Annotated in this window: 105 protein-coding genes and 1 pseudogene (1 of these 106 only partly in view); 55 read left to right on the top strand and 51 right to left on the bottom strand. The window is 67.9% G+C overall.

Annotated elements, in window-relative coordinates:
- Window positions 1-1,138 carry the 5' portion of a bifunctional phosphoribosylaminoimidazolecarboxamide formyltransferase/IMP cyclohydrolase gene (gene purH, locus H609_RS0102195; RefSeq protein WP_018878484.1) on the bottom strand. It extends 428 nt beyond the left edge of the window, so the window shows 1,138 of its 1,566 coding nt (coding positions 1-1,138); the start codon lies at window positions 1,136-1,138; its stop codon lies beyond the left edge, outside the window.
- Window positions 1,139-1,627: 489 nt separating this feature from the next.
- Between purH and H609_RS0102190 the strand changes: the two genes are divergently transcribed.
- Both H609_RS0102190 and H609_RS0102185 read left to right on the top strand, forming a co-directional pair.
- Window positions 1,628-2,446: a class I SAM-dependent methyltransferase gene (locus tag H609_RS0102190; protein WP_018866715.1), complete on the top strand. Its 819-nt coding sequence runs from the start codon at window positions 1,628-1,630 to the stop codon at window positions 2,444-2,446.
- Window positions 2,443-3,291, top strand: coding sequence for a methyltransferase domain-containing protein (locus H609_RS0102185; protein ID WP_018876893.1), 849 nt, complete (start codon window positions 2,443-2,445; stop codon window positions 3,289-3,291). The genes H609_RS0102190 and H609_RS0102185 overlap by 4 nt, the downstream gene beginning before the upstream one ends.
- Window positions 3,292-3,330: 39 nt before the next feature.
- Here the strand turns inward: H609_RS0102185 and H609_RS0102180 are convergent, their stop codons facing one another.
- Window positions 3,331-4,065 carry an arginyltransferase gene (locus tag H609_RS0102180; RefSeq protein ID WP_018881849.1) on the bottom strand — a complete coding sequence of 245 codons (735 nt, stop codon included), beginning with the start codon at window positions 4,063-4,065 and terminating at the stop codon, window positions 3,331-3,333.
- 154 nt (window positions 4,066-4,219) lie between these two features.
- Here H609_RS0102180 and metH point away from each other — a divergent pair, with 154 nt between their 5' ends.
- From metH to H609_RS0102155, 5 genes are all read left to right on the top strand, one after another.
- Window positions 4,220-8,011 carry a methionine synthase gene (gene metH, locus H609_RS0102175; RefSeq protein ID WP_028484203.1) on the top strand — a complete coding sequence of 1,264 codons (3,792 nt, stop codon included), beginning with the start codon at window positions 4,220-4,222 and terminating at the stop codon, window positions 8,009-8,011.
- Between the two features lie 149 nt (window positions 8,012-8,160).
- Window positions 8,161-8,553, top strand: a complete 393-nt coding sequence (locus H609_RS0102170; protein ID WP_018876895.1) for a PH domain-containing protein — start codon at window positions 8,161-8,163, stop codon at window positions 8,551-8,553.
- The gene (locus H609_RS0102165; protein WP_018878480.1) at window positions 8,550-8,873 is read left to right on the top strand and encodes a hypothetical protein; all 324 of its coding nucleotides are present in this window, start codon (window positions 8,550-8,552) and stop codon (window positions 8,871-8,873) included. The genes H609_RS0102170 and H609_RS0102165 overlap by 4 nt, the downstream gene beginning before the upstream one ends.
- A 57-nt stretch (window positions 8,874-8,930) precedes the next feature.
- Window positions 8,931-10,484: a bifunctional GNAT family N-acetyltransferase/carbon-nitrogen hydrolase family protein gene (locus tag H609_RS0102160; protein ID WP_028484202.1), complete on the top strand. Its 1,554-nt coding sequence runs from the start codon at window positions 8,931-8,933 to the stop codon at window positions 10,482-10,484.
- A 172-nt stretch (window positions 10,485-10,656) separates the two neighbouring features.
- Window positions 10,657-12,024 (top strand): response regulator, encoded by a 1,368-nt coding sequence (locus H609_RS0102155; protein ID WP_028484201.1) that lies wholly within the window; start codon window positions 10,657-10,659, stop codon window positions 12,022-12,024.
- Between the two features lie 81 nt (window positions 12,025-12,105).
- Here H609_RS0102155 and H609_RS0102150 read toward each other — a convergent pair whose 3' ends face one another.
- On the bottom strand, window positions 12,106-12,903 hold the full coding sequence (locus H609_RS0102150) for a dienelactone hydrolase family protein (RefSeq protein ID WP_018866723.1): 798 nt from the start codon (window positions 12,901-12,903) through the stop codon (window positions 12,106-12,108).
- Between the two features lie 194 nt (window positions 12,904-13,097).
- Here H609_RS0102150 and H609_RS0102145 point away from each other — a divergent pair, with 194 nt between their 5' ends.
- From H609_RS0102145 to H609_RS0102130, 4 genes are read left to right on the top strand one after another with little or no spacing between them, the layout of a single operon-like run.
- Window positions 13,098-13,994: an HDOD domain-containing protein gene (locus H609_RS0102145; protein WP_018866724.1), complete on the top strand. Its 897-nt coding sequence runs from the start codon at window positions 13,098-13,100 to the stop codon at window positions 13,992-13,994.
- Window positions 13,995-14,038: 44 nt separating this feature from the next.
- On the top strand, window positions 14,039-14,623 hold the full coding sequence (locus H609_RS0102140) for a Slp family lipoprotein (protein ID WP_028484200.1): 585 nt from the start codon (window positions 14,039-14,041) through the stop codon (window positions 14,621-14,623).
- A 2-nt stretch (window positions 14,624-14,625) separates the two neighbouring features.
- Window positions 14,626-15,117: a Slp family lipoprotein gene (locus tag H609_RS0102135; RefSeq protein ID WP_018866726.1), complete on the top strand. Its 492-nt coding sequence runs from the start codon at window positions 14,626-14,628 to the stop codon at window positions 15,115-15,117.
- Between the two features lie 60 nt (window positions 15,118-15,177).
- Entirely contained in the window at window positions 15,178-16,176 is a 999-nt protein-coding gene (locus H609_RS0102130; protein WP_026280352.1) for a zinc-binding dehydrogenase, read from the top strand.
- 274 nt (window positions 16,177-16,450) lie between these two features.
- On the opposite strand, the gene H609_RS0102125 is transcribed toward H609_RS0102130, so the two are convergent.
- The 4 genes from H609_RS0102125 to H609_RS0102110 all read right to left on the bottom strand — a co-directional run bounded on the left by H609_RS0102125 (window position 16,451) and on the right by H609_RS0102110 (window position 21,096).
- Window positions 16,451-17,665, bottom strand: a complete 1,215-nt coding sequence (locus tag H609_RS0102125) for a TraB/GumN family protein (RefSeq protein WP_028484199.1) — start codon at window positions 17,663-17,665, stop codon at window positions 16,451-16,453.
- A 91-nt stretch (window positions 17,666-17,756) separates the two neighbouring features.
- Window positions 17,757-18,878 (bottom strand): hypothetical protein, encoded by a 1,122-nt coding sequence (locus H609_RS0102120; protein WP_018866729.1) that lies wholly within the window; start codon window positions 18,876-18,878, stop codon window positions 17,757-17,759.
- Window positions 18,875-20,269 carry an adenylate/guanylate cyclase domain-containing protein gene (locus H609_RS0102115; protein ID WP_018866730.1) on the bottom strand — a complete coding sequence of 465 codons (1,395 nt, stop codon included), beginning with the start codon at window positions 20,267-20,269 and terminating at the stop codon, window positions 18,875-18,877. The genes H609_RS0102120 and H609_RS0102115 overlap by 4 nt, the downstream gene beginning before the upstream one ends.
- Window positions 20,266-21,096, bottom strand: coding sequence for an inositol monophosphatase family protein (locus H609_RS0102110; RefSeq protein ID WP_018876901.1), 831 nt, complete (start codon window positions 21,094-21,096; stop codon window positions 20,266-20,268). The genes H609_RS0102115 and H609_RS0102110 overlap by 4 nt, the downstream gene beginning before the upstream one ends.
- Before the next feature lie 96 nt (window positions 21,097-21,192).
- Between H609_RS0102110 and H609_RS0102105 the strand changes: the two genes are divergently transcribed.
- Window positions 21,193-21,549: a DUF3301 domain-containing protein gene (locus H609_RS0102105; protein ID WP_018866732.1), complete on the top strand. Its 357-nt coding sequence runs from the start codon at window positions 21,193-21,195 to the stop codon at window positions 21,547-21,549.
- Entirely contained in the window at window positions 21,546-22,499 is a 954-nt protein-coding gene (locus H609_RS0102100) for a hydrogen peroxide-inducible genes activator (RefSeq protein WP_018876902.1), read from the top strand. The genes H609_RS0102105 and H609_RS0102100 overlap by 4 nt, the downstream gene beginning before the upstream one ends.
- A gap of 21 nt (window positions 22,500-22,520) precedes the next feature.
- Here H609_RS0102100 and H609_RS0102095 read toward each other — a convergent pair whose 3' ends face one another.
- Window positions 22,521-23,444, bottom strand: coding sequence for a GGDEF domain-containing protein (locus H609_RS0102095; RefSeq protein ID WP_018876903.1), 924 nt, complete (start codon window positions 23,442-23,444; stop codon window positions 22,521-22,523).
- A gap of 333 nt (window positions 23,445-23,777) precedes the next feature.
- Between H609_RS0102095 and H609_RS0102090 the strand changes: the two genes are divergently transcribed.
- Both H609_RS0102090 and H609_RS0102085 read left to right on the top strand, forming a co-directional pair.
- Window positions 23,778-25,691 carry an ABC-F family ATP-binding cassette domain-containing protein gene (locus H609_RS0102090; RefSeq protein ID WP_028484198.1) on the top strand — a complete coding sequence of 638 codons (1,914 nt, stop codon included), beginning with the start codon at window positions 23,778-23,780 and terminating at the stop codon, window positions 25,689-25,691.
- An 84-nt stretch (window positions 25,692-25,775) separates the two neighbouring features.
- On the top strand, window positions 25,776-26,072 hold the full coding sequence (locus H609_RS0102085) for a hypothetical protein (RefSeq protein ID WP_028484197.1): 297 nt from the start codon (window positions 25,776-25,778) through the stop codon (window positions 26,070-26,072).
- 134 nt (window positions 26,073-26,206) lie between these two features.
- Here H609_RS0102085 and fliL read toward each other — a convergent pair whose 3' ends face one another.
- Window positions 26,207-26,614 carry a flagellar basal body-associated protein FliL gene (gene fliL / locus H609_RS0102080; RefSeq protein ID WP_018878471.1) on the bottom strand — a complete coding sequence of 136 codons (408 nt, stop codon included), beginning with the start codon at window positions 26,612-26,614 and terminating at the stop codon, window positions 26,207-26,209.
- On the bottom strand, window positions 26,611-27,456 hold the full coding sequence (locus tag H609_RS0102075) for a zinc-dependent peptidase (RefSeq protein ID WP_028484196.1): 846 nt from the start codon (window positions 27,454-27,456) through the stop codon (window positions 26,611-26,613). Before H609_RS0102075 ends, fliL begins: the two co-directional genes overlap by 4 nt.
- A gap of 125 nt (window positions 27,457-27,581) precedes the next feature.
- Between H609_RS0102075 and H609_RS0102070 the strand changes: the two genes are divergently transcribed.
- The 6 genes from H609_RS0102070 to H609_RS13285 all read left to right on the top strand — a co-directional run bounded on the left by H609_RS0102070 (window position 27,582) and on the right by H609_RS13285 (window position 34,335).
- Window positions 27,582-28,670 carry a hypothetical protein gene (locus H609_RS0102070; protein WP_028484195.1) on the top strand — a complete coding sequence of 363 codons (1,089 nt, stop codon included), beginning with the start codon at window positions 27,582-27,584 and terminating at the stop codon, window positions 28,668-28,670.
- Between the two features lie 160 nt (window positions 28,671-28,830).
- Entirely contained in the window at window positions 28,831-29,889 is a 1,059-nt protein-coding gene (locus tag H609_RS0102065; RefSeq protein ID WP_028484194.1) for an efflux RND transporter periplasmic adaptor subunit, read from the top strand.
- A gap of 3 nt (window positions 29,890-29,892) precedes the next feature.
- Window positions 29,893-33,081, top strand: a complete 3,189-nt coding sequence (locus tag H609_RS0102060; protein ID WP_028484193.1) for an efflux RND transporter permease subunit — start codon at window positions 29,893-29,895, stop codon at window positions 33,079-33,081.
- Between the two features lie 43 nt (window positions 33,082-33,124).
- A complete protein-coding gene (locus tag H609_RS0102055) occupies window positions 33,125-33,487 on the top strand; it encodes a hypothetical protein (protein WP_028484192.1) in 363 nt (120 codons plus the stop codon).
- Window positions 33,488-33,495: 8 nt separating this feature from the next.
- Window positions 33,496-33,852 (top strand): CAP domain-containing protein, encoded by a 357-nt coding sequence (locus H609_RS13290; RefSeq protein WP_231369949.1) that lies wholly within the window; start codon window positions 33,496-33,498, stop codon window positions 33,850-33,852.
- A 231-nt stretch (window positions 33,853-34,083) separates the two neighbouring features.
- The gene (locus tag H609_RS13285; protein ID WP_231369948.1) at window positions 34,084-34,335 is read left to right on the top strand and encodes a hypothetical protein; all 252 of its coding nucleotides are present in this window, start codon (window positions 34,084-34,086) and stop codon (window positions 34,333-34,335) included.
- 3 nt (window positions 34,336-34,338) lie between these two features.
- Here the strand turns inward: H609_RS13285 and H609_RS0102045 are convergent, their stop codons facing one another.
- The 12 genes and pseudogenes from H609_RS0102045 to H609_RS0101995 all read right to left on the bottom strand — a co-directional run bounded on the left by H609_RS0102045 (window position 34,339) and on the right by H609_RS0101995 (window position 43,773).
- Window positions 34,339-36,024 carry an alpha/beta-hydrolase family protein gene (locus tag H609_RS0102045; RefSeq protein ID WP_028484191.1) on the bottom strand — a complete coding sequence of 562 codons (1,686 nt, stop codon included), beginning with the start codon at window positions 36,022-36,024 and terminating at the stop codon, window positions 34,339-34,341.
- 96 nt (window positions 36,025-36,120) lie between these two features.
- Entirely contained in the window at window positions 36,121-36,540 is a 420-nt protein-coding gene (locus tag H609_RS0102040; protein ID WP_018877119.1) for a hypothetical protein, read from the bottom strand.
- Between the two features lie 53 nt (window positions 36,541-36,593).
- Complete coding sequence (locus H609_RS0102035) at window positions 36,594-37,412, bottom strand: UDP-2,3-diacylglucosamine diphosphatase (protein ID WP_018878462.1); 819 nt, start codon at window positions 37,410-37,412, stop codon at window positions 36,594-36,596.
- A 455-nt stretch (window positions 37,413-37,867) separates the two neighbouring features.
- On the bottom strand, window positions 37,868-38,170 hold the full coding sequence (locus tag H609_RS0102030) for a diacylglycerol kinase (RefSeq protein ID WP_018881602.1): 303 nt from the start codon (window positions 38,168-38,170) through the stop codon (window positions 37,868-37,870).
- 32 nt (window positions 38,171-38,202) lie between these two features.
- On the bottom strand, window positions 38,203-38,997 hold the full coding sequence (locus H609_RS13280) for a glycosyltransferase (RefSeq protein ID WP_369773630.1): 795 nt from the start codon (window positions 38,995-38,997) through the stop codon (window positions 38,203-38,205).
- Window positions 38,907-39,404, bottom strand: a pseudogene (locus H609_RS14350) (glycosyltransferase); the annotation flags it as partial. The gene H609_RS13280 and the pseudogene H609_RS14350, both read right to left, overlap by 91 nt.
- Before the next feature lie 156 nt (window positions 39,405-39,560).
- Window positions 39,561-40,106 (bottom strand): TlpA disulfide reductase family protein, encoded by a 546-nt coding sequence (locus H609_RS0102020; protein ID WP_028484190.1) that lies wholly within the window; start codon window positions 40,104-40,106, stop codon window positions 39,561-39,563.
- Complete coding sequence (locus tag H609_RS0102015; RefSeq protein WP_028484189.1) at window positions 40,103-40,678, bottom strand: hypothetical protein; 576 nt, start codon at window positions 40,676-40,678, stop codon at window positions 40,103-40,105. The genes H609_RS0102020 and H609_RS0102015 overlap by 4 nt, the downstream gene beginning before the upstream one ends.
- A gap of 37 nt (window positions 40,679-40,715) precedes the next feature.
- Complete coding sequence (locus tag H609_RS0102010; RefSeq protein WP_018882857.1) at window positions 40,716-41,180, bottom strand: DUF302 domain-containing protein; 465 nt, start codon at window positions 41,178-41,180, stop codon at window positions 40,716-40,718.
- Window positions 41,181-41,200: 20 nt separating this feature from the next.
- Window positions 41,201-42,289: a class I SAM-dependent methyltransferase gene (locus tag H609_RS0102005; protein ID WP_028484188.1), complete on the bottom strand. Its 1,089-nt coding sequence runs from the start codon at window positions 42,287-42,289 to the stop codon at window positions 41,201-41,203.
- Between the two features lie 113 nt (window positions 42,290-42,402).
- Window positions 42,403-43,323 (bottom strand): helix-turn-helix domain-containing protein, encoded by a 921-nt coding sequence (locus H609_RS0102000; RefSeq protein ID WP_028484187.1) that lies wholly within the window; start codon window positions 43,321-43,323, stop codon window positions 42,403-42,405.
- 51 nt (window positions 43,324-43,374) lie between these two features.
- On the bottom strand, window positions 43,375-43,773 hold the full coding sequence (locus tag H609_RS0101995; RefSeq protein ID WP_018866753.1) for a hypothetical protein: 399 nt from the start codon (window positions 43,771-43,773) through the stop codon (window positions 43,375-43,377).
- Window positions 43,774-43,968: 195 nt separating this feature from the next.
- On the opposite strand from H609_RS0101995, the gene gshA reads away from it, so the two are divergent.
- From gshA to H609_RS0101975, 4 genes are all read left to right on the top strand, one after another.
- Window positions 43,969-45,555: a glutamate--cysteine ligase gene (gene gshA / locus H609_RS0101990; protein WP_018877109.1), complete on the top strand. Its 1,587-nt coding sequence runs from the start codon at window positions 43,969-43,971 to the stop codon at window positions 45,553-45,555.
- Window positions 45,556-45,993: 438 nt separating this feature from the next.
- On the top strand, window positions 45,994-47,010 hold the full coding sequence (locus H609_RS0101985; RefSeq protein WP_028484186.1) for a glutathione S-transferase family protein: 1,017 nt from the start codon (window positions 45,994-45,996) through the stop codon (window positions 47,008-47,010).
- Between the two features lie 97 nt (window positions 47,011-47,107).
- Window positions 47,108-48,202, top strand: a complete 1,095-nt coding sequence (locus H609_RS0101980; RefSeq protein WP_028484185.1) for an efflux RND transporter periplasmic adaptor subunit — start codon at window positions 47,108-47,110, stop codon at window positions 48,200-48,202.
- Window positions 48,199-51,357 carry an efflux RND transporter permease subunit gene (locus tag H609_RS0101975; protein ID WP_028484184.1) on the top strand — a complete coding sequence of 1,053 codons (3,159 nt, stop codon included), beginning with the start codon at window positions 48,199-48,201 and terminating at the stop codon, window positions 51,355-51,357. The genes H609_RS0101980 and H609_RS0101975 overlap by 4 nt, the downstream gene beginning before the upstream one ends.
- A 946-nt stretch (window positions 51,358-52,303) precedes the next feature.
- On the opposite strand, the gene H609_RS0101970 is transcribed toward H609_RS0101975, so the two are convergent.
- Both H609_RS0101970 and msrB read right to left on the bottom strand, forming a co-directional pair.
- Window positions 52,304-53,503, bottom strand: coding sequence for an MFS transporter (locus H609_RS0101970; protein ID WP_018881543.1), 1,200 nt, complete (start codon window positions 53,501-53,503; stop codon window positions 52,304-52,306).
- A 54-nt stretch (window positions 53,504-53,557) separates the two neighbouring features.
- Window positions 53,558-53,956, bottom strand: coding sequence for a peptide-methionine (R)-S-oxide reductase MsrB (gene msrB, locus H609_RS0101965; RefSeq protein WP_018879691.1), 399 nt, complete (start codon window positions 53,954-53,956; stop codon window positions 53,558-53,560).
- A 116-nt stretch (window positions 53,957-54,072) separates the two neighbouring features.
- Between msrB and H609_RS0101960 the strand changes: the two genes are divergently transcribed.
- The 3 genes from H609_RS0101960 to H609_RS0101950 all read left to right on the top strand — a co-directional run bounded on the left by H609_RS0101960 (window position 54,073) and on the right by H609_RS0101950 (window position 58,795).
- The gene (locus H609_RS0101960; RefSeq protein ID WP_028484183.1) at window positions 54,073-55,155 is read left to right on the top strand and encodes an EAL domain-containing protein; all 1,083 of its coding nucleotides are present in this window, start codon (window positions 54,073-54,075) and stop codon (window positions 55,153-55,155) included.
- Between the two features lie 62 nt (window positions 55,156-55,217).
- The gene (locus tag H609_RS0101955; RefSeq protein ID WP_026280487.1) at window positions 55,218-56,615 is read left to right on the top strand and encodes a glycoside hydrolase 100 family protein; all 1,398 of its coding nucleotides are present in this window, start codon (window positions 55,218-55,220) and stop codon (window positions 56,613-56,615) included.
- Window positions 56,612-58,795, top strand: a complete 2,184-nt coding sequence (locus tag H609_RS0101950) for an HAD-IIB family hydrolase (RefSeq protein WP_028484182.1) — start codon at window positions 56,612-56,614, stop codon at window positions 58,793-58,795. Before H609_RS0101955 ends, H609_RS0101950 begins: the two co-directional genes overlap by 4 nt.
- A gap of 277 nt (window positions 58,796-59,072) precedes the next feature.
- Here the strand turns inward: H609_RS0101950 and H609_RS0101945 are convergent, their stop codons facing one another.
- Window positions 59,073-59,834 carry a sulfite exporter TauE/SafE family protein gene (locus tag H609_RS0101945; RefSeq protein WP_018865447.1) on the bottom strand — a complete coding sequence of 254 codons (762 nt, stop codon included), beginning with the start codon at window positions 59,832-59,834 and terminating at the stop codon, window positions 59,073-59,075.
- On the opposite strand from H609_RS0101945, the gene H609_RS0101940 reads away from it, so the two are divergent.
- Complete coding sequence (locus H609_RS0101940; RefSeq protein WP_196800888.1) at window positions 59,827-60,489, top strand: DUF4124 domain-containing protein; 663 nt, start codon at window positions 59,827-59,829, stop codon at window positions 60,487-60,489. The genes H609_RS0101945 and H609_RS0101940 overlap by 8 nt on opposite strands.
- 24 nt (window positions 60,490-60,513) lie before the next feature.
- Here H609_RS0101940 and argB read toward each other — a convergent pair whose 3' ends face one another.
- Window positions 60,514-61,392 (bottom strand): acetylglutamate kinase, encoded by an 879-nt coding sequence (gene argB / locus H609_RS0101935; protein WP_028484181.1) that lies wholly within the window; start codon window positions 61,390-61,392, stop codon window positions 60,514-60,516.
- A gap of 160 nt (window positions 61,393-61,552) precedes the next feature.
- Between argB and hmpA the strand changes: the two genes are divergently transcribed.
- On the top strand, window positions 61,553-62,731 hold the full coding sequence (hmpA, locus tag H609_RS0101930; RefSeq protein WP_019558379.1) for an NO-inducible flavohemoprotein: 1,179 nt from the start codon (window positions 61,553-61,555) through the stop codon (window positions 62,729-62,731).
- Between the two features lie 7 nt (window positions 62,732-62,738).
- Here the strand turns inward: hmpA and dut are convergent, their stop codons facing one another.
- From dut to H609_RS0101915, 3 genes are read right to left on the bottom strand one after another with little or no spacing between them, the layout of a single operon-like run.
- Window positions 62,739-63,200, bottom strand: a complete 462-nt coding sequence (dut, locus tag H609_RS0101925; protein WP_028484180.1) for a dUTP diphosphatase — start codon at window positions 63,198-63,200, stop codon at window positions 62,739-62,741.
- Between the two features lie 29 nt (window positions 63,201-63,229).
- Complete coding sequence (coaBC, locus tag H609_RS0101920) at window positions 63,230-64,438, bottom strand: bifunctional phosphopantothenoylcysteine decarboxylase/phosphopantothenate--cysteine ligase CoaBC (RefSeq protein ID WP_028484179.1); 1,209 nt, start codon at window positions 64,436-64,438, stop codon at window positions 63,230-63,232.
- Between the two features lie 18 nt (window positions 64,439-64,456).
- Complete coding sequence (locus H609_RS0101915; protein ID WP_018881534.1) at window positions 64,457-65,053, bottom strand: DUF502 domain-containing protein; 597 nt, start codon at window positions 65,051-65,053, stop codon at window positions 64,457-64,459.
- Between the two features lie 171 nt (window positions 65,054-65,224).
- Here H609_RS0101915 and H609_RS0101910 point away from each other — a divergent pair, with 171 nt between their 5' ends.
- Window positions 65,225-66,178, top strand: coding sequence for an MBL fold metallo-hydrolase (locus tag H609_RS0101910; protein ID WP_019584247.1), 954 nt, complete (start codon window positions 65,225-65,227; stop codon window positions 66,176-66,178).
- A gap of 18 nt (window positions 66,179-66,196) precedes the next feature.
- On the opposite strand, the gene H609_RS0101905 is transcribed toward H609_RS0101910, so the two are convergent.
- Window positions 66,197-67,189 carry a lipid A deacylase LpxR family protein gene (locus H609_RS0101905; RefSeq protein WP_051074886.1) on the bottom strand — a complete coding sequence of 331 codons (993 nt, stop codon included), beginning with the start codon at window positions 67,187-67,189 and terminating at the stop codon, window positions 66,197-66,199.
- Window positions 67,190-67,244: 55 nt separating this feature from the next.
- On the opposite strand from H609_RS0101905, the gene H609_RS0101900 reads away from it, so the two are divergent.
- Window positions 67,245-68,966: a potassium/proton antiporter gene (locus H609_RS0101900; RefSeq protein ID WP_026280333.1), complete on the top strand. Its 1,722-nt coding sequence runs from the start codon at window positions 67,245-67,247 to the stop codon at window positions 68,964-68,966.
- A gap of 16 nt (window positions 68,967-68,982) precedes the next feature.
- Here H609_RS0101900 and H609_RS0101895 read toward each other — a convergent pair whose 3' ends face one another.
- Window positions 68,983-71,034, bottom strand: a complete 2,052-nt coding sequence (locus tag H609_RS0101895; RefSeq protein WP_028484178.1) for a UvrD-helicase domain-containing protein — start codon at window positions 71,032-71,034, stop codon at window positions 68,983-68,985.
- A 143-nt stretch (window positions 71,035-71,177) separates the two neighbouring features.
- On the opposite strand from H609_RS0101895, the gene H609_RS0101890 reads away from it, so the two are divergent.
- Genes H609_RS0101890 through H609_RS0101880 form a run of 3 tightly spaced genes read left to right on the top strand, consistent with a single transcriptional unit; the run spans window position 71,178 to window position 72,660 of the window.
- Window positions 71,178-71,504, top strand: a complete 327-nt coding sequence (locus H609_RS0101890; protein WP_018876625.1) for a thioredoxin family protein — start codon at window positions 71,178-71,180, stop codon at window positions 71,502-71,504.
- On the top strand, window positions 71,501-72,079 hold the full coding sequence (gene ampD / locus H609_RS0101885; protein ID WP_018876624.1) for a 1,6-anhydro-N-acetylmuramyl-L-alanine amidase AmpD: 579 nt from the start codon (window positions 71,501-71,503) through the stop codon (window positions 72,077-72,079). The genes H609_RS0101890 and ampD overlap by 4 nt, the downstream gene beginning before the upstream one ends.
- Window positions 72,076-72,660 carry a histidine phosphatase family protein gene (locus tag H609_RS0101880; RefSeq protein WP_018879684.1) on the top strand — a complete coding sequence of 195 codons (585 nt, stop codon included), beginning with the start codon at window positions 72,076-72,078 and terminating at the stop codon, window positions 72,658-72,660. The genes ampD and H609_RS0101880 overlap by 4 nt, the downstream gene beginning before the upstream one ends.
- 9 nt (window positions 72,661-72,669) lie before the next feature.
- Here H609_RS0101880 and H609_RS0101875 read toward each other — a convergent pair whose 3' ends face one another.
- Entirely contained in the window at window positions 72,670-72,987 is a 318-nt protein-coding gene (locus H609_RS0101875; protein WP_017942594.1) for a DUF2322 family protein, read from the bottom strand.
- A gap of 162 nt (window positions 72,988-73,149) precedes the next feature.
- Between H609_RS0101875 and H609_RS0101870 the strand changes: the two genes are divergently transcribed.
- A complete protein-coding gene (locus tag H609_RS0101870; protein ID WP_018879683.1) occupies window positions 73,150-73,911 on the top strand; it encodes an inositol monophosphatase family protein in 762 nt (253 codons plus the stop codon).
- Window positions 73,912-74,164: 253 nt separating this feature from the next.
- On the opposite strand, the gene H609_RS0101865 is transcribed toward H609_RS0101870, so the two are convergent.
- The 16 genes from H609_RS0101865 to H609_RS0101790 form a co-directional block, all read right to left on the bottom strand.
- Window positions 74,165-74,503, bottom strand: coding sequence for a helix-turn-helix domain-containing protein (locus H609_RS0101865; protein WP_018158446.1), 339 nt, complete (start codon window positions 74,501-74,503; stop codon window positions 74,165-74,167).
- On the bottom strand, window positions 74,500-75,492 hold the full coding sequence (dusB, locus tag H609_RS0101860; protein WP_028484176.1) for a tRNA dihydrouridine synthase DusB: 993 nt from the start codon (window positions 75,490-75,492) through the stop codon (window positions 74,500-74,502). Before dusB ends, H609_RS0101865 begins: the two co-directional genes overlap by 4 nt.
- 147 nt (window positions 75,493-75,639) lie before the next feature.
- Entirely contained in the window at window positions 75,640-76,359 is a 720-nt protein-coding gene (locus tag H609_RS0101855) for a DUF3426 domain-containing protein (protein WP_028484175.1), read from the bottom strand.
- Between the two features lie 384 nt (window positions 76,360-76,743).
- Window positions 76,744-77,625 carry a 50S ribosomal protein L11 methyltransferase gene (prmA, locus tag H609_RS0101850; RefSeq protein ID WP_028484174.1) on the bottom strand — a complete coding sequence of 294 codons (882 nt, stop codon included), beginning with the start codon at window positions 77,623-77,625 and terminating at the stop codon, window positions 76,744-76,746.
- Window positions 77,626-77,656: 31 nt separating this feature from the next.
- A complete protein-coding gene (gene accC, locus H609_RS0101845) occupies window positions 77,657-79,003 on the bottom strand; it encodes an acetyl-CoA carboxylase biotin carboxylase subunit (RefSeq protein WP_017942601.1) in 1,347 nt (448 codons plus the stop codon).
- A 31-nt stretch (window positions 79,004-79,034) separates the two neighbouring features.
- The gene (accB, locus tag H609_RS0101840) at window positions 79,035-79,496 is read right to left on the bottom strand and encodes an acetyl-CoA carboxylase biotin carboxyl carrier protein (RefSeq protein ID WP_018865465.1); all 462 of its coding nucleotides are present in this window, start codon (window positions 79,494-79,496) and stop codon (window positions 79,035-79,037) included.
- Between the two features lie 9 nt (window positions 79,497-79,505).
- Entirely contained in the window at window positions 79,506-79,946 is a 441-nt protein-coding gene (gene aroQ / locus H609_RS0101835) for a type II 3-dehydroquinate dehydratase (protein WP_018865466.1), read from the bottom strand.
- 172 nt (window positions 79,947-80,118) lie between these two features.
- Window positions 80,119-80,781 carry an OmpA family protein gene (locus H609_RS0101830; RefSeq protein ID WP_028484173.1) on the bottom strand — a complete coding sequence of 221 codons (663 nt, stop codon included), beginning with the start codon at window positions 80,779-80,781 and terminating at the stop codon, window positions 80,119-80,121.
- Between the two features lie 104 nt (window positions 80,782-80,885).
- Window positions 80,886-81,734, bottom strand: coding sequence for a shikimate dehydrogenase (gene aroE / locus H609_RS0101825; RefSeq protein ID WP_028484172.1), 849 nt, complete (start codon window positions 81,732-81,734; stop codon window positions 80,886-80,888).
- Window positions 81,731-82,747 carry a porphobilinogen synthase gene (gene hemB, locus H609_RS0101820; RefSeq protein WP_028484171.1) on the bottom strand — a complete coding sequence of 339 codons (1,017 nt, stop codon included), beginning with the start codon at window positions 82,745-82,747 and terminating at the stop codon, window positions 81,731-81,733. The genes aroE and hemB overlap by 4 nt, the downstream gene beginning before the upstream one ends.
- A 23-nt stretch (window positions 82,748-82,770) precedes the next feature.
- On the bottom strand, window positions 82,771-83,700 hold the full coding sequence (hemF, locus tag H609_RS0101815; protein ID WP_028484170.1) for an oxygen-dependent coproporphyrinogen oxidase: 930 nt from the start codon (window positions 83,698-83,700) through the stop codon (window positions 82,771-82,773).
- Between the two features lie 16 nt (window positions 83,701-83,716).
- Window positions 83,717-84,322: an L-threonylcarbamoyladenylate synthase gene (locus H609_RS0101810; RefSeq protein WP_028484169.1), complete on the bottom strand. Its 606-nt coding sequence runs from the start codon at window positions 84,320-84,322 to the stop codon at window positions 83,717-83,719.
- Window positions 84,309-86,918: a DNA topoisomerase I gene (locus tag H609_RS0101805; protein WP_028484168.1), complete on the bottom strand. Its 2,610-nt coding sequence runs from the start codon at window positions 86,916-86,918 to the stop codon at window positions 84,309-84,311. The genes H609_RS0101810 and H609_RS0101805 overlap by 14 nt, the downstream gene beginning before the upstream one ends.
- 141 nt (window positions 86,919-87,059) lie before the next feature.
- Window positions 87,060-87,545, bottom strand: coding sequence for a DUF494 family protein (locus H609_RS0101800; RefSeq protein ID WP_018876613.1), 486 nt, complete (start codon window positions 87,543-87,545; stop codon window positions 87,060-87,062).
- Window positions 87,542-88,681, bottom strand: coding sequence for a DNA-processing protein DprA (dprA, locus tag H609_RS0101795; protein ID WP_028484167.1), 1,140 nt, complete (start codon window positions 88,679-88,681; stop codon window positions 87,542-87,544). Before dprA ends, H609_RS0101800 begins: the two co-directional genes overlap by 4 nt.
- Window positions 88,682-88,702: 21 nt before the next feature.
- On the bottom strand, window positions 88,703-89,863 hold the full coding sequence (locus tag H609_RS0101790) for a LysM peptidoglycan-binding domain-containing protein (protein ID WP_019584257.1): 1,161 nt from the start codon (window positions 89,861-89,863) through the stop codon (window positions 88,703-88,705).
- Window positions 89,864-90,005: 142 nt separating this feature from the next.
- Between H609_RS0101790 and def the strand changes: the two genes are divergently transcribed.
- From def to H609_RS0101740, 10 genes are all read left to right on the top strand, one after another.
- Window positions 90,006-90,539 carry a peptide deformylase gene (def, locus tag H609_RS0101785; RefSeq protein ID WP_018865476.1) on the top strand — a complete coding sequence of 178 codons (534 nt, stop codon included), beginning with the start codon at window positions 90,006-90,008 and terminating at the stop codon, window positions 90,537-90,539.
- The gene (gene fmt, locus H609_RS0101780; RefSeq protein WP_018876611.1) at window positions 90,539-91,504 is read left to right on the top strand and encodes a methionyl-tRNA formyltransferase; all 966 of its coding nucleotides are present in this window, start codon (window positions 90,539-90,541) and stop codon (window positions 91,502-91,504) included. Before def ends, fmt begins: the two co-directional genes overlap by 1 nt.
- A complete protein-coding gene (gene rsmB, locus H609_RS0101775; protein WP_018876610.1) occupies window positions 91,504-92,862 on the top strand; it encodes a 16S rRNA (cytosine(967)-C(5))-methyltransferase RsmB in 1,359 nt (452 codons plus the stop codon). Before fmt ends, rsmB begins: the two co-directional genes overlap by 1 nt.
- Entirely contained in the window at window positions 92,862-93,440 is a 579-nt protein-coding gene (locus H609_RS0101770) for a DUF4390 domain-containing protein (protein ID WP_018865479.1), read from the top strand. Before rsmB ends, H609_RS0101770 begins: the two co-directional genes overlap by 1 nt.
- A gap of 187 nt (window positions 93,441-93,627) precedes the next feature.
- Window positions 93,628-95,832, top strand: coding sequence for an ATP-binding protein (locus H609_RS0101765; protein ID WP_018865480.1), 2,205 nt, complete (start codon window positions 93,628-93,630; stop codon window positions 95,830-95,832).
- Window positions 95,829-97,208 (top strand): sigma-54 dependent transcriptional regulator, encoded by a 1,380-nt coding sequence (locus tag H609_RS0101760; RefSeq protein ID WP_028484166.1) that lies wholly within the window; start codon window positions 95,829-95,831, stop codon window positions 97,206-97,208. Before H609_RS0101765 ends, H609_RS0101760 begins: the two co-directional genes overlap by 4 nt.
- Before the next feature lie 23 nt (window positions 97,209-97,231).
- Entirely contained in the window at window positions 97,232-98,611 is a 1,380-nt protein-coding gene (trkA, locus tag H609_RS0101755) for a Trk system potassium transporter TrkA (protein WP_018865482.1), read from the top strand.
- Between the two features lie 13 nt (window positions 98,612-98,624).
- Entirely contained in the window at window positions 98,625-100,079 is a 1,455-nt protein-coding gene (locus H609_RS0101750; RefSeq protein WP_028484165.1) for a TrkH family potassium uptake protein, read from the top strand.
- A gap of 40 nt (window positions 100,080-100,119) precedes the next feature.
- On the top strand, window positions 100,120-100,479 hold the full coding sequence (locus tag H609_RS0101745) for a tetratricopeptide repeat protein (protein ID WP_018878606.1): 360 nt from the start codon (window positions 100,120-100,122) through the stop codon (window positions 100,477-100,479).
- Entirely contained in the window at window positions 100,476-101,453 is a 978-nt protein-coding gene (locus H609_RS0101740) for a lysophospholipid acyltransferase family protein (protein WP_028484164.1), read from the top strand. Before H609_RS0101745 ends, H609_RS0101740 begins: the two co-directional genes overlap by 4 nt.
- A gap of 33 nt (window positions 101,454-101,486) precedes the next feature.
- On the opposite strand, the gene H609_RS13275 is transcribed toward H609_RS0101740, so the two are convergent.
- Entirely contained in the window at window positions 101,487-101,936 is a 450-nt protein-coding gene (locus H609_RS13275) for an NYN domain-containing protein (protein WP_018876607.1), read from the bottom strand.
- Window positions 101,937-102,654: 718 nt separating this feature from the next.
- On the opposite strand from H609_RS13275, the gene H609_RS0101725 reads away from it, so the two are divergent.
- The 3 genes from H609_RS0101725 to msrA all read left to right on the top strand — a co-directional run bounded on the left by H609_RS0101725 (window position 102,655) and on the right by msrA (window position 105,393).
- Complete coding sequence (locus H609_RS0101725) at window positions 102,655-103,476, top strand: DNA-formamidopyrimidine glycosylase family protein (RefSeq protein WP_028484163.1); 822 nt, start codon at window positions 102,655-102,657, stop codon at window positions 103,474-103,476.
- Between the two features lie 112 nt (window positions 103,477-103,588).
- On the top strand, window positions 103,589-104,749 hold the full coding sequence (locus H609_RS0101720) for a PQQ-dependent sugar dehydrogenase (protein ID WP_018876604.1): 1,161 nt from the start codon (window positions 103,589-103,591) through the stop codon (window positions 104,747-104,749).
- An 11-nt stretch (window positions 104,750-104,760) separates the two neighbouring features.
- Window positions 104,761-105,393 (top strand): peptide-methionine (S)-S-oxide reductase MsrA, encoded by a 633-nt coding sequence (msrA, locus tag H609_RS0101715; protein ID WP_018876603.1) that lies wholly within the window; start codon window positions 104,761-104,763, stop codon window positions 105,391-105,393.
- 234 nt (window positions 105,394-105,627) lie between these two features.
- Here the strand turns inward: msrA and H609_RS0101710 are convergent, their stop codons facing one another.
- Window positions 105,628-106,458, bottom strand: coding sequence for a gamma-glutamyl-gamma-aminobutyrate hydrolase family protein (locus tag H609_RS0101710; RefSeq protein WP_028484162.1), 831 nt, complete (start codon window positions 106,456-106,458; stop codon window positions 105,628-105,630).
- A complete protein-coding gene (locus tag H609_RS0101705) occupies window positions 106,445-107,467 on the bottom strand; it encodes an amidoligase family protein (RefSeq protein ID WP_028484161.1) in 1,023 nt (340 codons plus the stop codon). Before H609_RS0101705 ends, H609_RS0101710 begins: the two co-directional genes overlap by 14 nt.
- A gap of 73 nt (window positions 107,468-107,540) precedes the next feature.
- Here H609_RS0101705 and folB point away from each other — a divergent pair, with 73 nt between their 5' ends.
- The 6 genes from folB (at window position 107,541) to fetB (ending at window position 112,485) form a co-directional block, all read left to right on the top strand.
- Complete coding sequence (gene folB, locus H609_RS0101700; RefSeq protein WP_018865492.1) at window positions 107,541-107,900, top strand: dihydroneopterin aldolase; 360 nt, start codon at window positions 107,541-107,543, stop codon at window positions 107,898-107,900.
- A gap of 415 nt (window positions 107,901-108,315) precedes the next feature.
- Window positions 108,316-109,047 (top strand): TorF family putative porin, encoded by a 732-nt coding sequence (locus H609_RS0101695; RefSeq protein WP_028484160.1) that lies wholly within the window; start codon window positions 108,316-108,318, stop codon window positions 109,045-109,047.
- Window positions 109,048-109,113: 66 nt separating this feature from the next.
- The gene (locus tag H609_RS0101690; RefSeq protein WP_012981610.1) at window positions 109,114-109,452 is read left to right on the top strand and encodes a P-II family nitrogen regulator; all 339 of its coding nucleotides are present in this window, start codon (window positions 109,114-109,116) and stop codon (window positions 109,450-109,452) included.
- Between the two features lie 35 nt (window positions 109,453-109,487).
- The gene (locus H609_RS0101685) at window positions 109,488-110,741 is read left to right on the top strand and encodes an ammonium transporter (protein ID WP_026332111.1); all 1,254 of its coding nucleotides are present in this window, start codon (window positions 109,488-109,490) and stop codon (window positions 110,739-110,741) included.
- 326 nt (window positions 110,742-111,067) lie between these two features.
- The gene (locus H609_RS0101680) at window positions 111,068-111,688 is read left to right on the top strand and encodes an ATP-binding cassette domain-containing protein (protein ID WP_019584268.1); all 621 of its coding nucleotides are present in this window, start codon (window positions 111,068-111,070) and stop codon (window positions 111,686-111,688) included.
- Window positions 111,679-112,485, top strand: a complete 807-nt coding sequence (fetB, locus tag H609_RS0101675; RefSeq protein WP_019584269.1) for an iron export ABC transporter permease subunit FetB — start codon at window positions 111,679-111,681, stop codon at window positions 112,483-112,485. Before H609_RS0101680 ends, fetB begins: the two co-directional genes overlap by 10 nt.
- Window positions 112,486-112,860: the final 375 nt, after the last annotated feature.

Raw genomic sequence — 112,860 nt, 5'->3', positions numbered from 1 at the left:
CCAGCAGCCCGCCGCCGATGCGCTTGTAGTCCAGGCCCGGGCCAACGCCCGCCGGCGGGATCTCCAGTACCCGGACGTTCTTCTTGGTGGCCAGCGCGCGCAGCGCGCCCGGCGTGATCTCGGGGGCGATCACGACCTCGACGAACTGGCGGCTGACAATCGCATGCGCTGTGTCGCCGTCCAGCGGGCGGTTGAAGGCGATGATGCCGCCGAAGGCCGAGGTCGGGTCGGTCTGGAAGGCGCGCTCGTAGGCCATCAGCTGACTCGGCGCGACCGCCACGCCGCAGGGGTTGGCGTGCTTGACGATCACGCAGGCCCCGGCCTCGAACTGGCGCACACATTCCCAGGCGGCATCGGCGTCCGCCAGGTTGTTGTAGGACAGCGACTTGCCCTGGTGCTGGCGGTAACTGGCCAGGGTGCCGGGTGTGGGCTGCGGATCGCGGTAGAACGCGGCGCGCTGGTGCGGATTCTCGCCGTAGCGCAGGGTCTCGACGCGCTCGAAGGTGGCGTTCAGCTGCCCGGGGAAGGGCGCGGCCTCGCCGTCCTCGTCCAGGGCCGACAGGTAATTGCTGATCGCAGCGTCGTAGCGCGCGACGTGATCGAAGGCCGCCACCGCCAGGCGGAAGCGCAGGGACTGCGGGACCTCCCCGTGGTCGCCGATGGCCGCAACGATCTCGCCGTACTGGTCGGGGCTGGTGGCCACCGCCACGTCACGGTAGTTCTTGGCCGCCGCGCGCAGCATCGCGGGCCCGCCGATGTCGATGTTCTCGATGGCATCCTCCAGGCTGCACCCGGGTCGGGCCACGGTCGCCTCGAAGGGATAGAGGTTCACCACCAGCAGGTCGATCGGGGGGATGTCCTGCTCGGCCATCACCGCGGAGTCGATGTCGCGCCGCCCCAGCAGGCCCCCGTGGATGCGCGGGTGCAGGGTCTTGACCCGGCCATCCATGATCTCGGGGAAGCCCGTGTGCGCGGAAACCTCGGTCACCGGAAGGTTGTTTTCGGCCAGCAGGCGGGCCGTGCCGCCGGTGGACAGAAGCTCCACGCCGCGCTCGTGCAGGGCGCGGGCAAGCTCCACGACGCCGGTCTTCTCGGAGACCGACAAAAGGGCGCGCTGGATGGGGCGGCTGGGGGTCATGCGGGGCCTCGGGATCGCTGCAAAAACCGCCATTATATCGAACGCGTGACGCCCGTGGAGGCGGCTTCGACCCGGCCGCGGCACAGCGGGAGGGCTGGGGCTCAACTTGTAATTTTTGCGCAAAACCTTCAGGGTATAAAAACGATTTCGGACACAACGCCCGCGTTCAGACGCAGCGCGAGGCGCCGTAAACGATCCCCGAGCCAGGCGGGATGGGCCCGCCAGACCACGGCTCGGCATCCGGGTAATGAAGAGCCCTCCGGATGTGCAGGATGAACCGGCCAGGCCGGTAGCGGGCGCTGCGAACAACGCGCCCGTTGCATTGCTACCCGAACACCAGGCCTGGCCTGGGCGGATCGGGCGAATGGCGAGACCGCCGGGACATGCGGGGGTCGCGGTTCTCTGCGTTTGCGGGGTGTTGTGCCGACGGATCGGCCGCGGGCCGTCCGTTCACGCTTACGACAGCAGCAAAAGCCAAGAGGAACCAGCATGGCAGCGAACATCAAGAATGATCAGGATTTCGGTGACAAGCCGACCGAACGTCGCGATACCGAGAACTACCTCAACGAGTACACCACCGGTTTCGTCGACAAGTGGGACGACCTGATCGACTGGGACAACCGCGCCAAGAGCGAAGGCACCTTCTTTATCGAGGAACTGAAGAAGCGTGGCGCCAAGCGCGTGCTGGACGTGGCCGCCGGTACCGGTTTTCACTCCGTACAGCTGCGCGAAGCGGGCTTTGACGTGGTGACCGCCGACGGCGCCCCGGAGATGCTCGTCAAGGCCTTCGAGAACGGCCGCAAGCGCGGGCACATCCTGCGCACCGTGCAGGCCGACTGGCGCATGCTCAACCGCGATATCTACGGCCGTTACGACGCCGTGGTCTGTCTGGGCAACTCGTTTACCCACCTGTTCAACGAACATGACCGCCGCAAGGCCCTGGCCGAGTTCTACTCCGCCCTGAACCATGATGGCGTGCTGATCCTCGACCAGCGCAACTACGACACCATCATGGACCACGGCTACTCGTCCAAGCACACCTACTACTACTGCGGCGACGACGTGCAGGTGCAGCCGGCCCATGTCGACGAAGGCCTGGCCCGCTTCCAGTATCGCTTCCCGGATGGCTCCGAGTACTTCCTGAACATGTTCCCGCTGCGCAAGGCCTATGTGCGCCGCCTGATGCGCGAGGTCGGTTTCCAGAAGATCGAGACCTACGGGGACTTCCAGGAGACCTATCGCGAGACCGATCCCGACTTCTTCATCCACGTTGCCGACAAGCGTTATATCGAGGGCGAGGAACGATGAGCGAGAACTACTCCGACGTCGTCGAGACGGCTCGCGACTATTACAACAGCGAGGACGCCGACACCTTCTACAAAATGGTGTGGGGCGGTGAAGACCTCCATATCGGGCTGTACGAGTACAAGGACGAGCCGATCGGCGACGCCAGCCGGCGCACGGTCGCCCATATGTCCGACCTGCTCGGCGAGCCGCAGCCGGAATGGCGCGTGCTCGACATGGGCGCCGGTTACGGCGGTGTCGCGCGCTACCTGGTCGAGAACTACGGCTGCGAAGTCACCGCGCTGAACCTGTCCGAGAAGGAAAACGAGCGCGACCGCGAGATCAACAAGGCGCGCCACCTGGACCACAAGATCACCGTGGTCGACGGCAGCTTCGAGAAGGTCGACGAGCCGGACGCGTCCTATGACGTGGTTTGGTCCGAAGACTCGTTCCTGCATAGCGAGAACGAAAACAAGAAGAAGGTGATTCAGGAAGCCGCGCGTGTGCTGAAGCCGGGTGGCTGGCTGATCTTCACTGACCCGATGCAGACCGACGACTGCCCGGACGGCGTGCTGGACCCGATCCTCGCCCGCATCCATCTGGATTCGCTGGCTAGCCCCGAGTTTTACCGTGAGGCGGCCAAGGCAGCGGGTCTGGAAGAGGTCGGTTTCGAGGAGCATTCCAGCCAGATCGCGACCCACTACGGCCGCGTGAAGCAGGAGCTCGAGTCCCGCGAGGACGAGCTGAAGCACTACATCTCGCAGGACTACATCGACCGCATGAAGCAGGGCCTGCAGCACTGGGTCGATGGCGGCAACTCGGGCTACCTGACCTGGGGCATCTTCCGCTTCCGCAAGCCGGCCCGCTAGGTCGCGCTTGCGAAGCAGGGACCGAGGGGCTGGCCGCCGTCAGGCGGGCAGTCGCCTCCAGACCCCGTCCATGCGGCCTTCGAGCGGCTGGAAGCGGGTCTTGTATTCCATCTTCGGCGCCTGGTCGATCCAGTAGCCGAGGTAGACATGGGGCAGACCGAGGCGGTGCGCATGCGCCACCTGGGTCAGGATCGCGAGGGTGCCCAGGCCGCGGCGCGGCTGATCCGGATCGAAGAAGCTGTACATCGCCGACAGTCCCTGCGGGGTGCGGTCGGTGACGGCCACCGCGACCAGCGTGCCGGCCTGGCGGAATTCGATCAGATCCACCGGGCCATTATGGTGGGCCAGCATCCCCGCGTATTCCTCGTGCCCCATCTGCTCCATTCCCCCGCCCGCGTGGCGGGCGGTCTGGTAGCGCGAGAACAACGGCATGTGCTCGTCGAGATCGGCGGCGGGCCCGGTGCCCGGCTGCTCCGGGGGGCGCCGGATCGCCACCGCGAGATCCTGATTGCGGTCCAGGCAACGGCGCTGGCTGCGATTCGGGCGAAAGCGCGCGACCGGAATGCGTACCGGCACGCAGGCGGCGCATTCGGGGCAGTGATGCCGGTAGACAAACTGACCGCTGCGGCGAAAGCCCTCGGCCAGTAGCTGGCCGAAGCGGGCACCGCCCAGGCTGACCGCGGGGTCGACCAGGAGGCTCTGCATCTCGCGGTCGTCCAGATAGGGGCAGGCCTGCGGGGCAGTGATGAACCAGCGGATTGGATGTTCCTGCATGGCGCTATCGTGACATCTCCGTGCACGGGCGCAAACAGGGGCATCCCAGACCGCCACGAGATACGAAAGAGCCTGCCGGAAGGGTGGGCTCCACGACCGGGATGGAACCCCGGCGTGTACACTTATCCCATTCGAAACCAATGGTGTACGGCACATGACGGCAACACGTAAAGATATCGAGAAGGCGCTGAAAGAGCGCATCCTGATCCTGGACGGCGGTATGGGAACCACCATCCAGCTGTACAAGCTGGACGAGGCCGACTACCGCGGCGAGCGCTTCAAGGACTGGGAGTCCGACCTGAAGGGCAACAACGACCTGCTGTCGCTGACCCGTCCGGACATCATCGAGCAGATCCACAACGACTATCTCGAGGCCGGCGCCGACATCATCGAGGCCAACACCTTCAACGGTACCCGCATCGCGATGGCGGACTACCACATGGAGGACCTGGTCCCCGAGCTGAACCGCGAATCCGCGAAGCTCGCGCGCAAGGCCGCCGATGCCTGGACCGAGAAGACCCCGGACAAGCCGCGTTACGTAGCTGGCATCCTCGGCCCGACCAACCGTACCGCGTCGATCTCGCCGGACGTGAACGACCCGGGCGCGCGGAACGTCGATTTCGACACCCTGGTCGAGGCCTACAAGGAGGCCGCCGAGGCCCTGGTCGAGGGCGGCGTGGACCTGCTGCTGATCGAGACGGTGTTCGACACCCTGAACGCCAAGGCCGCGATCTTCGCGGTGAAGACCCTGGAAGACGAGCTCGGGAAGGACCTCCCGATCATGATCTCCGGCACCATCACCGACGCCTCCGGCCGTACCCTGTCCGGCCAGACCACCGAGGCCTTCTGGAACTCGGTGCGTCATGCGAACCCGGTCTCCATCGGCCTGAACTGCGCGCTGGGTGCGAAAGAGATGCGCCAGTACGTGGAAGAGCTGTCGCGCATTGCCGACACGTTTGTCTCCGCGCACCCGAATGCCGGTCTGCCGAACGAGTTCGGGGACTACGACGAATCCCCGGAGCAGATGGCCGCGGACGTCGGCCCGTGGGCCGAGCAGGGCATGCTGAACATCATCGGCGGTTGCTGCGGCACGCTGCCGGAGCACATCCGCGCGATGCGCGAGGCGGTGGAGAAGCATCCGCCGCGCAAGGTGCCGGAGGTTGCCGCGGCCTGTCGCCTGTCGGGTCTCGAGCCGTGCAACATCACCGACGACTCGCTGTTCGTGAACGTCGGCGAGCGCACCAACGTGACCGGCTCGCGCAAGTTCCTGCGTCTGATCCAGAACGAGGAATACGACGTCGCGCTGGAAGTCGCGCTGAACCAGGTCGAGGGCGGCGCCCAGATCATCGACATCAACATGGACGAGGGGATGCTGGAGTCGCAGGACGCGATGGTCCGCTTCCTCAACCTGCTGGCCGGCGAGCCGGACATCGCCCGCGTGCCGGTGATGATCGACTCCTCCAAGTTCGAGATCATCGAGGCTGGCCTGAAGTGTGTGCAGGGCAAGGCGGTGGTCAACTCGATCTCCATGAAGGAGGGCGAGGAGAACTTCATCAAGCAGGCCCAGCTGTGCCGTCGCTACGGCGCCGCGATCGTGGTCATGGCCTTCGACGAGGACGGCCAGGCCGATAACGAGGACCGCCGCGTCGAGATCTGCACCCGTGCCTACAAGCTGCTGACCGAGAAGGTCGGCTTCCCGGCCGAGGATATCATCTTCGACCCGAACATCTTCGCGGTCGCGACCGGTATCGAGGAGCACAACAACTACGGCGTGGACTTCATCGAGGCCACCCGTCGCATCAAGCAGGACCTGCCGCACGCGCTGGTCTCCGGCGGCGTGTCCAACGTGTCGTTCTCCTTCCGCGGCAACGAGCCGGTGCGCGAGGCGATCCACGCCGTATTCCTGTACCACGCCATCAAGGCGGGCATGGACATGGGCATCGTGAACGCCGGTCAGCTGGCGGTCTACGACGACATCGACGAGAAGCTGAAGGAAGCGGTCGAGGACGTGGTCCTGAACCGCCGCGACGATGCGACCGAGCGGCTGCTCGACCTGTCCGAGGAGTACAAGGGCCAGGGCGGCGGCAAGAAGGAGGAGAACCTCGAGTGGCGCGAATGGGAAGTCACCAAGCGCCTCGAGCACTCCCTGGTCAAGGGCATCGACACCTACGTGGTCGAGGATACCGAAGAGGCGCGTCAGGCCTATGACCGCCCGATCCAGGTGATCGAGGGTCCGCTGATGGACGGCATGAACGTCGTCGGCGACCTGTTCGGCGAGGGCAAGATGTTCCTGCCGCAGGTGGTCAAGTCCGCCCGCGTGATGAAGAAGGCCGTGGCCCATCTGATCCCGTACATCGAGGCCGAGAAGACCGGCACCGAGAACAACGGCAAGATCCTGATGGCCACGGTGAAGGGCGACGTCCACGACATCGGCAAGAACATCGTCGGTGTCGTGCTGCAGTGCAACAACTTCGAGGTCATCGACATCGGCGTGATGCAGCCGGGCGCCGAGATCCTGAAGGCCGCCAAGGAACACGATGTGGACGTCATCGGCCTGTCCGGCCTGATCACGCCCTCGCTGGAGGAGATGGCCAACTTCGCCGCCGATCTCGAGCGCGAAGGCATGAAGACCCCGCTGATGATCGGGGGCGCGACCACCTCGCGCGCCCACACCGCGGTCAAGATCGAGCCGAACTACTCCGGCCCGGTGGTCTGGGTGAAGGACGCCTCGCGTGCGGTGGGTGTGGCCCAGAGCCTGATCAGCCCCGAGCTGCGCGAGAAGTACGCCGCCGAGATCCGCGAGGAGTACGAAAAGCTGCGCGTGCAGAACGCCGGGCGCAAGAAGAAGACCCAGTGGGTCACCCTGGAGAAGGCGCGCGCCAACAAGCCGCAGATCGACTGGTCAAGCTATACCCCGCCCAGGCCGAAGGCGCTGGAGACCGACAAGCTGCCGGGCGAGCCGACCGTGCTGCACCCGCATGGCGACGGCTCCGTGCTGCTGCGTTTCGACGACTACGATCTGAACGAGGTCGCCGAGTACATCGACTGGACGCCGTTCTTTCACTCCTGGCAGCTGCACGCCGCCTACCCGCGCATCCTGGATGACGAGAAGGTGGGTGAAGAGGCGCGCAAGCTGTTCAAGGACGCCCAGGAGATGCTGCAGCGGATGATCGACGAGAAGTGGGTCACCCTGCGGGGCGTGGTGGGCTTCTTCCCGGCGAACACCGTCAATGATGACGATATCGAGGTCTATACCGACGAGAATCGCTCCAAGGTGCTGAAGAAGCTGCATCACCTGCGTCAGCAGACCGAGAAGCGCCGGGGTCAGCCGAGCCACTCGCTGGCCGATTTCGTGATGCCGAAGGAGGCCGGCGGTCCCGACTACATCGGGGCCTTCGCGGTCAGTGCCGGTGGCGATGTCGACGCCAAGGCCGCGGAATTCGAGAAGGCCAACGACGACTATCACTCGATCCTCGTGAAAAGCCTGGCGGACCGCCTGGCCGAGGCCTTCGCCGAGTGCATGCATCAGCATGTGCGCCGCGAATTCTGGGGCTACGTCCCGGACGAGTCGCTCGAAAACGAGGACCTGATCGAGGAGAAGTACCAGGGTATTCGCCCGGCCCCGGGCTACCCGGCGTGCCCGGAGCACACCGAGAAGTCCACCCTGTGGGAGCTCCTGCAGCCGGAAGAGAACGCTGGCATGACGCTCACCGAGAGCTACGCCATGCTTCCGGTCTCGGCCGTGTCCGGCTGGTACTTCGCACATCCGGAGTCGCGTTACTTCGGTCTCGGCAAGGTCAACCGCGACCAGGTCGAGGATTACGCGAAGCGCAAGGGCATGTCGTTCGAGGAGGCCGAGCGCTGGCTCGCGCCGAACATTGGCTATGACGACAGCGACGAGGCCAAGGCGGAAGCCAAGGCCGAGCGCGAGGCCCGGACCGCGTAACACCCCGGTCCCGTCTCCGGGCCGACCCGTGCGAGCGGGCGGGTCCGGCAAACTGCGAGCCCCGCATCAGGGAGTCCCTGGTGCGGGGCTCGCTTTGTCTGGGTGGCCGCGCCAAACTGTTCGAGCCCGCCCGCAACCGGAGTTCGTGCATGTCCGCCCGTGAACCCGCGATCGACGCCCGACCGGCGATGTTCCGCAATCACCCGTTCGGTTTCATCCTCAGCCTGGTCCTGATCCCGGCTTTCGGGCTCGGCCTGCTGATCCTGCTGTGGTGGTATCTGCAGACCCGCTCGGTGCGCCTGCGCATCGATGCCGACCAGGTGCATCTCGAGCGCGGTCTGTTGTCGAAGTCGCATGTGGATCTGGATATCGGCCAGATCCGCACGGTGAAGGTGGACCAGAGCTTTTTCGACCGCATCTTCCGGGTGGGCCGCATCGCGGTGTACACCACTGGCGACAACCCGGAGTTCCGGGTCACCGGCATCCCCGACCCCAACCGCGTGCGCGAGTACGTGCGCGGTCGCCGCGAGGCCCTGGCATGAGCCGGAGTGATCGCTCCGACAGCCGCCTGGCGCTGCGCATCCTGCTGGGCACCTCGGCGCTGGTGGCGTTGCTGGTGGCCCTGCTGGTGCTGGCGGCGGCGGTCTCCCTGCCGGGGCTGTCGGACTGGGTGGCGCTGACCTTCGACGACGGCATGGGCCTGAAGAACGCCGCGCTGGTCGCGGCCATCGTGTCGGTCCTGATCTCGATCGTGTTTGCCCTGGCCGCCGGCGAGGGCCTGATCGGGGAACTGCAGTTCATGATCCCCGGCTTTTTCCTGTTCTTCGTCTTCTTCTGGCTGATGCTGGCCTGGATCTTTTGATCCCGGCCGGTGCACCGTGCATCCTGCGTTTCCTTCTCAATCCCCGGAGCCCCGAGCGTGACGACCGACGCGGACAACGAATCCAATCCCCAGCACCACCTCACCCTGCGGCCGACCCGGATCGAGGACTACGAGGACATCCGCGAGATCATGGAGCGGGTCTATCACGACCTGGACGGCGCCTGGAGCGAGGCGCAGTTCCGCTCCCAGGTGAAGCGTTTTCCCGAGGGCCAGATCTGCATCGAGGACAACGGCAAGGTGGTGGCCGCGGCGATCAGCCTGATCGTCGAATACAAGCGCTTCGGCGATCACCACAACTACTGGCAGATCACCGGCAACGGCTTCCTGACCACCCATGACCCGGACGGCGACACCCTCTACGGCGTGGACATCTTCGTGCATCCGGACTATCGCGGGCTGCGTCTGGGACGGCGGCTGTACGACGCGCGCAAGGAGCTGTGCGAGAAGCTGAACCTGCGGGCGATCGTCGCCGGCGGGCGCATCCCCGGCTACGAGCAGTACCGCGACGAGCTGACCCCGCAGCAGTACGTGCGCCGGGTGAAGAACCACGAGATCACCGATCCGATCCTGACCTTCCAGCTGGCGAACGACTTTCACGTCCGCAAGATCATCACCAACTACCTGCCGGACGACGAGAAGTCCGGGGCCTACGCCACCCTGATCGAGTGGCTTAACATCTACTACGAGGAGAAGGAGAAGCTGATCGGCGGTAGCCGCTCGGACGTGCGCATCGGCGTGGTCCAGTGGCAGATGCGCCCGACGGTGGATCTCGATGCCCTGTTCCAGCAGGTGGAGTACTTCGTGGATGCGGTCTCCGGCTACCGCGCGGATTGCGTGCTGTTCCCGGAATTCTTCAACGGCCCGCTGATGGGGGCGTTCAACCAGGACTACCCGGCCGAGGCCGTGCGCCGCCTGGCCGAATACACCGAGGCGGTGCGCGAGGAAATGGTGCGCCTGGCGCTGGCCTACAACATCAACATCGTGGCCGGGTCGATGCCCGAATACACCGACGACGTGCTGCGCAACGTCTCTTACCTGTGCCGCCGCGACGGCACCTGGGACCGCCAGTACAAGGTCCACGTGACCCCCGACGAGGTCTCCTACTGGGGCCTGCAGGGGGGCGACGAGGTGCATGTCTTCGATACCGACTTCGGCAAGATCGGCATCCTGATCTGCTACGACGTGGAATTCCCCGAACTGCCCCGGGTGATGGCCGATCATGGCCTGCAGATCCTGTTCGTCCCCTACTGGACCGACACCAAGAACGCCTACCTTCGGGTGCGGCGCTGTGCCCAGGCACGCGCCATCGAGAACGAGTGCTACGTGGTGATGTCCGGCTCGGTGGGCAACCTGCCCAAGGTCGAGAACATGGACATGCAGTATTCCCAGGCCGCGGTCTTCACCCCGTCCGACTTCGCCTTCCCGCATGACGCGGTGGCGGCGGAGGCGACCCCGAACACCGAGATGACCCTGATCGTCGATCTTGACCTGGACAACCTGAAGGAGCTGCGCAACCACGGCTCGGTGCGCAACCTGCGCGACCGCCGACGGGATCTCTACTCGGTCAAGTGGAAGTCCAAGCCGGTATAGCCCGCGCGGATAAAACGTGAACGCGTTCCGGTTGCCCGTTGGCGGCCACTGGCATCGGCGCGCCCGGCAACTTAGTCTTGTGCGTACAGGGAGGACCGGACACGGCCAGAATGCGGCGGGTGACCGGGGTTCGCGCCGTCGCCAGGCGGGCGCCAGATAGTCAGGGGACAGCATGAGCGACCAGATTCCGGATCCGAAACGCACCGCGATTCTCGTGGTGGATGACTCCAAGGTCATCCGGGTCGCGTTGCAGCGCATCCTGCAGGACCAGCACACGGTCTACGAGGCCGCCGATGGCGAGCAGGCCCTGGAGCTGCTGCAGCAGTATCCGGATATCGGCCTGGTGCTGACCGATCTCTCGATGCCGGGGATCGACGGCCAGGATTTGCTGCTCCGTGTGCGCGATGGCATCGAGAATGTCCCTGCCGATCTCCCGGTGGCGATCGTGACCGGCCAGGAGAGCGACGAGGCCGCCAGCGACGAATGGCGTTCGCTGGGCGCCAGCGCCGTCCTGATGAAGCCGTTCGTGCCGACCCGTGTGCGCGAGGTGGTGGCCGAACTGCTGCCGCCGCCCCCGGAGCCCGCGAGCGCCGGCGCGGAAGTCGATACCGCCGAGGCCGCGGCGCTGCGCGAAGAGGTCGAACGCCTGCGTCGCGAGCTGATGCTGCGCCAGCAGTCCGCCAACGAGCGCGAGGCGCAGAAGGAACTGGAGCGCCTGCGCAATGCCCTGGGCGAGGCCCGCGATGAGTCCACGGCGGCCTTCCAGCGCGCCGAGGAACGCGAGCGCGAGATCGAGACCCTGCAGGCCCGGCTGGAGGAGACCGAGACGGCGCTGGCCGAGGCGCGGGCGCGCGACGAGGAGGCCGCGGCCGCCGGCGAGCAGGCCGAGGCCCGCGAGGCCGAACTGGCCACGCTGCGCGCGCGGGTCGAGGAGCTGGAGGCCGAGGAGGCCGGGGCACCCGCGGCGGCCAGCGAGGCGACCGAGCAACTGCGCAGCCGGGTGCGCGAACTGGAGGGCGAGAACGTTCGCCTGGATCATGACCTGGTCGAGCTGGAGCGCCAGCGCGACGCGGTGCAGAAAGAGCTGCAGGACGCGCGAGCCGAGGCCGATCGCCTGCGCCGCGAGCGCAATCAGCAGTGCGAGCGGGCGGCCGCCGCGGAGAAGGCCCAGGCGGAGGCGGAGCAGCGCTGCGCGGACACCGGGGACTCGGCGGCGGATCTGGGCGAGCGCCTGGTAGCGCGCGAACAGGAACTGGCCGAGTCTCAGCAGCGCAATCAGGAGCTGCGTGGCCGTATCCGCGATCTGGAACACGCCCTGACCGGACACAGCACCACGGCGGCCGCAGAGCCCGAGCGCCCGGCCGATCCCGAGGGGTCGGTCAAGGCGGAGCCGGAGGACCGCCTGCGCGCGCCAGCGTCAGACCCGCCGCACAGGCGTTCCGAGCGCCTGGGGCGCCGGCGCTGGTTCCGGGTGGCCTTCGTGGGAGTGCTGGCGGTTGTGGTCGCCCTGGGTGTGGCGATCTACCTGCGTGGATACTGACGTCGCCGGAGGGCCCGGCGATTCGATGAGTTGTTGGGAGGTGGCGGGCCCGGGTGACCCGGGGCCCGCCGGGGGCATTTCCTACTGGTGGCGGTCGCGCAGTACGCCCAGCAGATGGTTCCAGGAGTCGTGGTCCGCGCGGGCGTCATAGCCCACCGGCATGCCGAATTCCTCGGCAATGGCGTCGGCCCCGGGGTTGGTGAAGCTGTGCTTCACCCCGGAGAATTCCACCACGGTGTAGCGCGCCTCGGCATTCTGCATCTCGTCCTGGAAGCCGGCGATCTGTTCCGGCGGGATCATCGGATCCGCGGTGCCGGTGAAGCTGAGCAGTTCCGCCGTGACCTTGCCGGCCTCGGCCGGGTGCTCGGTCCCCAGGCCGCCGTGGAAGCTGGCCGCAATGTTCAGGTCCATCCCGGCGCGTGCAGCCTCCAGGGCCACAGTGCCACCGAAGCAGTAGCCGACCGCGGAGGGTGCGGCATCGGCCGCCGCATCATGCGCGCGCAGCCAGTCGTAGGCGGCCTGGAAACGGCCCAGCATCAGATCGCGGTTCTCGCGGATCTCGCCGGCGAATTCACCGGCGGTGGAGGGGTGGTCGGCCAGCTTGCCGCTGCCGTACATGTCCAGGGCGAAGGCCGTGTAGCCCTCGCGGGCGAGTTGCTCGGCGCGGTCGCGGGCGTAGTCGTTGTGGCCCCACCACTCGTGGATGACCAGGACCGCCGGATGCGGGCCGTCGCCTTCGGGGTAGGCGAGGTAGCCGGTCATCTCGTCACCGTCGTGGTCGTAAGCGACCTCTTCGGTCTGGATGCCGGCGAAGGCGAGGCCGGGCAGGAGTCCGGCCAGCAGGACGGCGAGCGGCGCGAAAGCGGGTTTGGCGAACATCGAACACCTCCTTGATCGTCGAATCGACTCTCGATAGACCCGGACCCTCGAGTATGGTTCGTTGCCCCGCCGGGTTACAACGATCGGGACAGCGGCTACAGTAGAGACGTCCGGGCCGTGTCAGCGCGCCGGCCCGGGAACAGGACGAGTGGGGCGAAGCGATCGGCGCTTCGCTCCGGCAAGAGGATCCATCCATGTCCGAGCGTTCCGCCAACGATTCCCTGGAGGCCCGGGTCCAGTCGGCCGACAAGCTGCTGGCGATGCCGCAGGTGGTATTCGAGGTCGCGCGTCTTCTGGAGGACGACAACGCGACCGCGGTCCAGATCGCGAACAGCCTGAGCCGCGACCCCGGCCTGGTGGCCCTGGTCCTGCGCATCGCCAATAGCCCCGCCTACGCCCCCGCGCGGACCATCGACTCGGTGGACCGCGCGATCGCGATGCTGGGGCGCGATGCCCTGCAGCGCCTGGTGGTGGCCAGTGCGATCACCCGCGCGACGGCCAGCATCCCCGATCAGGAGCGCCTGCCGCTGGAGGTCTTCTGGCGGCATTCCGCCTACTGCGCGGTGATCGCGCGTCAGCTGGCGATGCGGGTGCTGCCACGCCAGGCCAGCGGGATCTTCCTGGCCGGTCTGCTGCATGACCTGGGCAAGCTGCTGCTGTTCTCGCAGTCGCCGGAATCGGCCCATCGGGCCTTCCTCTCCAGCCTGGATGTCGGCGACGGGCTCAGCCCGCAGGGTGCGGAACGTGCCCAGCTGGGGTTTGATCACGCGGAGCTGGGCGGGGCCCTGGCCGAGCACTGGGGACTGCCGGAGCTGCTGGTCGATTGCCTGGCCGGTCATCATCAGCCCATGCAGGCGCCGGAGCGCCACCGCACCGCCGTGATGCTGGTGCACCTGGCCAATACCGGCGCCCATCTGGCCGAGATCGACTCGCGCGACTGGGCCGACGCCCCACCGGTGGACCCGGCGGTCTGGGAGGCCCTGCACCTGGCCCCCGAGGTCCTGCTCTCCGCCGTGGAGGAGGCCCAGCACGAGGTGCTGGCGGTGCAGGACCTCTGCGATCCGGCGCACGACGCGGAGCCGCGCGCGTGAGAGCGTGGCGTGAACCCGCGCCGGCCTCCGGGGTCGGAAGCATTATGTCGATGTCCGCCTGTATCAACCCGGGTCTGCGCGTGTGGTTCGCGGCCGGCCTGCTGTTCCTGCTGGCGGGCTGCGCCGGGGTGCCGGCGTCGCTGGCCCCGTTGCCGGCCGCGGCACCGGATCGCGAGCAGGTGCTCGCCGACCCCGAGGCGGTGAAGGGCGAGGTCGTGGTCTGGGGCGGGGTGATCGCGGCCATCGAGAACACCGACGGCGGCACCCGGCTGGAGGTGGTCGCCCGCGAGCTGGATCGTCAGGGCCGCCCGCGGGAGGCTGACCGCTCCCCGGGGCGCTTTCGCGCGGTCAGCGGCGGCTTCCTGGACCCCCAGGTCTACGCCGAGGGCCGCGAGGTCACCGTACGCGGCGTAATCCAGGGCACCGAGGAAGGCAGTATCGGTGACTACGCCTATACCTTCGTGACCCTGCAGGCGGATGCGGTGTACCTGTGGCCACGCCGGCCGCTGCCGTCCGGGCGGTATTATCGCGACCCGTTCTACGACCCCTTCTACGATCCGTTCTACAGCCCCTGGGGCCCGCGTTACGGGGTCTACGGGCGTTATCACCCGCATCCGTGGTACTGGTGAGTATGTCCCGATTCCGGTTTCCCCTGGCAGCCCTGCTGCTGCCCCTGTTCCTGATCGCCTGTGCCTCCGGCCCGCTGGAGGCGCCTGACGACCCGTCCGTGCAGGTCGAACCGCGGGCCGTCACGGCGGACAGCCTGCCCGCCGACGAGCAGGTCTGGGGCGGCGTGATCGCTCGGGTGGACAATCGCGCCGAGGCCACCTTCGTCGAGGTGGTTGGCTACCCACTGACTCGCCAGGAGCCGCAGACTCGGCAGTCCACCACCGGGCGCTTCCGCCTGCGGGTGGACGGTTTCGCCGACCCGGTGGACTATCGCGCCGGTCGCCGCATCACGGGCGTAGGCACGGTTACCGGCGTCGAGGAAGGGCGGATCGGTGAACTGGACTACGTCTTCCCGGTGCTGGATGCCCACTCGGTGCATCTGTGGCCGGAGCCCGACCCGCCGCGTTCATCCGGCGGCGTGCGCTTCGGCATCGGGATCGGTATCGGCCTGTAGCGCGGGACCGGGTCGTCCCGGCGCGCGGGCACAACCATTCGAATTTGTCTGGGAGGTTCCATGCGAGCAGTGGTGTTTGACGAACCCGGCACCGCCGAGGTCCTGCGCCTGGACGAGGTGGCGGAACCGGCGTTGACGGCCCCCGACCAGGTCCGTGTCCGGATGCTGGCCGCCGGCGTCAATCCGGTGGATACCAAGGTGCGCGGCGGCGGCATGATCGTCCCCGGCGCCCCCCGCAACACCCCCGGTTGCGATGGCGTCGGCATCGTCGAGGAATGCGGCAGCGCGGTACACCACGCGCGGCCGGGGCAACGTGTGGCCTTCTGTTTTGGCGGGGTCGGCGCCGATCCGGGTACCTACGCCGAGCAGGTGGTGGTGCCGGAGGCCGCGGTGGTCCCGGTGCCCTCGGCGGTGTCCGATATCCAGGCCGCGGCCCTGCCGCTGACCTGGCTGACCGCGTGGGAGGCCCTGTTCGAGCGGGCCGATCTGCAGCGCGGACAGAGTGTGCTGGTGCATGCGGCGGCCGGTGGCGTGGGCCAGATGGCGGTGCAGATCGCGCGTGCGGCTGGCGCTCGGGTGCTGGGGCTGGTGCGGCGCGACGAGGCCGCCGCCATTGTCACGGCCCTGGGCGTGGATGTCGCCGATCTGCGCAAGCCGGACGCCGGGGAGGCCATTCGCCGGTACACCGATGGCCAGGGCTTCGATGTCGTGCTGGATACCGTGGGGGGCGAGACCTTCCGCGAGGGCCTGGCCCAGGTGGCCTATGGCGGCGACCTGGTGACCCTGCTGGCACCCCCGGCGGATGTCGACTGGAACCCCGCGCGGTTGCGCAACCCGAGTATCAGCCTGGAACTGATGCTGACCCCGATGCTGGAGAACGATCGCCGGCGCCTGAAGCACCAGGGGACCCTCGTGGCCGAGGGCCTGGCCCGGCTGGCCAGCGGGCGGTTGCAGGTCAATGTCGAGGACACCCTGCCCCTGGCCGAGGCGGCCGAGGCCCACCGCCGCATCGAGGCCGGCGGCCGCCGCGGCAAACTCGTCCTGCGCATCCCCGAGTAGGTGTTGGATTTACCACGAAGCACACGAAGAAAGACAAAGGGCGGATTAACCACGGAGGGCACAGAGTTCACGGAGAAAGGACCGGTGCTTTCAGCTGCGTTGGTTCGGTTCCGCTGTGAGTCTTATGTCCGGTGACCGGCCGCCCTCCAGAGGGCGTTCTCAACCCAAGTAATGCCTTTCTCCGTGTCCTCTGTGCCCTCTGTGGTGCAAGCGCCCTTGACCTTGCCCTTCTTCGTGCCTTCGTGCCCTTCGTGGTGAGATCAATCAGCCCTTGCTAGCCGCCGAAGAGGTGGCTGAAGACGCGGGCGCCGCCGATGTAGGTGCCGGCGGCGGAGCCCAGGGTCGTCAGCAGGAAGACCAGCAGCACGCGCGAGACGCGGTTGCGCCACCAGCCGCGCGGGGTGGTGGTGTCCTGGCGCAGGCTGGCGAAGTCGGAGACCCGGGGCTTGCGCAGGAACAGCTCGGCCGCCGCCGCGACAAAGCCCACCCCGATGGTGGGGTTCAGCGAGGTCAGCGGGGCGGCCAGGGCGGCGGTTAGCACGGTCAGTGGGTGGGCCAGCGCTACGATCGCGCCGATCGCCGCCAGGCCGCCATTGATCAGGACCCAGTCGGTGACCATCTGCACCCCGATGTCCGGGTTGCGCGAGAAGCCGATGGCGAAGCCGGCCAGGATGACCCCGATCACCACCCACGGGATGACCTTCGGCCAGCGCGCCTTGGGCGGGGCCTGGTCGAGCGCCTCGAGGATCGCGTCTGGCGGGGTCAGGTGATCCTCGGCCTGTTCGGCAATCCCGGGCAGGTGCCCGGCCCCGACCACCGCGAGGATGCGGCGGGTGTCCGGGTTGGCCGCGAGCCGGCGCAGGTGGGCGGCCATGTAGTGGTCGCGCTCCTCGATCAGCGTGCGGTAGAGATCCTCGGACTGCTCGGCAAACTCGCTGAAGGTGGACTCCAGCATGTCGCCTTCCTTGAGCCGCTCGATCTCCGATTCGTCGATCTTCTCGCGCGACAGCACCGAGCCGAACAGGCCGCCGATCAGCCCCATGCGCTCCCACCAGCGTACGGCGCGGTAGGTGCGGCGCAGGGTCAGGCCGATGTCGCGGTCGATCAGGGCCAGCAGCAGGCCGCGGTCCAGGGCGCCGTCTATCGCCGCGCGCATCTCGGCCCCCGGCTCGATGCCGTACTGGTCGGCCAGGCGTTGCTGGTAGGCGCCCAGCGCCAGGCTGGCGGCGATCATCGGGGCCTGGCCCTTGCGCATCACGCTGAACAGGTCCATGCGGCCGATGGCATCGGGATCCAGCATGGCTCGCTGGCGGCTCTCGCACAGCTCGATGGCGACGCTGTCGAAGGCGCCGGTGTCCACCAGCGCGCGCACCTTGTCGGCGCTGGCGCGCGAGACGTGCGCGGTCCCCAGCACCACGACCTCGGTGTCGCCCAGCTGCAGGACGCGGTGGGGTTCGTCGGCGATCAGTTCCTGGACGGCGGGATTCATGCGTGGCGGGCTCTTGCTCCGGTGGGCGGGCGTATTCTACGGCGAATGCGTGCGGCCCGCAGCGCCGGAAGGGGGCGTTGCGGGGAGGTGGTCAGGGGGCCTCGGGTTCGGCTTGCGGCACGTCGGCGGGCGGGGTCGCCTCGTCGGTCGCGGGCAGGGGTTCCGGCACGCGCAGGCTCTCCAGGCGCTCGATTACCCGCAGGGCGCGCTCGTGGGCGGTGATCAGTCCGGCGTGATCGGGGGCCAGGTCGAGCCCTTCCTGCCAGTGCTCCAGGGCCTCTTCGATGCGCCCGGCGGAGTAGTGCCCGCGCCCCGCTTCCAGCAGTTCCTCGGCGCGTGCGTCGCGGCGTTCGCGCCATTCCTCGCACAGCACGCGGTGCGCCCGCTGCGCGGCCTGGTCCGGGCCGGAGGCGTCGGCATCGGGGGTGATCTCGCTGCGGCACCAGCGCGCGGCCGTGGCCAGGTCGTCGGCCTCCAGGGCCTGGCGCAGGCGTGCGTTGATGGTGGAGCGCGGGACCTCGTCCTCGACCGCGGGGGCCTCGGCCTCGCGCAGTTCCTGCTCCAGTTCCGCGATGCGCCGCGCGCGTTCCGAGGCGGGTGCCAGGTTCTGGGCCAGGCGCAGCAGCTCCAGGCGTTCCTCGCCCTCGGTATCCGCGGCGTAGCCGTCCAGCGACCGGGCCAGGGGGTCGCGGCGCTGGGCCAGGCGGTCGGGATCGTCCGGCAGCTGTTCGCTGCGCCGCACCAGCGGACGCATCACCTCCAGCAGGCGCAGCTGCTGGACCAGGGCGCGGGCCTCGAGGATGTCGTGGCGTTGTTCCAGGGTCTGCAGGCCGACTTGCCGCTGGCGCTCGAGTTGCTCGATGTACTGGCGCCGTTCGCTGGCGGGCGGCAGCTTCTGCTCGGCGTCCTCGAGGATCTCCAGGGCGCGGGCCACGGCGCCCTCGGCCGAGGCGGCGCGCGCCTCGTCCATGGCCGCGGCCGCGGCGGTCTCGGCCGCGCGCTCGATTTCCTCACGGCGCTCGGTCCATTCCGCTTGCGGTTCCGGCTCGTGCTGCTCGATCAGCTCCAGGGCGCGCTGGTAGTCGCCGGCCTCCAGCGCGCGCTCGATGCGCTGCTCCGGCGGGGCGAAGGGGTCCAGGGCCGCGCAGCCCTGGACCAGCAGGACCGCCAGCAGGATGCCCGCGAGCGGGAGGAGGCCGCCGCGTGTGGTCATGCGCGGTCCAGGACCCGGGTGACCGGAACGGCCTCGCTGACGCCGTGCAGCTCGTGGGTGCCCCAGTCTTCGGTGCGGAAGTGTCCCTTCACCTGCTCGTGCTCCATGAATGCGGCGGTCGTGACCAGCCCGCCGGGGGGCGCGACCGTGACCAGGCGGGCGGCCAGGTTGACGGTGTCGCCGACTACGGTGAACTGCATGCGGTCCTCGGCCCCCATGTTGCCGGCCAGCATCTCGCCGGCGTTCAGGCCGATACGGAATTCCACCCGGGTCTCGCCCCGGCGTTCGCGTTCGGCATTGATCGAGGCGACGGTTTCCAGCAGGGCCAGGCCGGTTTGCACAGCGGTCAGACGGTGGTTGCCGGCGTCCGTCCCGAGGCCGAAGACCGCCATGGTACAGTCGCCCATGTACTTGTCCACCGTGCCTCCGTGACGGGCAATGCATTCCGACATCGGGCCGAAGAATTCGTTGAGCATCCGGCCCAGGGCCTCCGGGCTGCAGCGCTCTGACAGCGCCGTATAGCCCTGGATGTCGGCAAACAGGACCGAGCCCTCCACCGCGCGCCCGCCCAGCTCGACCCGGTCCAGGTTCTCCAGGATGTCCTGGGCGATGGCGTCCGATACGTAGCGGCGCAGGGCGGCCTCGACCTGGTCCTTGCGCAGCAGGTCGCGCGCCATGTCGTTGAAGGCATCGGTCAGCTGGGCGATCTCGTCCTGGCGCACCATGGGCAGGGGGTTGCCCTCGGCGTCCATCGGCCGGAAGCGCGAGCGCATGCTCTCGGCCAGGCGTTCCAGCGGCCGCACCAGGCGCTTGCTGATGTCGATCGCCAGCAGCAGGCTCAGCAGGAAGACCCCGATGGCCGTGGCAATCCCGGCATTCAGGGTGTTGCGGATGAGTTCCTGCATGGGCGAGGTGTCGATATAGGCCTCGATGTAGCCCACCTGCACATCCTGGAAGAGGACTTCGCGGCGGTACGGTTCCACCGTGGGCGCCAGGGGCCACACGCCGTCGGTGAGAGACTGCTCCGGCGGGGTTCCGGCACGCGCGACCTGGCCGCGATCGATCGCGTAGGCGGCGATGGATTCGACCCGCCCCTCCTCCACCAGCGAGTTCAGCAGGGTCTCCAGGGTCAGGTAGTCCTCCGCCAGCATCAACTCGGCCGAAGTGCGCGCGACCGGCGCCACCGTGATCTCGGCCTGGGCGCGAATCTGGTTGTCCAGCACATTGCTGACCTGGTTCAGCACCACGGCCGACAGGGTCACGATCCCGGCCAGCGTAAGCCCGGCGATGGCCGCCACGATCTTCCATGCGATCGGCAGATAGCGGGGCGTGAAGTCGGCCCCGCCGACATTCAGGCGGGCGCTGACACCGCGCTTGCGCCGCCCGATCACGAGGCATCCTCGCGTGGTGCGAGCCAGGGGGCCAGCCAGGCCCGCCAGTCGGCGAGCAGGGCGGAGGAGCGGGCCGCTACCGCGGAACGCTTGGCCAGGGAGCGACCGAACACCGGGCGGCCCCCGAGGTCGCACATGGCCCCGCCCGCGCGGGCGAGCATCAGTCCGCCGGCCGCGCTGTCCCAGGGGGCCTGTCCGCCATGCAGGTACAGATCGGCGCGCCCGGCCGCCAGCCAGGCCCACTCCAGGGCGCAGGCCCCGAGGTTGCGTTGCGACCGGAACGGGGCATGGCTGGCCAGTTCGCGCGCCAGTGGGGCGTCCAGCCGCTTGTAGTCGACCAGGGCGATGGCGCGTTTCAGCTCCGGGACCGGTGGTCGCCGGGCCGCCGGCGGGGTGGCGGCGTTGAGCTCCAGCGCGGTGTCCTCGGTCGCGGTGAACAGTTCGTCGCGAACCGGGTCGTAGGTCGCCCCGTGGGTGACCCGGTCGCCTGCAATGCGGGCGATGGAGATGGCGAAGAAGGGCATGCCGCCGGCGAAATTGGAGGTGCCGTCGAGCGGGTCCACCAGCCAGAAGGCCGGGGCGGTCTCCAGGACCTGTGCCTGTTCCGCGCGCGCCTGCTCCTCGCTCAACACCGGTTCGCGCTGCCCGTGCAGTCGCAGCAGCTCGCGCACCCGGGCGTCCACCGCGTGGTCGGCCTCGGTGATCACGCTGCCGTCGGCCTTGTAGTCCACGTCGATGCCGGCTTCGAAGCGCGGCAGGAGTTCTTGCTGTCCGATCACGCGCAGACCCCGGGCGAGATCGGAAAAGGGGATGGAGGTGGCAGTCATGCAGCCCTGGCAACGCCGATTGCGGAGTGAGTGAGCCGGATGCGGCCCGGTCGGCCCGGGCGAACTCGGCTACGAATGTGCTTATCATACCGGTCCATGACCGGCTTGATCATAATCCTCGCCCTGGCACTGGTCGCGTTCTACGTGAATGACACCTGGCGGGCCAACGAGCGGGCTCGCCGGGTGGGGCGCCAGGCGTGTGAACGGGCGGGGGTCCAGCTGCTGGATGCGACCGTTGTGCGTACCGGTCAGCGCCTGACGTGGGGCGAGCGCGGCCTGGCCCTGCAACGACACTATCGCTTCGAGTTCTCCGCCGACGGGGCGGGCCGCCACCCCGGCGAGATCTCTCTGGAAGGTCGGCAACTGAAGCGTGTGACCCTGGACTGGCCGGATGGTGGTCGCGAGTTTCAGGGGCCGGAGCGCGACGACCCGAGCGCGGGTGGTCCGGGGTGACGCTGAACGAGCTGCGTTATGTGGTGGCCGTCGCGGATGCCCGGCACTTCGGGCATGCGGCCGAGGCCTGTCATGTCAGCCAGCCGTCGCTGTCGGTCGCGGTGCGCAAGTTCGAGGAGGAGCTGGGGGTCACGCTGTTCGAACGCGGCCGCGGCGAGGTCTCCGTGACGCCGGCGGGTGAACAGGTCATCGCGCAGGCGCGGCGGGTGCTGGCCGAGGTGGAGCAGTTGCGTTCGGTCGCGGTGCAGAGCCAGGATCAGCTGTCCGGCCCGCTGCGGCTGGGCGCGATCTACACCATCGGCCCCTATCTGCTGCCGGAGCTGATTCCGGCGCTGCGCGAGCGCGCCCCGCATATGCCGCTGGTGATCGAGGAGAACTACACCGCGCGGCTGCGTGAACGGCTCAAGCAGGGCGAGCTGGACGCGATCATCATCTCGCTGCCGTTCGAGGAGTCCGGGGTGGTCACCCTGCCCCTGTACGACGAGCCGTTCATGGCCGTGCTGCCGGCGGCGCACCCGCTGAAGGACAAGGATCCGCTGCGTCTGGAGGATATGGCCGATGCCACGCTGCTGATGCTGGGCGCGGGCCATTGCTTCCGCGATCAGGTGCTGGAGCGCTGCCCCGACTGCCAGCGGACCGTGACCGCGGACGGCAGTACGCCGCGCAACCTCGAGGGCTCCTCGCTGGAGACGATCCGCCACATGGTGGCCTCGGGAATGGGGGTCACCATTCTGCCGTGTACGGCGGTGGGGGCGGATCGCTATGCCCAGCGCCTGCTGGCCGTGCGGCGTTTCGAGGATCCGGCCCCCAGCCGCCGGGTAGCCCTGGCCTGGCGCGCCAGTTTCCCGCGCCCGGAGGCCATCGAGGCCCTGCGCCGGGCGGTGTTGTCGACCCCCCTGACCTGCGTCGATTTCATCCAGCCCGGCTCGGGTCAGGGCAACCCGGATTGACCCGCCCGCGGCGGGTGGATGTCAGTTGCCGGCCAGCACGCGGTTGCGGCCGGCCTGCTTGGCGGCGTACAGGGCCTCGTCGGCGGCTTGGTAGGCCGACTGCAGAGTGGTATTGGGCCCGATGCCGGCCACGCCGATGCTGGCGGTCACCTTGACCGCGCCATCGCTCTCGAGCGTGGACTGGTCGCCTGCCGTGGCGGCGGTTCGCAGCGCGCCGATGGCCAGGCGGATGCGCTCGGCGCATTCCATCGCACGGCTCAGGTCGGCACCGGGCAGGACCGCCAGGAACTCCTCGCCGCCCATGCGCACGCACAGGTCGGATTCACGGGTGGTGCTGCGCAGGGTCTGCGCGACCAGACGCAGGATGTCGTCCCCCACGCTGTGGCCGTATTCGTCGTTGATCTGCTTGAAGTGATCGAGATCGATGGCCAGCACCGACAAGGGCCGCCCCTGACGGCGGCAGTCGGCCAGCCAGCGGGCGCCTTGTTTCTCGAATGCGCGGCGGTTGCCCAGGCCGGTCAGTTCGTCGGTCTCCAGGTTCTCGTTCAGGCGCTTGAAGCGCAGGGCATTGGCAAGCGCCGGAGCGGCCAGGCCCAGCAGGGCCTCGATCAGTTGCTGTTCGTCGTCGCTGAAGCGGCGCCCGCGCATCAGGATCAGCGAGCCCATGGTTTCGCCGTTCGCGCTCATCCCGTATTCGATGCGATGGCGATCCTCGTCGCCGCCGGACCAGGTCTCGTCGCTCTCCTGCAGGATGAAGAACCAGCCGCTGTGGTGAACCTGGGCATGCAGGTGCTCCTGCAGCCGGGCGAGGACCGTGCCCAGCTCCAGGCTGGATGACAGCGACTGGACAAACGCCAGGGCGTCAAAGGGGGTGCCGGCATCGCCGGTGGTCTTGCCCTTGGCGGATACCAGTCGCAGGTTGTGGGCGTTCCCGTCGCGGTTCATGGCTGTCTCGCTCGCAAAGATCCTGGGGTCGAAGGTAATGCGAGATCCATGCCATCGATCAAAACAATCGTCGAAACAGTGACTTGTTTGTCCTTTTGGTGTGCGAAAGACGGAATTCCGTCGGATTTTTGCCGCTTCCGGCAGGTGATGGCCGCCCGGACCGGCAAGGGGCGGCAATATCCTGACGCTAGGCGCATCTCGGATTTGGGCGATCGTCGCGAGCGTTGTGGGAGATCAGTCCCAAATCCGACAGGCTTCTAGTGTCGGCCGCCGAGTCCCGGGCCATGACCGGACTACATGAGCGCGCCCTTCGCTTGCCCTACACTGCGCGACATGATTCGACTTCAAGATATCGAGCTGCGCCGTGGCCGACAGGTCCTCCTGCAGCATGCCAGTCTGACCGTGCACGCCGGCTGGCGGGTGGGCCTGACCGGTGCCAACGGCTCCGGCAAATCCAGTCTGCTGGCGGCGCTGCAGGGTGAGCTGAGCCTGGATGCCGGCGAGATCGACCGGCCAGCCGACTGGGTGGTGGCGCACCTGCCGCAGGAGGTCCCGGGGAGCGCGCGTTCAGCCGTGGACTACGTGCTGGACGGCGACGCCGAGTTGCTCGACCTGCAGGCGCGCCTGGAGCAGGTCGCCGACGGCGCCGAACAGGCGCGCCTGTATGCGGCCCTGGATGCGATCGACGGCTGGACGGCGGACGCCCGGGCGCGGCGGCTGCTCGCGGGGCTGGGCTTTGCGCCGGCCGATGCCGACCGGCCGATGAGCGACTTCTCCGGCGGCTGGCGCATGCGCCTGGGGCTGGCGCGCACGCTGATGACGCGCTCCGATCTGTTGTTGCTGGACGAGCCCACCAACCACCTCGATGTCGAGACCATCCTGTGGCTGGAGGACTGGCTGGCGCGCTACCCGGGGACGGTCATCGTGATCGCGCATGACCGGCGGTTTCTGGATTCCGTCTGTACCCATATCGCGCACATCGAGCGCGGGGGCATCGCGCTCTATGCGGGCAGCTATACCCATGCCGAGGCCAAGCGCGCGGAGGCGATCGCCCAGAGCGAGGCGGCGGCCGCGAAGGTCGCGGCCGAGCGCGCCCATCTGGAGGATTTCGTGCGCCGCTTCCGGGCCAAGGCGAGCAAGGCGCGCCAGGCCCAGAGCCGCCTGAAACGCCTGGAGCAGCTCGACGAGGTCGCCGTGATTCGGGCCGCACGGCCGATCCACCTGGAGATCCCGACCCCCGAGCGTCTGCCGGACCCGCTCCTGGCGCTGGACCATGCCGAGGTGCGCTCCGGGGACCGCACCCGCCTGCATGCGACGAGTTTACGTCTGCGGCCGGAGGACCGGATCGGTGTGCTGGGGCCCAATGGTGCCGGGAAGTCGACGCTTCTGACCCTGCTGGCCGGCGAGCTGGCGCCCACCGCCGGCGAGCGCCGGGTCGAGCCGAGCCTGAAGGTGGGCTATTTCGCCCAGCACCAGAGCGAGCAGCTGGATCTGGGCGCCTCGCCCCTCGTGCATCTGCAACGCCAGGATCCGCGCGCCGAGGAACAGCGGCTGCGCAACTTTCTCGGTGGCATGGGCTTTCCCGGGGAGAAGGCGGATGCCCCGGTTGGCCAGTGCTCGGGCGGGGAGCGCGTACGCCTGGTGCTGGCGCTGCTGATCTGGCAGGCGCCTTCCCTGCTGTTGCTGGACGAGCCCACCAACCACCTGGATCTGGATATGCGCGAGGCACTGGCCGAGGCGCTGGAGAACTATGCCGGCGGTCTGGTGGTCGTGGCGCATGATCGCGAATTGCTGGCGCGGGTGTGCGACCGTTTCTGGCGCGTCGAGGACGGCCATCTGAGAGATTTCGACGGGGACCTGGATGACTACGCCCGGGAACTGCAGGCGCGCGAGCGCGAGGCCTTTGCCGCGAGCGAACCCGGCACCGGTGAATCGGCAGCCCGCAGCGCCCCGGCCCTGTCGCAGAAGGAGCGGCGCCAGCAGGCCGCACAGGCACGGGCGGCGCTCAAGCCGCTGAAGCAGCGCGCGGACCGCGCCGAGCAGGAATGCACCCGGGTGCAGGAGCGCCTGGAGGCCCTGGAGGCGGAGATGGCCGATCCTGCCCTTTACGAGGGCGAGGCGGCGGATCGCCTGGCGCAGCTGACCCGCGAGCAGGGGGAGCTGCGTGCCCGGCTGGAGGCCGTGGAGGGCGAGTGGATGGAGGCGCTGGAGGCACTGGAGGCGGCGCAGGCCGAGCCGATGGAGTGAGAAGCGATTCAAAGACCAACCCTTGAGATCGGGTATTGCGAGGTCTATACAGGAGGGGAATGCACCGGAACGAGGAGTGACCCCATGAATGCACAGGAACTGAATCGTCGCTGTGTCGAGCTCTTTCACCACCCGGATGCAAAGCTGCATTGCTGGCACCCGCGCATGTTCTGGGAGACCCACATGCTGGAGAACCCGAAGCCGGAAGACCTGCAGGAGCCGAAGGTGGATCTGCGCGAACTGGAGGTGATGCTGGCCGAGGCCGCGCACGAGCCCTCGCAGTGCGCCGAGGAACTGGAGCAGGAGGAGCCGGGCCGGGCTACGCTGATCCGTCACATGATCGAGCGCGGCGAGATGCCGCTGCTGCACCGGCCCCACTGATCAGCGTTTTCTGAATGGCTTGGGCCCCCAACGGGGCCCGGGACTCCGGATGCGGCGTCCCGCTTGCCGACCCCGGCGGTCCCGACTGCCGGGGTCTTTTCGTTCGGGGTATCCGTCCGGACCTTCCGGGGCTACTACTGGCGGATGAAATCCGAGAAATACAGTGCGGCGATCCGCGGGGAGCCGGTGATCTCTTCGAGCAATTCGTTCAGCTCGTGCGTGGCCTGGTTGCGCAGATCCTCGCGGGCGCCGCTGCCGGTCAGGCTGTCGGGGCTGCGGCCACCGAGGATGTGGATCAGGCGGTCGCGCACGGCGGGGATGTGTTCGCGGATGGCCCGGGCATCTTCCAGATTGTGGCCCTCCAGCTGGATGGAGGCCTGCAGGTAGCGTCCGCGATCGGCGGCCTCCATGTTCACGACCACGGGTTCCAGGGTCACGTAGTGGCTGTCCAGATCGTCCACGGCAAGAGCCAGGGGGGCAAGCAACAGCAGGAGAAGCCCCGACAGGGTCGGGGGCAGGAAACGAAGGGGGCTCGAGGTCATGGTGCGTGCTCCGGGGCGGTTTGCGTGCTGGAGGCGATCCAGTCGCCGCGTCGATGCGGCTCCTGACCGAAGTATGCCACCAGGTGATCATAGATGGCGGGCAGCCGCACGCGCAGCCGCGCGGGCTCGAAGAAGAAGGACTCCACCGCGACCGCCAGGAACTCCTCCGGGGCCGTGGCCGCGTACGGGTCCAGCGGCAGAGCCGACTCGTCGACCGTGCCGGCCTCCACCGCCTCGACAGTCTCCACGAAGCGGTCGAAGGCGCGGGAGAAATCCTCGGTCCAGGCGCGTGTGGACTGTCCGCGGGGGAGCGGGGGGAAGCCGTTGACCTCGCCGTTGCCGGCGTCCAGCACATGGGTCATCTCGTGGACGACCACGGCGCCGTCGCGTTCGACGTCATTCCACGACAGGATCACCGGCCCGCGCTCCCAGGCCTCGCCGGACTGGGGCATCGCGCCCTGATGCACGATGCCCGCCTCGTCTACCCACTCGTGTTCCGGCACGAAGGTATCCGGATAGAGGATCAGCGTGCGCCAGTCCCGGTACGGCGCCAGGCCCAGCTCCAGGATCGGGAGTGCCGCGTAGGCCGCGATCACCTGGCACTGCCACGGCTCGGGTTCCGCGGCGATCCCGATGAATTCCTTCTGCGCGAGGATCTGCCCGATCAGTTCGCGCAGCCGGGAGCGTTCCTCCGGTGTGAGGCGGGCGATGAACGGCACCCGCTGGCGCAGGGCCTCCCACTCGTCGTTGTCGAGGGGGACCGCCTCTGGTTCCAGTCCGGCGAACGGTCCCAGCAGGCGGCGGAACAGGCCTCGTAGTGGGAATTGCGGTGTCGAGTTCATCGCCCGATCGTCGCATGTTTGGCCGTGTCGCGTCCGCCTGCGGCAAAGGCTTGCCGGTGGCGGTTAAGGATTGCCGCTGTGCGGCCGTTAACCCTCTCGGGAATCCGTCCCGTTGAGGAACATCCATGCATATTGCCGATTATTCCATGCAGTTCTCGAGCCAGCGCCTGGCGCTGGAGGCTACCCGGCGCGAGATGCGCCTGACGGTGCGCGAAGGGGGCGGGGCCGCGCCCCCGGCGGAGCCCCGCCAGGGCGCCGGGCTGCCTGGACTTGTGAGCCCGGGCCGGGGCGAACGGCCGGACCCGGCCTCCGTTGCGGCCCTGCGCGCGCCCTTCGTGGGCGTGGCCCCGGCGGACAGTGAGCTGACGTCTGTGGACCAGCTGCGCACCGAACTGCTCCGGCTGATCCTGGAACGTTTTACCGGGCGCGAGATCCGCGTCGTGGACCCGGCGGACCTCCGGCCCGACGCGAACGCGGATGCGAACCCGCCGGCATTCCTCGAACCGCCCGCAGCCCGGCCCCCGGGCGCCCCGCGTGCGCCGGGCGGCCTTGCCGTGGCCTGGTCGGTGGAGCAGACCCGGGTGGAGATCGAGCGCACGGCCTTCCAGGCCCAGGGGCGGGTGCAGACGGCCGACGGCAAGACCATCGAGATCGACATTGCCCTGACCATGAGTCGCGAGTTCGTCGAGCACACCCGTATTCAGGGCGGTGTCGATGGCGAACTGCATGACCCGCTGGTGATCAATTTCGATGCCCCGGCGGCGGCATTGACCGAGACCCGTTTCGAATTCGACCTGGACGCCGATGGCTCACCGCAGCAGGTGGCCTTCCTGCAGCCCGGAAGCGGTTTTCTGGCCCTCGACCGATCGGGCAGCGGGCAGGTCGATGATGGCTCCGAGCTGTTCGGGCCGCTGACCGGGGACGGCTTCGCCGAACTGCGCCGCTTCGATCACGACGGCAATGGCTGGATCGATGCGGCGGACCCGGTCTATGACCGCCTGCGCGTCTGGACCCGCGACGCCCAGGGCCGCGATCAGTTGCTGGCCCTGGGCGAGGTGGGGGTGGGGGCGATCTACCTCGGACATGTCAGTACCCCCTTTGACCTGCGCCATGGCGGTGACAACAGCCTGCTGGGCCAGGTGCAGTCGACCGGCGTCTGGGTGGCCGAGGATGGCCGCAGCGGCAGCGTGCAGCAGATCGATCTGACGGCCTGACGGAACGCGGAGGCTCGTTCCTGCGTCGAGGGTTGTATAACGGCTACTCTGTGCTTTCGTCCACTCCCCGCGAGCGACCCGGCGCATGCGATTCGAGACCCTCTTGTGTTGGCGGCGGTCGGACCGACCGCCCCTGAAGCGCCCGCTGCCCGCCACCTGCATGTCGCGGGGGGGCGGCCGCCTGTCCCTGCTCATGATCCTGGCCGTGGGACTGGCCGGCTGTGGGGGCGAGTCTTCCGAAGCGGCTGACGAGCCCGCTGGCGAGGCGGCGACCCCGATCGCGGCGGTGGAGATGCAGCCGCGGGACCTCTCGCGCGAACTGCGACTTTCCGCGCGGGTCGAGCCGCGGGCGCGGGTGCGCCTGGCGGCTCGTACGGATGGCGTGGTCAAGGCGGTCCAAGTCGAGGAAGGCGACCGCGTCGGGCAGGGCGATATCCTGGTCGAGCTGGACGTGGCCGAGGAGCGCGCGGAGCTGGCGCGTGCCGTGGCGCACGCCGAGGAGGCGCGGCTGGAGTACGCCCGCAGCGCCGAGTTGCGGGACGAGGGGATTGCCAGCCGCGCCAGCTACGAACGGGCCCGCGCCGCGCTGCGTTCGGCCGAGAGCGAGCAGGCCCTGTGGCAGGCGCGGGTCGACTACGGGGCGCTTGCTGCCGGCCGCGACGGCGTGATTACCGAGCGGATGGTGGAGCCTGGAGAGGCCGTCGCGGCGCGCGATGCGCTGCTGGAGCTGGTCGATATTACTACGCTGGTGCTGCGACCCGGGGTGTCCGAGCTGGACGTGCGCGACCTGGTCGTGGGCCAGGACGTGCCCATTCGGCTCGATGCCTTTCCTGATACTGACTACGTCGCCGAGATTCGTCGCATCTTCCCGGCGGCCTCGCCGGATTCCCAGCAGGTGACGGTGGAGATCGCGCTGCCGGCCGAGGCCGCCGACAACGGCGTGCGTCCGGGTAACCTCGCACGCATCCGCATGACCGTTGATGAGCGCCCGAACGCCCTGGCGGTGCCGGCCGCGGCGATCGGCGAGGACGATGACGCGCGCTATGTGTACGTGGTGGTGGATGAACAGCTGGAACGGCGCACGGTCGAGACCGGTGTGACCCGGGGCCCCTGGACCGAGATTACCGAGGGTCTGGAAGAAGGCGAGATCGTGCTGGCGACCAATCCGATCGACATGCGCGAGGGTCAGCGGGTGCGCATTGTCGGCTGGCGGGGCTAGGGCATGGCCGATGCGGGGGACTCCCAGCGCCCACACGGGCGGGTGACCAGCTTCTCCATCCGCCGGCCGGTCGCGATCATGGCGCTGGCCTCGGTGGTGATCGTGCTGGGCATGTTCTTTGTCGACCGCCTGCCGGTGGACCTGCTGCCGCATGTCGAGTACCCGCACATCCGGGTCACGGTGAACCACCCGGGCACCGCGCCGGAGGTCATGGAGGAGCAGGTCACACGAGTGCTGGAGCGCAATCTTGCGGCGACCGAGAACCTGACCCGGATCTACAGCCGCGCCTCCGAGGGGCGCACCAACGTCAACCTGCTGTTCGAATACGGGACCAACCTGGATCTGGCATTGCAGGATGCGGCGCGTCACCTCGAGCTGGCGCGCACCCAGTTGCCGGACGATTTCGAATCCCTGCGCCTGTACAAGTTCGACCCGTCGCAGGACCCGATCTGGGAGGCGGGCTTCTCCTCTACCGTGCGTTCCGAGACCGCGGTGCGCGACTGGGTGGAGCACGAGCTGGCCCCGCAGTTGATCGCCATCCACGGGATCTCCTCGGTGGAGGCCTCCGGCGGCCAGCAGCGCGAGCTGGAGGTGATCCTCGACCAGGAACGGGTGCGCGGCTACGGCCTGTCGATGGCCGCGATCAGCGAGACGCTGGCGGACGAGAACCGCGAGGTGGCCGGTGGCTGGGTGACCTCCGACACCTTTGACGTGATGGCCAAGACCGAGGGCCTGTTCACTTCCGAGGCGGATGTGCGCAACGTGCTGATCCCGCTGCCGGGGCCGCAGTCGGCGCATGTGCGCCTGGGCGAGCTGGCCGAGGTGCGCGACGGCCACCGCGAGCAGCGCCTGTTCATCCGCCTGGATGGCACGCCGGCCGCGCGCGTGTCGGTGTTCAAGCTGCCGGAGGCCAATACCGTCGAGTCGGTGGATGCCGTGCGCGGGACGCTCCAGCGGCTGGAGCGCTCCGGGTTTATCCCCGAGGACATCCAGTGGGAGGTGGTCAGCGACTCGGCCCCGTTTATCCGTGGCGCGGTGTCCTCCGTGGGCACTGCCGCAGTCCTCGGTGGCGTGCTGGCGATGCTGGCGGTGTTCCTGTTCCTCGGCAGTCTGCGCAAAAGCTTCATCATCGGGCTGTCGATCCCGATCGCGCTGATGGCGACCTTCGCGATGATGGGGCTGGGCGGATTGACCCTGAACATCATCAGCCTGGGCGGGCTCGCGCTGGGCGTGGGGCTGCTGCTCGACAACGCGATCGTGATGCTGGAGAACATCTACCGCCATCGTGACAAGCTCGGGAAATCGCCGGAGCAGGCCGCCCACGACGGGGCGGGCGAGGTCGTCTCGGCGGTCACCGCCGGCACGCTGACCAATCTCGCGGCAGTACTCCCGTTCCTGCTGATTACGGGCATCGGGGCGCTGATCTTCCGCGAGCTGATTCTGACGCTGTCGTTCGCGATCATCGCCACACTGGCCGCAGCGATCACGCTGGTGCCGATGCTGGCGGCCCTGCTCGCGCGCATCCGCTGGGAGAGCGGGCTGGACCGGACCTGGCTGCTGCGCGGCTTCGACCGCGGGGTGCAGGGCCTGCGCCGACGTTACCGGCGTCTGCTGCCGAAGGTGCTGCGCGCGCGCTGGGTGGTGCTGGGCGCCGCCGGGGTCCTGCTGGTCGGCGCCATCCAGGTGGGCGGCGAGCTGGGTACCGAGTTCCTGCCGCAGGTGGACGATGGTCAGGTCAGCGTGCGCATGGTCCTGCCGCCGGGTACACCGCCGCACGAGACCGATGCCGCCGCCCGCGACATCGAGGCCGCACTCGAGGAGCTGCCGCATGTCGAGAGCGTGTTCGCCATGGTCGGCGGGCATCTGGGGGGTGGCGTGGTCAACGAGCGCCCGGGGACGTCCAATCTCACGGTGCAGCTCACCCCGGCCGGACAGCGTGAAATGACCGCCGGGCAATGGGTGGCCGAGGCACAGGCGGCGATGGACGAACTGGACCTGCCCGGGGCGCGGATTACCGTGCGCCCGCCGCGTATCGACGGGTTGCAGTTCAGCGTGACTGGCGACGACCTGTCGATCGGCGTGGTGGGGGCGGATCTGACCGAGATGCGTACCATCGCCCGAGAGATCGCGGGGCGCCTGGAGGGCATCCCGGGCCTTGAGGGCGTCGAGGTCGGGCGCGAGGACCAGAGCCCGATTCTGCGCGTACACGTGGATCGCGAGCGCGCGGCCGCGCTGGGCCTGCAGGTGGGCACGGTCGGTCAGACGATCCGCGATGCGGTGGAGGGTGCGGTACCGACCCAGTATGTACGCGATGACCGCGAATACGACTTGCGCGTCCGCCTGCCGCGCGAGGATGTACAGGACACGGCCACACTGGGACGGATGATCCTGTTCCGTGATAACGGCGATCCCGTACGGCTCGCCGACGTGGCCGAGTTCGAGATCGGCGAGGGGCCCGCCCATATCGAGCGCGAGAACCAGAGCCGGGTGGTGCGGGTGAACGGCGATATCAATACCGAGGTCAGCGACGTCGGTTCGGTGATGGCCGAGGTCGAACAGCGTCTGGCCGAGGTGGAGGTACCCGAGCACTACAGCCTGCTGATCGGGGGCGAGTGGGAGACCATCCAGGAGACGCAGCGCGAGATGGCCACCGTCGTTGCGCTGGCGATCTTCCTGGTCCTGGTGGTGCTGGCGGTTCAATACGAGCGCCTGGCCAATCCGCTGGTGATCGTGGCGGCGGCCCCGCTGTCGCTGATTGGCGTGGTCGCGATCCTGTGGGCCACGAACACGCCGGTCTCCGCGCCGGTGATGATCGGCGCGATCCTGCTGATCGGGGTGGTGGTGAACAACGCGATCCTGCTCGTCGAGTACATCGAACAGGGCCGTCGACGACGCGGCCTGAGCCCGGCGCGCGCGGTGGTGGAGGCGGGTGCACTGCGCCTGCGTCCGATCCTGATGACCACCCTGACCACGGTGCTCGGCATGTTGCCGCTGGCCATCGGCCTCGGTGAGGGTGCGGAGATCATGCGCCCGCTGGCGCTGACCGTGGTCGGCGGCCTGATCGCCGGGATGATCCTGACGCTGCTGGTGGTGCCCTGCCTGTACCTGGTGGTGAACCGCGCCGCGGAGCGCGTAAAGGGAACGCTGGCGACCCGGTCACGCGAGCCCTCGGATATGGGGGCGATCAGTTAGGATGCCCGGCATCCGGAACATCACGAATGACGAGGAGAACGGGATGAGACGCGTAATCGGAAGTGGCGTAGTGCTGTTGGCGATGCTGGCGGGAGGGGTACCCGCGCAGGCCGACGAACTGCATACGGTCGAGCAGCTGAGTCAGGCGCCGGCGGAGCTCGAGGGCGAAGAAGTGCGCCTGGAGGGCATCGTCGGGCGGGTGAACGAGGACATCATGGGCCGTAACTTCATCCACTTCGTGGACGGCACGGGAAGCGAGGGGGACTACATCACCATCACCTCCACCGAACTGCCCGAGGTGGGGGATCGCGTCTCGGTCACCGGGACGCTGATCCTGGATCGTGACTTCGGGGCCGGCTACACCTATCCCGTGATCATCGAAGGAGCCCGCTTCAGCGAACGCTGAAGCGGGTAATGCAGGGAAGCATGATGAAAAATTTGCTCGGTTTGTTGGCGGCTTGCGGGCTGGGCGTTGCGTTGATGGTGTTGAGCGGGTGTGCCTCGAAGCCGCCGGGCCATTCACTCGCAGAGACCATCAACGACTACCGCGAGGCCCGCGGTCTGACGGCGATCCCGTGGTCGCCGGCATTGGCCGAGGTGGCGGAGGTGCATCTGGCGGACGTCGAGGCGCACGACCCGGCGGCCCGCCAGTGCTCGCTGCACAGCTGGTCAGACGACGGCCCCTGGACCCCAAGGGAAACACTGATCAATGTACACCCTCGCGTTGGTACCCCAGGTTTTCCGAGACAAGGCGCGTCGCGCAGCGGGTAGTGGTCCTACCCGCAAGCGACGCAACGCAGGATCGGGGAACCTGGAGTGCCAACCCCGAAGGGGCTCGGCCGCTTTTGCGCGCGCACGGCGTTGCGGCTCCCTTGTGCAGAATGACTGCACGGCAGTCACCGCGCCTTGTTCGCACGCAAAAGCGACTCGAGCGCGAGGGTGTACATTGATCAGTGTTTCCCTTGCTGCTACCGGGCGGGCGATCCGGCCTCCGCGCAGTGCATGCGTGACAAGCCGCGCGAGCTGATCGGTGATGGGTATCCGCACTCCGGGTTCGAGATCGTTGCGTGGCGTAGCGAGGCCATGACCGAGGCGACCGCGCTGGAGATCTGGCGCCGGAGCCCGGCGCACTATGCCGTGCTGGCCAACGAGGGCGTCTGGGCCTCCCGGGAATGGCAGGCGCTGGGCGCGGCGTTGTCCGACGAGCATGCAGTCGTCTGGTTTGGTCTGGAGCCGGATCCGGCGACGGAATAATCGTCAGTCGCCCAGGTGGCGCTTGAGCCACTCGAGGCGCTCCTCTGGCCAGTCCGCGGCCGTGACCGCATGCCAGGCGTCGATGTAGTGCTCGGTGGCGTAGACATGGCCGTAGCCGCGCGGGGCAGCATCGCCGATGGTAACGTCCACCGCCAGTTGCAGCATGGTGACCACCGGGTACCAGGTCAGGTCGGGCGAGACATCCGGGCCGCGTGGTGACTGCATCCACTCGGGCTTGCGGTACAGCGCCTGGGGCTCGAAGAAGGTGACCGGGTCACTGGCGTACTGCAGGTAGACGATGCGCATCGGGCCCCATTCGGCGCCGGGGATATCCAGGTGGTTCTCCTGGTTGGTGAAGCGCACCACCGAGCTGTCGCGAAAGCGCGGCAGCCAGGCCGGGGAGTCCGGCTGGCGCTGGCGCGTGATGTCGCGCCAGGTCTCGCTACGAAACGGCGGGCCGGCCCACAGCGCGCCGGAGAACGGATCGCCGATCACGTCGTACAGATCCGCGGCGCGCTCGGAGTTCAACGCGCCCAGACTCAGGCCGTAGAGGTACAGCTCCGGGCGGGCGTCCGCCGGCAGCTGCTTCCAGTAGCCGTAGATCTCCGCGAACACCGCCTGGGCCGTCTCGTGGCCGTACTGCGACTCGGCCATCAGCGACAGCCAGCTGGGCAGGTAGGAGTACTGCACGGCCACGGTCGCTACATCGCCGCCGTGCAGATACTCGACCGGCTGGATCGCGCGGTTGTCCACCCAGCCGCGCCCGGTGGGGGTGGCCAGCACCAGCACCGAACGGTCGAAGGCATTGACCCGCAGCATCTCCTGCAGGGCCAGTCGTGCGCGTTCCTCGATGGTCTCGGCGGCATTCAGGCCTACGTAGACGCGGATCGGGTCCAGGGCCTCGCCCGCGGCGAAATCGCGGATCGTGCCGGCATCCGGAGCCTGTCCGACGAAGCGCTGTCCCTGGCGCCCGAGCCCTTGCTCCCAGCTGACCAGCGAGGCCGGGCTGCCCGTACGGAACGTCGCCGTCGGTTGTTCGACCCCCGGGTATTCGCGCACGTCGAACTGCTGGAAGCTGCGGTCCGCGGTGCGCAGGCCGTATTCCAGAATTACCCCGTCAATGACCGCCCAGAACACCCCGGCGGCGACCAGCACACCGATCACGTTCGACAGCCGGCGCGGGATGAAACGGCGCAGATGGCGGGCGAGAAACCGTACCAGCAGCTGAAACAGCCGTCCGACCGCCAGGGTGGCGGCGAACACCGCCGCCGCGATCAGCCCGAGCCGGATCGGGAAGCCGCCGTCTACCGGCTCTTGCTCCATCAGGGCGCGGATGCTGTTCTGCCACTCGGTGGCCTGCCACAGGAAGATCAGCACGATCAGCACGGCGCCGCCCCCGGCGATGACCACCAGGGTGTTGTGCGTGCGCTCGCCGAATTCCGGCAGCTCCAGATAGGACCACAGCCAGTGGAAGAACACGCCCAGCCCGTAGCCGGCCGCCAGCGACAGTCCGGACAGGATGCCCTGCACGTCGTCGGTACGCGGGATCAGGCTGGGGGTCAGCGACGCGGCAAAGAACAGCGTGGCCAGGATCAGCCCCGGGATCGACAGGGTCCCGAGGATACGGGTGGCCCAGCCGGGCCAGATGAAGCGCCGCAGGCGGGTTTGCAGGCGGGCGACGATGGACATCGCGTGAGCACTTCCTTGATGAACAGAAGGGCTTATCCTGTTCGCCCGCTCGGGCGGGTTCAAGTCTCCACCGTGAGCGCCAGTCTGCTTTGGAACCTATTGGGCGTTGTCGCCCGGGCTGCCAGCGTCGGCGTGGCGAAAGCGGAAGCAGCCCTCGACCATGCGCAGGGCCACGCCGAACAGCGCGACCTGCAGCAGGAGCCCGCCGGTGGCGGCGCCCAGTGCGAGGCCGGTGGCCAGCCCCAGGGCCATCAGCAGCATCAGCAGGGTGGCGGCGAGGCGGCTGCGCAGCCAGCCGCCGACCAGCGCCAGCAATGCCACGAGTGTGCCTTCGAGCATCGTGGGCATGTGCTGCACCAGCACGCCCAGCATCACCACGATGACCCCGGCGAAGACCAGGACCCAGCCGGCCACCCGCGCCAGGCGGCGGGCCTGCTCGGTGTCATGGATGGATTGCAGCAGCAGGAGCAGGTCGGCGCCGGCCCCGGCCCAGTGGCGCGATCGCGATTCGTTCATGTGACCACGGTACTACAGCGCCATGACGCCCGGGTGACAGGATTAGCGCGCGGTTATCGCCGGGTCAGTATGGACTCGAGATCGAAGGCCTCGGTCGCGGTTGCCCCGGACTCGGCCTGTTGCATCGAGCCATGGTCCGACCAGTGCAGCAGGCTGAGGTGGCCTGAGCGATCTTCCACCAGGGCCGTGCAGTGCTCGACCCAGTCACCGTCGTTGCAGTAGAGGATGTCGCCGAACGCCTGGACGTTCGGCTTGTGGATATGGCCGCAGATGCAGCCATCGAAGCCGCCCTTGCGCGCGGCGGTGACGGCGGCATGCTCGAAACGCTGGATGTATTCCCGCGCCGCCCCGCTCACGCGGGTCTTGAGCCAGGCCGACAGAGACCAGTACGGATGCCCGAGGCGGCGTCGGATGGTGTTCAGGTAGCGGCTGCCGCGCAGCAGCAGGTTGTAGCCAAGATCGCCCAGGGCGTGTACCAGGCGACTGTGGCGTACGAGCCCGTCGAACTCGTCGCCATGGGTTACGCGGAAGCGCCGGCCATCGGCGGTCCAGTGCACCAGTTCGCGTTCGATGCGCACGCCGCGGATCTCCGAACCGACAAAGCCGCGCACCAGTTCGTCGTGGTTGCCGGGGATGTAGATGACCTCGACCCCGTGCAGGGCCAGCGACAGGACCTGCTCGACCACCGCCGCCTGGGTCGCGTCCCAGAAGATGCGCCGGCGCATGGCCCAGATGTCGAATACATCGCCGACCAGTACCAGGCGATCGCAATTGACCTGGCGCAGCAGGTCCAGCAGGTAGTCCGCGCGGCACTCCCGGGTGCCCAGGTGCAGGTCGGACAGGAACAGGCTGCGGCAATCCAGGGTGGCCATCGCGGGCTCCCGCTCGGGGTTTTGCCGAGCATCGCGCATCCGGGTGACGCCACCATGGCGTTGCAGTGACGATTGCGTGATGACGGTGGCGGGTGGCTAGGGCCAGAGAACCAGCAGCCAGATCAGGGTGGCGTTGGCAAAGCCCAGCAGCACGGCGGCCGATCCCATGTCCAAGGGAGACGCTGATTTAATCGCACGTCCGCGTTGGTGCCCCCTGTTTCCCGAGACAAGGCGTGTCGTGCAGCGGGTAGTGGTTCTACCCGCCCGTTTTTGATGGATTCGGGGCGCAACGCAGGATCGGGGAACAGGGGGCACCAACCCCACAAGCCATTGAAAGCAGGGGCTCGGCCGCTTTTGCGCGCGCACAGCGTTACGGTTCCCTTGTGCAGAGTGACTGCACGGCAGTCACCGCGCCTTGTTCGCATGCAAAAGCGACTCGAGCGCGGACGTGCGATTCAATCAGCGTCTCCCTTGGCACGCGCGGCCAGCTTGTGGCGTTCCGGCCCGAACCGATCCACGGTGGCCTCGATGCCCGAGTTCAGTACCTCGATGATCAGGATCAGGAACAGGCTGCCGAGCAGCAACGCGCGTTCCACTCCGGTATTGCCGACCACCAGTGAGAGTGGCGCCAGGATGACCACCAGGATCAGTTCCTGACGAAAGGCCTCCTCGTGGCGAAAGGTGGCGCGCAGGCCTTTCCAGGAGTACCCAAAGGCCCGCAGGATGCGGGTGATGCCGGTGGCGCCGCCGTTGGCCATGGTCGCTTGGTCCGCTGGAGTGGGAAGGGCCGTCAGCGAGGACCGTCGGCCGCGGTATGCGGGGTGCCGAGCGCGTCGTTCGGGCTCAGCAGATCCTGATACACGGTCAGCAATTGTTCGGCCATACGCCGCTCGCTCCATTCCCGCGCCCATGCGGCGTGGGCTGCGCGCATGGTGCGCTGGCGTTCGGGATCATCGAGGACGCGGGCCACCCGCTCGGCAAACACCGCGGGCTCCTCGGGAGCGACTTCGGCACCGGATGCGTCGGTGAGGATGTCGCGCGTGCCCAGGCGCGCCGTGGAGACCACGGGCAGCCCGCAGGCCATGGCCTCCAGCAGGACCAGACCCTGCGTCTCGGTTGCGGAGGCAAACACGAATGCATGCCCGGCGCGGTAGCAGTCGACGAGCGATGTCTCGCGGTCCAGATACCCGCACCAGTGCAGGTTGTCCTCCAGGCCCATCTGCGCGGCCTGGCGCTGCAGGGCAGCCCGGGCCGGTCCCTCGCCCGCGATCAGCAGCAGGACGCCGGGCGACGCTCGCGCAGGTGCTGGAGCATCTGCAGCAGAAAGCCGATGTTTTTTTCGAAGGCGATGCGCGACACATGTACCAGCATCTCGCGGCCGGGTGCGATGCCCCGCTCCGCCCGGAACAGGTGGCCGTCGCCTCCGGTCCAGGCCTGTGGGTCGATCCCGGTGGGCAGGCGCACGATGGGCGTCTTGATCCCGTACTCCAGCAGGGCCTGGTGCAACGCGGTCGACGGGGCGATCACCCGGTCGACCGCGTTGCACTGCGCGCGCGAGATGCGCCGCGCCAGCCCCCGCAGCCACTTGGCGGGCAGCCACGGCAGGTAATGCTGCAGATACTCTTCGAAGAAGGTGTGGTAGGTCTCGATGACCGGGACCTGCCAGTCGCGCGCCAGCTTGAGCCCGGCGTAGTGCGCCACGAAGGGGGTGTGGACATGGATCACGTCGGCCCGTTCGATCCCGGCTTCCCGCAGGGAGCGGCGGATGAGGCGAGGCTTCAGGATGCGGTCCTCCGGATCCACTACCAGGTAGCGCGACGGGATGCGGATCAGGTCCGGGTCCTGCGGGTCGGGGCCGGGGTGCGCGCCCAGTCCGGGGTAGGCCGGCACCACCAGCGTGACGCGATGGCCCAGTTGTCGGAGCTGTGCGCGGAAACTGGCCAGCGAAGTGGAGACCCCGTTGATCCGGGGGAAGTACACGTCGCTCAGCATCAGAATGTGCACGGCTGCACCTTGGGACGAGACTCAGGTCCTGTAGTGTGGACCGGGGGTGTGACCAGGTGATGACGACATTGCGACGGAATTGTTGCGCGCGCAGACCGCCGGTTCGGGTTTCGGGCCGTACCGCGTACCCCCGCCCGATGCGCCTTATTCGGTCGTAGAGGGCTCGGACGATCGCCCCTGTTGCAGCTCGCGCAGGCGTTCGGTGATGCCGGGGTGGTCGAATTCACGCGCGCCGATGGCGCGATAGGCGATGCGGCCCTCGGGGTCGATCACGAAGGTGGTGGGGATGCCGCGCACCGGCCAGGTATCGATCGCGCTGGCCGCGCGGTCCAGCAGCAGGGGAAAATCCACCGGGTAGTCGGCGGTGAAGAAAAAGATGCGATCGGCGTCCTCGCCGACGTTTACCCCGAGTACCACCAGCCCGTCGGGGCCCAGTCCCTCCCATAGTCGCTGCAGGGAGGGCAGTTCGTCCCGGCACGGCGGGCACCAGGTCGCCCAGAAGTTCACGACCACGACGTGGCCGCGGTAGTCGCGCAGGTCGTGTGCATGACCGTCGAGGTCCTCCAGTGTCAGGGGAGGAGCGTCCGGGCGTGGCTCGATCGCGGTGAGGGACTCGGTCGCGGCCGGGGCGGTCATGGCGGCCAGGATTAACAGGATCAGGAGGGTCGCGAGCTTTGGCATGGCGATCATCCTCCCGCCTCGCCGGCGCAGCGCAGGTCGGGCAGCCGCGCCTCGTGGAGCTCCCCGGCCGCGCGCCAGCGCAGGGTCAGATCAAAGGGCGTGCCCGGCGGATGGTCGAACAGGATCATGCCCATCAGCCAGTCGCCGGGTTCGAAACGGTGTTCGCCGGGGAACAGGGCCCAGCGAAAGGCGATGCGGGCGGCTTCGGGGGCCTGCCGTCGGTCCCAGGTTGCCTCCCAGTCCCAGTTCGGGCGCGGGCGGATGAGCCCCTCCGGCCCCTGGCTGCTCCAGTCGTGGAGATTGACCTCGATAGGGGTGTGTGGGCGGTTGTTGCGCAGGATCGCCTGGAAGACGCAGTGCGCCGCAATGAGATCGGCATGTTCGGTCTCGAAGCCGCGTCCCAGGAAGAACGCGCGGGTCTGATCGGGCAGCAGCTGCGCAAGCTCCAGCGAGACGCCATCGCCCTGCCACGTCCAGGTGATCAGGCCGCTGGTGGCGTCCGTGCGAGCCTGCAGGGTTTCCGTGGCGCTGGCCGACGCCATGGGCGTGGCCAGCGCCAGCAGGGCCAGGACGCAGATCATGGTCTCACGGGCAAGCGATCCATTGGGGCCGGGCCGCCTACGGTCCGCCGAGGACATGATCGAGCAGCGCCTCGAAGGCCGGTTCGGCGTTCTTCGCCGCGCGCTCCAGGCTCGGATGCGGCTGCAGGGTGGTCATGAACTTCGGGTGCAGCATGGACAGTTTTGTGTTGCCGTTCTCTTCGTACAGACCGATATGGCCGCAGGGCATCATCGCGCCGACGTGCAGGCCGGCATCCAGGATGTCGGGCCCCAGCGGCAGGTAGCAGACCTTCAGGGCGGTGATGTCGCCACCGGCCAGGCCGAACTCGGCCAGGAAGATCCAGTCCTCCTCGTTCTCCGCATACTCGCGAATGGCCCGGGCCAGGTCCTCGCGGGACTGTTCGCAGTCGCGGATGATGAAATGATCGTCGGGCTCGGACGCCGCCAACGGGGCGGCCAGGCCCAGCGCAAGGGCGGCGGTGATGGCCAGTGCCAGGGTCGTGATCGGGTGTTGTGCGCTCATGGCAATGCCTCCTTGGGTTGTTATCGGGTGGCCACGTACCAGTTGTTCTGCAGGTCGTGGGCCAGCTGGTGTACGCGGATGTCGCGGAAACCGGCGCGCTGCAGGTAGTCGCGGGCTAGCGGTTCGCCCCACATCGCACCGAGCCCGGGGCCGCCCCGGGCGAGCGATACCGGCATGCAGTGCATGCAGGAGACGGTGTAGAGAAAGGGTGCGAGCGGGTGATCGAGATCGCCCTGGATCTGTCCAGAGCCGCGGATGTCCTGCATCAGGTAGATCCCTTCGGGTACCAGCGCGCGATGGATGCCGCGCAGGACCCCCTGGGGATCGGCCTGGTCGTGGATGGCGTCGAAGGTGGTGATCAGTTCGAAGCTCTGGGCCTCGAGACGGTGCCCCATCTCGGCGGCGTCGGCCTCGATGAACACGACGTTGTCTAGCCCCTCCGCTTTTGCCTCGGCGCGGGCGCGCGCGATGGCCTGTGGCGAGAGATCCAGTCCGGTGAATTCGCTGCGAGGGTAGCGCCCCGCCAGGTGGTTGATGATGCGCCCGCTGCCGCAGCCGACATCCAGCACGCGGATGCCGCGCTCGAGATGATCGGTCAGGCCCGGCACCAGCGGCAGGATGGCGCTCTCCAGCGAGGACAGGACGGACTGGCCGCTGTCCTCGGCCATGACCTCGTGGAAACGCGTGTAGCGCCCGTAGGGCACGCCGTCACCGGTCTGGAACGCGGTGGCAATCGCGTCCTCCACGGCGCCCAGCACTGCGATGTACTGGGCGAACACCGCCAGGTTGTCGGCCGCGGCGGCGCGGGTGAGGCATGCGGCATGCGCCGGCGGCAGGGCAAAACGTGGCCCGGTGGGTTCCACCGTGACGATCCCCGCCGTGGCCATCGCGCCGAGCCATTCGCGGACATAGCGTTCGTTCAGGCCGCTCGCTGCGGCGATTGCCTCGGAGGTCGACGGGGGGCGCCCGCGCAGGGCATCGAACAGTCCGGTCCGGTGCCCGAGTGAGAGCATCAGGCACAGCGCACCGTGATTGAGGACCTCGACCAGGTGGCCGGCAAAGGCCTCCACGGCCTGTGGTGACGCAGGGTATTCCGGGTCGGACGGCATGCGGGTGACCTCCGCGATGGCGCCGGGGGTTGGCTTTACCCGGAGCCTAGGCCGTGCGGTGATCCCCCGCGGTCACGGACTTGCGGGGCGTGGGCGAATCTTGCGGTTGTGCGTCAGGGTGTTTCGGGGCCGTCCGCGCGGGTGATTGGCGGCGCCCCGTACTGATCACGGTAGGCGCCGGGTGCCATGCCGAAGGCCTGCCGGAAGTGGCGGGCCAGTTGTTGCGGGGTGTAGCCGGTGGCCGTCGCGATCTCGCCGATGCTCGCGTGCGACTCGGTCAGCAAGGCGCGCGCCCGCTCCAGACGCAGCTGGGTCAGGTAGCGGTGGGGCGGCTGGCCGTGGGTCTCGCGGAAGGCGCGGGCGAAGTGCCAGGGGGAGAGGTCGCACAGCGCGGCGAGTTCAGCGAGACGGATCCGCTGGTCGAGGTAAGTCTGCATGTAGTCGATGACCTGTGCCGAGCGGTGCGGTGCGAGGCCGCCCCGGCAGCGGTCGGCCGGGGCGGCCTGGCTGGTCAGGCGGGCCAGGCGCACCACCAGTGCGGCCATCATGCTGTCCACGAACACGTGTGCGGCGGGGTCCTCGCGACCCATTTCCTGCCACAGACACTCCAGGCCCTGGGCGATCAGCGGGTCGCTGTGGTGGCGGTTGTGAACGGGGCCGAAATCCAGCGGGTCGTCGGCGGGCCGGTCCAGGCAACGGCGGGCCAGGTCGGCGGGGATGGCGATAAACCGTACCCTCGCCGCGTCCGTGACCCGGCACCAGGGCGTGGCCCCCGGGGCCACGGCCACGAAATCGCGGGTGCGGGTGTGTCCCGAGAAGCGCCCGGCGCCGAGATCGCAGACGTAGCGGAATGGGGCCCCGGACGACTGGCTCAGGACCAGGTCATCGGAGGCCGGGGTGTGGAACAGGCCCGGTGGCTGACGGGTCTCCAGCATGGCGACCGCTGGCGAGGCAGCCGCGCGGGTCTCGCGCAGGTGCGGTCCCCCGTTCCCGCGGGCGTAGTGCTCCAGCATGTTCGGCCATGGTTGCGGCATTTTCTCACCCCGCATGTCCTGTATAGGCCATGCCGGTGCCGCCTGCCAGATTCAGCGGTAGACGCGAACCTCCTGGGCCCAGCCGTCCACGCCGCGATTGGCACAGAACGCCTGGACGTGGCCGTCGGCGTAGCGGATCTCGACGTTGAAACCAGCCCCGGGCGGGTGGTTCAGGGCCACCCGCCGGTGCTCGCCGGGCGCGATCTCGCCCTCGCGAATGCTGGATTCGGACAGGTCGTGCCCGAAATCGAAGTGCACCGCGCGGATGGTCGTGTCGCTGTCATTGTGCAGCGTGACCATCAACGCGCCCTCGGTCGGGGGGCGCTCCACGCCCCAGTGCATCAGCCCCGCACCCATCGCGAGTCCGAGCACGAACAGCCCGGTGGCAGGGGCGCGCAGGGCGTCTACCAGGATCTCGTCCCAGCTGCGGCGTTGTGTGTCCGGTTCCATGCGGCGCCCGATGTCTTGTGTATAAGAAAAACCTAATTTAATAGGACCGGCAGGGCAAGGTCATCCGCGCCTTGCGTGGGAGCCGTCTCCTGATCGGCGTTGCGCGGTTTTCGGGTGCCGGTCGACGGTGCATGTGACCCCGCAGGCGCATTCGGGTATGTTCGCCGGGTTTGATTGGAGCAGGACAGCACGCCCGTGGGAACCGACGAACGCAATCTGCAGGGACTGGTCGCGCAGCTGGCGGAGCGCCTGGCGGGCACCGGCCTGCACGGGCGCATTGGCCTGGAGAAGGAGACCCTGCGCGTCGGCCCGCAAGGGTCGCCAGCCCTGACCCCGCACCCGGCGGCGCTGGGTTCGGCGCTGACCCACCCGAATATCACGACCGACTACTCCGAGGCCCTGCTGGAGCTGGTGACCCCGCCGTTTGACGATGTGCGCGAGACGCTGGGCTTCCTGCATGACCTGCAGGCCTTCGCCGCGGCCAATGTCGGCGACGAGACCCTGTGGTCGACGTCCATGCCCTGCGTGACCGCCGATGACAACGCGATCCCGGTCGCGCAGTACGGCACGTCCAACGCCGGACGCATGAAGACCGTCTATCGCGTCGGGCTGGGGCACCGCTACGGACGCAAGATGCAGGTGATCGCCGGGGTGCACTTCAACTATTCCCCGCGCCCCGAGTTCTGGCCGGCGCTGGCGCAGGTGCTGGGCGAGCAGGATGACCGCGCGTTCCGCGACGAGCGCATGATGGGCATGATCCGCAACCTGCTGCGCTTCGGCTGGCTGGTGCCGTATCTGTTCGGGGCCTCGCCGGCCGTGTGCAATTCCTTCCTCGAGGGCCACGGCGCGGTGCTGGAGGACTTCGACGACGACACCTCTTACCTCCCGCATGCCACCAGCCTGCGCATGGGTGACATCGGCTACACCAACCGCAAGGAGGCGGACACCGGCATCAAGGCGGACTACAACTCGCTGGGCGGCTACGTCGACTCGCTGCGCTGCGCGATCAATACGCTCAGCCCCGAGTGGGAGCGCATCGGCGTGAAGGTCGACGGCGAATACCGCCAGCTGAACGCCAACATCCTGCAGATCGAGAACGAGTACTACTCCACCGTGCGCCCGAAGCAGCCGCTGGAGCGCTTCGAGAAGCCCACCGATGCGCTGGAGGCACGCGGGATCGAGTACGTCGAGCTGCGCTCGGTGGACATCAACGCGCAGCACCCGCTGGGGGTGGACGAGACCCAGCTGCGCTTTCTCGAGGTGTTTGCCCTGACCTGCCTGCTGCAGCCCAGTCCTTTGCTGGCGGACGGCGAACTCGACGCGATCGACCGCAACCTGCTCGATGTGGCGCATTACGGCCGCCGCCCCGGCCTCGAGCTGCGCCGGCAGGACGAGTCTGTACGGCTGCAGGACTGGGCGCGCGAACTGCTGGCCCTGATGCGCCCGGTCGCCGCGATCCTCGACCAGGAACTGCCGGGCGACCCCTACCGTAGAGCGCTAAGCGAGCAGTGGGGCAAGGTCGAGCAGGCCGACCTCACGCCCTCGGCGCGCATGCTGGAGGACATGATGGCGCGCGAGGAGGGCTTCTACCGCTACGCCAGCCGCCTGTCCGCGCAGCACCGCGAGGCGTTTCGCTTCAACGGCCCGCTGCCGCGCGCCGAGACGCTGGAGGCCCTGGCGCGCCAGAGCCTGGCGGAGCAGGCCGCGATCGAGGCGGCCGATACCCTGGACTTCGATACCTTCCTTGCCCGCTACTTCGACGGCACGCTGCGCGCCTCCTGAGGGAGACGCTGATTTAATCGCACGTCCGCGTTGGTGCCCCCTGTTTTCCGAGACAAGGCGCGTCGTGCAGCGGGTAGTGGTTCTACCCGCAAGCGGCGCAACGCAGGATCGGGGAACAGGGGGCACCAACCCCACAAGCGATTGAGAGCAGGGGCTCGGCCGCCCGTTGTTGATCAAAAACGGGCGCGCGCACAGCGTTGCGGTTCCCTTGTGCAGAATGACTGCACGGCAGTCACCGCGCCTTGTTCGCACGCAAAAGCGACTCGAGCGCGGACGTGCGATTAAATCAGCGTCTCCCTGAGCGGCCTATCCCTCAGTCGGTTCGGTATTTTCGAACTATCGGGCGGAAATAACGCGATTTATTTTCGATTTTATCGACAGGATAATCGACCCTATCATCCGTAACCGTGGCGGCTGGACCGCTGCAGAGGGAACCCCATGAGTCTCCTGATCAACGGCGAACTGCGCGAAGGCTGGCTGGAAGAGGAGTCCGACGAGAACGGCGAGTTCGTGCGCCAGGACCAGCAGTACCGCAACTACGTGACCGCCGACGGCTCCGCGGGTCCCCTGGGCGAGGGCGGCTACCCGGCCGAGTCCGGGCGTTATCACCTGTACGTCTCCTATGCCTGCCCCTGGGCGCATCGCGCGCTGATCCTGCGCAAGCTCAAGGGCCTGGAGTCGCACATCGGGTTGTCGGTCGTGCACCACTACATGGGCGATGCCGGCTGGTCCTTCGATGACTGCGACGGCTGCACCGGTGACCGGGTGCACAGCTCACGCTACATGCACGAGCTCTACACCCGCACCGATCCGAAATACACGGGTATCGTAACCGTGCCGGTGCTGTTCGACACCCAGACCGACCGGATCGTGAACAACGAGTCGGAAGACCTGGTGCGCATGTTCAACAGCGCCTTCGACGGCATCACCGGCAATACGCTGGATTTCTACCCGGAGGACCTGCGCGAGGAGATCCACGCGGTCAACGAGCGCGTCTACGAGAATGTGAACAACGGGGTTTACCGCTCCGGGTTCGCGACCAGCCAGAAGGCCTACGATGCCGCCTGGGGTCGTCTCTTCGAGACCCTCGACTGGCTGGAGGAGCGCCTGGCACGCCAGCCGTTTCTGGTGGGCGACCGGATCACCGAGGCCGACTGGCGGCTGTTTACCACGCTGGTGCGCTTCGACCCGGTCTACTACAGCCATTTCAAGTGCAATAGACAGCGCATCATCGACTTCCCGGCGCTGTCGGCCTACCTGCGCATGCTCTACCAGCGCCCCGGCGTGGCCGAGACCGTGCGCATGGATCACATCAAGGCGCACTACTACGGCAGCCACCCGATGCTGAACCCCAGCGGCATCGTGCCGAAGGGCCCGGTGATCGACTACACCCGGCCGCACGGCCGTCCCCTGGGCGATCTGCCGGCCGCGCTGCGGAACGCCGACGAAACGTGACGGTCGTTACACTATTGGAATGTTCAACCCTGGCCCGGTCAGGGGGGCAATGCAGTGTCCCCCTGACCGGGCCTCATTGGTGTAGGGGCATAGACAAGTGAAGGCGATTGGCGGGTTTCTGGGACTGGTCCTGGTGGTGGCGGTCGCCGCTGCTGCCTGGTACGCGGTTGGCCCGGAAGCGGGGGATGACGCGGCCAGCGACGCGCCTGCCGCCGAACGCGACGACCGCACGCCGGTGCGCGTTAGCGAGGTCGTCCCGCGCACCTTCGAGACCGTTGTCGAATCCCTGGGCACGGTGCAGGCCAACGAGTCCGTGGTGGTCACCGCCAGCGTCACCGAGCGCGTGGTCGAGGTCCTGTTCGACGACGGCGACACGGTGGAGGCCGGGGATGTCCTGGTCCGTCTTGATGCCGACGAGGAGCGTGCGGCCCTGCGCGAGATCCGTGTGCAAGTGGACGAGGCGCGGCGGGAGCTGGAGCGCGTGCGCGACCGCGTGGCCGATGGCGTGGTCACGCAGCAGCAGGTGGACCAGCAGCGTTCGCGGCTGAACGAGGCGGAAGCCCGCCTGGCGGCCGCGGAGGCGCGTGTGGCCAACCGCGTCATCCGGGCCCCGTTCTCCGGCCGTCTGGGCCTGCGTCAGGTCAGCCCCGGTTCCCTGGTCAGTCCGGGAACCGCAATCGTTGAACTCGATGACGTCTCGGTCGTGAAGGTCGACTTCGCGGTACCCGAGCGCCACACCTCGGCGATCCACCTGGGCCTGGAAGTTCAGGGGCGCAGCGCGAATGGCGAGTTCGAGGGGCAGGTCGCGGCTGTCAGCAACCGTCTGGACGTGGCGACCCGCACCCTCACCGTGCGTGCCCTGGTCGAGAATCCCGACCTGCTGCTGCGCCCCGGCATGCTGGTGAACATCCGCCTGCCGCTGGACCCGGTCGAGCGCCTGGCCATCCCGGAGGGCGCGATCCGCCAGGTCGCCGACCAGCACTTCGTGTTCCGGCTGCGTGACGACGACACGGTCGAGCGGGTGCGCATCCGCATCGGGCGACGCGATCCGGGGCATGCCGAAGTGCTGGAGGGCCTGGAGCCGGGGGATACCGTCGTCTCCGAGGGCGTGTCGCGGGTGCGCGACGGCCGCGAGGTACGCGTGCTGCCGCCGCGTGCGCCGGATAATGGCGAGGCCGGGGACGGGGCATGATCATCTCCGATGTCGCCAATCGCCGGCCGGTGCTGGCGATTGTCTTCAATCTGCTGCTGATCACCTTCGGTCTGATCGCCTACGACAGCCTGCCACTGCGCGAATACCCGGACGTGGACCCACCGGTGGTCACGGTGGACACCATCTACCCCGGGGCCAGCGGCGAGATCATCGAGCGTGAGGTCACCCAGCGGATCGAGGATCGCATCGCCGGGATCGAGGGGATCCGGTTTATCCAGTCCTCCAGCGAGGACGGCCGCTCGCGTATCACCATCGAATTCAACCTCAGTCGCGACATCGACGCCGCCGCGAACGACGTGCGCGAGGCGGTCAGTCGCGTGCTGGGCGACCTGCCCGACGAGGTCGACCCGCCCGAGGTAACCAAGGCGGACGCCGATGCCAACCCGATCCTGTGGCTGAACCTCTCCAGCACCACCATGGATGCGCTGGAGCTGGCGGACTACGCCGAGCGCAACCTGATTGATCGCCTGTCGGTGGTGGACGGCGTCGGGCTGGTGCGCCGGGGCGGCGCGCGCAGCTACGCGATGCGCATCTGGGTCGACCGCGAGGCCCTGGCCGCGCGCGAGCTGACCGTCACCGACATCGCCGATGCCCTGCAGCAGGAAAACGTGGAACTGCCGGCGGGGCGTCTCGATTCGCTGGAGCGCGAGTTCACCGTGCGCGTGGAGCGCCAGTACCGCACCCCCGAAGATTTCGCCGGCCTGGTGCTCAAGCGCGGGGAGGGTGGGCAGCTGGTGCGCCTGGGCGACGTGGCCGAGGTCAATATCGGGGCGGATACCGAGCGCAGCGAGTTCCGCGGCAACGGCGAGGACATGATCGGGCTCGGCATCATCCGCCAGTCCAACGCCAATGTGCTGGAGGTCGCCAATGGCGTGAAGGCCATGGCGGACCGCCTGCAGGACTCCCTGCCGGAGGGCACCTCGCTGGTCACCACCTACGACGAGTCGGTCTTCATCGAGGGGGCGATCCGCGAGGTCTACATCACCCTGGCGGTCGCGACTGCCGCGGTGGTGTTCGTGATCTACCTGTTTCTGGGCAGCTGGCGGGCGACCCTGATCCCGGCGGTGACCGTGCCGGTCGCGATTACCGCCGCGTTCATCGGTATCAGCCTGTTCGGGTTTTCGGTCAACCTGCTGACGCTGCTGGCGCTGGTGCTGGCGGTCGGGCTGGTGGTGGACGACGCGATCGTAATGCTGGAGAACATCCACCGGCGCATCGAACGGGGCGAGCCGGGACTGCTGGCGGCCTACCGCGGTGCGGGCCAGGTCGGGTTCGCGATCGTGGCGACCACCTCGGTACTGATCGCGGTGTTCGTGCCCCTGGCCTTCCTCGACGGCACGGTGGGCCAGCTGTTCACCGAGTTCGCGATCGCCATGGCCATCGCGGTCTTCTTCTCCAGCATTGTGGCGCTGACCCTGGCGCCGGTGCTCTCCGGGCGCCTGATGCACAAGGGCGATGACCAGACCGGTGCCGCCCACTACATCGGCCGCGGCTTTGCGGCGCTGGAGGCCGGTTACGGCCGCGTGCTGGCGACCGGGCTCAAGGGGTCGTGGCTGGTGGTACCGCTATTGGCCGCGGTGCTGGCCGGGGCCTGGTATCTGTTCGACGCGCTGCCCGAGGAGTTTGCGCCGCAGGAGGATCGCGGGTCCTTCTTCGTCCTGGTTGACGGACCCGAGGGGGCGAACTTCGAGTACATGAGCCGCCAGATGGCCGAGGTCGAGGCCCGGATCCAGCCGCTGATCGAGGACGGCCCGATCCGCCGCGCCCTGGTGCGTACGCCACGCGGCTTCGGCGGCTCCGAGCTCATGAACAACGGGTTTGTGATCGCGATCCTGGAGCACTGGGACGACCGCGACGTGTCCGGTCAGGAGGTGATCGACGAGATCCGCGGCATCATCAACGAGATGCCCGGGGTAGAGGCGCGCGTGGTCATGCGCCAGGGCCTTTCTCGCGGTCGCGTCGGGCCGCCGGTCCAGTTCGTGATCTCCGGGCCGGATTACGACCAGCTCGAGGAGTGGGGCGAAATCATGCGCGAGGCCGCCGAAGGCATCGAGGGCCTGACCCGGGTGGATCTCGACTACGAGCCGACCCAGCCGCAGCTGAACGTGCGCCTGGATCGCGACCGGGCGGGCGACCTGGGTGTCTCCATGCGCGATGTCGGCCGTACGCTGGACATCGTGCTCGGCGGGCGCGACGTGACCACCTTCGTCGATCGCGGCGAGGAGTACGACGTGATCATCGAGGGCCTGGCCGATCAGCGCCGCACGCCGGGCGATATCGACAACCTCTACGTGCGCTCCAGTTCCGGCGCCATGGTGCCGCTGTCCAGCCTGGTCACCTACGAGGAACAGGCCGGTCCGTCCTCGCTGGAACGCTACAATCGCTCGCGGGCGGTTACCCTGACCGCCGGGCTGCGCGACGGCATGACCCTGGGCGAGGCCCTGGACGCGCTGGATGCCAAGGCTGCCGAGCTCCTGCCGGCCGAGGCGGGCATCGACTACAAGGGCGAATCGCTGGACCTGCGCACCGGCTCGGAGGCGATCCTGTTTGTGTTCGCGTTGGCCCTGCTGGTGGTCTTCCTCGTGCTGGCGGCGCAGTTCGAGAGTTTCGTGCACCCATTCGTGATCATGCTGACCGTGCCGCTGGCGGTGGTGGGTGCCCTGATCGGCCTGACCGTTACCGGCCAGACGCTCAATATCTACAGTCAGATCGGCATGGTCATGCTGATCGGCCTGGCGGCGAAGAACGGCATCCTGATCGTCGAATTCGCCAACCAGTTGCGCGACCGCGGGCGTGATTTCGACGCCGCGATCATCGAGGCCGCGCGCATGCGGCTGCGGCCGGTGCTGATGACGGCGCTGACCACGGTTGCGGGCTCCATTCCGCTGATCCTGGCCTCCGGGCCGGGCGAGGAGACGCGCTTCGTGATCGGGGTGGCGGTGTTCTCCGGTGTGCTGTTCGCGACGCTGTTTACGCTGTTCGTGATTCCGGCGGCCTACAGCCTGGTCGCGCGCGGCACCACCTCGCCGCTGGCGACCACGCGCCGCCTGCACGAGCTGGACGACGAGATCGACGATGTCGACGGCGAGCGCCGCGGGGTCCGCGCCGCCACTGCACCGCGCGCCGAACCCTGATCACTCGGTGCCTGCTGCCTGCCCTGTTGAGGCTGGTCCTGGTTCGTCATCCGGTGTTTACGTGCCTCCGGTCCGCCGCCTGCCTCGTGGTGGCTGGTCCTGGTTCGGCATCGGTGTTTACGGTGGCTCCGGTCCACATACTGCCAGGCGCTGACTCGCCAGCGCGCCCCGAGGTCCTTTCTTGCTTGCCCAAGAAAGGACCCAAAGAAGGGCACCCGGATTTCGCCCGGGAACCTTGCTCCAGGGCTCTCGGGCCGGCGGCGCTGAACTCGCTACGCTGCGCTTCGCTCAGACATCCAGCGCCCCGAATTTATAGAAAACGGGCCGGCCCGAGAGCCCTTCCGCAAGGGGCTCCATACGGGAGGCGAAGTTCAAGACAGAAGGTATTCCGACCCCGCGACACCACAATGGCCCTGCCGCCTGAAAGCCCCCGGCGCCCGCTCGCGGGCGCGGCACGCAACGGCCAAAGGCCGAGCGTGCCCAAGATGTCCGAAAGCCTAGCCATCATCCCCTAGCTATATCGCTGGGATAGCCGTTGTTTGGACCTGCCTCCCCGTTGTCGTCGCGCCGAGCGGAGAGGGTTTTCGCGGGAGAAAAGGCGCTGGATGTCTGAGCGGAGCCGCAGGCGCAGCGAGTTCAGCGCCGCCCGCGAAAAGCCTCGGAGCGAGGGAACCCCCGGCCCGCGCAGCGGGCCGGGGTCGCGGCAGTCGGGCGTGTTTCTTGGGTACTTCTTTGCACGAGCAAAGAAGTACCTCGGGGCGCGCTGGCGAGTCAGCGCCTGGTAGTTTGTGGACCGAAGGCACCGTAAACACCGGATGCCGAACCAGGACCAGCCACCGCGAGGCAGGCGGCGGACCGAAGGCACCGTAAACACCGGGAGACGAACCAGGACCCGCCAATCAGCGATAGCGAAGCCTTCAGCGTTCGTGGCGGCCGTGTGGCGAGGTCAGGCGCGCGCCGGGGCGCGGGCGTCATCACGCCAGAGCCAGAGGATAGCGACGGTCAGTACCGCGATCACCGGCAGCATCGCGAGATTCATCCCGTCCCATCCCAGCGGTCGCAGCAGCGCCCCGGCCAGCAGCGAGCCGGCCGTGACCAGCGTGAAGATGGTCAGGTCGTTCACGCCCTGGACCTTGCCCTTCTCGGTGGCCGTATGCGTGGTCGTCAGCAGCGTACTGCCGCCAATGAACAGGAAATTCCAGCCCACCCCCAGCAGGAACAGCGCCAGCCAGAAATGCGCCAGCGTCTCCCCGTGCGCGGCGATCGCCACGCTGAACAGCACCAGCGCATTGCCGAGCGCCAGGATGCGCGTGATCCCGAGGCGGGTGATCAGATGGCCGGTCACGAACGAGGGGGCGAACATCCCCAATACATGCCACTGCATGACCAGGGCGATCTGGCCCATGTCGAAGCCGGCGTGGCGCATGGCCAGCGGCGTCGCCGTCATCAGCAGCACCATGACCGCATAGCCCAGCGCGGCGGCGGTCAGCGCGACGAGGAAGCGCCCTTGCGGCAGGATCTCGCGCATTGGCCGGGCCGGCCCGCGTTCCTCCGGCGGTGGCGCCGGCACGCGCAGCCAGGCCAGCAGCGTCATCGCCAGCAGGGCCAGGGCGCCGAGGACCAGATAGGGGCCGGCCTCCGGCGTGCCCGGCAACAGGGCCTGGGCCTGGTGGGCGTTCCACGGGCCGAGGAAGGCGGCCACGACGCCGCCGGCCATCACCAGCGAGATCGCGCGCGGGCGGAAGGCGGGGCTGGCGACATCGGCGGCGGCAAAGCGGTAGTACATGGCGAAGGCCTGGTAGGCCCCCAGCAGAAGGTTGCCTAGTACGAACAGCCAGAAGCCCTCGGCGAAAACCCCGGCCGCGGCCAGCGCGGCACCGCCGCCCCCGCCCACGCTGGTGCCCAGCAGGAAGCCGGTGCGCCGCCCGAAGCGCTTCATGAACAGCGAGGCCGGCAGGGTGGTGACCAGCGTGCCGACCATCATCGCGGCGACTGGCAGGGTGGCCAGGGCCGGATCGGCCGCCAGGCGTTCCCCGACCACGCCGCTCAGGGTCATCACCGTGACCGCGGCGATCAGGAACAGGGCCTGCCCGAGGGCAAGGATCAGGACGTTCGCGCGCTCGCGCGGGGTGGTCTGGCCGGGCATAGGAGTCCCTTCAAGGATCGTCCGGGCCGTCATGGCCCGGGGGCGATGCTGGTGTCAGTCGCGTGGATGAAAGTCGAGGACCGCCGAGTTGATGCAGTAGCGCAGCCCGGTCGGCGCCGGGCCGTCGGGAAAGACATGCCCCAGGTGCGAGTCGCAGCGCGCGCAGCGCACTTCGGTGCGTTCCATGCCCAGGGAACGGTCGCGGTGTTCGTCGACGGCACTTTCGTTCACCGGCGCGGTGTAGCTGGGCCAGCCGGAGCCGGAGTCGAACTTGGCGTGCGAGTCGAACAAGGGGGCACCGCAGGCGACGCAGTGGTAGGTGCCGTCGGCCTTGTGGTTGTTGTAGGCGCCGGTGAAGGGGCGCTCGGTACCGCCTTCGCGGGCGATGCGGTATTGTTCCGGCGTGAGGCGTTCGCGCAGTTCGGCGTCCGTCGGGCGATCGGATTGACTCATGCAACCTCCGGGTCGATAGGATTGTCTGCCAACAGACGAGGGTCTGTGGTGATGGGACCCCGAGGAACACCCCGGGTTCTGGGCCCGGACCGAAGACAAGACCGCTGGAGGTGGTCGTGGGCTGTCCCGATTGCGAACGTATTGACCTGCTGCCGGCGGCCTCCGGCACCCTCTATCTGGCGCCGGTTCTGGCGCATACTCGCGCGGCCCTGCGTCAGCGCATGGTAGACGAACGGCTGCCATGTGCCGAGCCGACCTCGGGGATCCTGGCCCTGCCAGTGAAGGGTGCCGGCGGGCTGGGCGAGATGCTGGTGCGGCTGGAACAGGCGCTGAGCAGCTCGGAGCAGGCCGGTTGTCGCGCGACCTTCGTGCCCGAGGGCGAGGACTTCGGGCTCGGACATCTGCAGGATACCCACCTGCTGTCCACGCTGATCGCCCGGCACAATGCCCGCGATCTCTCCGCGATCCTGGCCAACGATGCCCTGGACTTTCACTTCCAGCCCATCGTGCACGCGGCCGATCCGACCGAGGTCTTCGCCTACGAGGCGCTGGTGCGGGCTTCTACGCCAGCCGGTGATTTCATCCCGCCGCCGGCGCTGTTCAAGACGGCGCGTAATGCCGAGTTGCTATTCCATCTGGATCGCTCGGCGCGCATCAATGCGATTCGCCGGGCCAGCGAGCGCGGGATCGGCAGCCGGTTGTTCATCAACTTCAACCCGACCGCGATCTATGACCCGGCCTTTTGCCTGGAGACCACAGTGCGCGAGATCAATTCGCGCCCGGCCGGCGGTGCCGGGCCCAGTGGTTTCGTGTTCGAGGTGATCGAGAGCGATCAGGTCAACGACATCGAACACCTGTCACGGATCGTGGAGCGCTACCGCCGGGCCGGGTTCCAGGTGGCACTGGACGACCTGGGGGCCGGCTATGCCTCGCTGAACATGCTCTCCCAGTTGCGCCCGGATTTCGTGAAGATCGACCGCGAACTGGTCAGCGGTATCGATGGCGACACCTACCAGCAGAAGATCCTCGGCAAGATCGTGGAGCTGGCCCGCGACCTGGATATTCAGGTGGTGGCCGAGGGGATCGAGACCGCGGGCGAATGGCGCTGGCTGAAGGATCGGGTCGACTACTGCCAGGGCTACCTGTTCGCCCGGCCGGCTGCCGAGCCGCCGATGCCGCGCCACCCCGAGTCCGCCTGAGCGCCGCGTGGAGGGGGCCGTGACACGTGCACATCGGGCCCGCTTTCCATAGACTCGGCGTCATGAATCAGCTCCCGCCCGACGCCCGTAACCCGACGCTGGAATCCGCCGTTCAACTGTTGCGTGATGCCGAGGTGCGCTATCGCGGTCGCACGGTCGGCACCGTGGCGAGCCTAGACGAGCGGGCGCCGGCGGAGAACTATGCCGACTGCTTTATCCGCGACTTCGTGCCCTCCGGGCTGGTCTATCTGCTGAACGACGAGCCCGAGGTGGTCCGCGACTTCCTCGCGCTGATCCTGCAGATCCGCGATACCCAGGAGGAGATCGAGGGTCACCGCCGGCTGCCGCGAGTGATGCCGGCGAGCTTCCGGGTGTTCACCGACGAAAATGGCCGCGAGGCCCTGGCCGCGGACTTTGGCGACCGGGCGATCGGACGCGTCGCCCCGGTGGATTCCATGATGTGGTGGGTACTGTTGCTGCGCGCCTACCAGAACCGCACCGGCGACCACGAATTCATCAAGAGCGCGGATGTGCAGCGCGGCATCCGCCTGATCCTCAGCATCTGTCTGCAGGACCGTTTCGAAGTCTTCCCGACTCTGCTGGTGCCGGACGGCAGCTTCATGATCGACCGGCGCATGGGGGTGTTCGGCCACCCGCTGGAGATCCAGGCACTGTTCTACGGGATGCTGAAGGCTTCGCTGGCGATGCTGGAGCCCTGCGACCGGGATTCCGAACTCCTGTGCGAGCAGTCCGCGATCCGTACCCGGCAGCTGTCGGACTACATCCGCCACTACTACTGGCTGGATCTAGAGCGGTTGAACGATATCCACCGCTATCGCACCGAACACTTCGGCCACGAGTCCGAGAACGCGCTGAATATCTACCCCGAGAGCATCCCCGACTGGCTGGTGGACTGGATCCCGTCGGAGAGCGGCTACCTGGTCGGTAACCTCGGGCCGGGAAGGATGGATTTCCGGTTCTTCAGCTTCGGAAACTTGCTGGCGGTGCTGTTCGGGCTGGCCGACGAGCACCAGTCGCGCTCGATTATGCAGACCTTCGAGCAGCGCTTCGAGGACCTGATCGGGACCATGCCGGTGAAGATCTGCTATCCGGCGATGGTTGGCGAGGAATGGCGTCTGCTGACCGGGTCCGACCCCAAGAATACTCCGTGGTCCTACCACAACGGCGGCAACTGGCCGGCGTTGCTGTGGGCGTTCACCGGGGCCGCCATGCGGGTCGGGCGGCCCGACCTGGCGCGCAGTGTGCACGCGGTCGCGGCCGAGCGCCTGCATCGCGACCACTGGCCGGAGTACTACGACGGGCGCCACGGCCGCCTGGTCGGGCGACGCGCCAACTATCGCCAGACCTGGTCGGCCACCGCCGTGCTGGTCTCCCAGGGCCTGATCGACAACCCCGAGACCCTGAGCCTGTTCGACAGCCCGGAACCCGAGGTGCCATGAAAAAGACCCAGAGCAAGTCTCGTGATGGCGAAGGCCTTTACCTCGTCCTGATCAGTGTCCACGGTCTGATCCGCGGGCAGGACCTGGAACTGGGGCGCGATGCCGACACCGGCGGGCAGACGCTCTACGTGGTCGAACTGGCGCGGGCCCTGGCGCGCCACCCGCAGGTGGGCCGGGTGGACCTGCTCACCCGCCGCGTGGTCGACAGCAAGGTAGCCGACGACTACGCCGAGCCCGAGGAGGATCTCGGCGACGGGGCCCGGATCGTGCGGCTGGACTGCGGCCCGCGGCGCTACCTGCGCAAGGAAAAGCTGTGGCCCTACCTCGACTGTTTCGCGGACAACGCCCTGGGGCATATCCGCGGCGTGGGCCTGCGCCCGGACGTGATCCACGGCCACTATGCCGATGCCGGACATGTCGCGGTGCAGCTGTCGAACCTGCTGGGCGCCCCCATGCTCCAGACCGGCCATTCGCTGGGGCGGGTCAAGCGCGAACGCCTGCGCGAGAGCGGGATGTCGGATGCCGACATCGAGGCCCGCTACAACATCTCCACCCGGATCCACGCCGAGGAAGAGGCCCTGGCGCATGCGCATCGGGTGATCGCCAGCACCCGCCAGGAGATCGGCGAACAGTACGCCGCCTACGACAACTACCAGCCGGAACGCATGGAAGTGATCCCGCCGGGTACCGACCTGGCGCGGTTTCATCCGCCGAAGCGCGGGGAGCGCAAGCCGGCTATCTGGCCGGAGATCCGCCGCTTCCTGCGCTACCCCGACCGGCCGCTGATCATGGCGCTGTCGCGCGCCGACGAGCGCAAGAACATCCGCGCCCTGGTCGAGGCCTACGCCGGGAATGACTGGCTGCGCGAGAACGCCAACCTGCTGATCGTCGCCGGCAACCGTGACGACATCGCGGACCTGGACAAGGGCGCACGGGATGTCCTGACCGACCTGCTCCTGCGTATCGACCGCCATGACCTGTACGGTCAGGTGACGTATCCCAAGCACCACGACTCCGAGGACGTGCCCGACCTCTACCGTCTGGTGGCCTCCAGCAAGGGCGTGTTCGTGAACCCGGCGCTGACCGAGCCCTTCGGCCTGACCCTGATCGAGGCGGCCGCCAGCGGCGCCCCGATCGTGGCCACCAACGACGGCGGGCCGGAGGAGATTATCTCGCGCTGCCACAACGGCCAGCTGATCGACCCGCTGGACCCGGAGGGGATCGCCGACGCCATCCAGGGCATCCTGGCCGACCGGCCACGCTGGCAGCGCTATTCGCGCGCCGGCCTCAAGGGCGTGCGCCAGCACTATTCCTGGGACGGCCACGCCGAGAAATACGTGAAACTGGTGAAGTCGCTGACCCGCGAGGTGCGCCAGGCGCGCCATCACGAGCGCCGGGTCTCCAGTCACCTGGCGCAGATGGATCGCGCCGTGATCACCGACATCGACAACACCCTGCTGGGCGACGACAAGGCCACCCGCGCCTTTGTCGCCTGGCTCAAGCGTAACCGCAAGCGGGTCGCCTTCGGCGTGGCCACCGGGCGGCGCATCGACTCCGCCGCGGCGATCCTCGAGGAGCATGGGGTGCCGACGCCGGATGTCTGGATCACCTCGGTGGGGAGCGAAATCCATTACGGCACCAAGCAGACCGAGGATCGTGGCTGGGCGCGTCACATCAGCCATCGCTGGGAGCCGGACCGGCTGCGCGACTGCCTGCGCCAGGAGAAGAATCTGGTCCTGCAGCCGGATGTGGACCAGCGGGCGTTCAAAGTCAGCTTCTTTGCGGAACCCCCTGGGAGTCTGAACGCGGAGACTGTGGAGACGCGGCTCTATCGCGAGGACCTGCACGCGCGGGTGATCTACTCCCACGACCGGTTCCTCGACCTGCTGCCGGTGCGGGCGTCGAAGGGACTGGCAGTGCGCTACCTGTCCGACAAGTGGGGCATCCCGCTGGAGCACGTGCTGGTCGCCGGCGATTCGGGAAACGACGAGGATATGCTGCGCGGCCGGCTGCTCGGCGTGGTGGTGGGCAATCACCAGCCCGAGCTGGAGAGCCTGCGCGGCTTCCAGCGCATCTACTTCGCCGGGGCCACCCACGCCCGCGGCATCCTCGAGGGGATCGAACACTTCGATCTGCTCAACCGCTGCGAAATCCCCGGCGCCACCGAGCCCGACGAATAGACCGGCTTTTTCACCACGAAGCACACGAAGGCACGAAGAAGAGCAAGGTCAAAGGCTAGTTACCACAGAGGACACGGAGTTCACGGAGAAAATCGAAAGGCCGCCAGCAGCATAGATGACTTCAGCGGCATTCAACCCCGTTCCAGCGTGTGGCCGTGTCGCAGCGAATGTTTCGCCCGAACCATCCTTTCTCTGTGTCCTCTGTGTCCCCCGTGGTGATAAAGGTTTTTCGCCCTTGACCTTCTTCGTGCCTTCGTGTGCTTCGTGGTGATATTGATCAGGGGACCGGGAGGAGCAGGGCGATGCCGGTGAGGACGGTGACGACTTCGAAGGCGCGCTTGACCAGGCGGTTGCCGTAGCGCTGGGCCGCCCAGGCGCCGAGGTAGCCGCCGACGAAGCTCCCCACCAGAAGGGCCGGCAGCCAGTCCCACTGCACGGTGCCCAGCGTCCCGAGCATCAACGCCCCGGCGCCGTTCCAGACGAGGCCCACCAGGACCATGGTGTAGGCCACCGCCTGGGTGTAGCTCATGCCGTACCAGCGCACCAGCCACAGGGTGACCATCAGTCCGGTGCCCGAGGCGAGGGATCCGTTCAGCACGCCGATCAGGAACAGCCCGGCGGCCCCGATCAGGGCGTGGCCCCAGGAAAAGCCGATGGTGCGCACCGTCTGCCCCAGTTGCGGGCGGCGCCAGGAGTACCAGCCGAGGCCGATGGTCAGCAGGCCTAGGGCGATCTCGCCGGCCCGTGGCGGGATGCCGAGCACCAGCCAGGCACCGATTAACACCCCAGGCAGACCGGCCAGCAGGATAATGCCTAGGCGCGCGGGCTCGAATGTGCTTTTCTTGAGGTGGCGCAGACCGGCGCCGGCGCCCAGCGCCACCGAGGCGATCTTGTGAGTGGCCAGCGCCACGGGGTAGGGAAGCCCCAGAAAAATCAGGGCGGGCAGCTGCAGCAGGCCCGCCCCGCCACCCGCCAGGGCGGAGAAGCCGTTGGCGACGATGGCGATCAATGCGAGTCCGAGGTGTTCGAGAATGGTCATTTGGAGTGCGTGCAACCGGAAGCGGGAAGGCCTGTGGCAATCGTGGGTGGCCGCGGTGCTGCTGCTGGGGCTGGCGGTTCCGGTACAGGCCGACATCTACCGCTGGGTGGATGATGACGGGACCGTACACTACTCCAGCACCCCGCAGCCGGAGACCAGCCAGCGCGAGCGCCGGATTTACGACTCCGAGGGCCGCATGCGCGAGATCCTGCCGGCCCCGATGAGCGCCGAGGAACGAGCGCAGGCCGCCGCCGAGCGCGAGCAGGCGGAACGCGACCTGGAGGCGACCCAGCGCGCGCGCCAGGACCGTGCCGCGCGCGAGCAGCAGCTGCGCCGTGCCTATGCCTCGCTGGACGAGATCGAGGAGCTGCGCGAACGCCGCGAGCGCTCGATTGCCGGGAATATCCAGCGCAGCGAGGCGCAGGAAAAGACGCTGTTGCGCGAACGCGAGCGTATCCGGCGGCAGCTGGACGGCGCGAACGAGGGTTCTCCGCTGGCCGACCGTTACCGCGCGGAACTGGAGGAGCTGGACGCCCGTATCGCCCGGGAGCGCCAGTACCGCCGCGGCCAGCGCGACCGGCTGTCCGCGATCCACGAACGCCTGGACCTGGATCGCCGCGACTTCCAGCAGCTGGTCATGAACGGCCGCGAATAGCGGTCGCGGGCATTAATCGTTCTCCTAGCGGCTGATCAGCGTTCCCACACCCTGGTCGGTCAGCAGCTCCAGCAGGACCGCGTGTTCCACGCGGCCGTCGACGATATGCGTGGCGTTGACCCCGCTGCGCACGGCATCCAGCGCGCAGCGGATCTTCGGGATCATCCCGCCGTGGATGGTCCCGTCGCGGATCATCTCGTCCACCTGCGGGGCCGACAGCTTGGGCAGGAGTTCCCCGTTGCCGTCCAGCACGCCCGGGGTGTTGGTCAGCAGGAAGAGCTTTTCCGCATCCAGCACCACCGCGAGCTTCTCCGCCGCGGTGTCGGCATTGATGTTGTAGGCCTTGCCGTCGCGGTCGAAGCCGATCGGGGCGATGACCGGGATGAAGTCGCCCTCGTCCAGGGTATGCACGATCGCCGGGTCCACGCCTTCGACCTCTCCGACATGCCCCAGGTCCACGGTCGGCTGGCCCTCGGCCGCGCCATAGTCGCGTAGCGGAGTGGCGCGGATCATCTGGCCGTCCTTGCCGGTCAGCCCCACCGCGCGCCCGCCGAAGCGGTTGATCAGCGAGACGATCTCCTGGTTCACGATCCCGCCGAGCACCATTTGCACGACGTCCATGGTCTCGCGGTCGGTTACCCGCAGGCCGTTGACGAACTCCGTCTCCTTGCCCAGACGCTTGAGCAGCTCGCCGATCTGCGGGCCCCCGCCGTGGACGACCACCGGGTTCACGCCGACCTGCTTGAGCAGCACGACGTCGCGCGCGAACGAGGCCTTCAGGTGGTCCTCGGTCATGGCGTTGCCGCCGTACTTGATCACGATGGTCTTGCCCGCGAAGCGCTGGATATAGGGCAGCGCCTCGATCAGGACATGGGCTACGGAATGGGCCGTTTGGGTATCCATGCTGGGTCCGGTTGTCGATCTTTGCAGCGCGGCAGTTTAGCACTGTGCCCAAGAACCGCGGAGGGCGCGCCTTAAAAGATCCGTACCATCAGTATGATTTGACCGGCCGCTAGTACGAGGGTATAAAGCTGCGCGTCATATATATCAACTGAGGCGACACATGCTATCCACCGAGCAAAAAGCGATCATTCAGCAGACCGTACCCATTCTGGAGGCCGGAGGTGAGGCCCTGACCGGGCACTTCTACCGGATCATGCTGCGCGACCACCCGGAGGTTCGGCCCCTGTTCAATCAGGCCCATCAGGCCAGTGGCGAACAGTCCCGTGCGCTGGCGAATGCCGTCTTGAACTATGCCCGCCACATCGATCAGCTGGAGTCGCTGGGCCCGCTGGTGGGGCAGATCGTCAACAAGCATGTATCGCTGCAGGTGCAGCCGGAGCACTATCCGATCGTTGGCGGCTGCCTGCTGCAGGCGATGCGCGAGGTGCTGGGCGAAGCGGTGGCGACCGATGCCGTGCTGGACGCCTGGGCCGCGGCGTACCAGCAGCTGGCGGATATCCTGATCGCCGCGGAGGAGCAGGCCAACGCCGCGAACGAACAGCAGCCCGGGGGCTGGCGTGGCGCGCGCCCGTTCCGTGTCCAGCGCAAGGTTCCGGAGAGCGAGGAGATCACCTCGTTCTATCTGCAGCCGGTCGACGGGCAACCGGTTCCGCCGCACCAGGCGGGACAGTATCTCGGCCTGCGTCTGATGATCGAGGGCGAGGAGCTCCGGCGGAACTACTCGCTGTCGGCCGCCGCGAATGGCGAGACCCTGCGCATCAGCGTCAAGCGCGAGCCGGGCGGTGTCGCCTCGACCTTCCTGCATGACCGGGTGGATGCGGGCGACATCCTTGACGTGTTCCCGCCTGCCGGAGACTTCGTGCTGCGGCCCGCGGACCGGCCGGTGGCCTTCGTGACCGCGGGCGTGGGTATCACCCCGGCGGTCGCGATGACCGAGGCGGCGCTGGCACAGGGCCGCGAGGTCCACTTCGTGCACTGCGCGCGCCACGGCGGCGTGCACGCGTTTCGTGACTGGCTGAATGCTCAGGCCGAGCGCACCGCGAAGCTGACGCAGCGCTACTGCTACAGCGAGCCGCGCCCCAGCGATGCCCCGCACGCGGAGGGCTTTCTGAGCCGCGAGCAGCTCGCCGAGTGGCTGCCGGACAGCCGCGAGGTAGACGTGTATTTCCTTGGGCCCAGACCCTTCATGCAGCAGGTACGCGCCCATCTGCGCGGGATGGGTATTCCCGACGCGCAGGTGAACTACGAGTTCTTCGGCCCTGCCTCGGCCCTGGAGTAGCGCCTCCTCAGCCCCGGCCCGAGGAGCCGAAGCCGCCCGCGCCGCGGGCGGTCGCCTCGAAGTCCTCGACGACGCGGAACTTCGGTTGGGCGACCGGGACGATGACCAGCTGCGCCAGGCGTTCGCCGACCTCCAGGGTGTAGGCGTTCGCGCCCCGGTTCCAGCAGGAGACCAGCAGCGGCCCCTGGTAGTCGGCGTCGATCAGGCCGACCAGGTTGCCCAGCACCAGGCCGTGCTTGTGGCCCAGCCCGGAGCGCGGGAGGATCATCCCGGCATAGCCCGGGTCCTCGATATGGATCGCGAGCCCGGTCGGGATCAGTTCGGCGGCGCCCGGCTCCAGCGTCAGCGGGGCCTCGATCATCGCACGCAGGTCGACGCCGGCCGAGCCGTCGGTGGCCGGGGCGGGCAGCGGGAAGTCCGCGCCCATGCGCGGGTCCAGGATCTTCAGGTCAATCTCGGGGACGGGCATGCGGGGTTCCTTGTCCGTTTCGCATTCGATCAGCGTTGTTCCAGGCGCTCGACGATCAGGTCGATCAGCGCCCGGGCCAGCTGGGTCTTCGGCTGGCTGGGGAGCTGGCGCTCGCCACCCTCCCAGAGGCACAGCAATTCGTTGTCGGGGGTGCCGAAGGCGCGGCCCTCGCCGACCCGATTGGTGGCGATCAGGTCGAGTCCCTTGGCGCGGCGCTTGGCCTCGGCATGTTCGCGCAGGTGCTCGGTCTCGGCTGCGAAGCCGACCAGGAACGGGCGCCGGGGGAGGGAGGCCGCCTGTGTTGCCGCCTCAGCCAGGATGTCCCGGGTGCGCTCCAGCGCCAGATGCATCACCGGGTCGGATTTCTTGATCTTCTGTGCCTGCGGCTCGGCCGGGCGGTAGTCGGCCACGGCCGCGGCCGCGATCAGGATGTCGGCCTCGGGCAGGCGTTCCATCACCACGGCGTGCATGGCGGCGGCCGTCTCCGTGGCGATGCCCGCGACGCCCGTGGGTACGGCCTCGGCTGTCGGGCCATGCACCAGAGTCACGTGTGCGCCCGCGTCGCGCGCCGCCGCGGCCAGGGCAAAGCCCATGCGCCCGGAGCTGCGGTTGCCGATAAAGCGCACGGGATCGATCGGCTCGAAGGTGGGACCGGCGGTGATCAGTACGTGGCGCCCGGCCAGCGGGGCGTGTGCCGGTTGCAGCAGCTCCCGCGCGATCGCGGCGGGCTCGCGCATGCGGCCCTCGCCCTGCTCGCCACAGGCCTGGTCGCCGCTGTCCGGCCCGATCAGGGCCACGCCACGCTCGATCAGGGTCGAGACGTTCGCCTGCGTGGCCGGGTGCGTCCACATGCGATGGTTCATCGCCGGCGCCAGCGCGACCGGCGCGGTGGTGGCCAGTAGCAGCGTACTCAGCAGATCGTCCGCCAGGCCCTGGGCGTAGCGGGCAATCAGGCTGGCGCTGGCCGGGGCGACCACGATGCGGTCGGCCCAGCGCGCCAGGGCGATGTGATCCATGCCGGATTCCGCCTCGGCGTCCAGCAGCTCGGTGCGCACCGGCGCGCCGGACAGGGCCTGGAAGGTCAGCGGGGTCACGAAGGCGCGGGCGCCGGCCGTCATCACCACGCGCACCTCGCAGCCGGCGCGCTTCAGCCCGCGCACCAGTTCGCAGGCCTTGTAGGCGGCGATGCCGCCGCTGACGCCGACGAGGATCCTTGGCTTGGAATCGTGTTCCGTCATGCGGCGGATTCTACCCGTTCAGCTCTTTTCCTGGCGCGCGGAGACGCCGGCGGTCAGGGCATAGCGCATCGCGTCCTCCAGCGACAGCTCCAGCGGTTCGATGCGTTCGCGCGGGAGCATCAGGGTGTAGCCGCCGATCTGGTAACTCATGGGCATGTAGACCGCGACCGTATCGGGGCCGCCAAGGCTGTCCGGAAGACCCGCGAAATCTTCGCGGGTGACGAAGCCGACCAGCTTGAAGTCGGTGCCGGGCAGCTGCACCAGCACGGCCTGGCCGAATTGCTCGTGGATGTCGCCGGAGACCAGGCGCGTGACGTCGCGCACGGTCCCGTGGATGGTCTTGACCACCGGGATGCGTTGCATCAGCCCTTCCAGCCAGTCGAACAGCCAGCGGACCACGTAGGCCTGGAGCAGTACCCCCAAGCCGAAGAGCAGGCCGATGCCGGCCAGGATCCCCATGCCCGGGAAGTACAGAAGATCGGGCAGGATGGCCTGCAACAGTCCTCCCAGCACCTCCTCGGCGGTGCTCCCCAGCCACCACAGCAAGGCCAGCGTGATGGCGGCCGGGAGGATGGCGGCCAGGCCGGTCAGGAAGGTTCGAGAGATTCGGCGCACAGCGGGCTCCGTGCAGGGGTATGCTCGGATGCTAACGCATTCGTGCTCGTGGCACGTCCACGACGGGAGCGGGGCGGGGGCGGCACTTTGGCACGTCCGCGCAGTCTATCGAGCGAGGCCGCCGGCACGTCGCCGGGTATGGGGAGTGACGAGATGCAGCGATGGAAGGGAATGAGTCTTTGGCCCCTGGTCCTGGCGATGATGGCGATGCCGCAGGTGGGGCTCGCGGAGTCGTCGGCCGCGGCTGCACCCGGGGACTACGCGATGACCCCGGAGGAGGTGGCGCCCGGGGTCTATGCGGTGATGACGCCGGCGCGGGATTTCCCCAGTCGCGAGAACCTGGGCTGGAACGCGAACATGGCGTTTGTGGTGACCGGTGACGGGGTGCTGGTGTTCGACACCGGCTCCTCCGAGACGATGGGTGTGGCCCTGCGCGAGGCGATCGCCGGGGTCACCGACGAGCCGGTGCGCTGGATCGTGAACAGCCACAGCCATGGCGACCACTGGCTGGGCAATGCGGCCTTTGCCGCGGAGGCGGAGATCATGGCCGGCTCGGCGGCGATTGCGCGCATGGAGGCCGAAGGCGAGGGCTGGGTCGAGAACTTCCGCGAGATGACCGAAGGGGCGACTGGCGATACCACGCTGCGGTTGCCCGATACCGCAGTCGACGAGCGCATTACCCGCGACCTCGGCGGGACCGAGGTCGTGATCATCCCGTCCGGGGGCGCCCATTCGCCGGGTGATCTGAGTGTCTGGCTGCCACGGCAGCGCGTCCTGCTGGCTGGGGACGTGGTCTACAGCGATCGCGCGCCCTCGGTGTGGGATGGCGATGTCGCGCAGTGGATCGATCTTCTGGACGAACTGATCGCACTGGAACCCGCCGTAGTCGTGCCCGGGCATGGCCGTCTCGAGGATGCCGCGACCCTGGAGCGGCTGCAGCGCTATCTGGTCACGCTGTGGGATGCCATCGAGGAAGGCGTGGAACAGGGACTGGCCGACTTCGAGACCGTGCCCCTGGTGCGCGAGCGGATGGGCGATCTGGTCGAGGCCTATCCGGGGTTCGAGGACAAGATCGACCGATCGGTGGCGACCACCTACCCGGATGTCGAGGCGGCGGTGTTCTGAAACTGCCCGCGGGCGGCTTCAGAACTGCCAGGTGGCATGCAGCGACCCGAATTCGGCCGCGCCTTTGGCCTGGCCGCTGAATTCGCGCGAACGCCACACGTGGGTGTAGCCGATCCGCACGCCCCCCACATGAAAGACCGCGCCGGCGGTGAGTTCGCCGACCAGCGGGTGCTTGTCCACCGAGGGGCCGTCGCGGAACAGTGGGCCGTCTAGGAACAGGTCGTAGGCCATCAGGCGGGTGTCGACCCCGGCGAAGAAATAGCCGCCAACCCTGCTGGTCGGTTCGAAGGTATGCGACCCGGACAGGGCGGGGTTGATCCGTGTCGGGCCGTAGTCGCGCGGGAGGTTGCGCCCGGCACGCATGATCGCCCCGGCGTTGGCGAAGGTGAACGGGCTGCCGACGGTTGCGCCCCAGTGCGGGGTCAGATCCCAGCCCCAGCCGCTCGCGGCATGCCGCGTGTAGCCCCGTAGCTGGCGCTCGTAGCCCACCATCAGGGTCGGTTCGTTGCCAATCTGGTCGTCCCAGCCCCGGGGTTGCGGAGCGCTGGACCAGCTGTGGACCTCTTTCTGGGTGCGATCTGCCAGGGAGGCCGGCCCCACGGTGCCGAGGGTGACCTGCAGGCGGTCCAGGCGGTCGCCGTGCTCCTCGGCCAGGCTGAAGTTCAGGTACAGCCAGCCCGCGTAGGGGCGGTCGTCCGGGTCCGCGGGCGAGCGTTCGATGTCCTCCGGCGTGTACATGTTCTGGCCCAGGTGGATGGCGGATTTCAGCCTTCCACGCTCCTCGCGCTCCACAAAATAGGGCAGGAAGTCGGCCACGCTTCGCAGCCACGAGGGGACCTTTTCCCCGCTGCGGGTCCAGCCGATGCGCACGCCGTTGGTGTAGTAGCGGTCCTCGCCGGCAAAAAGGTCGTTCTCGAACTCGAAGTGCAGGGCATCCACGCCGGTTTCCGCGCCGGCGGTCGGGCCTGCGGCCGCCAAGCCAAGGGCTGCCGCGGCCAGCAACGCCCGCATCCTGCGGTCGGGTGACCGTCCTCGAGGGGCAATGGCGTTCCGGTATGATTGGCGCATGGACCTCTCCAACCAGATCATCTTCCTGGCCGCGATCGTGTTGCTGGGGAGCATCCTGTCGAGCGTGATCACCTCGCGGCTGGGGGTGCCCCTGCTGCTGGTGTTCCTCGTGATCGGGATGCTGCTGGGCCCGGAAGGCCCGGGCGGTCTGGTCTTCGAGAATATCACCCTTGCGTATCTGGTCGGCTCGGCCGCCCTGGCGATCATCCTGTTCGACGGCGGGATGCGCACACCGGCCCGCAATTTCCGGATCGGGCTGAAGCCGGCGCTGGGGCTGGCCACCGTCGGAGTGCTCGTGACCTCCGGTCTGACCGGGCTGTTCGCCGTGTGGTGGCTGGGCCTGTCCTGGCTGGAGGGCCTGCTGCTGGGGGCGATCGTGGGCTCCACCGATGCCGCCGCCGTGTTCTCCCTGCTGCGCTCGCGCGGGCTGGAGCTGAAAAGCCGCGTCGGGGCCACGCTGGAGATCGAGTCCGGCTCCAACGATCCGATGGCGATCTTCCTGACCATCGTGCTGATCGAACTGCTGCTGATGCCCGATCAGCAGTTCGGTCTGGTGGTACTGGTCGAGTTCATCCAGCAGATGGGCCTGGGTGCGGTGCTCGGCGTCGGGGGCGGCCTGGCCCTGCTGGCCCTGATCAACCGGGTGCCCATGGCCGCCGGGCTTTATCCGCTGTTCGCGATGGCCGGGGCGCTGGCCATCTTCGGGCTTACCGGCCTGGTCGGCGGCTCCGGGTTCCTCGCGGTGTACCTCGCCGGCCTGCTGCTGGGCAACCGCCCGCTGGAGGCCTCGCAGAACATCAAGCGCTTCCACGACGGCATCGCCTCGCTGGCGCAGATCGGCATGTTCCTGATGCTGGGCATGCTGGTGACCCCCTCGGGGCTGCCGCCGGTGGCGCTGGACGCGGGGCTGGTGGCGGCCGTGCTCATCCTGGTCGCGCGCCCGCTGGCGGTCTGGATCTGCCTGTATCCATTCCACTTTCCCTGGCGCGAGCAGGTCTTCATTGCCTGGGTCGGCCTGCGCGGGGCGGTGCCCATCATCCTCGCCCTGTTCCCGTTGCTGGCCGGGCTGGAACTGGCCGGCCACTTCTTCCATGTCGTCTTCTTCGTGGTGCTGATCTCGCTGCTGGTCCAGGGCTGGACCGTCGCGCCCTCGGCGCGCTGGCTGGGCCTGGAGCTGCCACCCACCACGGCGCGGGTGCAGCGTACCGAGCTGGATATCCCCGGCCAGCAGGAGATGGAACTGGTTGGTTATCGCCTGGCAGAGACCACGCCGGTGGTGCGCGAGGCGTGGTCGAACTTCCGCCTGCCGGGCACCGCGCGGGTGGTGGCTCACCTGCGTGACGGCAAGCTGCTGGAGACGCTCGAGTTGCTGGACCTGCACGCCGGCGACCACCTCTACATCATGGTCGCGCCGGCGGACCTGCCGGACCTCGACCGCCTGTTCGTGCCCAAGGACGAGGTGCCGGAGCGCCTCACCGAACGCAGCGTGTTCGGCGAGTTCGCGCTCAATGGCGATGCCCAGCTGGGCGCGGTGGGCATGGCCTACGGCGCACCGGTCCCGCCCGAGCGCCAGGGCGACACCCTCGAGGCCTATCTGCGCCGTGAACTCCAGGCCGAGCCGGTCGTCGGCGACGCCGTCGATCTCGGCCCGATGCGCCTGGTCATCCGCGAAATGGACGGCCCCCGCATCACCCGCGTTGGCCTGAAACTGCTGAAGTAAGCAGGGCCCGGGTGGGCTACTTCTCCAGCATGGCCTTGAGGCCGGCGAGGTGGGCGCGGGCGGTGAGTTGCTGGGTCTCGGGGTCCGGCGGCTTGGCGTCCGGCCAGTCGAGGTGTTCCTCGGGGAGTTCGTCGAGGAAGCGCGAGGGTTCGCAGTCGATGGTCTCGCCGTAACGGCTGCGTTGCTGGGCGTAGGTGATCAGCAGGGTCTGCTGGGCGCGGGTCAGGCCGACGTAGGCGAGCCGCCGTTCCTCCTCGATGGAGTCGTCCTCGACGCTGACCCGGTGCGGCAGCAGTTCTTCCTCGAAGCCGACCAGGCAGACATGCGGAAACTCCAGGCCCTTGGCGGTGTGCAGGGTCAGGAGCTGCACGGATTCGTTACTGTCCTGGGAATCGCGGTTGCGGTCGAGGATGTCCATCAGGCTGATGCGGTTGACGATGTCGGCCAGGTCCATGGTCCGCTCGTCGTCGGCCTCGTCGTCGCCGTATTCGGCGCTGGTGTTGCCGCCGCCCATGCGCCCGACCCAGTCGATGAACTCGCGCACGTTCTCCATGCGCCGGGTCGCGGCACGGGGGTTGGGGCTGTTCTCCAGTAGCCAGGACTCGTAGTCGATGTCCTCGATCAGGGCACGCAGCAGGGCGTCCGGGGCCTCCTCCGCGCCACGGCGCTGGAAGCCGTCCACCCAGCCGGTGAAGCGTTCCAGCCGCGCCTGTGCGCGGGCATCCATGTATTCGGACAGACCGGCGCCGCGTGCGGCCTGCAGCAGCGAGGCCCCGCGCTGGTTGGCGTAGTGGCCGAGCTTTTCCAGGGTCGCCGGGCCGATCTCGCGGCGCGGCACGTTGACCACGCGCAGGAAGGCGGTGTTGTCGTCCGGGTTGGCCAGCAGGCGCAGGTAGGCGACCAGGTCCTTGATCTCGGCCTTCTCGAAGAACGACTGCCCGCCGCTCAGGCGGTAGGGGATGCCCTGTTCGCGCAGGAGCTTCTCGAACAGCCTGGACTGGTGGTTGCTGCGGTAGAGGATGGCGAAGTCGCCCCAGGTCGCATTCAGGCGAAAGCGCCGGCGCATCAGTTCGGAGACCACGCGCGCGGCCTCGGTGTCGGCGTCGGAGCAGCCGATCACCTCGATCTTCTCGCCCTCGCCGAGCGCACTCCAAAGACGCTTCTCGAACACGTGCGGGTTGTTGCCGATCAGCGCGTTCGCGGTATGCAGGATGCGGTTGGTGGAGCGGTAGTTCTGCTCCAGCTTGATCACCTCCAGGCGCGGGAAGTCCTGCTGCAGGCGCGCGAGGTTCTCCGGGCGCGCGCCGCGCCAGGCGTAGATCGACTGGTCGTCGTCACCGACCACCGTCAGGCCGTCACTGACCCCGATCAGCAGGCGCACCAGCTGGTACTGCGCGGAGTTGGTGTCCTGGTATTCGTCCACCAGCAGGTGGCGGATGCGGTCCTGCCAGCGGTTGCGCAGTTCCGGGTCGTCGCGCAGGCAGTCCACCGGGCGCTTGATCAGGTCGTCGAAGTCCACTGCGTTGTAGGCGCGCAGGGCGTCTTCGTAGCGCGGGTAGAGGTTGGCCGCGGCGATCGCCTCCGGGGCGTCGCTCATCTGGCTGGCTTCATGCAGTGCCTCTTCCGGCGTCATCAGGTCGTTCTTCCAGCGGCTGATGTGGCCAATCAGGGCGTCGACCTCGGAGCCGGTATCGTCGCGGTAGGTAATCTCGCGCAGCAGCTGCCGGCAGTCACCGGGGTCGAGGATGGAGAAGCCGGGGCGCAGCCCCGCCGCCTGCAGCTCGCGACGCAGGAAGTTGAGCCCGAAGGTGTGGAAGGTGGAGACGTTCAAGCCCCGGGCCTGTTCGCGTGACAGTCGCCCCTGGACACGTTCGCGCATCTCGCGCGCGGCCTTGTTGGTAAAGGTGATCGCCACGATCTGGCGTGCGGCGAGGCCGCGCCGCTCGATCAAGTGAGCGATCTTCTCGGTGATCACGCGGGTCTTGCCGGAACCCGCCCCGGCCAGGACCAGCAGGGGGCGGTCCGTGGTGGTCACGGCGGCCTGTTGTTGGGGATTCAGTTCGGACACCGGGGCGGTCGATTCCTTCGCAGCGGGGCGCGTAAACTAACCCACGATCCCCGATTCATAAAGACAGCAGCGGTGAGGGTAATCCATTGACCAACGGACCGCGTGCCGCGGCATCCGCCGCGGGCCGGGAGTCGCTCCCGATATTGACCCAGTTCGACTTTCATCAGCACCTGATGGATGTCCCGGGGCCGGCGGTCATCCTGTTCACGCGCCAGGGCTGCGGGGCCTGCAAGGTCATGGGGCGGGTCCTGGCGGAATGGCAGGCGGCGGGGGATGCGCCGGCGCTGTTCGAGGTGGATGCCGAGACCGATACCGCCCTGGTGCGGGAGTTCGAGGTCTTCCATCTGCCGGCACTGTTCGTGTTTCAGGCGGGGGCCTATCACGGTCGCCTGGAAGCCCCGCCGCGCCTGCCCCTGTTGCGCGAGGGGCTGGCGGCCGTACTGGCCCAACCGCCCGAGGAGGCGCCGTGAAATCCCCGCACGCCGAAACCGTCACGCCGGACCGGGACTGGTACCCGCCAGCGCAGCGCCTCGACAGCCCGAACCAGGATGAGCGTCCCCCCGGTCAGCAACCGGAACTGATCGTGGTGCACGCGATCAGCCTGCCGCCGGGCGAGTTCGGTGGAGGGCACGTCGCCGAGCTGTTCCAGAATCGTCTGGATCCGGATGCCCACCCCTACTTTGCCGAGGTCGGCGGCCTGCGCGTCTCCGCCCATGTGCTGATCGACCGCGAGGGCCAGGCGACCCAGTTCGTGCCGTTCTCCCGACGCGCCTGGCATGCCGGGGTGTCGCGGTGGCAGGGGCGCGAGCGCTGCAACGACTTCTCCATCGGGATCGAACTGGAGGGGACCGACGAGGACCCCTTTACCCCGGCGCAGTACGCCGCGCTTGCGCAAATGATTGGCTGGGTCCGCGCCCGCTGGCCGGGTATCGGGCCGCATGCGCTGGCCGGCCACAGCGATATCGCCCCGGGACGCAAGACGGATCCGGGCCCCCATTTCGACTGGGCGCGCCTGCGGCAGGAACTGCACGAGGTGAGCGCATGATTGTGGACCTGCTGCGTCACGGCGAGCCGGAGGGCGGCCAGCGTTACCGCGGCCATGGCTGCGACGACCCGCTGAGCGCGCGCGGCTGGAGCCAGATGGAGCGGGCGGTCCGGGGCGAGGAGGAGTGGCAGTATGTGGTCAGCTCGCCAATGCAGCGCTGCCGCGCGTTTGCCGAGCACTACGCCTCCACACAGGACCTTCCGTTGATCCTGGAGCCGCACCTGCGCGAGATCGGTTTTGGCGACTGGGAGGGGCGTACGCGGGTCGACCTGCAGCGGGATCGACCGGAGGAATACTGCGCCTTCTATGCCGACCCGGTGCACGCGCGCCCGGCCGGTGCGGAGCCGCTAACGGCCTTTCGCCGCCGGGTCGAGGCCGGTTTCGATGGGGCCTTGCGGCCGCTGCAGTCCGAACGGGTGCTGATGGTGGTGCATGCGGGGGTTATACGCGCGCTGGTCGGCTGGGTGCTGGGCGTGCCGGACGACCGCCTGTACCAGCTCGATTGCGAGTACGCCAGCCGCACCCGGCTGCATCGGCATCCGACCAGGGGCTGGCGGCTGCTTTACGCCAACCGGGTCTAGGCCCGGTTGTTAGCCGGCCTGGCTGCCGCGCTTGGGGACGGCCTTCACCGACAGGTAGTAGTCGTTGTTCAGGACGTCGATCAGCCGGTCGATGTTCGGATGCTTGCCCGGGTTGGCGCGGGCGTCGTCGGCGTGGCTGCCGTACAGCAGCAGGCCCGAGTTGGCCGCCTTGGGCCCGATGCCGCCGTAATCCAGCGCCAGCTGGTAGTAGATCTGCAGCGACAGGCTCTGGCCGTCCACGTTCTCGATGGTCGCGGTGGGGTTGTAGTCCTCGCCAAACAACTCCAGGCGTTCGATATTGCTGACGTCGGGCAGCTTCTTGGACATGTTCCGGCTCCTCGAAAGAATCGCGGCATTATCGGGGCATGACCCGGCGGCGACAACCAACCCGCGAAGGCGGCAGGGTCGCCCCGGGTCAGCGGCGAATAGGGCGCATGTTAAGCTATGGCCTTTTTTCGAGGGGACACGAACATGTCGCGAAGCGCGTTCATGGAGGCCGCCCAGGCCGCCGCTGATGCCGCCGAGAAGGTGATCCGCCACTACTACGAGGCGGGTGTCGACGTCGAAACCAAACCCGACGACACCCCGGTGACCCGGGCCGACGTGGAGAGCGAACAGGCGATCCGCCAGGTGATCCGCGAGCACTTTCCGGACCACGGCTTCTATGGCGAGGAGACCGGGCAGTCGGACATGGACTCCGACTATGTCTGGCTGATCGACCCGATCGACGGGACCAAGAGCTTCGTGCGGCGCTACCCGTTCTTCTCAACCCAGATTGCGCTCATGTTCAAGGGCGAGCTGATCCTGGGGCTGTCCAACGGCATCCAGTTCGGCGAACGGGCCTGGGCGGAGAAGGGCCAGGGCGCCTTCCTGAACGGCAACCCGATCGCGGTCGAGAAGACCGTCGATCTCGGGCGCGCCTCGCTGTCCACCGGCAACCTCAAGTCCCTGGCGCAGAGCCCCGAGGGGTGGACCGCGCTGGGCGGCATTATGGCCGAGGTCAACCGCACCCGCGGCTACGGGGATTTCTACCACTACCACCTGCTGGCACGTGGCAGCATCGACCTGATCATCGAGTCCGACGTCAACATCCTGGACATCGCCGCATTGGCGGTGATCGTGCGCGAGGCGGGCGGCGTGTTCACCAACCTCTCCGGTGGCGAGCTCGACCTGAAGACCGCGAACGTCCTGGCCGCGGCCACTCCGGAATTGCACCGGACGGCCCTGAACCGTCTCGCCTGGAAGGACTAGCGGCGGGCTGATTGAACCACAGAGGACACAGGGGACACCGAGAAGGGCGGTCTACAGGAAGACGGGAAGATTGGAAGGGAAAGCAGCGATTGGCTGCAGGCTGGCTGGTGATGCCGCGCATTTCGGGGCGATCATTGGCCGGGCCCTGCATCAGTAAGCTGTTGGTTTTTCCAGTTGGCCGTAAATGGTGTCCGTATCGGAAACCGAAGTCATTCTTCCGGCCTTCCTGGCTTCCTGTGACCAGAACCGAACGTCAGGTCGCGGCGCCGTTCCCGTTGCCGTTCCCGTTGGCCTCCACCAGCCCGTGGGCGCGCAGCTTCTTGCGCAGGGTGGCGCGGTTGAGCCCGAGCAGGGCGGCGGCGCGGCTCTGGTTGCCCCCGCAGCGCTCCAGCACACTGGCCAGCAGGGGGCGCTCCACCTCGTTCATGACCAGTGCGTAAAGGTCGTGGCTGCTTTGCCCGTCCAGGGTCTCGAAATACTGATCCAGCGCTCGCCGGACCGAGTCCGCCAGCACACAGTCGGACGGGAGTGTGGCCGCAACCGATGCTTCCTGGACGTCCGGGTCCTGTTCGAGTGGCATGTTCACGCTCATGCAGCCTCGCTTGCGATTCCCGTCAGGTGGGCGCGCAGGCGCCGCAGTTGTTCGCTGGCCGTGGGGGCGGCGAGAAGGTCAGCCCGGGCCGCCCGGGTGCGGGCCTCGTCGAGACCCAGACCAAGAAGATACCAGCCCAGGTGCTTGCGCGCGATACGCACACCCTGCGGTTCGCCGTACTGGGCGTGCAGGCCGGTGACGTGTTCCTCGATCAGGGCCAGGCGCGTGGCCAGGTCCGGTGCCGGCGGGATCGCTTCGCCGGCCAGCGCGGCGCGGATCTGACCCGGAAGCCAGGGCCGGCCCTGGGCGGCGCGTCCGATCATCACCCCGGCCGCGCCGGTGGTATCCAGTACCCGCATCGCCGTGTCCGGGTCCGTGATGTCGCCATTGGCGAGCACCGGGATGGAGACCGACCGGACGATGCGCGCGATCGCGGTATGGTCCGCCTGCCCGCGGTAGGCATCGGCCCGGGTGCGTCCGTGCACGGTCAGCATCGCGATGCCGCAGGCCTCGGCAATGGATGCGATCTCTTCGCCGTTCATTCGCTCGCGGTCCAGGCCCAGGCGCATCTTCAGCGTGACCGGCACGGTGACGGCCTCCGTGAGCGCCTGGAGCAGTTCGCGCACCCGCTCCGGCTCGCCCAGCAGGGCCGATCCCGCGGCCTTGCTGCAGACCTTCTTCGCGGGGCAGCCCAGGTTCAGGTCGATCACGTCGGCGCCCCGGCGCACGTTCTCCCGCGCCGCCTCGGCCAGCGGCTCGGGTTCGTTGCCCAGCAGCTGGACGATGCGCGGGCGCGGCTCCTGACGGTGGTCCAGCCGGTGGCGGCTCTTGTCGCTGGCCCACAGCCGGGTGTTGGAGGTGACCATCTCGGATACCGCCGCGCTGGCGCCCAGGCGGCGGGCCAGCAACCGGAACGGGCGATCGCTCACGCCGGCCATGGGGGCCAGGAACACGACGGGGTCCGCGAAGTGATGGATTCCGAGCTGCATCTGGGGCTGACGATTGAATCGGGGAAGCCGGGGAGTCTAGCACCTCGAGGCGCCCGCCGCCGGTGGTCAGCGTGCTCGCGCCCCCGGGGTGTGCATGAATCCGTGCTGCCCTTGAACGAGTTGCGGGTCCGGGGTGTCGGGCATAGGTCAGCGGGGCTGGATCTGGATGCCCGTGATGCGGGCATGGGGGCTGGCGAGGCTCAGGCGCAGGGTGGCGGGTTTGTGGGGGGGCATCGGGGCGTCCGCGTCGGTGTAGTCGTTCGGGGTCAGGCGCAGAGCGCCATGGCGCGTGTCCAGCTGGTCGCTCAGATGGATGTCGAGGACGGGCCAGGCCTGCCGCACCGGGCTTTCCAGCTGGAACTGGAGGTGCAGCGTGCCATCGATACTGGCGAAGAAGTCCGGTGTCGATACCCGGATGCGCTCGGGCGCGCGCAGCGGGTTCCAGACCGGGCAGGGGAGGGTGGCGCACAGCTGGGCGCGAGTCTGGTCCAGGTAATGGTTATGACCCGGTGCCACGGGCGGGAAGGCCAGCAGTTGCGCGCCCAGCAGAACGCTCAGGCCGGCGGCCACGAACAGCCCCGGCCAGACACGGCGTCGGGCGGGGGCGGCCAGGTCCAGAGGGCCCGGGTGGCGTTCGATGTCGATGGCGGTGGCGATGACCGGCGCACTCTCGATCGCGGGGGTGCGAGCGGGCTGCGCGGGAAGGAGCCCCTCCCCCAGGACGCGTTCGCCGGCGCCGCCGATCTCGAGGGCCGGGAACAGATCGAACTCGGCGCCGCAGTTTGTGCAATGCACCCGCCGCTGGCGGATCTTGGACCCGCGGGCGAGGGCGTGGGTGACGCCGCATTGCGGGCAGCGGGCGAGCATGTCAGCGTCCGGATGGCCGCAGCTGCGTCCGGTCGAGCGAGAAGGACGGTACCGGCGCGACGATGCCCATGGGTTGGCGTGTTCCTAGGGAAACACTGATCAATGTACACATTCGCGCTCGAGTCGCTTTTGCGTGCGAACAAGGCGCGGTGACCGCCGTGCAGTCATTCTGCACAAGGGAGCCGCAACGCTGTGCGCGCGCCAGTTTTTGATCAACAACGGGCGGCCGAGCCCCTGCTTTCAATGGCTTGTGGGGTTGGCACCCCAGGTTCCCCGATCCTGCGTTGCGCCGCTTGCGGGTAGAACCACTACCCGCTGCACGACGCGCCTTGTCTCGGAAAACCTGGGGTGCCAACGCGAGTGTGTACATTGATCAGTGTTTCCCTAGCGCCGGCGCCCGCCGAGCAGGGCCCAGCCTTCGCGGCAGTCCTCGACGCCAATGTCAAAGGCATCGGAATAGGCCGCGATGACCTCGTCCGCCTGGCGTTCCAGCAGACCGGCCAGCAGGATACGCGCGCCGGGTTTCGCGGCCCGCGCGAGCTCCGGGGCCAGGTCGATCAGCGGCTTGGCCAGGATGTTGGCCAGCACCAGATCGTATTCCGCCGTCGGGACCGGGTGGTCGGTCAGACCGGTTTCCAGTCGCTCGGGCGGGATGGCGTTGGCATCGGCATTGCTGCGCGTGGCCTGCACCGCCTGCTCGTCGATGTCGATGCCCAGCGCATGCCGGGCGCCCAGCTTCAGGGCCGCGATGGCGAGGATGCCGGAGCCACAGCCGTAGTCCAGCACCTCCTGATCCCGAGGCGGCTGCTGGGCCAGCGCGGCCAGGCACATCGCGGTGGTCGGGTGGTTGCCGGTGCCGAAGGCGAGGCCGGGGTCCAGGCGCACGAAGGTGCCCTCCTCGATGGCCGGCTCGTCCTCCCAGGACGGCACGATCCACAGCGAACTGCCGCAGTGAATGGTGCCGAGGCCGTCGAGGCCGGCGCGCACCCAGTCCTGGTCTTCGATGGGCTGCACCTGGATCGCCTCGGGGGCCTGCGCCTGGCGCTCCAGCGCGGCGGCCGCGAGATCCGCCTGGGTGGTGTCCGGGAATACGGCCTTCAGGCGCACAGTGGACCACAGCGGATGGGTGCCGAGAGGAGGCTCGAACAGCGGCTCGTCGGCGGCATCGAACAACTCGACGCTGACCGCGCCGAGTTCAAAAAGCGTGTCTTCCAGCGGCTCGGCCTGTTCCGGGCTGATCTGGCATTCGAGTTCGGCAAGGCTCATGGCGTCAGGCTCTGGTGGTTGCGGAAAGGGCTCAGGCCTGTGCCTTCAGCTTCTTCTCGAGGTAGTGGATGTCGGTCTCGCCGCGCTGGAAATTGGCGTCGATCATCAGGTCGTGATGCAGGGCGACGTTGGTCTGGATGCCGTCTACCACGATCTCGCCCAGGGCCCCGCGCATGCGGGCCAGCGCGATCTCGCGGCTGTTCCCGTGGGCGATCAGCTTGCCGATCATCGAGTCGTAGTAGGGCGGCACGGCGTACCCGTTGTAGATGTGGGTATCCATGCGGATGCCCGGCCCGCCCGGGGCGTGGTACTGCTGGATAGTCCCGGGGCTGGGCATGAAGGTGCCGGGGTCTTCGGCATTGATGCGGCACTCGATCGCATGGCCGCTGATGTGCACATCGTCCTGGGTGTAGCCCAGCGGTTCGCCGGCGGCGATGCGGATCTGCTCGCGCACCAGGTCGATGCCGGTGACCTGCTCGGTGACCGTGTGTTCGACCTGCAGGCGGGTATTCATCTCGATGAAGTAGAACGCCCCGTTCTCGTACAGGAACTCGAAGGTGCCGGCGCCGCGGTAGCCGATGTCCTGGCAGGCGCGGATCAGGCGTTCCGCCATGGTCTGGCGCTGTTCGTCGCTGATGCCGGGGGCCGGGGCCTCCTCGATTACCTTCTGGTGGCGGCGCTGCATGGAGCAGTCGCGCTCGCCCAGGCATACGGCGTTGCCGTGGGTGTCGGCCAGGATCTGGAACTCCACGTGGCGCGGGTGTTCCAGGTATTTCTCCATATACAGGGTGTCGTTGCCGAAGCCCTGCTGGGCCTCGTTGCGGGTCAGCGAGATCGCGTTCAGCAGCGCGCCCTCGGTATGCACCACGCGCATGCCGCGACCGCCGCCACCGGCGGCGGCCTTGATGATGACCGGGTAGCCGATCTCGCGCGCCAGGGCCAGGTTGGTGTCCGGGTCGTCGCCCAGGGCGCCGCCGGAGCCGGGTACGCAGGGCACGTTGGCCTCCAGCATTGCCTGCTTGGCGGAGACCTTGTCGCCCATCAGGCGGATGGTCTCGGCGCGCGGACCGATGAAGGAGAAGCCGGAGGACTCCACCCGCTCGGCGAAGTCCGCGTTCTCCGACAGGAAGCCGTAGCCGGGGTGGATCGCGCCGGCATCGGTGACTTCGGCCGCGGCGATCAACGCGGGGATGTTCAGGTAGCTCTCGCCGGAGGCCGCGGGCCCGATGCAGACGGATTCGTCCGCCAGGCGGACATGCTTCAGGTCGCGATCGGCGCTGGAGTGTGCGGCGACGGTGGCGATACCCATCTCGCGGCAGGCGCGCAGGACCCGCAGGGCGATCTCGCCGCGGTTGGCGATCAGAATCTTTTCAAACATGCTCGGACCTGTTGGCAGGGAATCGGAGGGTTCAGCCGATGATGAACAGCGGCTGGCCGTATTCCACCGGGTTGCCGTTCTCGACCAGGATGTCGCGGACCGTCCCCGCCTGGTCGGCCTCGATCGGGTTGAGCATCTTCATCGCCTCGATGATGCACAGGGTCTCGCCGACCTCCACGGTCTGCCCGACCTCGACGAACGGCTTCGAGCCCGGGCTGGGTGCGCGGTAGAAGGTGCCGACCATGGGGGCGGTGACCCGGTGACCGTCCATCTCCGGGGTCGCGTCCGCCGCGTCGGCCGGGGCGGCTGCGGGCGGTGCGCCGGCTGGTGCCGGTGCCGCGGCGGGCAGAGGGGCCGGGGCCGGTGCGGCGACGGCGGTGCCGCTGGCCGAGCGGGTGATGCGGACCGACTCCTCGCCTTCGTGGATCTCGATCTCGTGGATGCCGCTCTCGTCGAGCAGGTCGATCAGTTTCTTGACCTTGCGAATGTCCATGGAAGCCTCTTATTCCTTGATAGCCGCGAGCGCCGCATCGAGCGCCAGCCGGTAGCCAATGACGCCGAAGCCACTGACCAGACCGGCGGCGACATCGCTCAGACGCGAGGTCTGGCGAAAGGGCTCGCGGGCGTGGATGTTGCTGATATGAATCTCGTAGAACGGGATGGCAACACCCAGCAGGGCATCGCGCAGGCTGACACTGGTGTGGGTCAGGCCACCCGGATTGATCAGGATGCGTTGCACGCCCTCGCCGGGGGCGGCATGGATGCGGTCGATCAGGTCGCCTTCATGGTTGCTCTGGAAGCAGTCGAAGGAGGTGTCGGCCTGTTCCGCCCGAGCCCTCAGGTCGGTCTCGATATCCGCCAGGGTCTGCGCGCCGTAGCGCTCCGGCTCCCGCTGTCCCAGCAGGTTCAGATTGGGGCCGTTGAGCAGCAGTATGGACGCCATGGCAGGGGGAATCGGTAGCGATCCTGTCGAGAATGGACGCGATTGCACCGAAAAATGACGGTGCGGCGAATGTTCGGGATTTTGCCGCAGGAGGGGTGGGGGTGTCCAGCGCGGAGGGTGCCCCGGGCGCGCCGGTACCGCGCCCGGCGCGGTGCCGGCGTGCGGGTTTCGATCAGTCGGCGGTCAGCGGGAACAGGGTCAGTTCCACTCGGCGGTTCTGCTGGCGGCCCGCGTCGGTGTCGTTGGTGGCGACCGGCTGGTGCGGTCCGAAGCCGATGGTGTGCACGCGCACCGGCTGCACGCCGCGGTGGATCAGGGCCTGGCCCACGCTCTGGGCGCGGCGCTCGGAGAGGTCCATGTTGTATTCGACGCGGCCGGTGCTGTCGGTGTGACCGGCGACCTCGATGCCGGTCTGGTCGAACTCCTCCAGGACCAGGGCGACCGAGTCCAGTACATCCTGGAATTCAGGCTTGATGTCGCTGCGGTCGAAATCGAAGGTGATGTTGCTCGGCATGTTGAGGATGATGTTGTCGCCGTCGCGGGTCACGCTGACGCCGGTCCCGCGCAGCTGCTCGCGCAGGGCATCTTCCTGACGATCCATGTAGTTGCCGATGGCGCCGCCGGCCAGGGCGCCGATGCCGGCCCCGATCATCGCGCGCTGGGTGCGGTTGCGGCTGCTGGTGACGCTGCCGAGCACGGCGCCGGTGGCCGCGCCGATGCCGGCCCCGATAGTGGCGCGCGAGACGCGTTCTTCCCCGGTGTATGGATCGGTGGTGGTGCAGCCCATCACCAGGACCAGGGCACTGGTGGCGGCCAGGGCGAGGATGCGTTGCATGGTTCGTCTCCCGTAATCCGGTGGTCCGCCACGGCGGCGGGTCTGTCACCGGGCAGCTTGCGGCCAGCCGGGTGAACCGTCCATGAATCCGGAGAAAGGGTGGGCTATTGGCCGTCGATTTCGTGACGCAGTTCGCTCAGCACCGGGGCGGTTTCGGGGTGCACCCCGCGCCAGATCGCGAAGGCCTCGGCCGCCTGTTCCACCAGCATGCCGAGCCCGTCGCTACCGTTGCTGCAGCCCGCCGCCTCGGCCCAGCCAAGGAAGCGCTGGGCGCCGGCCCCGTAGACCAGGTCATAGGCCAGGCTGTCCGCTTGAACCAGATGGGCGGGGAGGTCCAGCGCGTCCTCGCCGAGGCCGGTGGCCGTGGCGTTGACCACCAGATCGAAGGGGCCCTGCGGCAGCGTGTCCAGGCCGCAGGCGGCCAGCCGGGTGGCCGGGGCGATATCGCGAAAGGCCTCGACCAGCCCCTCCGCGCGGGCGACGGTGCGGTTGGCGATGACCAGGGCCTCGGGCCCCCCCTCCAGCAGTGGCTGCAGCAGGCCGCGGGTGGCGCCCCCGGCACCCAGGATCAGGATGCGGCGGCTGCGCACGTTGAAGTTCAGGCGGTCGAGGTCACGGCAGAAGCCGACGCCGTCCGTGTTGTCGCCATGGATGCGGCGCTCGTCGTCGCGCCACAGGGTGTTCACGGCACCGGCGTGTCGGGCGCGATCCGTGAGGACACGGGCCAGGGCGAAGGCCTCTTCCTTGAACGGGACGGTCACGTTCAGGCCCCGGAACCCGGAGGAGAACCACGCCCAGACCTCCTCGGCGAACTGACCCGGAGTGCCCAGCAGGGTCTCGTAGGTCAGGTGCTGCCCGGTCTGATCGGCGAACAGGGCATGGATGCGCGGCGACAGCGAATGGCGGATCGGGTTGCCGACCACCGCGTAGCGATCCGGGCGCGGCTCGCTCATCGGGCCGCGTCCTCCGCCAGCCATTCGGCCACGGTGCGGGCGTAGTAGGTGAGAATGCCGTCGGCCCCGGCGCGCTTCATGCCGGTCAGGGCCTCCAGCACGCAGGCGCGCTCGTCCAGCCAGCCGCGTTCGGCGGCGGCCTTGAGCATCGCGTACTCGCCGGAGACGTGATAGACGAAGGTCGGGCGCTGGAACTCGTCGCGGATGCGGCGGACCACATCCAGATACGGCATCCCCGGTTTGACCATCACCATGTCGGCGCCTTCGGCCAGGTCGAGCGCGACCTCGTGCAGGGCCTCGTCGCCGTTGGCCGGGTCCATCTGGTAGGTCTCCTTGCCGCCCTTGCCCAGATTGCCGGCCGAGCCCACCGCATCGCGGAACGGCCCGTAGAAGGCCGAGGCGTACTTGGCGGAGTAGGCGAGGATGCGCGTGTGCACATGCCCGCCATCCTCCAGTGCGTGGCGGATCGCGCCGATGCGCCCGTCCATCATGTCGGAGGGGGCGACCACGTCGGCGCCGGCGGCCGCGTGCGACAGCGCCTGCTTCACCAGCGCCTCGACGGTGATGTCGTTCACCACATAGCCCTCGGCGTCGATGATGCCGTCCTGGCCATGGGTGGTGAACGGGTCCAGGGCGACGTCGGTGATCACCCCCAGCTCCGGGTGCGCGGCCTTCAGCGCGCGCACCGCGCGCTGCGCCAGGCCCTCGGGATTCCAGGCCTCCTGCGCATCCAGGCTCTTCTTCTCGGCCGGGACCACCGGAAACAGCGCCAGTGCCGGGATGCCCAGGCGCACGGCGGCGGTGGCCTCTTCCAGTAGTTGGTCGATGGACACGCGTTCCACCCCGGGCATCGACGGCACGGCCTCGCGCGTGCCCTCGCCCTCGGTGACGAACACCGGCAGAATCAGGTCGTCCGGCCGCAGGTGATGCTCGCGCATCAGGCGGCGGGAGAAGGCGTCGCGGCGCAGGCGGCGTGGCCGGCCGGCGGGATAGGGGGCGATCGGTGCGGTCATGCCAGGTCCTCGCGTGGGTCGTGTTACTCGGTGGCCTCGGCCAGCCAGTCGCGTGGCGTCAGGTAGCGCTCGTACAATTCGGCCTCGGGCGTGCCGGGCTCTGGCTGGTAGTTGTATTCCCAGCGCACCAGCGGCGGCAGCGACATCAGGATCGACTCGGTGCGCCCGCCCGACTGCAGGCCGAACAGGGTACCGCGGTCGTAGACCAGGTTGAACTCGACATAGCGCCCGCGCCGGTAGAGCTGGAACTGGCGCTCGCGCTCGCCGTATTCGGTCGCGTGGCGACGCTCGACGATCGGGCCGTAGGCATCCAGATAGGCATTGCCGACGCTCTGCATGTAGCCGAAGGCGTGCTCGAAGCCGCCCTCGCTGAAGTCGTCGAAGAACAGCCCGCCGACGCCGCGCGGCTCGTCACGGTGCTTGAGGTGGAAGTACTCGTCGCACCACTTCTTGTGCGCCGGGTAGAGGTGCTCGCCAAACGGGCGACAGGCAGCCTCGGCCGTGCGGTGCCAGTGGATGCAGTCCTCGTCAAAACCGTAGTACGGGGTCAGGTCGAAGCCGCCGCCGAACCACCAGATCGGCGCCTCGCCGGGCTTCTCCGCGATAAAGAAGCGCACGTTCGCGTGCGAGGTCGGTACATACGGGTTGTGCGGGTGGATTACCAGCGACACGCCGGTGGCCTGGAACGAGCGCCCGGCCATCTCCGGACGGTGCGCGGTGGCCGAGGCCGGGAGGTTGTCGCCCATCACATGGGAGAAGTTGACCCCGGCCTGTTCGAAGACCCGCCCCTCGCGCAGCACGCGGGTACGGCCGCCGCCGCCGGCGGGGCGCTTCCAAGCGTCCTCTTCGAAGCGGGCCTGGCCGTCCAGGCCCTCGAGGCCCTGGCAGATGCGGTCCTGCAGGCCCTGCAGGTAGTCGATCACGCGGTCGATGGAGACGTTGTCCTGGCTCATGCTGCGTCCCGGTTGATCAGTTGTCGGTATGGGTGTCGGGTTCCGGCGCGCCCCGGAGCCAGGCCCCGGTGCGGGCGTCGCGGATCGCGCTGGGTGCGGTGCGCCCGCCACATTCTGCCTGCAGGATCGCATCGATGCCGGCCCCGAGTTGTGAGGCAACGCAATCCCAGCTGCGGCAGGGCTCCGCGCCCGCGCGGTTGGCGCTGGTGGAGACCAGCGCGCTTTCGGCGGCCGCGCACAGCGCACGCGTCCCCGGATGGGCGGTGACGCGTACCGCGAGGCTGTCGTGTTCGCCCCGCAGCCGCGGCGGGCAGGCATCGGTGACGGGCAGCAGCCAGGTGGTCGGCCCCGGCCAGCTGGCGTCGATCTCGGCGCGGTGGTCGGCCGGCAGCGGCGCCAGCCAGGGCGCGAGGCGCTCCAGCCGGTCGGTGACCACGATCAGCCCCTTGGCGGCCGGGCGACCCTTGATCTCGAGGATGCGATCGATCGCCCGGGGGTTGTCCGGGCGGCAGCCGAGACCAAAGACTGCCTCGGTGGGGTAGGCGATCACGCCGCCGTCGCGCACGCACTGTGCGACGGGTTCGATCTCGGGGGATAGCAACGGGGCGTTATTCGGATCCACGGTCGCCGGAGGGCTGGGCACTCAGGCGGCTGTCGCCATCGCCGGATTTCGCGCTGCCGGATTTGGCGGTCGAAGCCTTCTTCGCCGGGGCCTTCTTCGATGTGCTCGTCTTCGACGTGCTCTTCTTCGGGGCGGTCTTTTTCGTGCCCGTCTTGCTGGCGGCCTTCTTGGTGGTGGCCGCCTTTTTCGTGGTCGTCTTCTTCGCGGTCGACGATTTGGATGCGGTCTTCCCGGAAGATTTGGCGGTCGACTTGGACGCCCCCTTGCGGCCGCGGCCCTTGCGTTCCGGGGCGGCGGCGATCAGTTCCTGGCACTGCGCAAGTGTCAGGGACTTGGGGTCGGTCTCCTTGGGGATCTTGGCGTTCTTGTTGCCATCGGTGACGTAGGGCCCGTAGCGCCCGTTCAGCACCTGGATGCCTTCCTCGTCGAAGCTCTTGATGAAGCGCTCGGCGTCCTTTTGCTTCTTCTCGGCGACGATCTCCAGCGCGCGTGGCAGCTCGATGGTCCAGACGTCGTCGTCCGGGCCGAGGGAGGCGTACTTGGAGCCGTACTTCACGTACGGTCCGAAGCGGCCGATGTTCACCATCACCGGCTCGCCCTCGGGCGTCTCGCCGAGGTCGCGCGGCAGCTTGAACAGCTCCAGCGCCTCGTCGAGGGTGATCTTGTCCATCTTCTGCCCGGGCAGCAGGCCGGCGAAGCGCGGCTTCTCCTCGTCGTCCTTGGTGCCGATCTGCACGATCGGGCCGAAACGGCCCAGGCGCACGCTGACCGGGCGCCCGCTCTGCGGATCGGTGCCCAGCTCGCGTGACTGCACGGCCTCGGCGCGGGTGACGTTCTCTTCCTTCTCCTTCACCCGGTCGCGGAAGTCGCCCCAGAAATCCTCCAGCACCGGGACCCAGTCCTTCTCGCCGCGCGAGATCGCATCCAGCTCGTCCTCCAGCTTCGCGGTGAAGTCGTAGTCCACGTAGCGGTCGAAGTGCTGGGTCAGGAAGCTGTTCACGATCCGGCCGGTATCGGTCGGGATGAAGCGCTTGCCGTCCATCTCCACGTACTCGCGTGACTGCAGCGTGGAGATGATGCTGGCGTAGGTCGACGGGCGGCCGATGCCGTATTCCTCCAGCGTCTTCACCAGGCTGGCTTCGGTGTAGCGCGGCGGCGGCTCGGTGAAGTGCTGGTCGGCGGTGACCTCTTCGAGCTGGACCGTGTCGCCCTCGGCCATCTCCGGCAGGCGCTTGTCCTCGTCGTCATCCTGCGCGTCGTCGCGGCCCTCCTGGTAGACCGCGATGAAGCCGGGGTCGACCAGGGTGGAGCCGGTGGCACGGAACTGGTGCTGGCTGTCGCCCGGGACCAGGTCGGCGGCCACGGTGTCGAAGGTCGCGTGGATCATCTGGCAGGCGACGGTGCGCTTCCAGATCAGGTCGTACAGCCGGGCCTGGTCGCTGCTCAGGCGCTCGCGCACCTCGTTCGGCAGACGGCGCACAGAGGTCGGGCGGATGGCCTCGTGGGCCTCCTGCGCGTTCTTCGACTTGGTCTTGTACTGGCGCGGGCTGTCGGGGACGTTGTTGGCCCCGTAGCGCTCCTCGATCAGGCCACGAATCTCGCCGATCGCCTCGCCGGCCAGGGCCACCGAGTCGGTACGCATGTAGGTGATCAGGCCGATCGCGCCGGAGCCCAGATCGATGCCTTCATATAGTTGCTGCGCGGTGCGCATGGTGCGCGATGCGGTGAAGCCCAGCTTGCGCGAGGCCTCCTGCTGCAGGGTCGAGGTGGTGAACGGCGCGGCCGGGTTGCGGCGGCGCTGCTTCTTTTCGACCTTGGCGACCCGGAGTTCGCCCATTGCGCTCGGGCTCACCGACGCAAGCTCGGTTCGGGCGGCGTCGGTCAGCCGCTTCTGCGCATCATGCGCGAGATCGGCACTGTTGAGGTCGAACTGGTCCAGCTTGTTGCCATCGAGGTGGGTCAGGCGGGCGGTGAAGGCCTGGCCCTGGCGTTCGCTCAGGGCATCCAGGGTCCAGTATTCGCGCGCGACGAAGGCCTCGATCTCGTTCTCGCGTTCGCAGATCATGCGCAGGGCGGGGCTCTGTACGCGCCCGGCGGACAGGCCGCGCTTGATCTTGCGCCACAGCAGCGGGGAGAGGTTGAAGCCGACCAGGTAGTCCAGCGCGCGGCGCGCCTGCTGGGCATCGATCAGCGGCTTGGCCAGGTCGCGCGGTTCCTCGATCGCCTGCTGGATCGCCTTCTTGGTGATCTCGTGAAACACGACGCGATGCACGCCGCGATCGTCCAGCAGGCCGCGGTCACGCAACACCTCGTAGAGATGCCAGGAGATCGCCTCGCCTTCACGGTCAGGGTCAGTCGCAAGGATCAGGTCGTCGGATTTCTTCAGCGCCTTGGCGATCGCCTCGATCTGTTTCTCGCTGCGCTCGATCACGTCGTACTTCATGCGGAACCCGTTCTCCGGGTCCACCGCGCCCTCCTTGGGCACCAGGTCGCGCACATGGCCATAGGAGGCCATGACCTGGTAGTCCGGGCCGAGATACTTCTCGATGGTCTTGCCCTTGGCGGGCGACTCTACGATGACGAGGTGCTTGCTCATGTCGCTCGGGACCGTCTCCGTGGCAGCGGGTTCCGTATCGGGGCGATCGCGGTCGCATGGCAGCGACCGGGTTCACGGGCGCTAAAGACTAGAGGAGGAAATGCCCGTTGGCTACCGCGCGCCTTTCGCAAGACGGAGAAATCAGTGCAGATAATCCACGGCCGCGGGGCCGGCATCGTCGCGCATGACCTCTTCCAGGCGGGAATAGGCGATCGCGTCGTCGGGCTGGTTGAACAGCACCATCAGCACCACCCAGCGCAGCTGGTCGAGGTCGATCTCCTCGGCGTCCAGCTCCATTACGCGGTCCAGCACCAGCTCGCGGGTGCCGGCGGTCAGCAGGCCGTTTTGCTCCAGGTGCAGCAGGAAGCCATGGGCCTCGGTATCCAGGCGTTTTTGCTCTTCCGGGGCATAGATCCGCTGGGCGGCGCCGTCGCCGCCGCGCCCGGCCAGGGGGGCCTCGCTCATCAGGCGGTCCAGCCAGCCCAGAGCGCGGTCGATCTCGCGGCGGGCAAAGCCGGCCTCCACCAGGTGGCGTTCCAGCTCCGAGCGGTCCGGCTCCTCGTCGGATTCCTCGTCGATGGTGTGCTCGAAGAGATACATGAGCACATCCAGCACATTCTCGTTCATGATTCGGGGGATCCTGCGTCGAGGCGCTGGTAACGCCCGTGGTCGAGGGCGGCCACACGGCCATGGAGTTCAAGCAAAACCAGCATGGATGAAAGCTGTTCGATGGTCAATTTGGTGCGTTCGCGCAGGGTTTCCAGCGGGACCGGGTCGAATCCCATCGCGTTCAGTACGCGTTCCTGCTCCGGATCCAGCGGGTCGGAGGCGGGTTCGGCCGCGGCCGGAGGCGCATCGGGCGCGACGCCCAGCCAGTCCGCGAGGTCATCCAGGATCTCCTCGGCCGACTCCACCAGCTGGGCGCCATCGCGGATCAGCCGGTGGCAGCCGCGGCTGGTCGGGCTCAGCACCGAACCGGGGACGGCATAGACCTGGCGCCCCTGTTCGGCAGCCAGCCGTGCGGTGATCAGGGATCCGCTCTTCAGCGCCGCCTCGACGACCAGGGTCGCCAGTGACAGGCCGCTGATCACGCGGTTGCGCTGCGGGAAGTTCCGCGCCAGCGGCCGGGTATCGGTGGGCCACAGCGAGACCACCAGGCCATGGTCCGCGATGCGGTGCGCCAGGCGCCGGTGCTGGGCGGGGTAGATGCGGTCGGGCCCGGTGGCCACGACCGCGATGGTGCGCCCGCCGGGCGCGGCCAGGGCGCCTTCGTGGGCGGCGCCGTCGATGCCCCGGGCCAGGCCGCTGGTGACCGTCAGCCCGGCCCCGGCCAGCTCGCGGGCGAATTCCGTGGCGAGGCGCTCGCCCTGCGGGGTGGCCTCGCGGCTGCCGACGATGCCCACCTGCGGGCTGCGCAGCAGCTCGCGCGCGCCGTTCAGGTACAGCACCGGGGGCGGGTCGGGGAGTTCCGCCAGCAGGGGCGGGTAGTCGGGGTCGTCCAGACACAGCAATGTGTGTCGGGGGTCGGCATCCAGCCAGGCCTGGTCGGCCTGCGCCCCGGCCTCGCGGGCTTTATGGGCGGCGGGGTCCAGCTTGAGGTCGACGCCCGCGCGCTGCCATTCGGCCGCGGGGGCGGCCAGGGCGTTGCCCGGAGAGCCGAAGGCCTCGACCAGTTGCAGCATGCGCCGCGGGCCGAGGCCTGGGGTGTTGATCAGTTGCAGCCAGTCCTCGTGCGGGGCGGCTGTCGCGCCGGCATCACCCATGCAGCCTGGCCGCAGGCCCGGTCAGGGGGTGCGAACCTTGTCGCCCTCGCGCAGGGTGCGCTCGGCCTCGGTCACCAGCACGTAGGACACCTTCTCGAAGGTCTGGAAGACCATGACGGTGCCGACTTCCTCTTCCGGCAGGGTGACCACCTCGTTGGCGCGATCGCTGATCGGGTCGCGGACCTCGCGCCCGGCGGTGAAGGCGGTCAAGACCTGGCCGTTCTCGATGCCGTCGCGTTCACCACGGTTGATGATGGCGGCCTGCAGCTGGCCGATCTGGCTGAGGGCGTCGAACAGCGAGATGATCGTGCCCTCGGTACCAGCCGGCGGGCGCCCGATGTCGAACAGCATGTCCTGCTCTTCGGCGTATGGGACCAGGCGGTCACCGCGGATGGCCTCGCGCTCGCCCTTGCGGATGTCGGCGCGGGCGACGTTGCCCGGCTCGATGATCTCGGCCTCGCCCACCGGCAGGGTGGCGACGCCCAGGTCCTCTCCGGTGTCCGGATCGGTCAGCGCGCCGTCGTGGCGAACGATGTGATAGAGCTCGTAGCGTTCGGTGTCCTCGGCGTTGCGCACATACACCCGGTCGCCTGGGCCGAAGATCACGCGCTCGTCCTGCGAGGCGAGGATGTAGGGGGCGTTTTCCAGGGTTTCCTCGTCCAGCACCTGTGGACGGAACATGAACGACTGCAGGGTGGAGATCGGGGAGACGTCCTCGTCGCGCTCCACCACCCGTGCTTCCGGTGACAGGCGATGCGTCGGGCGCACCCGCGGCCCGCCGTCGACCGTGATGCGCGGCCGGCCGTCCACGTAGTGGATGCTCAGCACGTCACCCGGATAGATCAGGTGGGGGTTCTCGATCTCCGGGTTGACCAGCCAGATCTCCGGCCAGTACCACGGGTCCTGCAGGAACATCGCGGAGATGTCCCAGAGGGTGTCGCCCTTCTTCACGACGTAGCGTTCGGGCGCGGATTCGCGGATCTCCGGCTCGGCCTCGGGGGTCGAGCGTTCATCCTGGGCTTCGCGCGCCGGGCGGGCTTCGGCCTGCGCCGTGCCGGAATCGGAGGCGGTCGTTTCGCCGCCGCCGTTCTCGGGTGTGGCCGCGCAGGCGCCCAGCAACAGCGTTACACTGAACAGAATGCCCGGCAGAACGAAGGTCGTGGTGGCCCTGGTCTTGTACATTTGGTGTCCCCTGTCAGGTCCGCGCGCTCCCCGAGCCTTCCTGTGGCCCGGCCCCCAATCGGATGACGCAATTCCGCGGATATTGCGGTCCAACGTTAGCAGAATTGCGACATCTGTACAGTACAAAGTTTGAGGTTTTTTCATGGCCAAGCGTGAAATCCTGCACTTCCCCGACCCCCGGCTGCGGCTGAAGGCCGAGCCGGTCGCCGAGGTGGACGACGAAATCCGCACCCTGGTGGACGACATGTTCGAGACCATGTACGCCGCGCCCGGCATTGGTCTGGCCGCCACCCAGATCAACGTGCAAAAGCGTGTGCTGGTCGCGGATGTCTCCGAGGACCAGAGCGAGCCGCATGCCTTGATCAACCCGGAGATCCTCGAGACCTCCGGTGAGGAGGAAATGGACGAGGGCTGTCTGTCCGTGCCCGGCTTCTACGAGAAGGTGCAGCGCGCCGACCGGATTCGCGTGCGTGCCCTGGGGCGTGACGGCCAGCCCTTCGAGCTGGACATCGATGGCCTGCTGGCGGTGTGCATCCAGCACGAGATTGACCACCTCGACGGCAAGCTGTTTGTCGATTACCTGTCCAGCCTGAAGCGCAGCCGCATCCGAAAGAAGCTGGAGAAGCAGGGCGGGCGCTCCGGAGCCGGTGACAAGACCGCGGTCCCCGCGGTCTGATGGGAGTGGCCGACACGGACGTCGAGTCCCTGCGCATTGTCTATGCCGGGACGCCGGATTTCGCGGTTCCCGCGCTGCAGGCCCTGATCGACGGCGGGCATGCCCCGGTCGCGGTCTATACCCAGCCGGACCGACCGGCGGGGCGTGGGCGCAAGCTGCGTCCGGGCCCGGTCAAGCAGGTCGCCGAGGCCGCCGGCCTGCCGGTGGTGCAGCCGGAGAGCCTGAAGTCCGCCGAGGCCCAAGCCGAACTTGCCGCCTGGCGCCCGGACATCCTGATTGTCGCAGCCTACGGGCTGATCCTGCCCCGCGCCGTACTCGCGATCCCGCCGCTGGGCGGGCTCAATATCCATGCCTCGCTGCTGCCGCGCTGGCGCGGCGCGGCGCCGATCCATCGCGCGATTCTCGCGGGGGACGAAGAGACCGGTGTCTGCCTGATGCAGATGGCCCCGGGGCTGGATGCCGGCCCGGTGCACGCCTGCCGTCGCGTCCCGATTACACCGGAGACCACCACCGGTGAGCTGCACGATGTCCTCGCCCGCGAGGGGGCGGAGCTGCTGGTGGAGCAGCTCCCGACGATTGCCGCGGGTGCCTCCGCACCGTGGCCCCAGGATGATGCGCAGGCCAGCTACGCCCGAAAACTGGAGAAACAGGAGGCCTGGATGGACTGGTCGCAGCCGGCCGCGGCCCTGGATCGACAGGTGCGGGCCTTCAACCCCTGGCCGGTGGCGCAGGCCGGCTGGCAGGGGCAGGCGCTGCGGGTCTACGCGGCGACCCCGCTGGAGGTCGCGGCGAATGCAACGCCCGGAACGATCATGGATGCCTGCCCGGAGGGCGTGGATGTGGCCACCGGCGACGGCATCCTGCGCCTGCGGACCGTTCAGCTGCCCGGCCGCCGCCCGGTCGCGGCGGCGGACTGGGCCCGCAATGCGGACCTGCCCGGCCAAACCCTGACCGGGGCGGTCTGATGGCGGGCAAGCCGAAACGCGTGGTGCCCTCGCGGGTGGATTCGCGCTCGCCGCGTCAGCGCGCGCTGGAGGCGGTGGAGCGCGTAGTGCTGCAGGGGCAGTCGCTGACCCGGGCGGTGGAGCTGGTGACCGAAGGGCTGGCGGCGCGCGATGCCGCCTGGGTGCAGGCGCTCGCCTACACCACCTTGCGCTGGTACCCGCAGCTGGCGGGGCTGGTCGATGGCTTTCTGGATCGGCCGCTGCGCAAGAAGGATGCCGTGATTGGTGTGCTGCTGGCGCAGGGACTGGCCGAGGTGCTGCATTTCGGGACGCGCGATCACGCGGCGGTGCGGGAGACCGCCGAGCTGGCGCGCGAGATCCATCGCCCTGGCGCGGTGGGCCTGATCAACGCGGTACTGCGCCGCGCCCTGCGCGAGCAGGACGAACTGGCGAGCCGGATCGAGGGCGACCCGGTGCTGCGCTATGCGGTCCCGGAATGGCTGCTGGAGGCGATTCGCGATGCCTGGCCGGAGGACTGGGAGACGCTGCTGGAGGCCTCGACCCGCCCCGCGCCGATGACCCTGCGGGTCAACCTGCACCGTGGCAGTCGCGAAGCGGCGCTGGAGGCCCTGTCCGCCGCCGGTATCCCGGGGCGCGCGTACCCGGCGCTGGCCAGCGCGCTGACGCTGGATGACCCGGTCGATGTGGCCGCCCTGCCGGGGTTCGCTGACGGGGCGCTTTCGGTCCAGGACGCCTCGGCGCAATGGGCCGGGCCGTTGCTGGGGCCGCGGCCCGGCGAACGGGTGCTGGACGCCTGTGCGGCACCCGGCGGCAAGACCGGGCATTTGCTGGAACACGCGGGTGGCGATCTGGATCTCACCGCGCTGGACAACGACCCCGAACGCCTGGAACAGGTACGCGAGAACCTCGACCGGCTGGGCTATGACGCCCGCCTGGTCGCGGCGGATCTGGACGCCACCGATGACTGGTGGGACGGCGAGCCCTTTGACGCGATTCTGCTGGATGTTCCCTGTTCCGCCACCGGCGTGATCCGGCGTCATCCGGACATCAAGACCCTGCGCCGGGCCGATGACATCCCGCGCCTGGCGGCGGAGCAGGCCCGCCTGCTGGCCGGCGCCTGGAAGCTGCTCCGCCCGGGCGGCCGGTTGCTGTATGCCACCTGTTCGCTGCTGTCGGCGGAGAACGAGGCGGTGGTCGCCCCGTTCGTCGCGGCGACCGCGGATGCCCGCGCCCGGCCGCTGGAGGGCGAGTACGCTATCCCCGGCAGCAAGCCCCGCGCGGCAGGTGTAACGCTGCCGCTGGGGCTCGAGGACGGGGACGGCTTCTATTACGCGCTGCTGGAGAAGCAGGCCCCCTGATGCCGGGGCGTTCATCGTGGCGGGGCGGGCCCCTGACGGCGCTGTGCGGGCTACTGGCCCTGCTGGCGCTGCCGGTGACGGCGAGCGCGGTGGAGATCCGCGCCGCGAATCACATGTGGCTGGATGATGCCACCGTGCTGGTGCGCCTCGATATCGACATGCGCCTGCCCGCGGTGCTGGAGGACGCCCTGGCCAACGGCGTGACGCTGGAGTTCGAGGCGCAGACGCGGCTGGAACGCGGCCGGCGGGTCGGGCGCGATACCCTTGCCAGCGAGACGCGTCGCGTCCAGCTGCAATACTTCGCCCTGAATCGGCACTATCTGGTAACCGCGGTGACCGACGAGCGCATGGACCTGAAACCGACCCTGGGGGATGCCCTGGACCTGGTCGCCCGGCGGCTGGGGCGGCTGCGTCTGGACGAGGTTCCGGACGCGGTGCGCGAGAATCCCGGCGAGTTCGATCTCGCGGCGCGGCTGACGCTGGTGTATTCCGCGCTGCCGCTGCCCCTGCAGCTGGATGCCGGTTTGCGCGGTGATCTGACGACCCGACAGGAGTGGCGGCGATGGTCGCTGGATTAGGGAAGCGCTGGTCAACGTACACGCTCGCGCTCGAGTCGCTTTTGCGCGCGCGAAAGCGGCCGAGCCCCTTGGGGTTGGTACCCCGGGTTCCCCGATCCGGCGTTGCGGCCCTTGCCGGTAGAATGGCTACCGGCTGCGGACCGCGCCTTGTTTCGGAAAATCTGGGATACCAACGCGAGGGTGTACGTTGACCAGCGTTTCCCTAAGAGGCTTCCCGTGGGGGCTCCTCGGCATCGGGCTCCTGTTCGCGCTGCTGCTGACCTCGCTGGTGGTGATGGGCGATGCGGCCCAGAACCAGGCGCGCTTCGAACAGGTGTTCCTGTGGCTGCTGGTGTTCCATGTGGCCGTGCTGGTGGTGCTGGGCGGGCTGATTATCTATCAGCTCGTGCGCATGGCGATCCAGTATCGCCGCGGGGTGCCCGGCAGCCGCCTGACGCTGCGCCTGGTGGCGGTGTTCATGCTGGTGGCCGTGCTGCCGGTGTCGGTCGTCTACTACTTCTCCTTCAAGTTCCTGAACGAGGGCGTGGATTCCTGGTTCGACGTGCGCGTGGAGTCGGCGCTGGAGGATGCGCTGGAGCTGTCGCGCTCGTCGCTGGATCTGCGGGTGCGCCAGCTGGCGACCGAGACCCAGGAACTGATGAGCGACCTCGAGGGGGTCTCGGAAGGCCTGGTTCCGCTGGCGCTGAACGACTATCGCCGCCAGGTCGGGGCGCAGGAGTTGACGCTGGTCGGTTCGAACAACCGCATCATCGCCTCCAGTACCGACAGCCCGATCCGCCGTCTGCCGACCCCGCCGGGCTCCGACATCCTGATGCGGGTGCGCCCGGAGCAGCCGTATTCGCGCCTGGAGCCGCAGTCCGACGGCTCGCTGATCATCCGCGTGGTGGCCACCACCAGCAGTCGCCGCCCGGGCTCGGAGAATCGCATCCTGCAGGGCATCTACCCGGTGGATCCGCGCATGAGTGCGCTGTCGCTGCGGGTTCAGGACGCCTTCGCCGATTACCGCGAGTTCGCTTACCTGCGCGGGCCGATGATTCAGGGCTTTGTGTTTACCCTGTCACTGGCGCTGGCGATCTCGCTGATGGCCGCGCTGTGGGCCGGTCTGCTGGTGGCGCGGCGCATGGTGCGCCCGATCTCCGATCTGGTGCAGGGCACGCGCATGGTGGCGCAGGGCGACTACAGCACGCGCCTCGCGGTGCAGCGCGCCGACGAGCTGGGCTTCCTGGTGCAGTCGTTCAACACCATGACTCGCACCCTGAACGAGGCGCGCGACGAGGCCGAGCGCAACCGCCGCCTGCTGGACGCCGAGCGCGCCTATCTGGAGAGCGTGCTGCAGCATCTGCGCTCCGGCGTACTGGCGCTGGATGGCAGCCTGCGCCTGCGCACGGCGAATGCCGCGGCCAGCGAGATCCTGGAATGCGACCTGCAGGGCGCGCGCACCCGGGTGATGTCCGAGCTGGGTGACGAGTGCCCGTTGGTCGCACAGTTCTTCGAGGCGATCAGCGACGCCCTGGTGCGCCAGGAGGCCGAATGGTCGCGTCAGGTGGTCGTCTTTACCCGCAGCGGGCGCAAGGTACTGATGACCCGCGCGGTGTGGTTGCCGACCTCGGGCTCCAGCCGCGGCCTGCACGCCATCGTGTTCGACGATATGACCGAGTTCCTGAAGGCCCAGCGCGACGCGGCCTGGGGCGAGGTGGCGCGGCGTCTGGCACACGAGATCAAGAACCCGCTGACGCCGATCCAGCTCTCCGCCGAGCGCCTCTCGAGGCGCCTGGGCAAGGTGCTGGAGGGAGCCGACCGCGAGGTGCTGGACCGTGCCACCGGCACCATCGTGCAGCAGGTGGAGGCGATGAAGACCCTGGTCAACGCCTTCCGCGACTATGCCCAGGCGCCGCAGCTGGAGCGCGCCTCGGTGGACCTGAACCAGCTGATCCGCGATGTCTGCGAGCTGTACCTCGACCAGGACGGCCGCTCGCGCGTGGATGTCACGCTGGATGCGGAACTGCCGCGGATCCATGGCGACGCCGGGCGCCTGCGCCAGCTGCTGCACAACCTGATCAAGAACGCGCTGGAGGCGGGCAAGGGCCACGAGGACATGGAGGTGCATGTGGCCACTGCCTACCTCGACGACCCGGCGGGTCCGCACATCGAGCTGCGGGTGACCGACACCGGTCCCGGCATCAAGCCGGAGTTCCTCGAACGCATCTTCGAGCCCTACACCACCGACAAACCGCGTGGAACCGGTCTCGGTCTGGCGGTCGCACAGAAGATCGTGGAGGAGCATGGCGGCATGATTGAGTGCCATAATGCGGAATCCGGGCGGCATGGGGCGGTCTTCCGCATCCGCATTCCGGTGGAGCATGGTCCGGTGGTTCACGAGGAGCCCGAATGAGCGAAGCCTACATACTCGTGGTCGACGACGAGCCGGACATCCGCATGCTGCTGCAGGATGTGCTGGAGGACGAGGGCTACCAGGTAGCCCTTGCCGGCTCCGTGGCCGAGGCCAAGGCCCAGCGCCGCAGCCGCCGTCCTGATCTGATCCTGCTGGATGTCTGGATGCCGGACGGCGACGGCATCTCGCTGCTGAAGGAGTGGAGCGACGACGAGGGCCTGCCCTGCCCGGTGGTGATGATCTCCGGCCATGGCAATGTCGAGACCGCCGTGGACGCCACGCGACTCGGGGCCTACGACTTCATCGAGAAGCCGCTGTCCATCGACAAGCTGCTGATCACCCTGAACAACGCCCTGGAGGCCGCGCGCCTGCAGCGCGAGAACGTGGGCCTGAAACGCCATGCCGGCACCGTGCACGACCCGGTCGGCAGCAGCGCCACCATGGTGAACCTGCGCGACCAGGTGCAGCGCATGGCGCAGCACGATACCTGGGTGCTGATCACCGGCGAGCCGGGGGTGGGCAAGCAGACCTTCGCGCGCCTGCTGCATGCGCGCAGCGCGCGGCGCGAGAGCCCGTTCATCGTGGTCTCGGTGGGTTCGCTGTCCGGCGAGGAGGCGATCGCCGAGCTGTTCGGCAGCGAGCAGGGCGAGCATGTGCGCTACGGCCTGCTGGAGCAGGCGGCGGGCGGCGTGCTGTTCCTCGACGAGGTCGCGGAGATGGACCTGCAGACCCAGGGGCGGCTGCTGCACGCGCTGGATACCCAGCGCATCACGCGCATCGGCGGCAACCAGCCGATCAGCGTGAATGTGCGCGTGATCGCGGCCAGCCAGTACGACCTGGCCGAGGCGGTGGAGCAGGGCCACTTCCGCGAGGATCTCTACTACCGGCTCAATGTCCTGCCACTGGCGATCCCGCCGCTGCGCGAGCACCCGGAGGATATCCCGGAACTGCTGGAATGCCACATGCGCCACCTGCACCAGCAGGAGGGCCTGCCGGTGCGCGCCTTCCAGCGCCCGGCACTCGAGCGGCTGCAGCAGTACCACTGGCCCGGCAATGTGCGCGAACTGCGCAATCTGGTGCAGCGGCTGATGATCCTGGGCTCCGGCGACGAGATTACCCGCGACGAGGTGGAACGCACCCTCAGCGGGCAGCCGCAGCGCGCGGAGGAGGCGGGCGAGGGCGCAGTGGGCATCCCCGACCTGCCGTTGCGCGAGGCGCGCGAGCAGTTCGAGCGCGAGTATCTGCAGCAGCAGCTGGAGCGCTCCGAGGGCAACATGACGCGCCTGGCGGAACGGGTGGGGCTGGAACGCACCCATCTGTACCGCAAGTTCAAGGCGCTGGGGATCGACCCCAAGCGCGTGAAATCCGATAGCTGAATCCGCTCCGGGACGGGAGGCGCATGAAGCACATCATCATCCTCGGGGCCGGTCAGGTCGGCCAGTCGCTGGCCGAGGCGCTGAGCGCCGACGGGATCGACATCACCGTGGTCGACTATCGCTCCGAGATGCTGGCGGATCTGGAAGACCGCTACGACATAAAAACGGTACACGGCTTCGCTGCGCACCCGTCGGTGCTGGAGGCGGCCGGGGCGCGGGACGCGTCCATGCTGATCGCGGTGACCAATTCCGACGAGACCAACATGGTCGCCTGCCAGGTGGCGTCCACGCTGTTCAATATCGAGACCAAGATCGCCCGGGTACGGGCGCGCGACTACCACGAGACCCCGGCGCTGTTCGCCCAGGACGCGATGCCGGTGGACATGCTGATCTCGCCCGAGGCGATCGTGACCAGCCACATCCAGCGGCTGATCGAGCACCCCGGCTCGCTGCAGGTGCTGGAATTCGCCGAGGGCCGCGTCTCGCTGGTCGGCGTGCGGGCCTACTACGGCGGGCCGCTGGTCGGCCACGAACTGAAGAACCTGCAAAGCGACATGCCCGGAATCCATACCCGGGTGGCCGCGATCTTCCGCAAGGACCGGCCGATTCAGCCGGATGGTTCCACGGTGATCGAGGCGGACGACGAGGTCTTCTTTGTCGCGGCGAAGAAGAACATCCGCGCGGTGACGTCCGAGCTGCGCAAGCTGGAGAAGCCCTACAAGCGCATCCTGATCGCGGGCGGCGGCAACATCGGCGAGCGGCTCGCCGAGACGCTCAGCAAGCGCTACCGGGTCAAGGTGATCGAGCGTGACTCCGAGCGCGCCGACCACCTGGCGCGGACGCTGCCCAGCAATGTGCTGGTGCTGCACGGGGACAGCTCGGATGACCGCTTCCTCGAGTCCATCAACGTTGAGCACAGCGATGTGTTCTGCGCGGTCACCAACGACGACCAGGCGAATATCTTTGCCGGGATGCTGGCCAAGCGCTGGGGCGTGCGCAAGGTGATGTCGCTGATCAATCGCCCCAGCTACGTGGACCTGCTGCAGAGCGGGACCATCGATGTCGCGATCTCGCCGCAGCAGGCGACCATCGGGGCCCTGCTGGCGCGGGTGCGCGAGGGTGGTACTGCCACCGTGCATACCCTGCGGCGCGGGGCGGCGGAGGCGATCGAGACGGTGGTCAACGGCGATGCGCGCACCTCGCAGGTGGTCGGGCGGCGGGTCGACGAGATCGACTTCCCCGAGGGTACGAGCCTGGGCGCGGTGGTCCGCGAGGAGGAGGTCATCATCCCGCACCGGGACACGGTCATCGAGGCCGGCGACCATGTGATCCTGTTCGTGACCGACCGGCGCAAGGTGAAGCAGGTCCAGCGCCTGTTCCAGCCGACGGCCCTGTTCTTCTAGGCAGGGCGCACGGATGCTGCACCTCGCCTCCACCGCTCGACTGCTGGGCGTCCTGCTGACGCTGTTCAGTCTGGCGATGCTGCCGCCGGCGGCCATCGGCTTCCTGTACGGGGAGGCCACCGCGCTGGTGTTCCTGCAGGCCTTTGCCCTGCTCCTGCTGATCGGCGGGCTGCTGTGGGCCCCGCTGTACCGGATGCGTCAGGAACTGCAGGCGCGCGACGGCTTCATCCTGGTGGTGCTGTTCTGGCTGGGGCTAGGCATCGCGGGCGCGACCCCCCTGTTCCTCGATCCGAGCCTGCAGATCTCCTTTACCGACGCGGCCTTCGAGTCGATGTCCGGGCTGACCACGACCGGGGCCACGGTGCTGAGCGGGCTGGACGACCTGCCGCGCTCGCTCCTGTGGTATCGCCAGCAACTCCAGTGGATGGGGGGCATGGGCATCATCGTGCTGGCGGTGGCCATCCTCCCGCTGCTGGGCGTCGGCGGGATGCAGCTGTTCAAGGCCGAGACCCCGGGGCCGATCCGCGACAATAAACTCACCCCGCGCATCGCCGAGACCGCGCGCAACCTCTGGTACATCTACCTGGGCCTGACCGTGGCCTGCGCGCTGGCCTACTGGGCTGCCGGCATGGATGCCTTCGATGCCGTCGCGCATGCCTTCTCCACCGTGGCAATCGGCGGGTTTTCACCTTATGACGCGAGCATCGGTCATTTCGACAGCGCCCTGATCGAAAGCGTTGCCATCGTGTTCATGATCATCGCGGGCATGAACTTTGCGCTGCACTTCCTGGTGATCCACCGGGCGACCGTCGCCCCCTATCGCCGCGACGAGGAACTGCGGACCTACCTGCTGCTGCTGGCCGGAGCCAGCGTTGTGGTGGTGATCTTCATGCTCGCGACCGGCTTCGCCAGCGACACCACGGAGGCCCTGCGCAAGGGCCTGTTCCATGTGGTGTCGATCGCGACTACGACGGGTTACGCCACCGACAGCTTCTACCTGTGGCCGGGCTTCCTGCCGGTGCTGTTGATCTTCCTGTCGTTTATCGGCGCCTGTACCGGATCGACGGGGGGCGGTATGAAGGTGGTCCGTGTGCTGCTGCTGATGAAGCAGGGGCTGCGCGAGATCAAGCGGCTGATCCACCCGCATGCGCGGATCACCGTGAAGGTGAATGGCAAGGAGGCGCCGGATCGCGTGGTCCAGGCCGTGTGGGGCTTTCTCGCCGCCTACGTGATGGTGTTTGTCGTGATGATGCTGTTGTTGATGGTGACCGGGCTGGATCAGGTCACCTCGTTCTCGGCGGTCGCGGCGACACTGAACAACCTCGGGCCGGGTCTGGGCGAGGTCGGGGCGAACTATGCCGGAATCAACGACTTCAGCAAGTGGGTGCTGGTGTTCGCCATGCTGATGGGGCGCCTGGAAATCTTTACCGTGCTGGTGCTTCTGTCGCCCACCTTCTGGCGGCGTTAGCCTGAACGCATCGTTTGACCGGCGGCGCGGGAGGTGCCCCATGAGCGACATGATCGAACGTTTCCAGAACATGCTCGATGGCGGACAGGACTCTGCCATGCTGCGTTTCTCGCTGGGCAACGCCCTGGCGACCGACGGTCAGCTCGAGGCCGCCGTCCCGCATCTCGAACGGGCGCTGGAGCTGGACGGCGGCTATTCCGCGGCGTGGAAGCTGCTGGCGAAGACGCTGGTCCAGCTCGAGCGCCCGGAGGCGGCGCTATCCACCTGCGAGCGCGGCATTCGCGTGGCCACCGAGAAGGGCGACCTGCAGGCGGTGAAGGAGATGGAGGTCTTCGCCAAGCGAGCGCGCAAGCAGCAGGCCGCCACGGACGGGTCGGGCGACGGCTCCGGGGGCGCATGAGCGCAGCCGACGACGATCGAAGCCGGAGCGAGGACGCCGGCGCCTACCAGGCCTCGCTGACCGCGGCCCACTTCGCCCCGCGCTACTGGGGCAGCTGGCTGCTGCTGGGCCTGGCCTGGGTGTTGCAGGAATTGCCGCGCCCGGCCGTGCGTGGCCTGGCCCGTGGCCTGGGCCGGCTGATCCGGCGCTTTGCCGGGCGCAGTCGCGCGGTGGCCGTACGCAACCTGGAGCTGTGCTTCCCGCAGCTGAGCCCCGCCGAACGCATGCAACGCCTGGAGGCCTATTACCGCTACCAGGCACAGACCGTGCTGGACTATGGCCTGCTGTGGTTCGGCAAGCCGGGGCAGCATGCCGCGCGTATCCGCATCGAGGGCCTGGAACATTACGAGCGCCTGCGCTCGGCCGGTACCCCGGTGATCATCCTCGCGCCGCATTCACTGGCGCTGGACTACGGTGGCGTGCGCATGAGCCAGATGTTCGATGGCGTGTCCTTCGCCAAGCCGATGAAGAACCCGGTGCTGGAATGGATCAACCACCGCAGCCGCACCCGCTACTCCGGCGACATCTTCGCCCGTGACCAGGGCCTGCGCCCGGCCATCCGCCAGCTCAAGCGCGGGCGCTTCTTCTACTACCTGCCGGACGAGGACCTGGGCGCCGAGGGCGCCGTCTTCGTCGACTTCTTTGGTGTGAAGAAGGCCACGCTGACCGCGCTGGCGCGCCTGACGCGCATGTCGAAGGCCGCGGTGCTCCCCAGCTTCGCCTGGTACGACCCCGCGGCGGATCAGTACGTGATGCGCCTGTGGCCGCCGCTGGAGGACTATCCCGCCGGCGACGACGAGGCGGATGCCCGACATATGAACGCAGCCGTGGAACGCGGCATCGAACAGGCCCCGGCGCAGTATCTGTGGTCCATGCGCCTGTTCCGCACCCGCCCCGCCGGCGAGCCGCGCCTGTACCCCGACCGCAAGCGCTGATCAGCCACCGCCTTCATGCGCTATTGGGTGGTGTCAGGGAGTCGCAGGCGTCGGGCGCGGGCAAACACTTCTCAGACCGTCGATGTGTTCGTGCAGGTCCGGGCGGATGGTTGCCCACATGGGGTCGAGGATGAAATCGATCCCTTCCCGTCGTGCCAGTTTGGCGGCTGGAACGAAATCGGAGTCGCCCGAGACCAGGATGATCTGATTCACCTGTTGCTTGAACGACAATGCGGCGATATCAATGCCCAATCGCATATCCACGCCCTTTTGGCGCAGGTCGAGGTGGAAATCGGCGTCGGTGATGTCCGTCCAGTCGCGCGCTCCCTGGCAGAGTGCATGCAGCGCGTGTTGCTTCAGGCGCCAGTGGACATGGTTGGTCGGCAGCTCCCCGAGCCGCAAAGCGACCTTTCGCTGGCTGCGAAGTGCGTCATGGAATGCCCGCCGCCATACGGCGACCTCGCTTCTGCCCCAGGGAAACACTGATCAATGTACACACTCGCGTTGGTACCCCAGGTTTTCCGAGACAAGGCGCGTTGTGCAACAGGTAGTGGTTCTACCTGTAAGCGGCGCAACGCAGGATCGGGGAACCTGGGGTGCCAACCCCAGGAGGCTCGGCCGCTTTTGCGCGCGCACGGCGTTGCGGCTCCCTTGTGCAGAATGACTGCACGGCAGTCACCGCGCCTTGTTCGCACGCAAAAGCGACTCGAGCGCGAGCGTGTACATTGATCAGTGTTCCCCTGGTCGACAGGCTCTTGCCTAGTGGGGTGTGTCCTTTCCAGTTCGACGGGTGGGCGTCGTAGACAAATATGCGATAGAGGCGGGAAACCCGCGGCCCATTGCGTGGGGCGTTGAGATGATCAAGGGCGAGACCGTGGAGGGTTTTCGCGGTTTCTTCCGGGCCTTGCTTGCCGAAAATGCGTCGGCTTCGAACCAGAAAGAAGCCGGCGTCGACCAGCACCGCAGTCACGGCAGGACTTGCGTGGCGCAGAAACAAAGAGCCCTCGGGGTCGGCCTTCCCTGAATCATTGAGAGAAGGCTTACTGCCGAGGGCGGATCTATCTTTCATTCTAGGTACCTCCCTGTACCTTGACAAGTTTTCCGAATTTGGCCCAAGAGTGCCAATCATTCAAGGGGGGCGGCCTCAGCGTTCCCGATTGCATTCGTTTGATCCGGATGCGGCTCAAGGAGATGGGGTGCCATGCCCGAGGGCGATACGATCCACAAGCTGGCGGCGGCGCTGCGGCCCGTGCTCGAGGGGGTGGCGCTGAGCCGGGTCGCCACCCGAGCGCGCCGGGGGGATCCGTTACTGGAACATGGCGCGATGACCGCGGAGGCCGTGCAGGCCCGGGGCAAGCACCTGCTGCTGGACCTGGAGGCGGCGGACGGGCGGCGCTGGCAGTTGCGCAGCCATCTCGGGATGTACGGGACCTGGCACCAGTATGCGCCGGGCGCGGCGTGGCACAAGCCGGCGGCCGGGGCGTGGGCGGTGCTGGGCCTGCCGGATCGCGTGCTGGTCTGTTTCCACCCGCGCGAGCTGCAGTGGCGTCCGCGCGCGGACGGCGCACGGGACGTTCCCCGGCTGGATGCGCGGGTGGGCCCCGACCTGCTGGACCCGGCGATTGACCTGGATGCGGTTGTTGCCCGGGTACGCGATCGTGCCGATTCAGCCCGCCCGATCGTGGATGTGCTGCTGGATCAGTCCCTGGCGGCGGGGATCGGCAACATCTACAAGTCCGAGGTGCTGTTCCTGCAGGGGTGCCATCCACTGCGTCCTCTGGCACAGGTGCCGGAGGCCATGCTGCGCGGGTTGTACCGCGATGCCGAGCGCCTGCTGCGGCGCAATGTGAAGCCGGGGCCGCGGATTACCCGTGAGCGTGCGGAGGCGGGGGCGTTTCTGAACGTCTACGGTCGTCGGGGTGAGCCCTGTCACCAGTGCGGGGCACCGGTCGAATATGCCCGACTGGGCGAGCACCTGCGTGCGACCTACTGGTGTCCGGTCTGCCAGCCGGGGAACCCGTAGGCCCCCGCGGCATCCCAAAAGGATATGAATGATGCACGGCTCCTGGCCGTGCCGCCCAAGTCTCCAGCGGTATCCCGCCCCGCAGGCATCGCATTTTCCAAGGAGGTGAACCATGCAGACGCGCACGATGAAGACGAGCCGCCTCACCCTGGCGCCCGTGCTGGCCGGTCTGGTGATGGCCTGTACCGGATCCTCCGGGGTCTCGGCCGAGGGGCTCGGTGCCGGGGAGCACGGCCTGCAAGCCAGTGTGCTGCATGAGGGGCTTAATCACCCCTGGGCCATTGCGTTTCTGCCGGAGGGCGGGGCCCTGATCAGCGAGCGCCCGGGCACCCTGCGCTGGTTCGAGGACGCCGGGTCCTTCGACGGCCGGGGCGAGTTGGTGTCCGGTGTTCCGGGCGACCTGCAGGCGCGCAACCAGGGCGGCCTGCTGGACCTCGCGCTGCATCCCGACTTCGCCGAGAACCGCTGGCTGTACTTCACCTATTCCGCAGCCGTGGATGGCGGGCTCACCACACGCCTGGCGCGCGCACGTTTCCAGGACGGTGAGCTTCAGGGTGTGGAGACGCTGTTCACGGCCGAGCCGGGCGTCTCCGGGGGGCGGCACTTTGGCAGCCGCATCGTGTTCGATGACACGGGTTATGTGTACATCAGCGTGGGTGACCGCGGCCAGCGCGATCATGCCCAGGACACCTCCACCCATATCGGCAGCATCATCCGGCTGCATGACGACGGGCGCGTCCCGGACGACAATCCGCTGGTGGATGATGCCGATGCCCGCCCCGAGATCTGGGCCTGGGGGGTGCGCAACCCGCAGGGCATGGTGATGGACCCCGAGACCGGCACCTTCTGGCAGAACGAGCACGGACCGCGCGGGGGCGACGAGGTGAACATCATCGAGCCCGGGCTGAACTACGGCTGGCCGGTCATTACCCACGGCCGGGAGTATGCCGGCGGGCAGGTCGGCGAAGGCCTGACCGAGAAGGAGGGGATGGAATCGCCCCTGTATCACTGGACGCCCTCCATCGCCCCTTCGGGTATGGCGATCCTCCGCGATCCCGCCTTTGCCGACTGGGACGGCGATCTGCTCGTGGGCGGCCTGGCGCATCAGACCCTTCGCCGGCTGACCTTCGAGGGGCGCGAGCTGGTCAACGAGAGCGAGGTGCTGCCGGATCTCGACCGCCGCGTGCGGGACGTGCGCGTCCATGACGGGGCCATCTATATCCTGACCGACCACAATCCGGGGGAGCTGATCCGGCTCGTCCCGGCCGACTGACGGAGCCGCCGATGTTCGCCTTTTCCGAGCCGCGCATGCCGACCCCCGAACAGGCCCTGCCCGGGCGCGAAGAGCCGATGCCGGTCCCCGAGCGCCACATGGTCCTGGGGACGCCGCTGGCCCCGCCGTACCCCGAGGGCATGCAGGTGATCCATTTCGGCATGGGCTGTTTCTGGGGTGCCGAGCGGTTGTTCTGGCAGCAGGAGGGCGTGTACTCCACCAGCGTGGGCTACGGCGGCGGCTATACCCCGAACCCGACCTATCGCGAGGTCTGTAGCGGCCAGACCGGGCACACCGAACTGGTGCGGGTGGTGCTCGATCCGCAACGGGTCGGGCTGGAGGCGCTGCTGCGTACCTTCTGGGAAGGACACGACCCGACCCAGGGCATGCGCCAGGGCAACGACGTCGGTACCCAGTACCGCTCCGCGATCTACACCACCGACGCGGACCAAATGGCGGCTGCCGAGGCCAGCCGCGAGCGTTTCCAGGCTGCGCTGGACGCCGCCGGGCGCGGGGCGATCACCACCGAGATCGCCGAGGGCCCGGCGTACTACTTCGCCGAGGACTACCACCAGCAATACCTCGCCAAGGTCCCCAACGGCTACTGCGGCCTCGGCGGCCTGGACGTGCCCTATCCCACCTAGGTCGAAAGGCGTTTTTTACCACGAAGCCCACGAAGGCACGAAGAAGGGCAGGTCAAAAGCGATTCACAGGAAGGTTTTAAGACCGGAAGAAGGCTGATGCGACGGCCTCCAGCAGCACGTTGATATGGTGCCTTGAGCGACCGTCACGCACTCGACCCTTCACCTGCAAACCTTCTCTTCTTCCAGACTTCCTGTGAATCGCCTTTCTTCGTGCCTTCGTGGTGAATCAGTCTTTTAGCCGTTTTGGGTGGCGGCTTGGACGAGGGCGCGGAACAGGCGCTGGTGGCGGCGTTTCTGTGGGAGGTATTCGGGGTGCCACTGCACGCCGACGCACCAGTCGTGTTCGGCCTCGATGGCCTGGACCACGCCGGTCGATTCGCGGCCGGCGATCTTGAGGTCCCACCCCAGGTCATTGACGGCGTGGTTGTGGAGCGCGTTCACGTGGAGCGTCGTGTCGCCCAGGATGTTGGCCAGAAGGCTGCGCGGGTCCAGCTCCACCGGCTTGACCGGCAGCAGGCTGCGGGCCTGCGGGGTTTCCACGTAGAACTCGGCCAGGTCGCGATGCAGGGTGCCGCCACGTACCACGTTGACCAGTTGCATCCCGCGACAGATGCCGAGGATCGGGCGGTGCTCGTCCAGCGCGCGATGGATCAGGGCCTTCTCCAGCCGGTCGCGGTCGGTGTCCAGTACACCGCCGTGGGACTGGAACAACCGGCGCAGCAGCCACAGGGCCGGGTAGAAGAGATAGCCGATCAGGCGCTGCGACAGGCGGCGCTCCGCCTGCCGGATGGCGGCCGCATCCGGTCCCTCGGGGAGAGTCTCGCCGTAGAGCTCCGGATCCACATCCGCCCCGCCGCCCACCACCAGACCATCGAAGCGCCGGTGACCGCGCGGCTTGCCCGGGCGCAGCCGCAGCGGTTGGCCGCCGGCGCGCCACACCGCGAGCGCTGTAAACAGCCAGGCGGGCCCGCCGCCCTGGTCGGGTCCGGTAATGGCGATCACCGGGCGGCGTGGACGCGGCGCCACGGTATCGGTGGTCGTGCGGTCGGGCTCAGAACCAGTCACGGAGGCGCTGGCTCCAGTCGTCGGCCCATCGGCCCAGGGCCTGGCCGGGGCGTTCCAGATATTCCCGAGACAGGCGCTCCAGGCGTTCCGGATCCGCCGCCAGGCGCTCGACCTCGACCCAGCCGTTGAACGGCCGCGCGAGGCTCCAGTCCGGGTCGTCGATCTCGCAGTTGGGCAGGCGGTAGTGGAAGGCCGGCCGCGGCTTGATCAGCTCGTGTTCCACCGGGGCCGCGTCGATCCTGCCGGAGTCCAGGTGGGCGAACAGCGGCAACAGATCCAGCGGGCGGTTGCGGGTCGGGTTGTGCGCCAGGTAGGTATCGATCAGGCCGGCTTGGTCGGGACGAAAGTCCGGGTCCAGCACGTAGCGTACAAACGGGCCGGGGAAAGACCGAATGTAGGGCGACAGGCGCCGCGCCAGGTCGATGGCGCCCGCCGCAGTGAGCACTTCCACCATCAGCAGGAAACTGCGCAGGATTGCCAGCAGCCACTCGGCATCGGTGCGGTGCACCTCGATATTGATCTGCAGCCCGAAGGCATAGAGAAACGAGCGTTCGGTACCCAGTGCGCCGGCCTGCTGCAGGGCGGCGCGCACCCGGTCCAGGCGGGGAAGGTCAGCCGTCGCGATCGGCGGCGCCACGATCTCGTGCGGGACCAGGCGGCCCGCGGCGTCCGCGAGCCAGCGCTCCAGCGCGGCCTCGTCGGAGTCGTCCAGCTCGATGCCCAGGCGCGCGAGGTGTTCGCGGTAGCCGCGGTCCTTCAGTACCCGGGCGTCCAGCTCCAGTTGGAAGTCGCCGACGTCCGTGTCGCGTACGTGGAAGACGAAGGCGTTGTCCGATTCGACGTGGCCCCCGAACTCGCCTTTCACGGTCTCGGCCATCGTCTCCAGCGACACCCCGGCCATCTCGATCTCCACGCCGATGCGTCGGGGCTCGCCATCCGGGTTGGCGGGCCAGGGGAGTTCGTGAAAGGGCTCGCTCATGCGTGTCTCGTAGTAATCGGGAGGCACCATGATAGCGGCTCGGTGTACCTCGTGCGGCCCGGGCAGTAGGATAGGCGCCGACCCACAGGAGCCCGCCGAACCCATGGATCGAATCTATCTGCGCGACCTCGAGATTGACGCCGTTGTTGGCGTCTACGACTGGGAACAGCGCATCCAGCGCCGCCTGCGATTCGATATCGAACTGGCGGCCGATACCCGCATCGCCGCCTACTCCGGCGAGATCGGCGACACCGTTGACTACGAGGCGGTGGCCAACGCCGTGCGTGCCATCGTCACGCGCGAGCCGCATGCCTTGCTGGAATCCCTGGCCGAGGAGATCGCCGAGGCCCTGATGGCCCAGTTCGGCACGCCGTGGCTGCGCATCAAACTCGGCAAGCCCGGTGCCGTGCCCGGCGTGCGCGAGGTCGGCATCGAGATCGAGCGCGGCAGCCTTTCCTCGTAGACCCGCGCCGGCCACGGGGCGCTGTCCCGGCCGGCGCCATCCCCATGCCGTGCTGTGTCGTCGCGAGGCGACGTGGCGATCCGCAGGGCAGGGAGGTGTTCGCCGTGCGTCCCGCATGGCCGCGTGTGCGCTCGCCGCGCCTGTCCCAGCCCCGATTTGCCTCTCCGACCCCGCCACTTGCCGAAGGACTGAACCTTCCTGAATCCCGGACATGGTTCACAGTCTTCGGTCTCCGCACGTTTTTGGTGCGTGTGCACTTTTAGTGCGCACCAAATAAAGGCAAAAGCCCGTGGTTGGGCCGCAACAGGTGTTGCGAAAAGCCGATTTTGCTCCCTTTTGGTACTTGGCACAGCCCGTGCAAGGACCGGGTGTCGACTACGCGACACTCGATTGACCAATCTGGGAGATGACCAACATGAAGAAGTTCACCCGTTCCGCGCTGGCCGCTGCTGTCCTCACCGTAGGCTCCACCGGTGGCGTCGCCTTTACCTCCACCGCCGCCGCGGAGCTGTCCGTGAACATCGGCGCGGTGTCCAATTACTACTTCCGTGGTTTTTCCGAAACCGACGACGGTGCTGCCGTTCAGGGTGGTATCGATTACGAGCATGCCTCTGGTTTCTACGTGGGAACCTGGGTATCGAATGTTGACTTTGGCGTCGACGAGGGGAATGAAGATCAAACAAGCTACGAAATGGATCTTTATCTTGGATTTGCCGACGCGTTCGACAATGGGTTCGGCTACGACGTCGGTTACATCTATTACGCCTATCCGGATGCCCGAGACGATACCGGTTCCCTGAGTGCCGACTTCGGCGAGATCTATGGTGAAGTCAGCTTCGATACCGGCGTTGTGGGACTGTACGGCGGTATGGCCTACGTCGTTCACGACAGCGATGACTCGGCCCTGGAAGACGACGACATGTACTTCTACGCCGGCCTGGATGTCCCGTTCATGGACGTCTACAGCGCCGGCTTCCTGGTAGGTCGCACCCGCTTCGACGATTCCAGCCTGGACAACTACACCCACTACACCGCCAGCCTGACCCGCGACGCGGGCGACTGGGGCGAGTTCAGCTTCAATCTCGAGTATGTCGACGAGACCGACGAAGACCTGGGCGCCTGGGTGGGCTGGTCCAAGACCTTCTGATTCCGCATTACCGCCTAAAGCAACAGCGGGTCCGTCAGGTGGCGGGCCCGCCCACAGGAGTCTGACATGAAGATGATTACCGCCGTAATCAAGCCGTTCAAGCTTGATGATGTTCGCGAGGCGATCTCGGAGATCGGCGTACAAGGGATGACCATGACCGAAGTAAAGGGTTTTGGTCGCCAGCGCGGTCATACCGAGCTCTATCGCGGTGCCGAGTACGTGGTCGATTTTCTGCCCAAGGTGAAACTGGAAGTGGCTGTCGACGAGAACCTGGTCGATCAGGTGGTCGAGGCCATTTCCAAGTCTGCCAGCACGGGCAAGATCGGCGACGGCAAGATCTTTATCACACCGGTGGAGCAGGTCGTGCGTATTCGCACGGGCGAGACCGGCCCGGAAGCCCTTTAAGGCCTCCGTCTTCCATCGAATGAGGAATTTCAATCATGGAAATTGAACAGCAAGTTGTCGAACTCGCCTACGCAATGGACACCTTTTACTTTCTGGTGGCCGGCGCGCTGGTGATGTGGATGGCCGCGGGCTTTACCATGCTCGAGGCCGGGATGGTGCGCACCAAGAGTGTGGCCGAAATTGCAACCAAGAATATCGCCCTGTATTCGATCGCCAGCATCATGTACATGCTGATCGGCTACAACATCATGTACAGCGACGGCCTGAGCTCCATCATTCCGGGCCTGGGCTTCCTGATCTCGGGCGACAATGCGGTCGCGGACGTACTGGGTAGTGGTGGCGACATCTACTACTCTGATCGTGCCGACTTCTTCTTCCAGGTCGTGTTCGTGGCCACCGCGATGTCCATCGTCTCGGGTGCCGTGGCCGAGCGCATGAAGCTGTGGGCCTTCCTCGCCTTCGCGGTCATCCTGACCGGCTTCATCTACCCGATCCAGGGCTTCTGGAGCTGGGGTGGCGGGATCCTCGACCAGATCGGCTATCTGGACTACGCCGGTTCCGGCATCGTCCACTTCACGGGTGCCGCTGCCGCGCTGGCCGGTGTGCTGCTCCTCGGGGCGCGCAAGGGCAAGTACGGCAAGGATGGCCAGATCAACGCGATCCCGGGCTCCAGCATGCCGCTGGCCACCCTGGGTGTGCTGATCCTGTGGCTGGGCTGGTTCGGCTTCAACGGTGGTTCCGAGCTGAAGGTCTCGGACATCGAGTCGGCCAATGCCGTGGCCGCCGTGTTCGCCAATACCAACCTGGCCGCGGCCGGGGGTGTGGTCGCCGCTCTGATCACCACCCGTCTGGTGTTCGGCAAGGCCGATCTGACCATGGCGCTGAACGGCGCGGTCGCGGGCCTGGTGTCCATCACCGCCGAGCCGCTGATGCCCAGCCCGTTCCTGGCGATGATCATCGGTGCCATCGGTGGCGTGATCGTGGTCTTCTCGATCGTCGCGCTGGACAAGCTGAAGATCGACGACCCGGTCGGCGCGATCTCCGCGCACGGTACCGCCGGTATCTGGGGTGTGATGGCGGTCCTGCTGTCCAACCCGGACGCGACCTTCTTCGGCCAGATCGTGGGCCTGCTTGCCATCTTCGCCTTCGTCTTCGTGGCCAGCCTGATCGTCTGGGCCATCCTCAAGGCGGTGATGGGTATCCGCCTGAGCGAAGAGGACGAGGATGTGGGCGCCGACATCGCCGAGTGCGGTCTCGAGGCCTACCCGGAGTTCACCGGGAAGCAATAAACCCTCGTTAACCTGAACCGGGGTCGGGCCACAGGCCCGGCCCCGACATCGTCTCCTCCGACGCCGACAAGACAGTCTCCCAGGACTTGGATGTTGGCCTTTGGGCGCCCCTCCCCGGGCGCCCTTTTTTTGTTTCCCGAGCTGTGGGAGCGGGCTCGCCCGCGAAGCCCCTGCCCGCGCCGAACAGTGCGATCGACATCCGCCGAGGCAACCCGTCACGGCGGAGCGTTCGTCTCGCAGCAAGCAGCGCCTGCCCGTCCGGCCATTCATCCCGCTGCCCCGGCTTCGGTTACGATCGCCATTTCGCCGCACCGGAACCCTGTCGCATGGATCGCCTGCTGGATGTTCGCCAACTGAAAACCGCCCATCTGGGCCCGCTGGATCTGGCGCTTCAGCCCGGGGAGCTGGTGCAGGTCACGGGCGCCTCCGGTTCCGGGAAATCGCTGCTGCTGCGGGCCCTGGCCGACCTTGACCCCAATACGGGGGAGGTGATGCTGAACGGGGAACCGCGGGACGCCATGGCGCCGGTCGACTGGCGCCGGCGCGTGGCGTATGTGCCGGCGGAGACTGCCTGGTGGGGCGAGCGAGTGGACGAGCACCTGCCAGCAAATTTCGCCCGCCCGGCGGCCCTGCACCTGCTGGAGCAGGTCGCCTTGCCCGAGGCCTCTCTAGGCTGGGAGGTCGAACGTCTCTCCAGCGGCGAGAAGCAGCGCCTGGGGCTGGTGCGCGCGCTGCTGAACCAGCCGCGCGTCCTGTTGCTGGACGAGCCCACCGCCAATCTGGATCTGGAAAACACCAAGCGCATCGAACGCGCGGTACGGGGGTATCTCGCCGAGGAAGACGCGGCGGCGTTGTGGGTTAGTCACGACACCCTGCAGCGTCAGCGCCTGGGCGGCCGCATCCTGACCATCGCCAACGGCAAGCTGGAGGTGCCCGCGTGGAACTGATCTCGCTTTCCGCGCTGGATTTGTCGCTGGCGGCCTTGCTGGTCGTCGCGCTGGCAGGGCTGACCGTCTGGGCACGTATGGGGCTGGGGCGCAGCCTGCTGATCGCCGGGGCGCGCACCGTGATCCAGCTGCTGCTGGTCGGGCTGATCCTGCAGACGCTGTTCGACCATGCGCAGCTCGGTTGGGTGGCCTTGATGGCGGTGATCATGCTCGCTGTGGCCGGCTACGAGGTGATGGCGCGCCAGCAGCGCCGCTTCGCCGGGCTGTGGGGCTACGGCATTGGTGCCGTGACCATGTTCATCTCGGCGTTCGCGGTCACCGTGCTGGCGCTGACCACCATGGTCGGCCCGACCCCCTGGTGGGAGCCGCAGTACGCGATCCCGCTCTTGGGCATGCTGCTCGGCAACACCATGACCGGCATCGCACTGGGGCTGGACCGCCTGACCCAGACCATCTGGCGTGAGCGCCGAACAATCGAGGGCCGGCTCGCGATGGGGGCCTCCTGGAGCGAGGCGGTGACGACCATGCGTCGCGAGGCCGCGCGCTCCGGCCTGATGCCGACCATCAATGCCATGGCCGCCGCCGGCATCGTCAGCCTGCCGGGCATGATGACCGGCCAGATCCTGGCCGGCGCCCCGCCAGTGGAGGCCGTGAAGTATCAGATCCTGATCATGTTCCTGATCACCGCCGGTACCGGCTTCGGCACCCTGGGTGCGGTCTGGTTCGCCTCCCGCCGCCTGTTCGACACCCGCGAACGCCTGCGCCTCGACCGCCTCAAGGCCGGCCGCCACACCTAGTCACGAGCTCAATGCAGCCTACGGCGTGTGTGGCGCCCGTCATCGCGTACATGGACGCCCCCGGTTTGCCAAGCGTTTGAGTGATGGTTTCGGGGCGACGATTGCTCCCGTACATTCGGACTGCGTGTGCGGCTTTCATTCGCCACGGTCCCGGATGGATTCCGCGGGTGGAGGGTCCCAGCGAGGTCACGCACTCGAGGTGCTTCGCAATGATCGGACTGGCCCCCACCGGGATCGCTCCCGTTGCCATCATGCTCAATCGCTTGCGCAATCGAGGGTTGGGTACGTAATAACGCGTTCGCTTCTCCGTTTTTGTAGGCTTACGCGGCGACGCCGCGCAGGCCGGGGTCGAACGTCCGGTCATGGGCCATCAGG

It is taken from the genome of Thioalkalivibrio sp. ALE17 (assembly GCF_000425605.1).
Classification (GTDB): domain Bacteria; phylum Pseudomonadota; class Gammaproteobacteria; order Ectothiorhodospirales; family Ectothiorhodospiraceae; genus Thioalkalivibrio.
Note: the sequence above shows the minus strand (reverse complement) of the source record. Positions and strands in the feature narration are given on the sequence as shown.

Coding starts and splice junctions, on each gene's coding strand:
- H609_RS0101875 (WP_017942594.1), bottom strand. CDS start 72,987: ATGTCCAAGAAGCTGCCCGACGTCAGCAATATCGAACGCCTGGAGTTG.
- H609_RS0101950 (WP_028484182.1), top strand. CDS start 56,612: ATGAAAAAGACCCAGAGCAAGTCTCGTGATGGCGAAGGCCTTTACCTC.
- H609_RS0102045 (WP_028484191.1), bottom strand. CDS start 36,024: ATGTCCATCGTCGCCCGCCTGCAAACCCGCCTGCGGCGCTTCATCTGG.
- trkA (WP_018865482.1), top strand. CDS start 97,232: ATGAAGCACATCATCATCCTCGGGGCCGGTCAGGTCGGCCAGTCGCTG.
- hmpA (WP_019558379.1), top strand. CDS start 61,553: ATGCTATCCACCGAGCAAAAAGCGATCATTCAGCAGACCGTACCCATT.
- H609_RS0102015 (WP_028484189.1), bottom strand. CDS start 40,678: ATGATCTGCGTCCTGGCCCTGCTGGCGCTGGCCACGCCCATGGCGTCG.
- H609_RS0102120 (WP_018866729.1), bottom strand. CDS start 18,878: ATGACCACACGCGGCGGCCTCCTCCCGCTCGCGGGCATCCTGCTGGCG.
- H609_RS0101995 (WP_018866753.1), bottom strand. CDS start 43,773: ATGGAACCGGACACACAACGCCGCAGCTGGGACGAGATCCTGGTAGAC.
- dut (WP_028484180.1), bottom strand. CDS start 63,200: ATGCCCGTCCCCGAGATTGACCTGAAGATCCTGGACCCGCGCATGGGC.
- H609_RS0102030 (WP_018881602.1), bottom strand. CDS start 38,170: ATGGCCAACGGCGGCGCCACCGGCATCACCCGCATCCTGCGGGCCTTT.
- H609_RS0102010 (WP_018882857.1), bottom strand. CDS start 41,180: ATGAGCGCACAACACCCGATCACGACCCTGGCACTGGCCATCACCGCC.
- H609_RS0102105 (WP_018866732.1), top strand. CDS start 21,193: ATGACCGGCTTGATCATAATCCTCGCCCTGGCACTGGTCGCGTTCTAC.
- H609_RS0101865 (WP_018158446.1), bottom strand. CDS start 74,503: ATGAGCGTGAACATGCCACTCGAACAGGACCCGGACGTCCAGGAAGCA.
- H609_RS0101750 (WP_028484165.1), top strand. CDS start 98,625: ATGCTGCACCTCGCCTCCACCGCTCGACTGCTGGGCGTCCTGCTGACG.
- H609_RS0102125 (WP_028484199.1), bottom strand. CDS start 17,665: ATGAATCCCGCCGTCCAGGAACTGATCGCCGACGAACCCCACCGCGTC.
- fliL (WP_018878471.1), bottom strand. CDS start 26,614: ATGACCTCGAGCCCCCTTCGTTTCCTGCCCCCGACCCTGTCGGGGCTT.
- H609_RS0102085 (WP_028484197.1), top strand. CDS start 25,776: ATGAATGCACAGGAACTGAATCGTCGCTGTGTCGAGCTCTTTCACCAC.
- H609_RS0102055 (WP_028484192.1), top strand. CDS start 33,125: ATGAGACGCGTAATCGGAAGTGGCGTAGTGCTGTTGGCGATGCTGGCG.
- aroE (WP_028484172.1), bottom strand. CDS start 81,734: ATGAGCGAGCCGCGCCCGGATCGCTACGCGGTGGTCGGCAACCCGATC.
- H609_RS0102040 (WP_018877119.1), bottom strand. CDS start 36,540: ATGAACGAATCGCGATCGCGCCACTGGGCCGGGGCCGGCGCCGACCTG.
- H609_RS0102075 (WP_028484196.1), bottom strand. CDS start 27,456: ATGAACTCGACACCGCAATTCCCACTACGAGGCCTGTTCCGCCGCCTG.
- H609_RS0101940 (WP_196800888.1), top strand. CDS start 59,827: ATGGTCATTTGGAGTGCGTGCAACCGGAAGCGGGAAGGCCTGTGGCAA.
- H609_RS0101725 (WP_028484163.1), top strand. CDS start 102,655: ATGCCCGAGGGCGATACGATCCACAAGCTGGCGGCGGCGCTGCGGCCC.
- H609_RS0101705 (WP_028484161.1), bottom strand. CDS start 107,467: ATGGTGCCTCCCGATTACTACGAGACACGCATGAGCGAGCCCTTTCAC.
- H609_RS0101695 (WP_028484160.1), top strand. CDS start 108,316: ATGAAGAAGTTCACCCGTTCCGCGCTGGCCGCTGCTGTCCTCACCGTA.
- H609_RS0102135 (WP_018866726.1), top strand. CDS start 14,626: ATGTCCCGATTCCGGTTTCCCCTGGCAGCCCTGCTGCTGCCCCTGTTC.
- H609_RS0101855 (WP_028484175.1), bottom strand. CDS start 76,359: ATGCTCGCCCGCTGCCCGCAATGCGGCGTCACCCACGCCCTCGCCCGC.
- H609_RS0101945 (WP_018865447.1), bottom strand. CDS start 59,834: ATGACCATTCTCGAACACCTCGGACTCGCATTGATCGCCATCGTCGCC.
- def (WP_018865476.1), top strand. CDS start 90,006: ATGGCCAAGCGTGAAATCCTGCACTTCCCCGACCCCCGGCTGCGGCTG.
- H609_RS0102170 (WP_018876895.1), top strand. CDS start 8,161: ATGTCCGCCCGTGAACCCGCGATCGACGCCCGACCGGCGATGTTCCGC.
- hemF (WP_028484170.1), bottom strand. CDS start 83,700: ATGAGCCAGGACAACGTCTCCATCGACCGCGTGATCGACTACCTGCAG.
- H609_RS0102190 (WP_018866715.1), top strand. CDS start 1,628: ATGGCAGCGAACATCAAGAATGATCAGGATTTCGGTGACAAGCCGACC.
- folB (WP_018865492.1), top strand. CDS start 107,541: ATGGATCGAATCTATCTGCGCGACCTCGAGATTGACGCCGTTGTTGGC.
- H609_RS0102150 (WP_018866723.1), bottom strand. CDS start 12,903: ATGTTCGCCAAACCCGCTTTCGCGCCGCTCGCCGTCCTGCTGGCCGGA.
- H609_RS0101680 (WP_019584268.1), top strand. CDS start 111,068: ATGGATCGCCTGCTGGATGTTCGCCAACTGAAAACCGCCCATCTGGGC.
- metH (WP_028484203.1), top strand. CDS start 4,220: ATGACGGCAACACGTAAAGATATCGAGAAGGCGCTGAAAGAGCGCATC.
- H609_RS0101720 (WP_018876604.1), top strand. CDS start 103,589: ATGCAGACGCGCACGATGAAGACGAGCCGCCTCACCCTGGCGCCCGTG.
- H609_RS0102130 (WP_026280352.1), top strand. CDS start 15,178: ATGCGAGCAGTGGTGTTTGACGAACCCGGCACCGCCGAGGTCCTGCGC.
- H609_RS0101870 (WP_018879683.1), top strand. CDS start 73,150: ATGGAGGCCGCCCAGGCCGCCGCTGATGCCGCCGAGAAGGTGATCCGC.
- H609_RS0101985 (WP_028484186.1), top strand. CDS start 45,994: ATGAGTCTCCTGATCAACGGCGAACTGCGCGAAGGCTGGCTGGAAGAG.
- H609_RS0101900 (WP_026280333.1), top strand. CDS start 67,245: ATGGACCTCTCCAACCAGATCATCTTCCTGGCCGCGATCGTGTTGCTG.
- H609_RS0102000 (WP_028484187.1), bottom strand. CDS start 43,323: ATGCCGCAACCATGGCCGAACATGCTGGAGCACTACGCCCGCGGGAAC.
- H609_RS0102090 (WP_028484198.1), top strand. CDS start 23,778: ATGATTCGACTTCAAGATATCGAGCTGCGCCGTGGCCGACAGGTCCTC.
- H609_RS0102140 (WP_028484200.1), top strand. CDS start 14,039: ATGTCGATGTCCGCCTGTATCAACCCGGGTCTGCGCGTGTGGTTCGCG.
- hemB (WP_028484171.1), bottom strand. CDS start 82,747: ATGACCGCACCGATCGCCCCCTATCCCGCCGGCCGGCCACGCCGCCTG.
- H609_RS0102110 (WP_018876901.1), bottom strand. CDS start 21,096: ATGACTGCCACCTCCATCCCCTTTTCCGATCTCGCCCGGGGTCTGCGC.
- H609_RS0101905 (WP_051074886.1), bottom strand. CDS start 67,189: ATGCGGGCGTTGCTGGCCGCGGCAGCCCTTGGCTTGGCGGCCGCAGGC.
- H609_RS0102145 (WP_018866724.1), top strand. CDS start 13,098: ATGTCCGAGCGTTCCGCCAACGATTCCCTGGAGGCCCGGGTCCAGTCG.
- msrA (WP_018876603.1), top strand. CDS start 104,761: ATGTTCGCCTTTTCCGAGCCGCGCATGCCGACCCCCGAACAGGCCCTG.
- H609_RS0101975 (WP_028484184.1), top strand. CDS start 48,199: ATGATCATCTCCGATGTCGCCAATCGCCGGCCGGTGCTGGCGATTGTC.
- argB (WP_028484181.1), bottom strand. CDS start 61,392: ATGGATACCCAAACGGCCCATTCCGTAGCCCATGTCCTGATCGAGGCG.
- aroQ (WP_018865466.1), bottom strand. CDS start 79,946: ATGGCGTCCATACTGCTGCTCAACGGCCCCAATCTGAACCTGCTGGGA.
- H609_RS0102070 (WP_028484195.1), top strand. CDS start 27,582: ATGCATATTGCCGATTATTCCATGCAGTTCTCGAGCCAGCGCCTGGCG.
- H609_RS0102185 (WP_018876893.1), top strand. CDS start 2,443: ATGAGCGAGAACTACTCCGACGTCGTCGAGACGGCTCGCGACTATTAC.
- H609_RS0101770 (WP_018865479.1), top strand. CDS start 92,862: ATGCCGGGGCGTTCATCGTGGCGGGGCGGGCCCCTGACGGCGCTGTGC.
- H609_RS0101685 (WP_026332111.1), top strand. CDS start 109,488: ATGGAAATTGAACAGCAAGTTGTCGAACTCGCCTACGCAATGGACACC.
- H609_RS0102005 (WP_028484188.1), bottom strand. CDS start 42,289: ATGCCGTCCGACCCGGAATACCCTGCGTCACCACAGGCCGTGGAGGCC.
- coaBC (WP_028484179.1), bottom strand. CDS start 64,438: ATGACGGAACACGATTCCAAGCCAAGGATCCTCGTCGGCGTCAGCGGC.
- H609_RS0101880 (WP_018879684.1), top strand. CDS start 72,076: ATGATTGTGGACCTGCTGCGTCACGGCGAGCCGGAGGGCGGCCAGCGT.
- msrB (WP_018879691.1), bottom strand. CDS start 53,956: ATGAGTCAATCCGATCGCCCGACGGACGCCGAACTGCGCGAACGCCTC.
- accB (WP_018865465.1), bottom strand. CDS start 79,496: ATGGACATTCGCAAGGTCAAGAAACTGATCGACCTGCTCGACGAGAGC.
- fmt (WP_018876611.1), top strand. CDS start 90,539: ATGGGAGTGGCCGACACGGACGTCGAGTCCCTGCGCATTGTCTATGCC.
- rsmB (WP_018876610.1), top strand. CDS start 91,504: ATGGCGGGCAAGCCGAAACGCGTGGTGCCCTCGCGGGTGGATTCGCGC.
- H609_RS0102155 (WP_028484201.1), top strand. CDS start 10,657: ATGAGCGACCAGATTCCGGATCCGAAACGCACCGCGATTCTCGTGGTG.
- H609_RS0101690 (WP_012981610.1), top strand. CDS start 109,114: ATGAAGATGATTACCGCCGTAATCAAGCCGTTCAAGCTTGATGATGTT.
- H609_RS0101800 (WP_018876613.1), bottom strand. CDS start 87,545: ATGAACGAGAATGTGCTGGATGTGCTCATGTATCTCTTCGAGCACACC.
- H609_RS0101805 (WP_028484168.1), bottom strand. CDS start 86,918: ATGAGCAAGCACCTCGTCATCGTAGAGTCGCCCGCCAAGGGCAAGACC.
- H609_RS0102180 (WP_018881849.1), bottom strand. CDS start 4,065: ATGCAGGAACATCCAATCCGCTGGTTCATCACTGCCCCGCAGGCCTGC.
- dusB (WP_028484176.1), bottom strand. CDS start 75,492: ATGCAGCTCGGAATCCATCACTTCGCGGACCCCGTCGTGTTCCTGGCC.
- accC (WP_017942601.1), bottom strand. CDS start 79,003: ATGTTTGAAAAGATTCTGATCGCCAACCGCGGCGAGATCGCCCTGCGG.
- H609_RS0102095 (WP_018876903.1), bottom strand. CDS start 23,444: ATGAACCGCGACGGGAACGCCCACAACCTGCGACTGGTATCCGCCAAG.
- H609_RS13285 (WP_231369948.1), top strand. CDS start 34,084: ATGCGTGACAAGCCGCGCGAGCTGATCGGTGATGGGTATCCGCACTCC.
- H609_RS0101955 (WP_026280487.1), top strand. CDS start 55,218: ATGAATCAGCTCCCGCCCGACGCCCGTAACCCGACGCTGGAATCCGCC.
- H609_RS0101740 (WP_028484164.1), top strand. CDS start 100,476: ATGAGCGCAGCCGACGACGATCGAAGCCGGAGCGAGGACGCCGGCGCC.
- H609_RS0101790 (WP_019584257.1), bottom strand. CDS start 89,863: ATGTACAAGACCAGGGCCACCACGACCTTCGTTCTGCCGGGCATTCTG.
- H609_RS0102035 (WP_018878462.1), bottom strand. CDS start 37,412: ATGGCCACCCTGGATTGCCGCAGCCTGTTCCTGTCCGACCTGCACCTG.
- H609_RS0101910 (WP_019584247.1), top strand. CDS start 65,225: ATGAGTCTTTGGCCCCTGGTCCTGGCGATGATGGCGATGCCGCAGGTG.
- H609_RS0101970 (WP_018881543.1), bottom strand. CDS start 53,503: ATGCCCGGCCAGACCACCCCGCGCGAGCGCGCGAACGTCCTGATCCTT.
- H609_RS0102060 (WP_028484193.1), top strand. CDS start 29,893: ATGGCCGATGCGGGGGACTCCCAGCGCCCACACGGGCGGGTGACCAGC.
- H609_RS0101760 (WP_028484166.1), top strand. CDS start 95,829: ATGAGCGAAGCCTACATACTCGTGGTCGACGACGAGCCGGACATCCGC.
- H609_RS0102165 (WP_018878480.1), top strand. CDS start 8,550: ATGAGCCGGAGTGATCGCTCCGACAGCCGCCTGGCGCTGCGCATCCTG.
- H609_RS0101745 (WP_018878606.1), top strand. CDS start 100,120: ATGAGCGACATGATCGAACGTTTCCAGAACATGCTCGATGGCGGACAG.
- dprA (WP_028484167.1), bottom strand. CDS start 88,681: ATGGGTGATGCCGGCGCGACAGCCGCCCCGCACGAGGACTGGCTGCAA.
- H609_RS0102065 (WP_028484194.1), top strand. CDS start 28,831: ATGTCGCGGGGGGGCGGCCGCCTGTCCCTGCTCATGATCCTGGCCGTG.
- H609_RS0102020 (WP_028484190.1), bottom strand. CDS start 40,106: ATGATCGCCATGCCAAAGCTCGCGACCCTCCTGATCCTGTTAATCCTG.
- prmA (WP_028484174.1), bottom strand. CDS start 77,625: ATGAGCCTTGCCGAACTCGAATGCCAGATCAGCCCGGAACAGGCCGAG.
- H609_RS0101830 (WP_028484173.1), bottom strand. CDS start 80,781: ATGCAACGCATCCTCGCCCTGGCCGCCACCAGTGCCCTGGTCCTGGTG.
- H609_RS13290 (WP_231369949.1), top strand. CDS start 33,496: ATGCAGGGAAGCATGATGAAAAATTTGCTCGGTTTGTTGGCGGCTTGC.